Source organism: Oryzomonas sagensis, from assembly GCF_008802355.1.
Classification (GTDB): Bacteria; Desulfobacterota; Desulfuromonadia; order Geobacterales; family Pseudopelobacteraceae; genus Oryzomonas; species Oryzomonas sagensis.
The window spans coordinates 1367798-1479480 of the sequence record NZ_VZRA01000001.1; the positions used below are offsets into that span (position 1 = coordinate 1367798).

A 111683-nucleotide genomic window follows, 5' to 3' on the forward strand; every position below is an offset into this window, starting at 1 on the left:
CTCCGGAACCGACCTCCCAGGTCGCGGGCAATCTCTGGCTGGAAATCGTCTGGATCGTGCTCCCGACCCTTCTGGTGCTGGTCATGTTCTACTACGGCTGGGCGGGCTATCTGGCGCTGCGCAACGTGCCCACGGGGGCCATGGAGGTGACCGCCACGGCCCGCATGTGGTCGTGGAGCTTTGCCTACGCCAACGGGAGGACCAGTGACAAGCTGTATGTGCCGGTGAACAAGCCGGTGAGGGTGGAACTGGTTTCCCGGGATGTGATCCACGGATTCTACCTGCCCGCCTTCCGGGTCAAGCGGGATGTGGTGCCGGGGATGAAGAACCATGCCTGGTTCGTGGCCACCAAGCCCGGCTCCTACGACCTGTTCTGCTCCCAGTACTGCGGCACCGGCCATTCGGCCATGATCACCACCGTGGAGGCGCTGCCCGCGGCGGAGTTTGCCGCCTGGCTGGAACAGCGGACCGGCAAGGGGGAACTGCCCGGCCATGAACTCCTGGAAAAGCATGGCTGTCTGGGATGTCACACCCTGGATGGCACGCCGGGGGTCGGACCAACGCTCAAGGGGATCTGGGGGCGAAGCGAGACGGTCCTGAGCAATGGTGCGGAGCGGCATATCACCGTGGACGAGGCCTATCTGCGGCGCTCGCTGCTGGAACCGAACGCCGATGTGGTCAAGGGCTTCCAGCCGATCATGCCTCCCTTTGCCGGGGTGCTCACGGAGGGGGAGATCAAGGCGATCATCGCGTACCTCCGCACCGGCGGCGTCGCTTCCCCCAAACTCGACGGCAGGAAGCTGGCCCAGGAAAAGGGGTGTCTGGTCTGTCATTCCCTGGACGGCAGCCGTGGCGTCGGCCCCACCTTCAAGGGGCTGTTCGGCACCCGGGTTACGGTGCTGCGGGGGAAGACCAAGACCATTGTTACGGCCGACGAAGGATATCTGCGGGAGTCGATCCGCCAACCGGCGGCCGCCGTGGTGGAAGGGTTTCAGGCGATCATGCCCGCCGATCCCGCCCTGTCGGACGATGAGGTGACGGCCCTGGTGGGATTCATCGAGGGGCTCAGGTGATTGCCCCCCTGCTCAGGCTGTTCCGGCCGCGTTTGGCGCTCTTGAACGGCGTTGCCGCAGCGGGGGGCTACCTCCTCCACCCGGCCGGGGTGCGGGTCCTCTCCCTGGGGGCGCTTCTGGGCGGGGTGGCGCTCCTGGCCGCCGGGGGCTCCGCCATCAACCAGGTGGTAGAGCGGGACCTGGACCGCCTGATGGTGCGCACCAACCGGCGTCCCCTTCCCCAAGGCGACCTGACGCCCCTTTCCGCAACGGTCATCGGCGCGGCCGCCGTGACGGGCGGCCTGCTGCTCCTGGCAGCTGCCGGCGGTTTACGCCCCCCGCTGCTCGGCGCCGCGGCCCTGGTGTGGTATCTGGCGGTCTATACCCCCCTCAAGCGCCGCACCTCCCTTGCCCTGGCAGCGGGAGCGGCGTGCGGCGCTGCGCCGCCGCTGATCGGCTGGTGCCTGGCCGGGGGGAGCCCGGCGGATTACCGGGTCATGTTCCTGGCCGGGCTTTTGTACCTGTGGCAGATTCCCCATTTCTGGCTCTTCCAGCGCCGCCATGCCGCCGATTACCGCGCCGCCGGCATCCCGCTCCTCCGCCCTCCGGTCGGGGAGACCGGCCTGGTGTGGCTCTGGATGGCCGCTCTGACCGCCGCCGCCATGCTTTTGCCGGCCTTCGGCATCATCGGGCGGCAGGCCGCCCTCTGGTATGCCCTCTTTCCCCTGCCGCTGGCCGTCATCTCCCTGGCCCGTTCCGAAAGATTCCTCTTCCCGTACCTCAACCTGTTTCCGCTGCTGGTGACCGTCACGCTCTCCCTCGGCCGTTTTTGAACCGGCACATTGTTGCCGCCATCGATACCTTGCTCAGGAGGCTGTCATGTTCAGAATAACGATGCAGGCCTGTGCGGTTGTGCTGGTTGCCGTGTTTCTGCCGGGAGGGTGCAGCAATGAACCGCCCCAGGGGCGGGAACGCCCCCCGGCGGCAGCGCCCCGGCAGCAACAGGTGCAGAGGGGTGAGGAGTTGTTCAGGCAGTACTGCGCCGCCTGCCATCCCGATGGCGGCAATGTCAGCGACCCGGAACGCACCCTGCGGGGGCGGGCCCTGCGCTCGCACCATATCACCAGGCCCCAGGATATCGTGCGGATCATGCGTACCCCCATTTCACGCATGATCCGCTTCGATGCGGCAACCCTGTCCGACGAGGATGCCGGGGCAATCGCCGAGTATGTGCTGTACGCCTTCAGGTAGGATGGATACACGGGCAGGGGGCTGCCGCTGGTGCCACGGCGGTGAGCGCCCCGGTTGGTTGCTTTTTTTCGCCGGCATGATACTATCGGGCACACATTTCTCCCCGCGGACCGTTTTGGCTGGTTTTCGAGGTCGCAAGGCAGGTACGTCATGACGATATTCAGGGTGTTTGGTGCCGTAGCAGTTTTCTTTGTGGCTGTTTCACTCGCGGCTGTTCCCTCTTCAAACGTGTGGGCCGCGGAAGGGGCACGTGGGGGCAACGATCCGGCAATCCCCGCGTCGGCCGATCAGGTCTCGCCGGCTCCCCAAAAGAGTCTCGGCGCGGTTGTCCCCAAGAAGATGAAAAAGAAAAAATCGTCGGCCAAGGGCAAGGCGTTGCGCCCGGCGTCTTCGGCGGTCGTCGAAACCGCTCCCGGCAAAAGGCTCTCCATCGGGGAGGTCATGGCACTCCTGAAAACGGGGCGGGACCTGTCGGGCAGGAACCTGAGCGGCATGAACCTGACGGGGGTTAATCTCAGCAAGTGCAACCTGAAAGGCGTTGATCTGAGTAATGCCAACCTGGAGCGCGCCGACCTGGGGGAATCGGACTTGGAGCGGGCCAATCTTGCCGGCGCAAACCTGCGGATGGCCAGCCTGAAGTTGAGCGGCCTCACCGGCTCGAATCTGGAAAACGCCATTCTTGACGGGGCCATCTGGCAGGATGGCAGGATCTGCGGGAAAGGGTCCCATGGCATGTGCCGGGAAGCTGTTTCGCCCTTTGCTTCCAAGTAATCCGGCCTGAATCCGGGCACGATACCCGACCAATAGTTATTTACGGACACGTTCTCAACGACAAAAGGCGGCCATTGGCCGCCTTTTGTCGTGGTTGTGTGTCTGCGTTGTTCTTCAGTCCGGGCAAGGCTGCGTCGTTACGCCGCCAGATGGAGATCGTCGTTTTCCGTATACTTGGAGAACGCCTTGAGGAAGGATTTTTCCTTGCCGTTCTTGATGGTCTCCGTCAACGTACTATCCGTCGTCCGGGTCGTTCCACAGAACAGACAGGTCACCACATTCTCGGCGGACCCATCCGCAGCGGAATCAATCCCGAAATAGTGTCCATTGGTGTTGCATACTGGGCATGTCATGATTCTTCTCCTCTTTAAACTATCACTTTAATTTAGTAATACTATAAACGGCGTATTTGAAAAAAGCAAGTGGTAATACCAAAATTATTCAAACAAAACAAAATGTTACACGATTGTTGTATTACTGAATAGATATGTTTTCTATTTTTGAGCGCAAACATGATTTAGTATTACTATAAATAATTGAAATAAAAACAAAAAAATAAATCAAACAATATTTTGTAATTAAATGGCACGCCGCCGGCTTCGCTGTCGATTCGGCAGCGGGTGACGGCGCGGCACGCTAGCGGATGGGCATAAACCGTCAGAATAGAGGGGAAAAGCCGTGCGTGGGGGACGGGACTTCCGCGTGGCCGGGCGGAAAAGGCGGCCGATGGCCGCCTGGGAAGAACAGGTGCGGCATGGCTGGCATTCAGTCGGAGAGGTTGACGACGGTCCTCCCCCGGAGTCCGCCGTGCAGCATGGTCTGGATCTTTTGCTCAAGTTCATTGAGACCGCATTCGACGGCCATCCCGGCGAGGGTGTCCAATTTCCAGTCGTCCGCCAGGCGGTTCCAGACGGTGACGCGCGGTCCCATGGGGCATTGTACCGAGTCGATCCCCAAAAGTCCCACGCCTCTCAGAATGAAGGGGAAGACGTTGGCCGGAAGTTCCGAGGAACCGACCAGGCCGCAGCAGGTGACGGTCCCGCCGTAACGGGTCCCTTTGAGGATCGCCGCCAGGACGGTTCCTCCCACCACATCCACGGCGCCGGCCCAACGCTCCTTCATGAGCGGGCGCTCGCTCCCCTGCAGCAGTTCGTCGCGGCTGATGACCTCGGCGGCCCCGAGGGAGCGAAGGAACTCCCGTTCATGCTCCTTGCCGCTGGCTGCCACGACCCGGTAGCCGGCCTTTGCCAGCAGGCCAACGGCGATGCTTCCGACGCCTCCGGTGGCTCCGCTGACGAGGACGTCGCCGCTGGCCGGCCGCACCCCCGCCTCCATGAGCCGAAGCACCGAGAGTGCGGCGGTGAAACCGGCCGTGCCGAGTATCATGCTCTCCCGGAGGCTCAAGCCCGGCGGAAGTTTCAGCACCCAGGCCGCGGGTACGCGGATGTACTGCCCGAAACCGCCGGGGGTGCCCATGCCCAGGTCGTAGCCGGTGACGATCACCCGGTCGCCGGGGGAGAGGGCATCCGTGGAAGAGGCCGCAACCTCGCCGGCCGCATCCACACCCGGGGTATGGGGGAAGTTGCGGCTGACGCCGGGGTGGCCCGTGGCGGAAAGGGCATCCTTGTAGTTGAGGGAGGAGAAGTGGACCCTGATGATGACCTCTCCCGGCGGAAGGTCGCCGATCCGCCGTTCTCCGATGCGGCGCGTAAAGATCCCTTTGTGCGGCTCCTCGACGATCATGGCCTTGAAAACGGTATCTTCCATGGGCTCGCTCCTCTCGTGGCTTTGGGGAGGGGTTCTCCCCTCAAAGAAACATACCCCAATATACATGATTCACAAGCGCCGTCATGGAGCATTGCCATGGGGAATTCGAACGCCACTCCCCCGTGGGGCACCACGGTTTTCTGCTCTCCCTCGGCGTGGGCGAGCAGGAGACCGTGGCGATCGGGATCTGATCGTGAACCGAGGGGACGTAGCAACACCACATAGCGATACGACTGACGGAGCAATTGGCCCTGTGCAGACAGGGGGTAAATAGAAATAAAAGTGCTAAAGGTAACGCTGTTTGATGACGATGGGCCTAAAGTTGTATAAAATCCTGACTCAACGAGGAGTACTTAGATGGTTCATCGGCAGGTTTCCCGTTTCAGCATTCTGCAGCAGATCATTGCCCTGGCGTGCGTATCCATGGCCGGGTTCATGGTTTTTTCCCTCACGGCGTTCACCGTGCTCCACAAGGTAAAGGTCAATGGTCCGGTATACGGAGAGATCGTGCAGGGCAAGGACCTGGTTGCCGATATTCTGCCTCCCCCCGAATATATCATCGAACCGTATCTGATTGTCCTCCAGGCGCTGCACGAGCCGGATAAAACCAAGCAACAGCAGCTCTACGATAGCTTCACCAAGCTGAAGAAAGAGTACGAAGAACGCCATGCCTACTGGCAAAAGGAGTTGCCGGAGGGAGAGATGAAACAGCTTCTGGTGGATGGTTCCTATAACCCGGCCATGATGTTCTTCGACAAGGCCGTCAAGGAATTCTTTCCGGCTATCCAGCAAGGGGACAGGGCGAAAGCCGATGACATCGTAAAAACGTCCCTTGCCGGACTCTACGACACTCACCGCAAGCAGATCGACAAGCTGGTGGCCCTTACCGAGGCGAAAGGGAGCCTGATAGAAAAGGACACGGATAAACTGTTGGGTCGGTCCCAGGCGATCATGATCGGAGTTTGCTTCGTGGTGCTTCTGGGATGCGCCATCCTGAGCACCCTGATTATCAGAAGCATCAGCGGCACCTTTGCCTACTGCAGTTCCATAACCGACCGGATTGCCGCCGGCGACCTCTCCCTTGAGGTTGCCGTTGCCGGGCGCGGCAGCGTGCGGACGATGCTCTGCAGCCTGAAGAGCATGGTAGACGGTTTTCGCGATGTCATCGGCCGGGTCAGCGCGACCTCCGCCGATCTGGCCAACGCTTCCCGAAACCTTTCCGTGACCTCGCAGAGCATTGCCGATACGACCGAAAAGGTCGCCTCGGAGTCGGAAAGCGTCGCGACCGCCGGCGAGCAGATGGCCGGCACGTCCCACGAGATCTCCCGGAACTGCCATGTGGCTGCCGACAATTCCCAGGCGTCCAGTTCCATAGCGACGACCGGCGTGGATGTGGTGCAGCAGACCATCACGGTCATGGAACGGATTGCGGGACAGGTGAGGGCGCTCTCGGCCACGGTAGAGACCCTGGGGCGGCGGAGCGACCAGATCGGCGCGATCATCGTGACCATCGAGGATATTGCGGACCAGACGAATCTGCTGGCGCTCAATGCTGCCATCGAGGCGGCCCGGGCCGGCGAGCAGGGACGGGGATTTGCCGTTGTCGCCGACGAGGTCCGGGCGCTGGCGGAACGAACCACCACGGCGACCCGCGAGATCGGCGAGATGATCAAGGTTATTCAAACGGAGACCAGCGGGGCTGTCAGGGCTATGGAAGAGGGGGTCCGGGAGGTGGAAGGGGGGACTGCCGTGGCTGGCAAGTCGCAGCATGCCCTGCACGAGATACAGGAACAGGTTAATTCCGTTTCGCTCCAGATCAGCCAGATTGCCACGGCAGCCGAAGAGCAGACGGCCACCACCGAACAGATCAGCAGCAATATCCAGCATATAACCCTGCTTGTCCAGGATACGGCAAAAGGTTCCCACGAGTGCGCAGATTCGGCCTCACGGCTTGCCGGATTGGCCGACGGCCTTCAAGCCGTTGTCAATCGTTTCAGGCTGGCCTGACGGTAGCGTTGTCGGGAGAAATCGGGCAATAGTAGAACAAAAGCCAATGGCAGCCGCTGGCCGCCATGGGCTTTTGTGTGGTGGGCCGATGTCGATAAGCGAGGTCAGCGTAACGGATCGAAGAGGTATTCCAGACCGTTGGCCTTGATCTCATAAATGGTCCGCAGCTGGTCGCCCAGTTTGCCCTGGGGAAAACCCTGCTGGCCGAACCAGACCACGTAGGGCTCGGGCAGGTCGATCAAGAGCCGCCCCTGGTATTTGCCGAAGGGCATGCGGGCTTCCGCCAAATCGAGCAATTTCTGCGGATCAAAGAGTTGTACCGATGTGTCCATAGTTTACTCCAGTTCTGTGAGCCGGGCGCTGAACGCCGCCATGGTTTTGGCCTTGCGGAGCTGCCGGACCGCCTTGTCAAAGTCGGCATCGTCAAAGGTTGCCAGCACCCCCTTGACCTTGTTCAGGACCTGGGTCTCCCCGCAGAACAGCTCTCCGTAACGGGCCAGAAGCTCCTTGAGGTATCGTTGCAGCATGGCTGCCCGTTCGGCCTTGGCCGGTTCGGCAGGGGCGCTGCCGCGCAACCGTTGGAACAGCAGCGGGTCGGCAATGGCACCCCTGCCCAGCATGAGGCCGACGGCGCCGCTTTCCTCCAGCAGGCGGGTCCCGTCGGCGGCCGTGCGGATATCCCCATTGGCGACGACCGGCAACCGGGTCTGCCGCACTACGCGGGCGGTGATGCCGTGGTCCGCCGCTCCCCGGTATTCCTGGATCACCGTGCGGGGATGCAGCACGAGGAAATCAACGCCGGCGGCTTCGAAGAGGGGGAGCAGTTCGAAGATTTGATTGGGATCGTCATAGCCGGCGCGGAGCTTGATGGAAAAACCGCCCCTAATGGCGTTGCGCAGGGCGAAGATGATCTCCTCCAGCAGTTCGGGGCGTTGCAGCATGCCGCCGCCGGTCAGGCCGCTGGTCATCCTCCCGTAGGGGCAGCCCAGGTTGAGATTGATATGCGCGGCCCCGGCGGCCTGGGCGGAGCGGGCGGCGGAGACCAGGGCCTCGCAGCCGTGACCGATCAACTGCACCACCAAGGGGACGCCCCCCTCCTGAGGAGCGATCTCGCGCAGGTCGGTGGCCGAGAGTCGGCGTACCGGGGCGGCGGCATTGACCCGCATGAATTCGGTAAAGACCGTATCGGGGCGGACCCAGTCGATGAACAGCCGCCGCATGGCCCGGTTGGTCAGCCCCTGCATGGGGGCCAGCATCAGGGGGGGATGGCCCGGCTGCCAGGGGAGCGGGGGAGTGGGGGAGATGGACGGCGCTTCGGCCGTGTGGACGGTATGGTGCGCGTTCGGGGCCGGTTCCCTCATCTGTCCCCCCCGAGGCAGACCTGGTTCCGGCCCCTGTTCTTTGCCTTGTAGAGCGCGTTGTCTGCCGCCTTGAGCACCTCTTGGGGCGATGCCTGGCGGCCGCCCGTTTCGGCCACGCCGATGCTGACCGTCACCGATACCTCACCGGTCTTGCGCGAAGCGGAGCGGCGGCTCTTGCCCCGCTCCTCGTCCCTGGGCCGGTCCTCCCCGCGCAGGGTCATGCGGTAATCGCCGATTGCCTGGCGAAGCCGCTCCAGGTGCGGGAGCGCCTCCTTGGCGCTCTTGCCCGGAAACAGCACCGTAAACTCCTCGCCGCCGTAGCGGAACGGCGAGCCGCCCCCGGTCATGTTCATCAGGCGCGCCCCCACCATTTTCAACACCTGGTCCCCCACATCGTGACCGTAGCTGTCGTTGAAGTCTTTGAAATGGTCCACATCCACCATGGCGATGGCGTAACGACTCCCCAGGCCCGGCAGTTGCTCGTTGAGCACGCGCCGGGAGAGAAGACCGGTCAGATCGTCGCGGAACGCCATGTTGTAGGAATCCTGAATAACGGCCATGATCAGGATGAGGGCGGAAGCGGCACAGAATGTCTCCGGCACATGGGGGGACCACATCCACCGGAACACCACGAAGAGGGTGACGCAACTGGCGAATACGCTCCCCTCGATGGGGGAACCGAGGGACACCGCCCGCCGCACGGCAATGCCGGCCGCCAGGAGGATCAGGACCAGGCACAGTTGCGGCATGGCGAAGCGCTCAAGGGCCGGCCAGTTGATAAGCGGTCGCGTCAAGGCGACCCACAGGGCATGCAGGTCAAGGCGAATCGTCAACCACACGGCGCCGATCTCCGTGGCGACGAAGAGCAGGCGCATGCGCCCCGCCATGCTCCAGAACCCCTTTTCACGCATCAGGGCAACGAGGAGGATGTTGAACGGAACAACCACCGACACGGCGCGATACACGAGCCATGCCTCCGGGGTGTCGGTCCCGTGGGTGAGCTGGGTGCGAAAGAGGTGGTAACAGACCCCCACGGCCAGCAGGGCCAGGAAGACCCGTCCCCGCCGGAAATGGCAGGCAAGGAGCATCCCCACGATGTACAGCAGGTAGGTGACGAGGGGCACCAATCCCTGCTGTTCCTGCGGAAGCAGGGGGATTCGGAAGACGATGACCCAGGCGGCAAAAAGAACGGTCATCGGGACAAGAATTGTGGAGATTTTTCTGAGCATGGGAATGGCACAGAATAGCATAAAGCCGGGCGGCATCCAAGGTTCAATCTCTGGATGCCGCCCGGCTGTATCCCGTTCCCGTCATGCTGTTTGAGATGCCCGGCCCGCGCCCCGGGCGAATCGTGGCCGGGGCTGCCGGTCAGCGTCCCGGTTTTTGGAACGACCGGATCTGCTCGTTGGTTTCTTTCAGTTTCTTGTTCAATAGCTGCAGCTCTTCACGGGTGTAGACCGTTGCCCCCTTATCCCGTATCTCGGTTTGAATCCGTTGGATACGCTGCTGGATCGTATCGACCTCGCGGGCGCACTCTTTCAGAAGCATGTCGCATTCTTTTGCGCACTGGTCATCCTGATGGTTGTGCATGGTCTCATGGGTCATATCCATGGAAGCGTGATCGTCGTGTTCGTGGGCTTGGGACAGCACCGGGACGGACAGGGCCAGAACGGCGGCCAGTACTACGGTAATTTTCTTCATGGTGACGGTCTCCTTTGATCGAAAAAAATCTCGTGTGCCTTCAGGAAAGCATGCGGTGTGCCAAAACCATAACCGGCTGATATAAATGTAATTTGTATCGATGCATCGTTATCGGTGTGAAGAATATTCGACACCGTGCGGAGGATATTCCGCTGTTTGTCCTAAACTTGCGCGCATATTTGTTGTAAGATCGAAAATGGCCCAGCCGCTCTTGGGCCGAAGACAGCGAGGATACAACGGATATGCTTCACTCCACCCGAAACAAGCTTTACGCCAAGGCCAACTTCCTGGCGCTGTTCACCATCGTGTATAATTTCATTGAGGGTGCTGCTTCCATGTGGCTTGGCGCCGCCGACGAAACCCTGACGCTCTTCGGATTCGGGGTGGATTCGTTCATCGAGGTGGTTTCGGCCATCGGCGTCTGGCACATGTTGAAAAGGATCAGGGGCAACAACGGGGAAACCAGGGATGAGTTCGAGCAGCGGGCGTTGCGGATAACCGGCGGCTCCTTTTACTGCCTGGCGGCGGGCCTGTTTCTGACTGCCGTGGTGAGCATCGGCCGACAGCATAAGCCGCAGACGACGGTGTGGGGGATCGTGGTTTCGCTGGTCTCGATCTCCTTTATGTGGGCTCTGATTCACCATAAGGTCAAGGTCGGCAGGGCGCTCGATTCTGCCGCCATCCTGGCCGATGCGGCCTGTTCGCGGGCCTGTATGTACCTGTCGCTGGCCCTTCTGGCGGCCAGCCTGGGGTACGAAGTGACCGGGATCGGCAGTCTCGATGCCGTGGGCGCCATGCTGATCGCCTGGCTGAGTTGGCGGGAGGGGAGCGAGGCGTTTGGGAAGGCCAAGGGGATGACCTGCTGTTGCGCTGGGAAGTGCGGCGGGGAATAATGGCAGGGAGTCGCGGCCGCCCGGGTTGCGGCGGCCACGACTTCAAGATGTGCAATCGGGTGGATCAGGGCCTGCCGTTGGAGCCTCGCCATTGGCGCTGCTTCCCGCTACGCGCGGTTTCGGGTTTGGCGCCCGGCTTCGCCGTCGGTTGCGCCTTGGACGCTTTCGTCTCCTCCCCGGCGACCTCGCTCTTGGTCCTGAATGGTCCGGAACCGCTGGCAGGGGTTTTCGCCTGCTGCCGGGCGTGGCTTTTGGCCGCCGGCCGGCGGTTGCCCATCTCGTGGGGATGCCGCTTGAATTCCTCATCCTTCGCCGGGGCCGGAACCGTGTAGTCGAAATCCGGCAGCGTCTTGCGCTCGATCTGTTTGCCCAAGAGCTTTTCCAACGTCCTGATGGCGCCGGCGTCATCCCTGGTAACGAACGTTATGGCCTCCCCGGTGCGCTCCGCCCTGCCGGTCCGCCCGATCCTGTGCACGTAGAATTCGGCCGTCTCCGGCATATCCAGATTCAGGACCAGTCCTATCAACGATACATCGATCCCCCGGGCGGCGATATCGGTGGCAACCAGAATCCGGTACGAACCGTCCCTGAATCCGTCCATGGCTTCCTGGCGCCGGTTCTGGGAAAGGTTGCCCTGCAGCGATGCGGCCTGGTAGCCGGCCTTGACCAGCAACTCGCCGACCCGTTTCGCCCGGTGCTTGGTCCTGGTGAAGACCAGCACCGAACCCTCGGTATGCTTTTCCAGTATTTTCATCAACAGGGCCGTTTTCAGGTGCTGTTCGACCGGATACAGGGAGTGGCGCACCGTGGTGGCGGGCTTGATCGTGTCGACCTGCACCGTCACGGGAGCCTTCAGCATCTCTTCTGCCAGCTTCCGGATCTCGTCCGGCATGGTTGCCGAAAACAGGAGGGTCTGCCTCTTGGGGGGGAGTTTCTGGAGGATCTTCTTGATCGTGGGCAGAAATCCCATGTCGAACATCTGGTCGGCCTCGTCGAGGACCAGCACCTCGACATTGTCGAGCACTGCCACCCCTTGCTGCATGAGGTCGAGCAGCCGTCCGGGACAGGCCACGATGATCTCGGTGCCTTTTTTGAGGGCGGCTATCTGGGGCGTCTGGCCGACGCCGCCGTAAACCGTGGCGCTTTTCAGGCCGGTCTGCCCTGCGAACAGTCGGAAGGACGCCTCGATCTGTTCCGCAAGTTCCCGGGTCGGGGCGATGACCAGAGCGCGGGTCGCATGGCGCGCCCCCTTGCTCAGCCGATCGAGTATGGGCAGCGCGAAGGCGGCCGTCTTGCCGGTCCCGGTCTGGGCCAGGCCGAGCACATCGCGTCCCTCCATTATCTTGGGTATGGCTTCCTTCTGGATCGGTGTCGGGTGCGAGTAGCCTGCCTCGCGGATGCCGGCTGACACGGCCGGGTGAAACTTGAACTGGGTGAAACCCATAATTGCCTCTCTGTTTCCGTTGGTTTTACAAAAAAAAGCCCCGGCTATTCCGGGGCCTACGATGACGTGACGTGTTATCCGGTACTGCTAATTTAGTTAAAGATAACAGTTTTTGACAGATTATGTCAAGCGATCTGTTGGACGGTGGCCACGGGGGCGGTCTGCACCCGCGGAAATGAAAGGCCCGCGAACTTCGCGGGCCTCTGTCGACGTCTATCCTTGTGCCCTTTTCAAGGGCTATTCCGGCCGTACCGCCTGCCGGGTCTCTGCTGCACCATGATTTTCGGGTGAAACTTCCTCTATGTCTCCCCCTCCTTGTCGTGGCGGTCTGTTCCAGTAGCGCTACTGTAATTACAGTATACCTCCGGGAAACACATATGAAAAGACTGTTAAATAATTTATTTCAGTGTACAATTTCAATTTGAGCCTCATGCGGGGATGTCCGGCGGGTGTCGGGCCGCAGAACCTGCCCACAATAGAAAAAGGCGGCCCGAAGGCCGCCTTTTCCCTGTGGTTATGCGGGGCTGTGTCTCAACGCCTCACAGTATCTCCAGCAACGATACTTCGAAGGTGAGATCCTCGCCGGCCAGGGGGTGATTGGCGTCGAAAGTGACGCTCTCCGCGTTTGCCTCGATGACCATAACGCCCAGTTCTTCTTCTTCCTCATTGGCGAGCACCAGCTCGTCGCCCACCACCGGGTCCAGGTCGTCCGGGAGGTCGCTGCGCGGTACGGTGAAGATCCGCTCCTTGTCGTACTCGCCGAAGGCGCTGGCGGCCGGGATAACGACGGTCTTCTTGTCGCCCGGAGCCATGCCGACCAGGGCCTCGTCGACCTGGGGAAACAACTCCCCCTCGCCGATGGTCAGTGTCATCGGCCCGCTTTCGCACCCGCACCCGCAATCGTCATCGCCGCAGTCGCCATCTTCCTCGCAACCGCACTCATCGGAATCGCACTCGCTCTCCAGAGTTGAATCAAAAACGGTACCATCTTCCAGCGTGCCGGTGTAGTCGATTTTTACCTTGTCGCCTTGTTTTGCCTGTGCCATGTGTCTCATACCTCTCATCTGTAATGCGGCTCATCGCCGTTGTCTCTTCCTCTAAGGTACGAGAGAAGATGGTCGTTCGTCTACAAAAATCGTGCAGACCCCCACAACGCCTGGGGTGGCGGGCGGCTCCGACCGCCGGAGCCGCCCACGGTCAGGACAGGAAGGTGGAGATGGCCGCTGCGGCCTGTTTGCCGTCCCCCATGGCCAGGATGACGGTCGCCCCGCCCCGGACGATGTCGCCGCCGGCGAAGACCCCCTCAATATTGGTAAGGCCGTTCCCGTCGGCAACGATGTTGCCCCACTTGTTCAGGGCCAGATCGGGAGCCGTTGCCGTCAGGAGCGGGTTGGCCCCCGTGCCGACCGCGTTGACGATCACATCGGCCGGGACATCGTACTGGGCCCCCTCCACCGGCACCGGTTTGCGCCGGCCCGAGGCGTCCGGTTCGCCCAGTTCCATGCGCTGGCAGCGCAGGGAGGTCGCCCAGCCGTCGCCTGCGCTCAAGATGGCCACCGGCGCGGTCAGCATGAGAAACTCGACCCCCTCCTCCTTGGCGTGTTTGATCTCCTCCACGCGGGCGGGCATCTCGGCCTCGCTGCGGCGATAGACGATCATGGCCCGATCCGCGCCCAGCCGCCGGGCGGTGCGCACGCAGTCCATGGCCGTGTTGCCGCCGCCGATGACCGCCACGTTGTGCCCCTTGATGATCGGCGTACTGGCGTCGGCCAGGCGTCCGGCCCCCATCAGGTTGACCCTGGTCAGGTATTCGTTGGCCGAGTAGACCCCTTTCAGGTTCTCCCCCGGGATGTTGAGCATGGTCGGCAGACCGGCCCCGTTGGCGATGAATACCGCGTCGAATTCCTGGCGGAGTTGGGCCAGAGTGAGGGTCTTGCCGACGATCACGTTGCATTCGATGGTAACGCCCAGGGCCCGCAGGCGGTCGACCTCCACGTCGATGATCGCCTTGGGGAGGCGGAATTCGGGGATGCCGTAACGCAACACCCCGCCGGTGTCGTGCAGCGCCTCGAAGATCACCACGCCATGACCGGCGCGGGCCAACTCGCCGGCCGCGGTGAGTCCGGCCGGGCCGCACCCCACCACGGCCACCCGCTTGCCGGTAGGCGGTGGGGGTGTTTCCGCGCCGAGTCGGGCGGCGTTTTTCATGGCCCAGTCGGCCACGAAGCGCTCCAGGTAGCCGATGGCCACGGCCTCGCCCTTGATCCCGCGCACGCATTTGGCCTCGCACTGGGTTTCCTGGGGGCAGACCCGGCCGCAGACGGCGGGCAGCGCGTTGTCGTGCTGCAGGATGCGGGCGGCGCCGGGCAGGTCGTTGTCCGCCAGCCTGCCTATGAATTCGGGGATCGAGACCCCGACCGGGCACCCCTCGACGCACTGACGGTTCTTGCACTGGATGCAACGCTGCGCCTCGCGGATTGCATCGTCCTCTGCAAGCCCGCGGTTGACCTCTTCAAAGTTGGCACTGCGTATGGTTGCCGCCAATTCCGGCATCCTGGCCCGGTCGATGGCGAGACGTTCCTTGGTTGTCATGGGTGTGGTCATGGCTGCACCTGCCTGTTCAGTTTGCAATCGGCGGCCTCGTGGCCGCGATAAGTGGAAAGACGGTCAAAAAGGTTTTCGAAGTCTACCTCGTGGGCGTCGAATTCAGGCCCGTCCACGCAGGCGAACTTCGGTTCGCCTCCCACCAGCACGCGGCACCCGCCGCACATGCCGGTCCCGTCGATCATGATCGGGTTGAGGCTGACGACCGTCGTGATGCCCAAGGGGCGGGTAAGCTCGGCCACGGCCCGCATCATCGGCACCGGGCCGATGGCGAACACCGCCTTTGGGCAGGTGTCGGGATTGGCCATCAGGTCGGCCAGCTCGGCGGTAACAAACCCCTTGCGCCCCATGCTGCCGTCCTCGGTGGTGACCAGCACCTCCTTGGAAAAGGCCGACAACTCGTCCTTCAGGATGATGTAGGACTCGGCGCGGCCGCCGATGATGGTGGTTACGTCGTTGCCCGCCGCGGCAAGCGCCTTGGCCAGGGGGTAGAGGACCGCCGTCCCCACGCCGCCGCCTATGCAGGCCACCCGTCCCCACGCTTCGATGTGGGTCGGCAGACCGAGCGGTCCGGCCACGTCGCGCAGAAAGCCGCCGGCAGGTATGGCGACGATCGTGCGCGTCGATGCGCCGATAGCCTGAATGAACAGGGTGATGGTGCCGGCTGCGTTGTCGGCGTCACCGATGGTGAGGGGAATACGCTCTTCCCCCGGTGCTGAACGAACGATGACGAACTGTCCCGGTTTTCGGGACGCCGCCACCCGCGGGGCTCTGACCACCATGCGGTGGAGAGACGGTGCAAGGACGTCGTTGCTTACTACTTCGAACATGTCAATACCTGCCCAAATGAGATATACGGCCCGAAGGCCGACGATATGGTATCCGACATGGTGAAGCAAACACAAGATTGTATACGGTCGGCACACTCCGGGTGACGATCCGCTTAAGCGGCAAAATCTTGCGTTTGTCGTGGGGCACGATGCCTAGGTGGTTGGCAACGAGACGGCCGTCGTGGTAGACTTTCAAGGCATGATCGACTACGCTAAGGCGAGCCGCTGACCGGGATCGACGTGATGGCCGGCGCAGGTGAAGGGCCGGCGGAAAGGGGCTGCGGCCAATGGGCAGATTCATCGACATCGGCGCACGGGAGTGGAAGCAGGTGCGGCCGGACGTGGCCCACGGGGTGCTGGGCACGACCATCCTCGACGAGACGGTCACCATGACCGTGACCCGCGTCGTGCCGGGGAGCGGCTTTGCGGCCCATCACGACGCCTACGGCCACCTGCTCTACTTCCTGTCCGGCTCGGGCGTGGTCGGGGTGGCCGGTGAGGAAACAGCCATACGGCCGGGGCTGGCGGTCCGCATCCGGGCGGGTGAAGAACACTATTACCGCAATACCGGGACAGACGAGCTTACCCTGATATCGGTCAATATCCCCGAGGGGGAGCGTTAGCAACCAGGCAGGCACTTGTGGCAGATACTTCAGGGAATACTATGATCGGGGGCCGACGACAGGGTGACGAACGACGCACAGCAGGCCGGCAGGGCAGGGATATATTGCAAGCTGGTCCTGACGACCTTTTTCTGGGGCGGCACCTTTGTGGCCGCCCGTTTTGCGGTGCATGAAGCGCCGCCGTTCTTTGCCGCAAGCTGTCGCTTTGCGATCGCGGCCGTGGTGCTGATGGCGCTGGTGGCCCGGCAGGCGCAGCGCAGGGGCGAAGCCGTGCCGGTGCCCCGCAGCCTGCGTGAGGTGCTGGGCCTGTTCTCCCTTGGCCTGACCGGGATTTTTTGCTACAACGCCTTCTTTTTCAGCGGCCTGAAGCTGACCGGCGCGGCCAACGGCTCCCTCATCGTCGCCATCAACCCGCTGCTCACGGCGGTGTTGTCCGCCTGGTGGCTGCGGGAACGGATCAGGCCGCTCCAGGGTGTCGGGCTGGCGGTCTCCCTGGCCGGCGTCGGGGTGATCGTCACCCGGGGCGATCCCGGCGTGCTCCGCACCCTGACCTTCAACCACGGCGATCTGCTGTTGCTCGGGGCGCCGCTCAGTTGGGCGGCCTATTCGATCCTGGGCAAACGGGCCATGGGCACCTTTTCCCCCCTGGTGGCGACCGCCTATGCCGCCCTGTCCGGCACCCTGCTCCTGATCCCTGCCGCCGTACTGGAGGCGCTGGGCGGGGCCGGGCCGCACCGTTTCAGCATCCTGGGGTGGGTGGCCATCCTGCAACTGGCCCTGCTCGGCACGGTGGCCGGCTTTGTCTGGTGGTACGAAGGGGTCAAGGCCCTTGGAGCCAGCCGGGCGGCCCTGTTCGTCAATCTGGTGCCGGTCTTCGGCACCCTGTTGGCGGCCCTGCTGTTGGGGGAACGGCTCGGGTGGCCCCAGTTGTGGGGGGGCATGCTGGTCATCGCCGGGGTGTGCGGCGGAACGGTCCGCCTGAAGGCTGGCTGAGCGGCGTTCACCGGTTGTGCTATACTTCATTCACAGAATCGTATCCCCGGAAGGAGGAGTATGCCATGTCCCTTCCTCCCCAACTACGCAAGGTTGCCCCCACGGTCTGGGAACTCCCCGTGTCATACAAGGACGGCATGCTGGTCCCGGCGCGGATCATCGCCACGGAAGGGCTGTTGGCCGGCATGGAGGCGGGGGTCTTCGAGCAGACGGCCAACGTGGCCTGCCTGCCCGGCATTCTGAAATACGCCTACTGCATGCCCGACGGCCACTGGGGGTACGGCTTCCCCATCGGCGGCGTGGCGGCCATGGACCCGACGAGCGGCGTGATCTCCCCCGGCGGGATCGGCTTCGACATCAACTGCGGCATGCGCCTGGTGCTGACCACCCTGACCGAGGAGGAGGTGCGGCCGCGCCTGCGCCAGCTGGTGGACCTGATGTTCGCCCGTATCCCCACCGGGGTCGGCTGCACCGGTTTCGTGCGCTGCTCCCGCAGCGAGTTCCGCCAGGTGCTGGAGAAAGGCTCCCACTGGTGCCGGGAGAAAGGCTACGCCTGGCCCGAGGACCTGGAGATGACCGAGGAGGGGGGCTGCTTCGGCGGCGCCGATCCCGACGCGGTGAGCGACAAGGCCACCCTGCGCGGCTTCGACCAGATCGGCACCCTGGGCTCCGGCAACCACTACTGTGAGATCCAGGTGGCCCGGCCCGAAAACATCTTCGATGCCGCCACGGCCCGCTCCTTCGGCATCACCATCCCCAACCAGGTGGTGGTCATGTTCCACTGCGGCAGCCGCGGTTTCGGCCACCAGGTGGCCACCGACTACCTGCAGAGCTTCCTGCGGGTCATGACCACCAAGTACGGCATCCAGCTCCCCGATCGGGAGCTGGCCTGCGCCCCGTTCCGCTCTCCCGAGGGGCAGGCCTATTTCGCGGCCATGAAATGCGCCGTCAACATGGGGTTCGCCAACCGCCAGGTGATCCTGTACCGTCTGCGGGAGGTGTTCTCCCAGATATTCCACCGTTCCCCCGAGGAGTTGGGGATGCGCATGGTCTACGACGTGGCCCACAACACGGCCAAGCTGGAGCGCCATCTGGTGGACGGCACGCTGCGGGAGGTGCTGGTGCACCGCAAAGGGGCCACCCGCGCCTTCGGCCCCGGCATGGCCGGCATCCCCGCGTGCTACCGGGAGACCGGCCAGCCGGTGATCATCGGCGGCAGCATGGAGACCGGCTCCTATCTGCTGGCAGGGGAGGCGGGGGCGGCGGCCACCTTCTTCACCACGGCCCACGGCAGCGGCCGCACCATGAGCCGCCACCAGGCCAAGAAGATGGTCAGGGGGCAGAAGCTCCTGGGCGAGATGGAGCAGCGGGGGATTTACGTGCGTACCGATTCCTGGGGCGGCCTGGCCGAAGAAGCCGGTTTTGCCTACAAGGATATCGATCTGGTTACCGCCGCCACCGAAGAGGCCGGGCTCTCCCGGCGGGTGGTCAAGCTGGTGCCCATGGGCAACATCAAGGGGTAGCCATGCCCTACCGGTTCCTGGACGACATCGCCACGGCCGACGTGGCCTTCGAGGCGTGGGGGGCAACACGGGAAGAGTTGTTTGCGGCCGGCGCGGATGCCCTGCTGCGCACCATGGTCCATGACCCCAAGGTGGTGGAACGCCGGGAAGAACAGGCCGTCACGGTGGATGACGCGGACCTGGACCTGCTGCTCTTCTCCTTCCTGCAGGAACTGGTCTTTCTCAAGGATGCCCGGCGGCTGCTGTTGCACCCGGAGAAGGTGCGGATCGCGGAGGAAGGGGGACGCTTCCGGCTGGATGCGGTCCTGCGGGGCGAGGGGATCGACCGGCAGCGGCATCCCCTGGTGGTGGACGTCAAGGCGGTCACCCTGCACCGTCTGCGGGTCGCCTGCGAGGCCGGCGTGTGGCGCGCCGTGGTGGTGCTGGACGTATAAAGGTACTAGGCCTGAATACGTGACGCCGCCATGCCTCCGCTGGTCCGGAAGGCCTCTGCCCCTGCGTTTTAAGAGCTTGCGACGATCAGACGGAGTACGGGCCTCGTGAGTGAGTTGTTGCGACACGGCGGCGTGCGGGCTCCGGCTCTTCCGGACACTACGGCATTCCGGCGTCACGTATTCAGTTAGAGTTAAAGAAGCCGCATCGCTTGCCGCCCGTCGCCGTTGGGGTATACTGCTCTCTACACTAAGTTATCTCCCGTTACGGACAGAGAGGATATGCCATGGACCTGAAGGATACCCGCACCACCATCCTCAACGAGGGGGACCCGGAACAGAAACGGGCCGAGATCCTGGATTATTTCCATAGAACGTTCGACATCGACGAGAAACTCTACGAGACGCTCCGGCACGACGACACCTTTTACCTGCGGCCCGACCGGCTGCGGCACCCGCTGATCTTCTACTTCGGCCATACCGCAACCTTCTTCATCAACAAGCTGACCATCGCCAAGGCGATCGACAGCCGCATCAACCCCCGCTTCGAGTCCCTGTTCGCCGTGGGTGTGGATGAGATGTCCTGGGACGACCTGGATGCCACCCACTACGACTGGCCGACCCGCCAGGAGGTCAAGGAATACCGCGACAAGGTCCGGGAACGGGTGGACGGCCTGATCCGCCGCCTGCCGCTCAAACTGCCCATTACCTGGGACGATCCGTTCTGGGCCGTCATGATGGGCATCGAACACGAGCGTATCCACCTGGAAACTTCGTCGGTGCTGATCCGTCAACTGCCCATCGACCAGGTGGTGCAGCTTCCCTTCTGGGCGATCTGCACCGAGGCGGGGGAACCGCCGGAAAACCGGCTGCTTCAGGTCGCGGGTGGCCCGGTGGTCCTGGGCAAGGCCGCGGATCATCCGCTCTACGGCTGGGACAACGAATACGGCCACCACGAGGCCACGGTAGCCGGGTTCAAGGCCTCCCAATGCCTGGTGTCCAATCGGGAGTTCCTGGCCTTTGTCCAGGCCGGAGGGTACGGGGAGCGGCAGTGGTGGACCGAGGAGGGGTGGAACTGGCGGGAGTTCAGACAGGCCGGGCATCCGCTCTTCTGGATCAAGAGCGATGGCGGCTGGAAGCTGCGCACCATGGCCCAGGAGATCGATCTCCCCTGGAACTGGCCGGTGGAGGTCAACTGTCTGGAGGCCAAGGCTTTCTGCGCCTGGAAGGCGGCCGCTGCCGGGCTCCCCATCCGCCTGCCGACCGAGGACGAATGGAACCGGCTCCGGGACGTGTGCGCCATCCCGGACCAGCCCTGGTGGGAGAAGGCGCCGGGCAACATCAACCTGGAGTACTGGTCGTCGTCCTGCCCCGTGGACCGTTTCCGTTCCGGCGATTTCTTCGACGTGGTGGGCAATGTGTGGCAGTGGACCGAGACCCCCATCTACCCCTTCCACGGTTTCCGGATTCATCCGTGGTACGACGATTTCTCAACCCCGACCTTCGATACCCGCCACAACCTGATAAAGGGCGGCTCGTGGATTTCCACCGGCAACGAGGCGACGCGGGATTCGCGCTATGCCTTCCGCCGGCATTTCTTCCAGCACGCCGGGTTCCGTTACGTGGAGAGCACGGCGCCGGTGGAGGTGCATCAGGACCAGTACGAGACCGACACCCTGACGGCCCAGTATTGCGACGCCCACTACGGGGAGGAGCACTTCGGCGTGGCCAACTTTCCGGCGACCTGCGCACAGTTCTGCCTGGAGGCGATGGCGGGACGCTCCAAGGGCCGGGCCCTGGACCTGGGGTGCGCCCTGGGGCGGGCCTCTTTCGAACTGGCCCGGGGCGGTTTTCAAAAGGTGACCGGGCTGGATTTCTCCACCCGCTTCTTCCGCCTGGCGGCCCGCATGCAGGAGGAGGGCTACCTGCGCTACGCCTTCCCCGAGGAGGGGGAAATCCTCTCCTTCCACGAGGTCGGCCTGGCCGACCTGGGATTGGAGGGGGGGCGCGACCGGGTGGAGTTTTCTCAGGCCGACGCCTGCAACCTGCCGGAAAAATTCACCGGCTACGACCTGGTGCTGGCGGCCAACCTGATCGACCGGCTCTACTCGCCCCGCCGTTTCCTCTCCACCATCCACGAACGCATCAACCCGGGCGGGGTGCTGGTGATCACCTCTCCCTACACCTGGCTGGAGGAGTTCACCAAAAAAGAAGAGTGGCTCGGGGGGTACAAGGATGCGGGCGAGAACGTGACCTCGCTGGAGGGGCTGGAGAACGCCCTGGCCCCCCGTTTCCGCATGCTGGGCGAACCGCGCGACATCCCCTTCGTGATTCGCGAGACCCGGCGCAAGTTCCAGCACACCGTTGCCGAGATGACCGTATGGGAGTTGAAAGGGGGGCGTTGAAAAACAGCCGTCAGACCTTCGTCCTCGAAAGCCCTTTCGTGCGGCGTCGCGCTGCGGTCCCTCACCCAATCCCTCTCCCGGAGGGAGAGGGCACGGCATGCTCTCCCCCTCTGGGGGAGAGATAGAGAGAGGGCTGCCTCCTCGGGGCTTGTCTCGCGGGTGCGGCGAGCTGGCTATTTTTTGAAAACCCCGGTTTTTCACAGTCTACTATGGAGGGAACCATGAACGAACGGATTACCGAACTGGAATTGCGTTTCATGCAGCAGGAACACACCATCCAGGAATTGAACGACACCGTCTGCCGCCAGGAAATGACCATTGAACGGCTGGTGCGGGAGCAGAGCCTGATTCGCGAGCAGCTCCGCCTGCTGGCGCCTTCCATCAACCGCAGCGCCGACGAGGAGGAGCCGCCGCCCCATTACTGAGGGACTAGGTATGCACCTGATTGGTTTATTAATAAAGCATTTATAATTTGTTTTGACCATGGATTCGTGGTATACAATTTTGCTTTCGTATTTTTACTAGTGTATTTTTAATCGTTAATCGATCTCATCGAAGAGGCAAAACCAGGGTAACCTGGCGACGCAAAGCTACCTGTCCAGTGCCGGCTGGATAGAGGGGCCGCCGAAGTGACACAATACGACCATTGTGACAAGGCCCACCTTTGCGTAAAAGGTTGGGCCTTTTTTGTACCATGATCGTTATCACTGTCTGCGGATTGGGCGCGGAGCGCCGAAAGGAGAGTCAATGTCGAACGCACTGGTACCGATAACGGGGGCTGGCGGGTCGAGTGAGCTGGCCCAACTGGTCAGCTTCAACATCTGCAACGAGGAATACGGGGTCGAGGTCCTGAAGGTGCGGGAGATCATCCGCATGACCACCATCACCCACATGCCCAACACCCCGCCCTACGTGGAGGGGGTCATCAACCTGCGGGGCAAGGTCATCCCGATCATGTCCATGCGCAAGCGGTTCGGCCTGGCCGAGACGGCCAGCGACAGCCAGACCCGCATCATCGTCATCGATATCGCCGGGTCCCTGACCGGCTTCATCGTCGACTCGGTAGCGGAGGTGATCCGCATCACCGGCAGCGAGATCCAGCCGCCCCCCAGCATGACCAGCGGCGGCCTCGAACAGGAATTCATCGTCGGCGTCGTCAACCGGGCCGACCGCATGCTCATCCTGCTCGACCCGGACAAAATGCTCTCCCGGACCGAACGGGAGTACCTGGGCGAGTGCTGACCATGACTGCCCCCGTGGGCGCCCACAACCAGACAGAGGAAAGCAATGCACGATGAAGCATATCTGATCGGCCGACAGCCGATCCTGAACGGACGGGAAGAGATCGCGGCCTTCGAGCTGCTCTTCAGATCGCCGGACTCGGTCACGTCCGCCCGGTTCTCGAGCCCGCTGCGGGCCAGCTCCCAGGTAATCGTCGCCACCCTCTCCGCCATGGGCATCGAAACGCTCCTGGGCCGGCAGCACGGTTTTGTCAACGTAGACACCGAGCTCCTCATGAGCGACGTCATCGAACTTCTGCCCCCCGAGCGGATCGGACTGGAACTGCTGGAAAACGTCGAACCCCACCCCGAAATCGTCAAACGGTGCCGGGCGCTCAAATCCCGGGGCTACCGGCTGGTCCTGGACGACCACGAATACAGCCCCGCCTTCGAGCCCCTCTACGCCGGCCTGGTGGACATCGTCAAGATCGACCTGGTGAAGACCCCCCTCACCGACCTCCCCGCCATGGTGGAACGCCTGCGGCGCTACCCGGTCAAACTGCTGGCCGAAAAGGTCGAAACCCGCGGCGTCTTCCTGCGCTGCCGCAGCCTGGGCATGGAACTGTTCCAGGGGTATTTCTTCGCCCGTCCCAGCCTGATCCAGAAACAGCGGGTGGCAAACGCCCTCTCCGGCTTCCTCACCCTCATGCAGCAACTGGCCACCGGCGCCGAGACCGATGAGATCGAGGCCACCTTCAAGGAAAACCCGGCCCTGGTCTACAAGCTCCTCATGCTGGTCAACTCCGTCTCCGTCGGCCTGCACGAGAAGATCCGCACCATTCGCCACGCCCTCACCATCATCGGACGGCAGCAACTCAAACGCTGGGTGCAGATAGCCCTCTTCGCCGGTGACGGCCGCCAGGGCGCCGACAACCCGATCATGCACCTGGCGGTGGCCCGGGCCACCTTCATGGAAGAGCTGGCCCGCACGCCGCCGCGCATCGACATGTGCGCTCCCGACGAAGCGTTCATGGTCGGCATCCTCTCGGTGCTGAAGGATGTGTACGAGATTCCCATGGACGAAGTGGTGACCAGCCTGGGGCTTTCCGACGACATCCGCAACGCGTTATCGGACCGCAAGGGTGAGATGAGCGTCCTGCTCTCCCTGGCAAAAATGCTTGAGGAGAACGCCTTCGGCGAGGCCGCCGAATGCTTCGAGGTGCTGGGAATTCCGCTCCTGTCGGTGCTGGACTGCCAGAGAAAGGCCTTCAATTGGCATTTGGGGGCGGCGTGACACCCTCGCGCCATGCCGGCAAGCAGAAAAGAGCATTGCATTGTTATTGGCGCTGAAGCCATATTCCTGGAGGTAGCAATGAAAAATCTGACCATCGGAACCCGCCTGCTGGCGGGATTTTCTATCGTTTCGCTCTTGCTGGTCATCGTGATCGCCACGGCGGTCAACGGTCTCTACACGAGTGGCGACCAGTTGGAAAACGTCAATCGCGTCAGCGACCTGAGCGCCAGGGTCGCAAAAGCGCAGATGAACCTCAAAAACATCGACGAATCCATCAAGGGGCTGATCCTGGCCGACACCCCCGCGGACCGGGAAAAGTTGACCGCCCGCATCGTGGAATACCGGAAAACATATCGCGACAATGTCGCCTTTGTTGAGAAAAACACCAAGACACCCGAAGGCAAAAAGCTGGTTGAAAAACTTAAAAATGTCGCTATTGCCGGGGATGAGGTTAATAAAAGACTCACCGATGCGGCCCTGGCCGGCGACGGCACCCTGTTCAAGTCCCTGATGCACAGCGAGGGAGAAGCGGCGATCGGGCGGACGACCCAGGCCGCCGACGCCTTGCTGGATTTTTACGAAAAACGGGTCAACCTGCGGGTGGCGAGCGCCAAAGATGCCGGTAAAACGGCCATGGAGGTGATCTACGGCCTTGGACTGGCGTCCCTTGTCCTGAGCATCCTGACCGCCTTGGCCATCACCCGCAGCATCAAACGGCCTCTGGGCGAGATCGTGGGTTCCATTACCCATATTGCCGACGGAGACCTGACCCGTCGCGTCGCGTACGGGAGCAGGGATGAACTGGGGCAGCTGTGCGCCCATTTTAACGACTTCGTCGGCAGGTTTCAGAATATCATGCTGCAGCTCATCACCGATGCCGGCAAGGTCGCTTCGGCCTCAACGCAACTCATGAGCACGGCGCACCTGATGGCGGAAGGTTCCGAGGAGGTCGTCGCCCAGGCCAGCACCGTTGCGACCGCCGGCGAGGAGATGGCCGCGACCTCCAACGACATCGCCCAGAATTGCCATATGGCGGCCGAGAGCGCCCAGCGCGCCAACGATGCCGCCGTGGAAGGCTCCGGCGTGGTGCAGGCGACGGTTGCCGTTATGGGCTCGATAGCGGAGCGCGTCAAGAGTGCGGCAAAGACCGTCGAGTCGCTTGGCGCACGCTCGGACCAGATCGGCGCCATCGTCGGGACCATCGAAGATATCGCCGATCAGACGAATCTTCTGGCCTTGAACGCCGCCATCGAAGCGGCCCGTGCCGGTGAGCAGGGACGCGGTTTTGCCGTTGTCGCCGACGAAGTCCGGGCACTCGCCGAACGGACGACGCGCGCAACCAAAGAGATCTCGGACATGATCAAGTCCATCCAAAGCGAAACCAGAAGCGCCGTCTCCGCCATGGAAGAGGGCAACAGCGAGGTCGAGCGGGGAACCCAGGAGGCCGGCCGCTCGGGGAGGGCGCTTGAGGATATTCTGGAGCAGATCAACGCCGTCACCCAGCAGGCGAACCAGATAGCCACCGCCGCCGAAGAACAGACCGCTACGACCGGCGAGATCAGCAGCAACATGATGCAGATAACCACCGTCGTGCAAAGGACCTCGCGCGGCGCGGGTGAAACGGCGGAAGCAGCCAAGAGCCTGTCGGCCATGTCGGAGGAGTTGCAACGCATGGTCAGCCAGTTCAAAGTGACGTAAGTCGGCCAGCGCTTGCCGGCCGGAAAACGTCCCGGGCATGCTCGGGCGCTCTTGACGCGGCAATAAAAAACCTGTACGTTTGCACGATACGGCCAAAGGGGGTTGCGGGATTCTTTCCGCATCTCCCTTTTGCGTTATGGCTGCCGGTCGCCGGCGACGCCATGGTATACTTTACCGGAGGGCCCGGCGATTATTACTGCTGCATCCCAGGAGAAGCATTATGCGCTATTCACCTCTTTTGACCGATCTGTACGAACTGACCATGCTGGCCGGCTATCTGGATGAGGGGATGGCGGACAAACAGGCCGTGTTCGACCTGTTCTTCCGCGCCAATCCCTTTGAGGGGGGCTATGCCGTATTTGCCGGTCTGGAGCCGGCCCTGGAGTTTCTGGAAGGTTTGCGTTTTTCGGAAGAGGAGCTGGCCTATCTGGCGGGACTCGGCCTGTTCTCCCCCCGCTTTATCGATTTCCTGCGCGACTTCCGTTTTCGCGGCCGGGTGACCGCGCCGCCGGAGGGGACGCTGGTCTTTGCCAACGAACCGATTCTGACGGTGGAGGGGACTCTGGCAGAGGCCCAGCTTGTGGAAACGGCGTTCCTTACCATCATCAGCTTTCAGACCCTGGTGGCGACCAAGGCGGCGCGCATCTGCCATGTTGCCGGTGGGGCCGAGGTGATCGAGTTCGGCCTGCGGCGCGCCCAGGGGCCTGACGGCGGGCTTTCCGCGTCCCGGGCCGCCTGTGTGGGCGGAGCCGGCAGCACGAGCAACGTCCTGGCCGGCATGGCTTTCGGCCTGCCGGTGCGGGGGACCCATGCCCATAGCTGGATTCAGGCCTTCCCCGACGAACTGACCGCTTTCCGCGCCTATGCCAAGGTCTTCCCCGACGCCACCATCCTCTTGGTCGACACCTACGATACCCTGGGAAGCGGCATGCCCAACGCCATCATCGTTGCGCGGGAATTGCGGGAGCAGGGCCATGAGCTGCGGGGCATCCGCATCGATTCCGGCGACCTGGCCTACCTGTCCCGCGAGGCGAGGCGCATGCTGGACGAAGCCGGCTTTCCGGATGCGCTCATCGTGGCATCCAACGAGCTGGACGAGTATGTGATCGAGTCCATACGTAACGAGGGGGGGCGGATAGATGTCTACGGGGTGGGCACCAAGCTGGCAACCTGCTCCGGGGCGGGTGGCGTTTCACTGGGCGGGGTCTACAAGCTGGTCCGGGTTGATGGGCAACCCAAGCTGAAGGTAACCAGCGACATGGCCAAGGCGACCCTGCCGGGGAAGAAACGCCTCCTGCGGGCAACCGGCCCGGACGGAGCTTTCATTCAGGACGTGATCTGCCTGGCGGAGGATGACCTGCAACCGGGCGAAACGGTCTATGACCCGACCAACCCGCTGCAGCACAAGATCCTTCCCGAGGGTGCCCGGCTGTCCGATTTGCGGCAGGTGGCCATGGAAGAAGGGCGCCGCACGGTTGCCGTGGAGCCGCTCGGTGCCATGACCGCCCGGTGTCGGCGCGAACTGGCCCTGCTCCCCCAGGGGTGCCAGCGTTTTATCAACCCCCACCGCTACAAGGTCTCGGTGTCTCCCCGCCTGAATGAGTTGCGCTGCCGGCTGATCAGCGAAGTCGGCAAAAAGGGGGCATAGCCATGGAACGGGGCAGTGCGCTGTTAATCGTGGATGTGCAGAACGATTTCTGCCCCGGCGGGGCGCTTGCCGTGCCGGACGGCGACGGGGTGGCGGTGCCGCTCAGCCGGGCCGCGGAACGGTTCAGGGGGGCAGGGCTGCCGGTATTTGCCAGCCGCGATTGGCACCCTGCCGTGACGAGGCATTTCAAGGAGTACGGCGGGATGTGGCCGCCGCACTGCGTGCAGGGGAGCCGGGGGGCCGATTTTCACCCCGCTCTGAGCCTGCCGCCGGGCACGACGGTTATCTCCAAGGGGACCGCACCCGATAGCGACAGCTATTCGGCCTTCGAGGGGATCCGCGAAGACGGGGCCACCCTGGGGGCATGCCTTGCCGCTCTGGGAGTGGGCCATCTCTACGTCGGCGGCCTGGCCACCGACTACTGCGTGCGTTCGTCGGCCCTGGATGCCGTACGGGCGGGCCTCACGGTGACGGTATTGACGGATTGCGTGGCAGGGGTGGAGCTGCAACCGGGGGACTCGGCCCGTGCCCTGGAGGAGATGGCGGAAGCCGGGGTGCGCTTTGCCACGGTTGACGGGATATAGTGCCCCAGGATGACTATACCCCAAAGAACAGGTTGGCGCCGGTTCCCCCCTTTGGCAAAGGGGGAAGACAAACAGTAGCTTTGTTCTGGTCACAGTCCCGTTGTTTTTTGTAAGTAAGTGTCCTCACTGATACAATTTTTTCTGTATCAAAATGATACAGTAAAAGGCTCCCAAGCAGGTTTTGGGGCCTTTTTTTTTTATGTGAAAACAGAAGGTTGAGGGCGGGAACGTTTTATGTTAATTTTATTAACATTTTGATTTTACATTGAAATTTGAGTTTGCGGGGTGTAGAAGGGCAAGAGAAAGTGCACAGAGATCGGCGGTGTTAAAGGGTAGGTTGAAAATATGTAGAATGTTGAACTGCCCCTTAGAGGGTGTCCCTTAAAATTTGAGTTTTGGAGACCTGACCCCCTGTTAGTTTCAAAAGACAGAGATTTTCACTTTGGGGTTGGTACCAACATTGATGGCCCTGAATTTCAGGAGTGGATTATTAGTCGCTGATCTTAGCAGCCAACACGCGGCGACAGCGGTCTCCGCTGACGCTCCGTCGCTGGCGCCTTGAGACGTTGGCCACAGTACTACAGCTGCTTCTGAGAGAGGAACAAATGAGTTATTGCTCTGAAAATATTTTGCCAGCAGACACCAAAATACGAAACTTGCAAGATCTAGTTGAGTTGTTAGGTTACAAAAAAATTAAGATCGCCTACAAAATACCTGGTGAAATTGCTCATTATTACTGGTTCGAAGAAGAAGAGTACCGTTCATATACTGGCATAGAGCTTTCGATATATAGAACTGAACAAGGTGAAGTATCTGTCCAAACAAGATCGAGAATTGCACGGAGTTACTGGGACCTTGCGCACCAGAATGAAACGATACGACGCATAAGAAGCTATTTCGGAGGTATATTTAGCACTGATGCTGGAGCTAATAGGTATGAACATGTTGAGGGAACACCACCAACACAAGCTCAATCAGGCTGTCATCGCGCATTCCAACGATTTGGTAGCAATATTATTAAAGCCATGAGATATATTGATGAGCGATCATTTACATCAGACAGAATTAAGTATAATGAGCTAGAATTTCTACAAGCCTATAGCCCGAGAGTACTTTCAAATAATCTACTTTTGCCATTTATGACTAGCGTTCTCGAAGATTATTTTAAATCTACATTTATTTCTATATTGAAATCATCTGAAAAGAAAGAAACTTTCTTTAAAGGAAATCGGTTCTCTTCAGAGCACCTCACCCTGATATCTGATAGACAATTAAGTGTAGAGGACGCCACTGCAGAATCCCTTTCATTCCAAAATATTAATTCAATTTGCCAGCACTTTAAGAGCTTAGAGCCTAAACTCGATTTAGCTGGTGTGCTCAGGAAACCTTACCGCAGGAGAAAAGAGTCGCTTTTCGATAGCCTCGAAAGAATGGTAAAACGGAGGCACCTAATTATCCATCAAGCAACTATTGATATTACTTTAAAGGACATAGATGCTGCCCGAATGATCGATGATTTACAGGAGTCGGTTGTCCGTTGCTATAAGCGAATTACAGATTTCTATATGTGGGAATTCGACCAAGGGTGGGGCTGCTCAAGTGCAGTTTCTAGAGTGCGAAAAACATCCAGCAGTATGGACGAGAATCTGGTGGAAAATCTTCGGGGCGGAGAGGGCCAAGCTTTGGAGAATTGAACGATAAGTGAAAGCCAACCAATCGTGGCAGTTATACTTCGCGTCGCTCAGCTTCTACGCTCTCCACCGATCCAATGCTAAGAATTATTTTGACATGTGGGAAGCTATGAATTGAAAAGGGAGCTTACAAGGGGTCAGGTCTCCAAAATTCAAATATGATGGTATGCTTTGATCTGGTAAATAAATTTATCAGCCAAAGGGGATTGCCATGGCGCGATCTTTGCGAATTGAGTATCCGGGAGCATTCTACCATGTCACATCGAGAGGCAACGAGCGTAAGGATATTTTCAAAAGCCAGAGGGATCGTGAAAAGTTCCTGGACTACCTGGAATCATCGGTAGAACGCTATGGGGCGATAATCCATACCTATTGCCTGATGAGTAACCACTACCACTTGTTATTGGAGACACCGGCAGGGAACCTGTCCCAGATCATGCATCACATAAACGGAGCGTACACCACCTATTTCAACACCAAACGAAAACGGGCCGGGCATCTGTTTCAGGGGAGGTACAAGGCATTGCTCGTGGAATTTGATGAATACGCCCAAGAACTGAGCCGCTACATACATCTGAACCCGGTGAGAGTCGGGATGGTAGCGCGCCCGGAAGAATATCGGTGGTCAAGCTACCAGTGCTATACGGGCCAAGCTTCCGCGCCCGCGTGGCTTCAGACGAAGGTGATACTTGAATATTTTGGAAAACGTGAAGCGGAATCAAAGAAGAAATATCGCGGATTTGTCGAAAGTCTGCTTGGGAAAGAATACGATAACCCGGCCAGGAGCGTATCTGGAACCACCGTGTTAGGCACGCCCGGTTTCCTGGAAAAGATTACGGCAGCTCACCTTGCGGGAAAGGATGTGGACAGGTCAGTCCCGGAAATCCGGCGACTAAAGGCCTCTCCCGAACCGGCGGAAATAATCGAGGCCGCAGCAGCAATAATAGGCGAGAACACAAAACTGGCCCGACAGGTGGGAATGTATCTTTGCCATAAGTATAGCGGCAAGAAGTTACGTAAAATTGGCGAGCAGTTCGGCGTAGGGGAAACTGCGATATCAGAAGCGCACCGCCTGCTGGCAAGAAAAATGGAAGTGGACAAAAAATTGTCAGAAGATGTTGAACGTGTGAAGTTAATCCTTGAAATTTGAGTTTTGGAGACCTGACCCCATGTTAGTTTCCTCACGCCGCCCGGGCCAGGCGGGGGGTATGGGGAGACACTCATTAAAATACGCTGCTGTCAACCGAGGTAAGACCCTGAAAGGGCAGGCCTACATTCAACATTTTTCTTTGATAGAAGAGGAACTCTGCCGATCAAAGGAGAATAAAATGGTGCGACCATGAAAGGTCGAGTAACCCAATTAAAATTAACGCATGCCAGCCTAACTGTGTAGGAAATGAGGATCAAAGGCAAAAAGGGGACAGGCTACTTTTTGAGAAAACAGAAACCTTTATTGCTTCCCTATCATTGTCCGACCAGCAACACGTCAGCGCCTTCAAGGGATAATACTTCGGCGAGCTTTCGGTCGGCGCACACAAAGCGGTCTTGTTCAATTTCGCAATATGTTACATATACGGCAGCCTGAAGACTGTCGGGGGTCCGTAGCGACAACTTGCGGGAGTGAGTTGCAAGCAGGCGGCAGGCCTCCTCGAAAATAAGCGAGGTTATGTTCAGAACTTCAAAGCGGTTTTCCTGGTCGCTGGAAAACCGTTTGAGTACCACTCAAGAGCCTAAATAAAAAAGGCGACCGCTTGGCCGCCTTTCTCAATTAAAGGGTATATCCTCACGCCGCCCGGGCAAGGGGCATCTTGTCGATTGCCGGCGGCGCGCCGCTCTCGAAAAGCGTTTCTATGGCGTCGAAGTCGATAGCCTGCTCGGCTTGTCCGGTTATCAATGAGATTTTTTCGGTGTCTTCGGCCGAGATCTTGGACACGTGGCCGCTCAGCGCAGTGAAAGCCTCGGCCGTGGTCTGCTCGATGCGGATATAGGGGATGCCGCTGTCGTCGATGATCCGCTGGGTGATGGCCGACACCGGCGCATGCCCGGGGATGACCATCCCGGCGATCAGTTTGTGAAACGAAGGGATGTTGTACAGCGACGAGAGGGTGACCAGGAGTTCGTCACGGGAACTCGTGGAAATCAGCATGGTCGATTCCCGCAGGTTGTCGATGACCTTCTGGGAGGAGGCGGCACCCAACTGGAAGTGATGGATGATGCGCATTTTCTTGTTCTGGTCCCCCATCAACGGCCGTTCGAGCAATTTGGCGACATTTTGCAGCGTCGGGTCGGCCAGGACCGGCGAGTAATCGAAGGCCCCGCAGACCCGGATCTGTTTGCTCTCGAAATAACGCTCCAGGTAGGACAGGGACGATGCGCGCTTTTCCGCCAGCAGTTTGTTGACCAGCAGCATGCGTACATCTACGCCCTCCTGCTCATACAACGCCAGATTGAGCCGCACGGAATCGATAACGTTGCCGATGCCCCCCCCCGCCACCATCACGACCGGCGCATCCAGCAGCTTGGCCATGTCGGCGTTGTTGAGGCCGATAACCGAGCCGACGCCGCCGTGGCCCGCCCCCTCGATCAGGAGCAGATCGTAGCGTGATTCCAGCTCCCGGCAGGCCGTGGCAACCTTCTCCATGGCCCACTCGCGGGACAGCTCGCCGTCCACAAATTTCTTGGTGGCGCCTTTGCCGATAACCAATGGCGACATGAGGGCGATCTCGTGCTCCAGGCCAAAGACCTGGGCCATCAGGGCCGCGTCCTTGTCCACGATGACGCCGTCGAACTCAAAGCATTTGGGACCCAGCGGCTTGATATAGCCGACCCGTTCATACCGCTGCCGCGCCAGATGCATCAGCGACAGGCTGATGGTGGTTTTACCGCAGTTCTGGCCGGTGGCGGCGATGAAGAGTTTTTTGCACATGGCCGAATACTCCCTGAACGTACAAGACATACGGGTAACGCGCTTAGTATAGCGGGCGGCTTCGTCATTACCAATCACGTATACCTGTAGACGTGTATACTATTGCGGCGGGGGGCGAAATCCGGTGCCCGGCGTTCCGTCCCGTGCTATAGTGGCGACGGCACGTGGTGCGATGCGCGAAAGGAGTTTCCCATGGACAATCTGCTGGATGCTGTGGAGGTGCGGGTTCTCGGCTGTCTGATCGAAAAGGAGATGACCACGCCGGAGTATTATCCCCTGACCCTGAACGGGCTCACCGCTGCCTGCAACCAGAAGTCGAACCGCGACCCGATCATGGCCCTGGCCGAGGATGAGGTGGTTCGTGCCCTGGACGGGCTGCGTTTCAAACAGTTGGCGGTGGTTTCGGCCGACGGCGGGCGGGTGCCCAAATACCGCCATATCCTGGCGGAGAAGCTGGGGTTGGTACCGGCTGAACAGGCTGTTGTCTGTGAAATGATGGTGCGCGGCCCCCAGACCGTGGGGGAGCTGCGCACCAGGGGCGAGCGGATGCATCCTTTTGCCGATCTGGCTGCGGTGGAGGAGGTGCTGAGGGAGTTGATGGCGCGCGAAACGCCGCTGGTGATGCGCCTGCCCCGTCAGCCGGGGCGGAAGGAATCCCGCTATGCCCAGCTTTTTGGCGGCGAGCCCGAACCCGTGCCGGGTGAAGGCGCTCCGCCGCCCGAAGCGGCCCGGCAGCGGGTGATGGCGGAGCATGAACGGATCGGGAGGCTTGAAGAGGAGGTTGCCCTCCTGCGGACCGAGGTGGCTGCCCTGCGCCGGGCGGTGGAGGAGTTCAAGGCTCAGTTTGAGTAGTGGTCCCGAAATCGGTCTGCTCGGATGGCCAGAAGCGCCGCTGCAACTCCTCCAGCAGCGGCGCCAGGCTCTTCCGGTCCCGGGCCGAGATGGTCAGCCCCCCCGTGGTGCGGGCGACCTGGCGCACCTTGAGGAAGGCCACCGTGTCCTTCTTTTTCAGGTCGTTCAGGATGTCGGCCTTGTTGAAGACCAGCAGTTCCGGTTTTTCCCCCAGCCCCAACTCGGCAAGAATGGCCCGCACCTGGGCGATCTGGTCCTCGAAGCGGGGATTGGCCGCATCCACCATGTGCAGCAGCAGGTCGGCGTCCTGCAACTCTTCCAGGGTGGCCTTGAAGGCCCCCAGCAGGGAGGCGGGCAGGGAACGGATGAAGCCGACCGTATCGGTGATGATCACCTCCCGCTCCCGGGGAAAGCGGAGGCGGCGGGTGGAGGTATCCAGGGTGGCGAAGAGCAGGTCTTCGGTAAAGACCTCGCTCTGGGTCAGGGCGTTCAGGAGGGTGGATTTGCCGGCATTGGTGTAGCCGACGATGGAGATGATCGGCACGCCGGCCTTGACCCGCTGGCGGCGGCGCTGATCGCGGCCCCGGGAGAGTTCCTTCAGTTCCCGCTCCAGGCTGGCGATACGGTCGCGGATACGGCGGCGGTCGGTCTCCAGTTTGGTTTCGCCCGGTCCGCGTCCGCCGATGCCCCCCATCAGCCGCGACATCTGCACACCCCGGCCGGTGAGGCGCGGCAGCAGGTACTTGAGCTGGGCCAGTTCCACCTGGACCTTGCCGTCCAGGCTCTTGGCCCGGCGGGCGAAGATGTCCAGGATCAGCTGGCTGCGGTCGATGACCTTCAGTTCGGTCATGGCCGAGATGGAACGGATCTGGGCCGGCGTCAGCTCCTGGTCGAAGACCAGCATGGTGGCGCCCCGCTGGAGGGCGCGGATGACCACGTCGCGCATCTTGCCCTCGCCCATGAGGAAGCGGGGGTTGAGCTTGCGGGGGCGCTGGATGAAGGCGTCCAGCGCCTCGATGCTGGCGGTTCTGGCCAGTTCGCGCAGTTCGGCGATGGAATCCTCGGCATCCTGGCGCGTCCCGCCGGTGGTGACCGAGATCAGGATGGCGCGCTCCAGTGCCTCGCCGCCCCGGCTCGTTGTGCGTACGGCCCGCTCCAGGTCGGCTTCCAGCTCGGAAAAGAAATGGCTGCAGTCCAGGTCGATGCGCTCAAGCGGCGCCACGGGACCGGTAACGGTGGAGGGGCCGCCGTGGGCCGGGGAGAGGTGCGCTATCTGGGCGGAGACCTGGTGCCGTTCCGGGGTGAAGAGCAGGGCGGCCAGCAGGTCGAGGCGCAGCAGGGCGAGGTCGGTGATATCGTCTTCGCTGACCGGTTCGTTCTTGAGGTGGGTGTGGATCAGGCGCAGCCCCCGCAGCGGATGCTTGCCCAGGGGGTAGTCCCGCAGTTCGGGGATAACGAGCCCCTTTTCGTCCCCCACGACGACGTACTCCACCATGCCCTGGCGGTTGACCAGGATGCCGAGCTGGCGGCGGATGTCGGAGGATATCTCGACGAGGCGGGCGGCCAGTTCGGAGGAGCAGAACTCGGCCGGCGGGACGCGCCTCCGGTAGAGGCGTTCCAACGCCTGGATCTGGCTTTGTTTGAGTCCTGCGAGATTGCCGTAAGGTTCTTTGATGGGAAGGCTCCGGGGAACATCGGGCAAAGGTGGAAATCCACCCTTGCCCGAGTGTTGCATTATAGGCCGATTACGTTATAGCCGCCGTCCACGTAGTGGATCTCGCCGGTCACGCCGCTGGCCAGCTCGCTGCACAGGTAGACCGCGGAGCGGGCCACGTCTTCCTGGGTGATGGTGCGGCGCAGGGGGGCCTTGGACTCCACGTGGTTGAGGATGTGGATAAAGCCGTTCACGCCGGAAGCGGCCAGCGTACGGATGGGGCCGGCGGAGATGGCGTTGACGCGGATGCCTTCGGGGCCGAGCGCCTCGGACAGGTAGCGTACGGATGCCTCCAGGGCCGCCTTGGCCACCCCCATGACGTTGTAGCTCGGGAATACCTTCACGGCGCCATGGTAGGTAAGGGTCAGCGCCGCAGCGTTACGCCCCTGCATCATCGGCTGGGCCGCCTTCAGTATGCCGAGGAGGGAATAGACGCTGATGTCCATGGCGGTGGCAAAACCCTCGCGGGTGGTATTGACGATGGTTCCCTTCAACTCTTCCTTGTTGGCGAAGGCCACGGCATGGATGATGATGTCGATGCCGTCCCACCGCTTGCCCAGTTCCGCGAAGACGGCATTGATGTCGTCGTCGCTGGTGACGTTGCAGGGGAGGACCGCCGCGGCGCTCACCGATTCGGCCAGCGGCCGGACCCGTTTTTCGATCGCCTCGCCGGCATAGGTGATGGCCAGTTCGGCCCCCTGCTCATGAAAAGCCCGGGCGATGGCCCAGGCGATGCTCTTTTCGTTTGCTACCCCGAAAATCAGTACTTTTTTGCCCTGCAACAACGGCATCTCTCATGTCCTCCGATTCTTATTGGTGCGGTGAATAGTACAATAAAACGGTTGCTTAGGCAAGGGGGGGAGGGGCGGGTGCGTCATCGGGCCGGTCCTGGCCCGGCGCCGCGGTGTCCGTAACATGCGGGATAGTCTCGACTGCGGCAGGCCGGTCGGGCTGGTGGAGCGCCGCCAACCGGTTTTCCACCTCAGACAGCCGTTTTTCGATGCGTTCCATCACTTCCAGTGTGCGGTCCTGTTTCCCCTTGATGGCGAACACCACGAACGGCATGATGAGCCAGATAATCGCCAAAAAGAAGCCGATAATGCTCATCATGACCATGAAACCGCCAAATATTTCCATGTGTTCTCCGATACTGCGTAATAATTGATCATCTATACCACAGCGCACGGGAAATGTTAAGGTGTTTCCGTCCGGGAACTGAGGAAAAAAAGTACCTAAGAACGCTGTCCGATCATTGTTGCCGCCGCCAGTGCGGCCATTTTTGCCACCGGGAGCAAAAAGCGGTGAAAAATTACCGTGAAATGTGGTAAGTTAAAACGATTTGATAACAGAAAAGGTGAATGCGTGACGCTTATTCCCATAACCTCCCCCCGATTTATTGATGCGGAGTCGCTGGCTTCCCAGCCGGCCTGGAACGAAATTTTTGGTAACGACAACCCCCTGGCGCTGGAGATCGGCTGCGGTACGGGGCATTTCGTGGCCCAGATGGCCCAGTTGCATCCCGACTGGAATTTCATCGCCGTGGATTACTACAACAAGGGGTGCCTGAAGACCTCAAAACGGGCCGATAAGGCGGGGCTGGACAACGTGCGGGTTATCCGCGCCGAGGCCCGCTCCTTCATGGAACGTTGCATCCCCCGTTGCTCCCTGCGGATGGTGGTCATCAACTGCCCCGATCCGTGGCCCAAAAAGCGTCACCGCAAGCGGCGGCTGGTCAATGCCGAGTTCGTCGGCTATCTGTCGGAATTCATGCTGCCCGGCGGCGATTTCCATTTTGCCACGGACTTCGATGACTATGGCGAGGATGTGGCCCGCTTCATGCCGGACATGCCCGGGTTCGCCAACGTCCTTGCCCCCGATCCCTACCGGCATGCCCTGGCGGGGTATCCGCTTTCCAAGTACATGCTCAAATTCATGGACGCCGGCAAACAGATTTACTTTGTCCACTACCGCAAGGCTTCATAGAGGGCGTTGAAAACGGGGGTACAGCCATGGAGGAATCCAGGACGGACAGGGAGATCAGTTTTTTCAGGCCGCGCGGAACCGCCATGCGTGGCGAGGTCCGGGTCATCTGGCTGGTCCTGGCCGGTTGGTTTGCCGCCATCGTCGGTATCCAGGCCGGTGTCTACCTGCTGGAAATCAACTATTCGGAGCTTTTGCTCGAAGAGATGACCTTTTTCAACCTGCCGATCCATTTCTGGCTGACCGGCCAGGTGCTGCCCCTCTGGTTCATCGTTCTCTGCGTGCTCTTCAACATCTGGATGGACCGTCATGCGGCCCGCCGCCTGGACGGCGCTCTGCGCTTCCGGGCCCGTTCCGGCCGGGAGGATGAGTAAATGACCGAATCCGCGGTGCAGCTTCTGCCCCTGGCCATCGTGGTCGGCATGTTTGCCCTGTTCATCGTCTCGGGACTGCGCACCAGCAGCAGGCAGGCCTCCGAGTACGGTGTCGCCGGCGGGTACACCGGGCGGATCGGCATCGGCGCCGCCATTGCCAGCAACTGGATGAGCGCGGCCAGCTTTCTGGGACTGGCCGGCATGTTCTACCTCACGGGGTACTACGCCATGGCCTTCGTGGTCGGCTGGACCGGCGGCTATGTCCTGCTGCTGGTGCTCATGGCCACCCAGATCCGGCGCTTCGGCAAGTACACCGCCCCGGACTTCGTCGGCTTCCGCTATGAATCCGAGGCGGCACGCACCCTGGCGGCGCTCATCGCCATCGGTATCGCCGTCATCTACGGTGTCGCCCAGTTCCGCGGCATCGCCCTGATCGTCTCGTGGCTGTTCGGCATCGCCTATACCCCGGCGGTGGTCGTCGGCGCCGCGCTGGTGGTGGGGTTCGTGGTCGTATCCGGCGCCCTCGGGGTGGCGCGGAATCAAAAACTGCACTACTTCGTGCTGATCACGGCCTTTATCCTGCCGCTGATGCTCATGGCCCGCAAGCTGGGCTACTTCTGGATACTCCCCCAGTTCGGCTACGGCGCCGCCATCAGGGACCTGCAGCAGCAATTCGGCTTCGCCTGGTCGGAGCCGTTCGCCACGGTCACACCCTTTCGCTGGCTGGCGCTCTGTTTTACCCTCATGTTCGGCACGGCCGGCCTGCCCCACGTCCTCTCCCGCTTCTACATGGCCCCGTCCATCCGGGATGCCCGTTGGGGGGTGGTGTGGGGGCTGTTCTTCATTGCCCTGATCTACTGGTCGGCCCCGGCCTACGGCGTCCTGGCCCGCCTGTTCGAGGCCCGCGGCGGCATCGTGCCGAACAGCTCCGACCCGATGGTGGCGGATATGGCGGTGCTTTCCGCCGCCCGTTACAGCGGCCTGCCCCTGTGGTGTATCGGGCTGTTGGCCGCCGGCGGGATGAGCGCCGCCTTTTCCACGGTGGCGGGCATGCTTCTGACCGGTTCGGCCTCGTTTTCCTACGATATCTATCCCCGCCTGATCAGGCCGAACGCCAGCGAGACGGACAAGGTCGTTGCCGCAAAAGGTTTTTTTCTGCTCCTGGCGGTGCTCGTCATGACGCTGGCCCTCAGGCCGTGGGGCATGATCGCCGAGATCGCGGCCCTGGCCTTCGCCCTGGCCGGCAATACCATCTTCCCGGCCTTCCTGCTGGGGATCTGGTGGGGGAGGGCCAACGCCGCCGGGGTCATCAGCGGCATGCTGGCCGGGGTGGCGATTACCTTTGCCCCGCTCCTGGCGGGCATCCTGCCGTTTCTCGCGTCCCTGCCGCCCGCCACGTCGTCGGCCTTCATCGGCGCGCCGCTGGTCATTCTGGTCATGGTGGCGGTTTCGCTCCTGACCCCGCCGCCGGGCGACGGGATCAAGCTGTTTCTTGCCCGCAACGTACATGACACTGCGGAGGAGTGATGGCGGTTCTGGCCACGGCAAAGGGGAGCGATATCACCACCTGGCGGGCTGCCGGGGAGTTTGGCGCCGCCTTCCGTCAGGCGCTTTTGAAGCGGAGCGCTTCCTGCCGCTCCGAGGAGGCGGAGGGGCTGTTCGACGAGACCTGCCGGGAGCTTGAGGCGCTTGCCGGGGAAAACGACGAACGGATGGCGCGACTCGATCGGATCGTCGTCGAGACGACGGCAAGCGTGGACCCGATCCGTCTCGGGGAACTGTGTGCCGTCTTCTATGCGGAACTCTACGACCACTTCGGCCGCTACGGTTCCTGCGTGGCCTTTTACCAGTGCAGCGCGCTCTTTTTGCACGCGTTGAGCGGTTCCCTGCACCGCTCCACCCTGATCCAACTGGGGGAGTCGGGCACGGGGCTGCATGACACGACGCTCGTGGCAATGGGAACGGCCGGCCGCCGGGAGTTTTCCCCCTGCTGCCCGTTGCCGTTGGCGCTGGTCCTTGGGCGGGACGACAATAGCGACCCGGAAGCGGGTTTCCGGTATGCCCGTATTCTCCAGGAGGGTTTTGCGGCCTGCGGCCTGCAGGTCGATGGCGACGTCGCCCCGGTACATCCTCCGTGGCGGGGCAGCCTGCCGGAGTGGGACCGGCGCCTGGAACAAGGTCTGGCGAGGGGGAAGCAGAAGGAGCTGGTCGAACTGCTCAGGTTGGCCGATCATGAAGCCCTTTTTTCCTCCGGGGGAGGGGGAAGCGAGTTCCGGGAGCTTGTGCTGCCGCGCCTGCAACAGGACCGCCGGGCCGTGGGCGATCTTGTGACCCGCCTCACAAGGCTGTCCAACGGCATAGGGATGATGGGGGGGTGGCGCCTGGAGAAGAGCGGCCCGCAGCGCGGACTGTTCCGGCTGTTCGAACATGCCCTGCTGCCGCTCTCGGCCGCGGTCGCCGCCCTGTCCCTGATCCACCGGGTCGGCGCCCCCGATATCCCCCAGCGCATCCGGGCGCTGCTCGGGCGCCAGGCATTGGATGTGGACACCGCCGAACGTTTGCTGCAGTCCTGGCATACCCTGAACGAGTTGCGCCTGACGCGGGAGCGTGAATGTTTCCCGGCCCGGAACAATGGGGCGGCTCTCTACCTGGACATCACGAACCTGAACGAAGATACCCTCGGTATGTTCAGGGAGGCGCTGGAGACCGTCGGGACGGTCCAGCGTCTGGTGAGTGCCGTCTATAACGGGACGGAAGAGTAGCCGCCGTGCTGATCTCGCTCTCCACCGGCAGCCTCTTCACGCTCCCCTTGCCGCGGATCCTGGACCTCGCGGCGGCCGCCGGTTTTGACGGGGTCGAGTTGATCATCAACCAGGACTTCCAGAAGATCAACCCGGTCAGGCTGATCAGATCGCTGCAACAGATCACGGTGATCCACTCCATCCATGCGCCCTTCATGCCCCTGGATGGCTGGGGCGGCCCGGCGGATTCCCTGCGGCGGAGCGTGGCCCTGGCCGCGGAATGCGGCATCCCGCTGGTGAATTTTCATCCGCCGTCGTGGATGAGCTTTGAGATCGGCTACTGGCGCTGGCTCTACAGCGTGATCGATTTTCAGCAGGACGTGGGGATGGACGGCCTGGTGATCGTCACCCTGGAGAACATGCCCTGGGTGGGCAGGATGAAGATCAACCCCCATATCCTGTCCAGTACCCAGCGGATGATCGAGTTTCTCCGTGACCACAACCTGTTCATGACCTTCGACTGCACCCATATGGGATCGGGCAAGGCCAATTTCATCAACGACTTTTACCAGTTTTACGAATCAGGGCGCATCAGGAACATCCATTTTTCCGATTACGGGCAGGGGCGGGAGCATCTTTTGCCGGGGCACGGCATGCTGCCGCTGACCCGCTTCCTGAACCACTTGCGAAACACCGATTATCAGAGTACGGTAACGCTGGAACTCGATCCGTCCGAATTCCCCAAAGCGGAGCATATCATCCTGGAAAGCCTGAAAGAAATCCTGATGTACCTGCGCACCGAAACCGGCAAGCACGACGATGCGGTATTGAATTACGACCGGGGCTTTCAGGCCGTTCCCCTGCCCGAGGCGGGGTAGCCGCCGCCCGACGGCGGCATATCCGGTTTTTTATCTTTTTTTTCCGAGTGACCACCCTGCATGTCTGACAAATATATCGAAAAAACCTTTATCTATCTCCTGGTAATCTCCGTGGCGCTGCATGTCGGCATGTTCGCCCTGATGTACTACCTGCCCCACGAACAGAAGCCGCCTCCCAAGGAGCCGGTGTTCATCGACATACAGCAGATGCCGGAGCTGAAGTCCCAGCAGCCCGCGCAGCAGGAGACAAAGCGCTTCTCCGATCAACGGCGGCGTGTCCCCCGTGAGACGGCTCCCCGCGGGAATGCCCCCCGGGACAGCTTCGGGCCGGCGCCGCAGCCGGCCGCAAAGCCCCAGCCTCAGCCCCAGGAGGCCGGGAGGAGCGCGCAACGGCAGGCCCCGCCGGGCAGGCAGTCCCAGGCGTCGCCCCCGAGACGTCAGGAATCCCCCCTGGCACCCGGTTCGTCGGTTTCCAGCCTGCTCAGGCCAAAGTCCCAGAGCAGCGCGCCGCAGATTTCCCCGCACCAACTCTTCCCGAGTGCGCAGCGTCTGGCCAAGCTGGAAGAGGGGTATCGCCGCAAATTCGAGAATGACGTAGCCGAGGGGGATACCCGCTTTCTCAACAGCGACGACATCCAGTTCGGTTCGTTCCTGCGCCACTTCGAAACCGCCGTGTACGGCGTCTGGCGCTACCCCCAGGAAGCGGCCATGAAGGGGATCGAGGGGGTCACGCCGGTGCGGATCACCTTCAATCGGCGCGGAGAGATCGCCAAGGTGGAACTGCTGGAAAGCTCCGGCGCACGGATACTGGATGACGAGGTCCTGCGCACCCTGCGCTCCATAGGCCCGGTGGGGTCGTTCCCCCGGGGCTACGACAAGGAGGAATTTCACCTGATAGCCTTCTTTCAGTACGGCGGTGCCAGGAGGTCGCTGCGCTGAGAACGTGGACCGGGGTCTGATATGCGTTGCTGCTGGAATTTCTTATGGAGGTGGGAGCGTGGGAGACAAACGGCGTAACCTGCTTTTTCTGCTTTTTGCCCTGTCCGGTTTTTCGGGGCTCATTTATGAATCAATATGGACGCACTATCTGAAACTCTTCCTTGGGCATTCAGCGTATGCCCAGACGTTGGTATTGGCCATTTTCATGGGGGGCATGGCCATCGGATCATGGCTCTGCAGCCGCTACTCGACCCGCTGGAAGAATGTTCTCCTGGGATATGCGGTCGTTGAAGCCGTAATTGGACTGTGCGCCCTTGTTTTTCATACCGCGTTTGTCTCCATCACCGCTGTCTCTTATTCCGCCATAATTCCTCGACTGCCCGATCCCGTCAGCATCACTATTTTCAAGTGGGCCCTCTCGGCGCTTATGATCCTGCCCCAATCGGTGCTGTTGGGCATGACCTTTCCCCTGATGAGTTCCGCGCTACTGCGCCTTTTTCCCGACAAACCGGGCAGGACCGTTGCGATGCTGTACTTCGCCAACAGTATCGGCGCGGTGATCGGCGTCCTTGTCAGCGGCTTTCTGCTCATCCGCCTCGTGGGGTTGCCGTGGACCATCGGCAGTGCCGGTTGCATCAATATCGTCCTGGCCCTTGCGGTCTGGTCCCTGAGCGGAAGAGACGGGAGGGGAGGCGATCAGCGCGTCGCTCCGCCGGCGGAGGCCCCTTCCGGCCAGGTGGACGTCGCGCTCCATCGGTTGCTCCTGTTTGCGTCACTGGTTACCGGCATTGCTTCGTTTATCTATGAAGTGGGCTGGATTCGGATGCTGAGCTTGGTTCTGGGGGCGTCGACCCACGCCTTTGAACTGATGCTCGGCGCATTCATCCTTGGCCTGGCCTTCGGAGGATTGTGGATTCAGCGGCGTATCGACCAGATCGGGCTTCCGTTCCGCTATCTCGCCCACGTTCAGGTGGTTATGGGAGCACTGGCCCTTTTGACCTTGCCGTTGTACGGAGAGACCTTTGAGGTCATGAAATGGCTCGTCAAATCCTTGCCTAAGACCGATGCGGGCTATGCGCTCTTCAACGTCTCAAGCAGCGCCATCGCCATCTCGATCATGCTGCCCGCCACCTTCTGCGCGGGAATGACCCTGCCGCTCATAACCTTGCTTCTTATCAAAGCCGGACACGGCGAGCGAAGCATCGGCGCCGTCTATGCCGCCAATACGGTCGGCGCGATCATCGGGGTTTTTTTCGCTATCCATGTCGGGATGCCGTTGTTGGGATTGAAGGGGCTGATCACCTGCGGGGCCGGCCTGGATATCGCCCTTGGCCTGGTCTTGCTCTGGAGCGCCGGCGCTCGACAGCGCAGCTACCGGTGGCCTGTCATCGTCACCGGAGGCGCGGTCTGCGCTGTTATTGCAACAGTGCTGTTGGTCGATCTCGACCTCGTCAAGATGGGGTCCGGGGTATACCGCTACGGGACGCTGCTCCCGCGGAATTTCGTGCAGCACATATACCACCGCGACGGCAAGACCGCGACGGTCGACGTCTTCCTGGACAGCCTGGGCACCATGCGCATCAATACCAACGGTAAAACAGATGCGGCGATCATGATGGACGGGAGACCCGCCGGGAAGGATGAAGCCACGATGATCCTGGCCGCGCTCATCCCCATGCTGCTCCAACCGCAGGCCACGTCGGCGGCTTCGATCGGATTGGGTTCGGGGCTTACCACCCATACCCTGCTGGGTAACCCGTCGCTCCACAGGGTGGACACGGTCGAGATCGAACAGGGCATGATTGACGGGGCCAAATGCTTCAGGCCAACGGTCGGCCTGGCGTATTCCGATCCGCGCAGCAGGATCTACGTGGATGATGCAAAAACGTTTTTTTCGTCACATGGGCAACAGTACGACATCATTGTTTCCGAACCGTCAAACCCCTGGGTCAGCGGGGTTTCGGGACTGTTCTCGGAAGAATTCTACCGGCTGGTCAAGCGTAGCATGACTCCCGATGGCGTTTTCGTTCAATGGGTACAACTCTACGAGATTAATGTCGATCTGGTCGTCTCCGTCTTAAAGGCCATTTCCGATAATTTTTCCGACTATGCCGTCTATGCCTCAAATGATGTCGATATCATCATCGTCGCCAAGAAACACGGCGCATTGGCGGGCTTGGATGCGGACCTCCTGAAAAAGCCGCTGCTCTCCGCGGCAGCGAAGAGGATACAGGTCGAAAGCCTCCAGGATATCGCTTTCCGCAGGGTCGGCACCAAGCGGATGCTGGAGAAATTGATCCAATCGTACCCGATCCGCGCCAATTCCGATTATTATCCCGTCTTGGACCAGAATGCCGCCCGTACCCGTTTCCTTGGCGACAGCGCCCAGGAATTGCTTTTCTTTGCAGAAACCTGTTTGCCCTCGTTGGATGCGCTGTCCGGCTCATCCTCCCCACGACAGCACACCGATATCGCTCCGACGGCACTCTTCCCGAGATCGCAGAATGCCGTTACCGCAATGGCCGTCAGGGATTATTTCGTCTCAGGCGTTTTCAGCCCTCGCTACCCGAATGTTCCCGAGAATGACAAGAAACAGGCCATGCAATTGAAACGGCTTTGCTACGAGCGCAATGCGATTCCTGACCCGAACGAGAGGATAGAGAGCATCTTCGTTACGGCGCTAAATGTTCTCCCCTATCTTGATCCGTCCGAGCTCGAAACGATCTGGAAAATCCTGGAGTCGGGACCGTGCGCCGCGTCTCTTCCTGCGATGGATCGGCAGCTCCTCGCTTTTTTTCGGGCGGTAGGCAGGCATGACGGCGTTAGCATGGTCGCCACTTCCCGTTCTCTCCTCGAAATGCCGAATAATTTCAATGCATCGGCATTGAAGCATCTTGTCGGTTCGGCAATGATAGGAAGCCTGATGCAGGGCAAGAAGGAAGAATCGTACCGGTTGTGGCTGCACTATAAGGCGGCGCTATTTCAAGGCCAGGAACCGGATTTGCTGTTTCGCATGCTCGTAGCCGAGAGCACGGCACGCTGAGGAAAACGGGGGGATTCTTGCGTAGATGAAAACTCATGCCTTTCTCATAGCCGCCCCCCAGAGCGGTTCCGGCAAGACCACCGTGGCCCTGGCCGTCATGGCCGCCTTCAAACGTCGCGGCATGACGGTTGCACCCTTCAAGTGCGGCCCGGATTTCATCGATCCCGGCTACCATCGCCTGGCCACCGGCCGCCCCTCCGTCAACCTGGACGGCTGGATGTGCCCGGAGACGTTCGTGGCCGATACCTTCCGCCTGCAGGGGAAGGGGGCCGACGTGGCGGTCATCGAAGGTGCCATGGGGCTGTTCGACGGCATCGGCCACGCATCCATGGAGGGGAGCAGCGCCCAGGTGGCCGCCATTTGCGGCGTGCCGGTGGTGCTGGTGGTCAACGCCCGTGGCATGGCGGCCAGCGCGGCGGCCCTGGTCAAAGGGTTTGCCGGATACGACGAGCGCGTCAGGATTGCCGGCGTGATTTTCAACAATGTGGGGAGCGAGTCCCACGGCGAGTTGCTGCGCCGATCCCTGGCAGCGGCACTGCCGGAGTTGACGGTGTTCGGCTGCATCCCCCGGGACGACTCCCTGGGGATACCGTCGCGGCACCTGGGGTTGGTCACGGCCGAGGACAACCCGCTGTCGCCCGACTACCTGGAGCGCCTGGCCGTTCTGGCGGAGAACCGTCTGGACCTGGGGGGGCTGGCAGACATTCAGGTCCTCCCCGGCCCCCCTGTTCCAAAGGCTGGGACTTCGCGGGATGCCGCCACGGGGGGGATGCCGCCCGTCCGTATCGCCGTGGCCCGGGACGCGGCCTTCTGCTTCGTGTACGAGGACAACCTGCGCCTGTTGCGGGAGGCGGGCGCCGAGATTGTCCCGTTTTCGCCCCTGGCGGAGGCGCGCCTGCCGGCCGATATCCATGGCATCTACCTGCCGGGAGGGTACCCGGAACTGCATGCCGGGCGCCTGGCCGCCAACGGCGCCATGAAAGCCGCCGTGCGGGACGCCGTCGAGGCGGGCATGCCGGTGTATGCCGAGTGCGGCGGCTTCATCTACCTGACCCGCGGCATGGAGGCCGGGGAGGGGCAACCGGCGGTCGATTTCGTCGGCGTCTTCCCGGTACGGGCGCGCATGTTGCCGAAACGCAAGGCGCTCGGGTATCGCCAGGTCGAATGTGCGGCGCATTCCGGTGCCGTAGCCGCCGGGGGGAGCGCCCGCGGCCACGAGTTCCACTATTCGGAGGTCGGGACGATGCCCGATCGCATCGAGCGGTGTTACCGGGTGTCCCGGCAGGGGAGGGAGCTCGGCAGGGAAGGGTATCGTTACAAAAACTGCCTGGCGTCCTACATCCACCTGCATTTCGGCAGCAACGGGGGGATCGCGCCGGCCTTTGCCGATGCCTGCCGAAAGTTTGAGGTATCCCCGAATTCGTGACGCCTTCACGGCTCATCTCCCCGCGGCATGATGCCTCATGGGCGGCGACGGCCCCCGGGCGCTCGATCCACTTTCAGACTGGATTCGGGTTGTCTTTTGCCTATTGCCGTGCTACAAAATTAAAATTACTTCCGGTCCAAGGGAAGCCGGTGCGAATCCGGCGCTGCCCCGCAACTGTAAGGGGGGACTGTCACCGCAGGAGGCCACTGTCCGTAACGGATGGGAAGGCGCGGTGACGGGACGATCCCCGAGTCAGGAGACCTGGCTGGAAGCCGCATAAGCACTCCAACCGTGGGGAAGGGAGCGTACCATGAAACATCCTGCGTTACTGTTGTTGTCCGTTTGCCTGCCTGTCGTTCTTTTGCCGTCCTCTTCATTCGCCATGCACATCTCCGAGGGGATTCTGCCCTTTTCCTGGGCAGCGGTCTGGTTTGCCGCGTCGGCGCCCTTTCTGGCCCTGGGGCTGCGCAGCCTGACGCGCCGCTCGGCCCATGACCTGTCCAGCAAGCCGCTGGTGGGGATGGTGGCGGCCGTGGTGTTCGTCATCTCCTGCATGCCGGTGCCGGTGCCGACCGCCGGGACCTGTTCCCACCCCTGCGGTACGGGGTTAGCCGCGATCCTGCTCGGCCCGGCCATGGGGGTGGTGGTGGCGGCGGTCGCCCTGTTGATCCAGGCGCTCTTCCTCTCCCATGGCGGCCTCTCCACCTGGGGCGCCAATCTCTTTGCCATGGGGGTTGTCGGTTCCTTTACCGGGTTTATCGTGTTTCGGGCCGTGCGCGCCTGCGGTGCCGGACCGATTGCGGCCGCCTTCGTGGCCGGGCTCCTGGCCGATTGGGCTACCTATGCCACGACCTCCATGATCCTGGCGGCCGGTATCCGGGGGACGAGCCCGTTCTGGCCCCTGGCCGGCAAGATCGCCCTGGCGTTCGTTCCCACCCAGGTGCCCCTAGGGATCATCGAAGGGGTCATCACCGCGGGCATGGTGTCCCTGTTGCGCAAAAAACGCCCGGACCTGCTCGCCCGCACCGCTTTGGCGGGAGTCGACGGGGGAAAACGATGAAACGCCGCATCATCATGATAAGCGCGTTGTTGTGGTCGGTGGCAACGGTTTCCCCGGCAGCGGAACCGTGGCTGGGAATCGATGAAACCGTTGTCCAGAAGATCGCCCGGGAACATGGCCGTGAGGCCAGAAAGCCGCTGATCGACACCGGCGAGGGGGATATACAGCTGTTCGTGTTCCTGCTGGCGGGGGCGGTGGGCGGTTTTGCGGCCGGGTATTGCTGGCGCGCCCTTTTGGACGGCAGGAAGAAGGATGACAGGACTAAGGAGTGACCTGCCCCAGGAATTCCAGGCTCTTCAACCGGCGTCCGGCATGGGTGGCGATGGCCCGGTCCAGAAGCGCCCCCCCCTCCGTCAGGAGGTCGGGCGGAAAGACGACCTTGCCGAAGGTGCCGGTGGTCATGCAGGCGCCCAGGGCTTTGAGGGCTGAGGGATGCAGCGGCCTGCCGGTCGGGGCGCAGACCCGGCACACCGCTTCGCCGTTCTCCTGCAACAGTGCTCCGGCAGTGCCGAAAGGCGTGTCGCAGCGGGGACAGCTCTCCAGCGAGGGGCGATAGCCCAGGATGTTCAACAGATTGATTTCAAAGAAACGGCGGTCGCTGTCATCGGCCGCCGTTTCCGTTTCCAGGCGATCCAGGTAGGCGGCCAGCAAGCGGTAGAGCCGCGGCAGGGGGGGGCCTTCGGGGGTCATGGCCTCCACCACCTCGCAGGCATAGAGCGCATGGGCAATGGCTGGCAGGTCGCCGCGGATGCGGGGGTAGATGGTGACGATCTCGGCCTGTTGCAGGCCTGCCAGCCCCTCCTTGACCCGGACCTGGGCCTCGATGCGGGCAAAGGCCTCCAGCGCCGCGCCGAACCGCTTGCGGCTCGTGCGCGCACCGCGGGCAAAGGCCCTGATGCGGCCATGCTCCAGGGAAAACAGCGACGCGATCCGGTCGCTATCGCCGTAATCGAGCGTCGAGAGGACTATGGCCTGAAGCTTTTCGGCATGCATGGGCGGCCTATTGATCTGTTGAAATGTGGGATGGATTTATTTATTCTAGGCCAAGACACAAGGCAAGAAAAAAGTTCACGTACCCCTTTCTCACGAGGAGGCAGCATGGTCCGTTTCCCCCTATCGGTTTCCGTGGTCGCCCTGGGCCTGTTCGCCCTGGCCGCCTGTGCCCCCGTCGGCAGGCAGGTGATGGGCGACCCCCAGGATCCTTATCCGCTCACGGCGCCGCCCCGTATCGGCCAGATCGTCCACCTGCCGACCGGCACCCTGGTCAGCCCGGCCCAGATGCTGGCCGTGGCCACGGACGCGCGTATCGTCTACGTCGGCGAGACCCATGACAACCCCGCCTCCCACCGCCTGGAGCTCCAGGTCCTCCAGGCTCTCGCCGAGCGCTATCCCGGGCGCCTGGCACTGGGCATGGAGATGTTCGTGCGTTCCCAGCAGCCGGCCCTCGACCGCTGGGTCGCCGGCGAACTGGATGAAAAGGCCTTTCTCAAAGAATCCCGCTGGTTCGACAACTGGAACATGGATTTTGCCTATTACCGCGACCTTTTGAACCTCGCCCGCGAACGGCACATCCCGGTCATCGCCCTGGATGCCGAGAAGAGCCTGGTGAAGGCGGTGCGCAGCACGGCCCCGGAACACCTTAGCCCGGCCGAGCGGGCCCAGCTGCCGGAACTCGACCTGACCGATCCCTACCAGCGCGGCCTGGTGACGGCCATCTTCGGCGATCACAGCCACGGGGGGATGGCGATCGATGGCTTTATCCGCGCCCAGACCATCCGGGACGAGACCATGGCCGAATCCGCGGCCCGCTACCTGGCAAGCCCGGCCGGCAAGGACAAACACCTGCTGGTGGTCGCCGGGGGTGACCATGTGAGCAGCGGTTTCGGCATCCCGCGCCGGGTCTTCCGCCGTCTCCCCGCCTCCTCGGTCATCATCGGCGGCAAGGAACTCGACATCCCGCCCGACAAACAGGATCGCCTGATGAACGTCACGGTCCCCGATTTCCCCATGGTGCCGTACGATTTCCTGGTGTACCAGGCCTACGAGGACCTGCCCGAACCGGGGATCCGTCTCGGCGTGATGATCGAGCCGGCGCCCGGCGGCCGCGGTCTGGCGGTAAAGGGGGTGCTGCCCGGCTCCAATGCCGAACGGGCCGGCCTGCAACCGGGGGACATCCTGCTCTCCCTCGACGGCGAACCCCTGACGGGACATTTTGACCTGACCTATGCCGTGCAGCGGAAACATCCCGGCGACCGCGGGGTGGTGCTGGTCGAACGGCAGGGGAAGAGCCTGAAGCAGGAGATCGTGTTCCTGGCCCCACAGAAGGGGCATCAGCACGGCAAACAGCCGTAATCACATCACGGCGGAGCGGGAGGGGCTCATGGAGAGAAAACGGGTGGGGATCGTGTTGTTCGACGCCGTCGAGGTGCTCGACTTCTGCGGGCCGTACGAGGTCTTTTCCGCGGTGCGGCTTGACGAGGCGAAGCGGCGCGAGGAGCCCTCGCCCTTCGAACTGCTGCTGGTGGCCGAGAAAGGCGATACCGTCACCGCCTCGGGCGGGATGAGGGTCACGCCCGACGCTACCTTTGCGACCTGTCCCCGGTTGGATATCCTGGTCGTGCCGGGCGGCTGGGGCACCCGCAGGGAACTGGGCAATCCGGCCATGCTCCAGTGGCTGCGGGAGCGCAATGCCCACGTGGAGACCCTGACCTCGGTCTGCACCGGAGCCATGCTGCTGGGCAAAGCCTGCCTGCTCGACGGGCTGCACGCCACGACCCACTGGCGTTCCCTGGATTGGATGCGCGACTCGTTTCCGGCCGTGACGGTGGAATACGGCCGGCACGTGGTGGAGGACGGGCGGGTCGTGACCTCGGCCGGCATCTCGGCCGGGATCGACATGGCGCTCAAGGTGGTTGCCCGTTACCACGGCGAGGAGGTGGCGCGGGCCACGGCCCGGCACATGGAGTACCCCTATCCCGACAGCAATGCGCGCAGGGTGCCGTTGCCGCCTCTCGCAGGCTGTTGAAAACCTCAGGTTGTTCAAAAATAGTCAGATCGTTGCCTCCGCAGAAGGCCCTGCGGAGGCGTAGCAGCGCTACGCCGCACAATTCAGCTTGCTGAATTGGACCGCGAAGGCGCCCGAAGGGTGAGGCCAAAGGCCTCAGTCACAAAAGGGCTTTCGAGGACGGCTGCGAGATGGCTATTTTTCAACAACCTGCTAGTGCGCCTCGCTCCAGTTCTTCCCATAGCTGATGTCCACCTTGAGCGGCACCTTCAGCTCCACGGCGCGGGACATCTCCTCCTCCACCAAGCGTTCCATGGGGAGCAGTTCCTCCTCCGGTATCTCGAAGACCAGTTCGTCGTGCACCTGCATGGTCAGGCGGCTCTTCAGCCCTTCGGCCCGTATCCGTCCGTCCACCCGGATCATGGCGCTCTTGATGATGTCGGCCGCCGAGCCCTGGATGGGGTAGTTGATGGCGTTGCGCTGGGCGAAGGCCCGCACGTTGCCGTTGGTGCTGTGGATATCCGGTATGGGAAGTCGCCTGCCCAGGATGGTTGTGACGTATCCGGTCTCTTCCGCCCGGCGGATGCAGGAATCCAGGAAGCCGACCGCGCCGCTGTGGCGCTCCTTGTAGGCGGCGATGAACTCCTCGGCCGTCTTGCGGGCAATGCCCAACTGCTTTGCCAGGCTGAAGGCTCCTTGGCCGTAGATGATGCCGAAGTTGATGGTCTTGGCCTGGCGGCGCATCTCGCTGGTAACCATCTCGGGGAACAGGCCGAAGACCTCGGCCGCGGTGCGGGTGTGGATGTCTTCGTCGTGGGCGAAGGCGTGGCAGAAGACCGGGTCGCCGGAGAGGTGGGCCAGCACGCGCAGTTCGATCTGGGAGTAGTCGGCCGAGAGGATGACGTGCCCCGGCGGGGCGATGAAGGCGTGGCGGATACGGCGTCCCTCATCGGTGCGGACCGGGATGTTCTGGAGGTTGGGGTCGGAGGACGAGAGCCGTCCGGTGGCGGTGACGGTCTGGTTGTAGGAGGTGTGCACCCGGCCGGTCCTGGGGCAGACCAGGCGCTCCAGGGCGTCGCTGTAGGTGGACTTGAGCTTGGTCAGGCCCCGGTAATCCACGATCAGGCGGGCAACCTCATGCTCCTCGGCCAGGGCGCTCAACACCTCGTTGTCCGTGGACCAGCCGGTCTTGCCCTTGGTCTTCTTGCCGGTCTTCAGTCCCATGCGTTCGAAGAGCACCTCGCCCAGCTGCTTGGGGGAATTGAGATTGAAGGGGGCGCCGGCTATGGCGAAGATCTGCCCCTCCAGTTCCGCCAGGCGGGTTGAAAAGTCCCGGGAAAGTTCCTTCAGCAGCGCCCTGTCGAGCAATACCCCGTAATTTTCCATATCGGCCAGGATCGTCACCAGCGGCATCTCCAGGGTGTGGAAAAGTTGTTCAAGGCCGGTTTCAGCCAGCTCCGGCTCGAATTTGCGCCGCAGGAGCCAGGTGGCGTCCGCATCTTCGCAGGCATAGCGGGAGGCGGCCGCCACCGCCACCTGGGAAAAATTCTTCTGTCCCTTGCCGGTGCCGGTCACCTCGCTGTAGCTGATCATGCGGTGGTTGAGGTGTTCCTGGGCCAGGGCGTCCAGGCCGTGTCCGCTCCGGGCCGGGTTGAGCACATAGGAGGCCAGCATGGTGTCGAACCAGACCCCCGCGACCGTAATGCCGCTGTTGGCCAGCACCTGCATATCGAACTTGATGTTTTGTCCGACCTTGCGCAGTCCGGGATGTGCGAACAGGGGGCGCAAGCGTTCCAGCACCCTGTCCCGCGGGAGCTGATCGGGGGCAAGCGGGGCGCCGCCCTCACCCTGTTCCCCGGCTTGAGAGTGCGCCGCAAACAACGTCCCCTCCCCGCCGGGAAGAGACGGGGAGGGGGATGAGGTTATGTGCCCCACCGGGATATAGTAGGCCTCATGGTCGCGAAAGGAGAACGACAGGCCGACGATCTCGGCCAGGCGCGGGTCGAGGCTGGTGGTCTCCAGGTCGAAGGCGAATTCGCCGGCCTGCTCCAGGGCCGCGGCCAACGCCTCCAACTCCCCGGCCGCGGTGACGGTCCGGTAGCCCTCGCAGGAGAGGGTTGCGTGGCCGGTCAGCTCCTTGATCAGGGTGGTGAAGCCGTACTGTTTGAAAAAGGCGTTCAGGGTCGGGGTGTCCGGTTCCCGGGCGGCCAGTTCGTCCAGGTCGATCTCCAGCGGTACGTTACGCTCGATGGTGGCCAGCTTGCGCGACAGGAGCGCCTGGTCGCGGAATTCCCGAAGTTTTTCGCCGTTCTTTCCCTTGACCTCGCCCGCCCGTTCCAAAAGGGCATCCAGGGTGCCGAACTCCTGAAGCAGTTTGATGGCGGTCTTCTCGCCGATGCCCGGCACGCCGGGGATGTTGTCCGAACTGTCGCCGGCCAGGCCGAGGATATCCGGCACCAGATCAGGCACGACGCCGAAGCGCTCGTTCACCTCGGCCAGGCCTGACCGTTTGTCCTTCATGGTATCCAGCAATGTGACGTTTTCAGTCACAATCTGCATCAGGTCCTTGTCGCCGGTCACCACCACGACCCGGCCGCCATTGGCGCTGTAACGGGCGGCCAGGGCGCCGATGATGTCGTCCGCCTCGAACCCCTCCAACTCCAGGGCCGGGATGTTGAAAGCGCGTACCACCTCGCGGATCGGCCCGACCTGCTGGCGCAGGTCATCCGGCATGGCGGCCCGGTTGGCCTTGTATTCCGGGTAGATTTCGGTGCGGAAGGTGATCCTGCCGGCATCGAAGACCACCGCCAGCTGCTTGGGATCATGATCCTTGATCAACTTGAGCAACATCTGAATGAAGCCGTAGATGGCGTTGGTCGGATGGCCGCTGGGAGATGACAGGTGGCGGATGGCGTAATAAGCCCGGTAGATGTAGGAGGAACCATCGATCAGGTAGAGGGTGTCGTTGGGGCTGTTCATGGTGAGTTTTTCTCCGCCTGTTCCCGCGTGAACAGCACAAAGGCCATGCTCGGCCTCCGGCTGGAGTCGCGCATGGCAAACTGCATGCTGTCGAAGCGCCACCCCTTTGCGCTCCATTCGTTGAGCGTCTCTTCGATGGCCTCTTCGGTAACGGTACCCAGTTCGATCACTTTATAGGTCGGCATGTTCGTACCTCGGCGTTTTCGGCAATAGTAGCCAACGCCGGGCATATCTTCAAGCGGAAACGAAGAAGGCGGCCTGAAAGCCGCCCTCGTTGTGGACTTGATGGTTGGTGTCGTTATTGAAAACCGAGCTTGGAGGATATCTCCTTGGCGGCCTTTGTCACCAGCGGGATGAGTTCCTTTTCCAGGCGTTCGTCCGTGAAGCGCATGGACGGACCGGAGATGCTGACCGCGCCTATGATCCGGCGGGTATAGTCGCGGATCGGCGCGCTGACGCACTTGACGCCCACATCCAGTTCCTCGTTGTCGATGGCGTAGCCCTGCTCGGCGATGGTCTTCAACTGTTTTTTGAGAAGGTCGCGGTCGGTAACGGTATTCTTCGTGTACTGCTTGATCTCTCTGGGCGGGAGGTAGTTTTCCAACTCCTCGTCGCTCATATGGGCGATCTGAACCTTGCCCGCGGCGGTGCAGTAGGCCGGCAGCCTTGAGCCGACCCGCGGGACGACGCGGACGGTCATGTCGGTCTCCACCGCATCCAGGTAGATGATGTTGAAGTCCTTGAGGATCGCCACGTAGGTGGTCTCGTTGCACTCCTTGACCAGGGCTTCCAGAATCGGTTTCGACTGACGCAGAAGGCCCATTTGGCGGATGAAGGTCTGCCCGAGTTCCAGGGTCTTGAGGCCGAGGCGATAGTTCTCGGTCACACGGTTCTGCTCGATGTAGCCCCGCGCCTCCAGCGTCGCAAGAAGCCTGAATACGTTGTTTTTATGCAGTTTCAGGCGTTTGCTGAGTTCGGTGACGCCCAACTCGTCCGTTTCGCCGTGGAATTGCTCCAGCAGGTCAAGGGCGTGGGAGACGGCCTGAATGAGATATTCCGCTTTTTCTTTCTTTGCCATGGTCGGTACCCTGTTTCGTTAGAGGTATAATGAAAAAAAGAAGGAAACAAGATCGTGAAATTTAATGAAAAAATCTAACCTGTTCAAAAAATTGCCAAAAAAACGATGGATCGACATAAATGTAGAATAATGTTTTATAATTGTCAAGTCCTAAAAATTGCATTATATTCCTAATATGGGGTGAGAAGTCTTCCTCTGACAAAGGGGTATGAATAAAACATGCGGGGTGCGGCATGCTGAACCTGAGAAAAAAGATCCTCGTCGCCATCGACGGTTCGCCGCAATCGGATAAGGCGGCCGAAGAAGCGGTCAGACTTGCCGCCGGCAACAAAAGCCAGTTCAAAAGCCACATCTACGCCATGCTGGTGTTGCCCAACTCCCCGACGTCGACCTACGCCGATTTCGTGCCGTCCGCCCCGGTTACCGAGACGGAACAGTGGGACGATCTGCGCCGCCGCATCTTCTACGTCATCGAGAAAAGTGCCTCCGAGCACGATATTCCCCTGGAGATGATCGTCGAGTACGGTGAACCGGCCGAGAAACTGATCGAATTTGCCAGGCGCGAGCACATCGATGTGATCGCCATCGGCAGTTCGGGCAAGGGGTTCATCCAGCGCCGCCTCAAGGGGAGCGTTTCCCACCGCGTGGCAAGCAGCGCCCCCTGCTCCGTGTATATCGTCAGGGGCTGATCCCCCCCGGCCGTAAATTATTTTCAGAAAGGTTGTGTATGCTGTTGTTGCGTTTCGCATGTTGTTTGTTGATCGCCGTTTCTTCCTGGTTTGCCGCCCCTGCCGCTTCCGCCGCCGAAGAGTTCCGCGTTCCGATCCTGCTCTACCACCGCTTCGGCCCCACGGTTGCCGACGGCATGACCGTCACGACCCCGGTCTTCGCGTCCCATATGAAATACCTGCACGACAACGGTTATACCGTTATTCCGCTCCGTCGCCTTGTGGACTATTACCGCGGCAAGGCCCCGGCTCCAAAACCGAAATCGGTGGTCATCGTCACGGATGATGCCCATAAATCCGTGTATAGCTACATGCTGCCCGTTATTCGCACCTATGGCTATCCGGTTACGGTCTTTGCCTACCCTTCCGCCATTTCCAACGCAAAGTACGCCATGACCTGGGAACAGTTGCGGGAACTGAAGAAGACCGGGCTCTTCGATATCCAGTCCCATACCTACTGGCACCCGAACTTCAAGAAAGAACGGAGAAAGCTCAGCAGCGCGGCCTATGACAAGTTCGTCACGACACAGCTTGTGAAGTCCAAGGTCAAACTCGAGTCGGAGCTTGGCGCAAAGGTTGACCTGCTCGCCTGGCCTTTCGGCATCTACGACGATTACCTGATCAAAAAGGCCGTTGAGGCCGGCTACGTGGCCAGCTTCACCATCGAGCGCCGTCATGCGACGCCCCGCGACCCGATCATGAAACTCCCCCGCTACCTGCTGATCAACTCCGACAGCGGCAAGGCGTTCATCCAGCTTATGGAGGGGAATGCCGTCAAACGGAACGTTGTCTACTAGGCTGCCATGACCGGGGAAAACGAGAAAAAACATCCCTGTCCCGATTGCACCTGCTGCCAGTGGTGCTCCGACGACCGCTGCCGGCTCTGCCGCAACGGGAGCGCCTGTCGCCGTCGCAAGCTGTCCCTCGCCGAGCAGATCGCCCTGTATGAATCGCTCAACAAGCCCGCCGGCGGCCCCGGGGCGAACGACAAAGAATGATACAACCCGTACCGCCCCTGGTTCCCGGTTGCGGCCGTTGCCGGTATACGGACGTCATCATGTCTGGACGAGGGGCGTCAAGACATTTATAATCAACGCCAGCATGAACGACGACATGCCGTGTGGCCTGAACCTCTCTTCCCCGGGCAGGCCGCGCAAAAGGAGCCGTATGCAGCCAACACCCGCTTTGGTCGCGGAAATCATCGACAATCTGCGGCGCGTATTTCAGGTCGTCAACGAGCAATCCAAGAGGGTTGAACGGGAAACCGGCCTGACGGGCCCGCAGTTGTGGGCAATCAAGGTCATTGCCGAGAACGCGCCGATCAAGATATCGGAACTGGCCCGTAGAATGTATCTGCATCCCGCCACGATCGTCGGGATCGTCGACCGGCTTGAAAAGCGGGGGCTCGTTGAGCGGGAGCGGTGCAGCAAGGACCGGCGGGTGGTGCATGTCGGGCTGACGGACGCTGGCAGGCAGGTTGTGGTGACCTCGCCGGAGGTGGCCCAGGGGCTTCTCGTCAGGGGGCTGGAAGTCCTGCCCGATGTGGAGTTGCGTACGATTGCGGGTGGTTTCGAGCGGATGGTCAAGATATTGGGTGCTCAGGAGATTCCTCCCCACCTGCTCCTGTCTCCCGAGGTCAACCTGCCGCGAAACCGGCCGTTGGCCGGTCAGAAATAGAGAACGCTTCGAAAGGGGCCGCGGGCATATTTCTTTGCTGGGACGGCCGTACGGGATGGGGAATGGAGAATACGCGCATCAGCGAACGGATCGAAGCCCCGCTGGATATAAAAGTCACCTGGCCCGCAGCGCAGCAGGTCAAGCGGGCTGTTACCAGGGACTTCAGCGATAGCGGGGCGTTTGTCCTCGTTGCGTTCGAGCCCCACCCGCCGGTGGATACCGAAATGCACCTGCAACTGAACGGATTGGTTCTGGGCAAGGAACCGCCGGTGCTCAAGGCGCGGGTGGTGCGGGTCACGGACGAGGGGGTGGCATTCCGGTTTGTACGGGATGAAGCGGAGTAAGCCTGAAGAGGGCGTTTCGAACGGGAGGGCTGGGGAAACGCCGATAGAGGGAAGACAAGCAGAACGGGCGGCTTTCGAGCCGCCCGTTCTGCTTTGCGGAAGGGCTATTTTCCCGATAATTCTTTTGAACGTTGGCTGGCGCTGTCCACTGCGTCCATGATAAGACCCCGGAAACGGCCGTTTTCCAAGGTGTGCAGGCCCGCGATGGTGGTCCCGCCGGGGGATGTCACCTTTTCCCGCAGCAGTGCCGGGTGCTCGCCGGTTTCCGCTGCCATGCGGGCGGAGCCGGCCACGGTCTGCACCGCCAACTGGGCGGCCACGTCCCGCGGCAGGCCGTTTTTTACCCCGGCGTCGGCTAAGGCCTCGATGAAGGCAAAGACGTAGCCCGGGCCGCTGCCGGACAGTCCGGTTACCGCGTCCATCAGCTTTTCCGCGAGGGTGACGACCGTGCCGACCCGGGAGAAAATCTCACGGGCAATCTCCAGATCCTGCTGCGTGGCTTTTCGGCCGGGGCAGATGGCCGTGGCTGCTGCCTGGATCAGGGCCGGGGTATTGGGCATCACCCGCACGACCCGTGCGCCGTTGTTGAAGCTTTCCTCGATAAAGCCGGTCGAAATGCCGGCCATGATGGAGATGATCAGTTTGTCCGGCGAGATGACCTGTTCCAGTCCGGCCAGGACACTGGCCGCCACCTGCGGTTTTACGGCCAGGAGGATGATGTCGGCCCGGCGGGCGATGTCAAGATTTTCTTCGTGGAGTTCCACGCCGTAGGTGCTGGCGAGGAACTCCCTGCGGAGCGGGGTGGGCTCGGCCACCACGACGGCGGCCGGCGAAAAGCCCCCGGCCAGGAGACCCTTGATGATCGCCTCGGCCATGTTGCCGCCGCCAATGAATCCGATAGTCTTTCCGTCAAGCATGGTTATTCTCCTTTGTCGGCGCCACTACTGCGCTCCGCCACTTTTGGTGATCATCATCACCCCGACGCAGACCAGTGCGGTGCCGGCCCAACGCAGGGGCGTCACGGTTTCATGCAGGAAATACTGGGACAGGAACGCCACCAGCACATAGTTGAGGGCCTGCATGGGGAGCGCCACCGACAGGTCCTCCCAGGAAAGCACCGCCAGCCAGAGGAAGAAAAAGATGGCCAGCATGACGGTGCCCATAATGAGCTTGGGGGTGGTCAGCGCCCTGAAGGCCGCATCCATGATGCCCCGCAGGTTCATGGCCGATATGTCCCCCATCTCCTTCATCCCCTTGGCCAGCAGGATATCGCCCACGGTTCCGGCGCTTACCGCCATGAACATGATAATCACGGTCTTAAACATACGGTTTCCTGTCTCCCCGATAATTGGTCAATTCAATTTTTAAAGCAGCAAGTTTCTGTCTGACCTGCTGGCTGGTGATGGCTGCCAGTTCGTCTTCATGGTGGTAATCCGGCATCCGTCGGGTGATCTCGCTGTCCGGCAGGATGCCGGGATGGAAGTAGATCTCCGTCAGCCCCCCGTCCAGTCCGTCCAGGATGTTGAGGAGGTACTCCTCGTTCATCCGTCCGGAGTTGAACACCCCCTTGACCTCTCCCGCATGGCGGATACCCAGCCGTTTCAGCGCCGGCAGGGCCTGGGAGGAGAGTGCCCCGAAAATGATCCGCTCCAGGGCCTTTCCCGCGATGCGCTCACGGTTGAAGGTCAGGTTGTGCATGAGGCGCTCCCGCGAGAGGCGGAGGCTGGTGATGCCGTAGCGGGGCATCAACTCCCGGAGGAACGCGAATACCGTGGGGTGCAGATGGATATTGAGGTGGCCGTCGATGTGGGTCACGGGGATGCCGGCATCCTTCACCCGCCCGATTTGGGCCTCGATCTCCCGTCGCAACTGTTTGTACAGCCCCTTGTCGAAAAAATAGCGCATGCCGGCGGCCACGGGGTTGTCCCTGAAGGCGCCCGCCTCATCCACCAGGCCGGGGATTTCATCGATCGGCAGCACGGCCGAACCCTGGACCAGGGTCAGGTGCAGGCCCACCTGCAGGCCGGGATTGCGGTGGGCGATCGCCACCGCTTCGTCGAACGCCGCCCCGCCTGGCATGATCGAGGCGCAGGTCAGGATGCCGTCGCGCCAGGCCTTCTCCACGGCGGCGTTGACGCCGGGGGAGAGGCCGAAGTCGTCGGAGGTGATGATGAGCTGTTTCATGCCGGTGTGGTCTGCTTCAGGATGCCGTCTGTTTGCGCTTGCGCATGTAGTCAAGGTACTGTTTGCCTTCCTTGAGCAGCTTTCTGCGTTCCTCGCCGTTGACGATCATCTTGCCGATGCTGCGCAGGATGTATTTCGGCCGGAAGTAGAACTTGTTGTAGAAATCTTCCACCGCCTTGAAGATTTCGGCGTTGGAGAGGTGGGGGTAGTTGATGACGCACATCTGGTGCCCGGTGTCGTCGATGTAGGCGTCCGAGGCGATCCACCCCTCCCGCTTGCACTGCTCGAAGAACTCGGTGCCGGGGTAGGGGGAGGCCAGGGACACCTGGATCGACTCCAGGTCCAGCATCTTGGCGTAGGCGATGGTTTCCTGAATGGTCTCCTTCGTTTCGCCCGGCAGCCCCATGATAAAGGCGCCATGGATGGTGATCCCCAGTTTTTTGCAATCCTTGACGAACTGGATGGCCTGTTCCTTGGTGACCCCCTTCTTGATGTTCTTGAGGATCTGGGCGTTGCCGCTCTCGAAACCGACGATGACATGGTGCAGGCCGGCGTCGCGCATGACCTTGAGGGTCTCGTAGTCGCAGTTGGCGCGGGCATTGATCACCCATGAGACGCCCAGGGGCTTGATCAGTTCGGCCACTGCGCGGGCGTGTTTCTTGTCCGCCGAGAAGGTGTCGTCGTCAAAGGAGATGTCCCGAACCTCGGGGAGGTTTTCCTTGATCCATTTGACCTCCTCAAAGACGCTCTGGGGGGAGCGGGTGCGCATCTTCTGGCCGGAATAGGTCTGGGGCCAGAGGCAGAAGGTACATTTGGCCGGGCAGCCCCGGCTGGTGTAGATCGCCACGTATGGGCTCTTGAAGTGCGGAATGACGTAGTCATTGATCGGCAGGTCGCGCTTGTAGATCGGCGCCACGAACGGCAGCGCGTCCAGATCGGTCAGAATCGGCCGATCCGGGGTATTCACCGCCTTGCCGTCGCGCAGGAAGCTGATCCCCTCCACGCTCTCCCACTCCCGCCCCTCGCACAGCTCCTTGACGGCGTAATCGAACTCGCCGCGGCAGACGATGTCGATGACGCCTGCGCCGGCCTTGAGGGATTCCTCCGGCAGGATGGTGACGTGCGGGCCGGTCAGGACCGTGACGGTTGCCGGCTTCTGGGCTTTGATGCGGCGTGCGGTCTCGATATCGATCTTCAGGGTCGGCGTGGAGGTGTACATCACCACCAGGTCGTAATCCTTGGCAATAGCCAGGCACTCCTCGATGGAGAGACGCTGCACCGGTGCGTCGACGACGCGGCTCCCCTCGATCATCCCGGCCGGATAACAGAGCCAGGTGGGGTACCAGAATGAGGTCACCTCGCGTGATGCCTGGTAGCGGGCGCCGGCGCCGCCGTCAAAGTCCTCGAAGGTGGGGGGATTTAAAAAGAGTGGTTTCATTTCAACTCCTTACAGCTATTGTAAAAGTATAAACTTACAGATATTCGCCGATTAAGTCAAGGCATACCATTGTCGGAGCGGCAAAACGGAAGAGGGGCGGCCGCTTTGACCACCCCTCTCCCGGAAACCGAACGGGTGTCGCCCGCTATTTTTTCGGCTGTTTGGCGACGATGCGGTCCTTGACCTTTTCGTAGACCTGGGCGGGCAGGATATTGCGGGACTTGAGCTGGGTCTTGTTGGCATAGGGGCGGCCGGCGACGATCTTGGCGGCGTAGGCGTCGCCGATGCCCGGGATCGCCTTCAGTTCCGCCTCCCCGGCGCTGTTGATGTCCACCGGCGCCGTTTTTGCGACCGGCGCGGCCTTGGCGCTGTCGGTCTTGGCCTTTGCCGACGCGGCGGCAGGCTTGGCAGGGGGCGTGGCGTCGGCGGCAAAGGAGAGGCCGAAGGCCAAGAGCAACGAAACAACGGTCATGGCTGTTTTGAACAGGGTTTTCTTCATGGGATACCTCCAAAAAATGGTCACATTGACTCCTTCTAACAGTTCTGTCCCGGCCTGTCAACCGGTGCCGCCGGCCAGGAACGCCCGGATCAGGTTGAACGTTCTTTCGGGTCGCTCCTCGTGGGGGTTGTGGCCGCAGTCGGCGATGGTGGTGAGCCGGGAACCGGCTATCTCCTGATGCAGCTTGTGTCCCTGCCATGGTTTGACGACCCGGTCGTGCTCTCCCCACAGGATCTGGACCGGAATGGCGAGGCCGGCATATCGGTAGGTCATCTGTTCCACATCATCCGGTATCATCTGCCGTACGGTTTCCGCCAGGGCATGAGCCGCCGCCAGACCGCCGTACCCGGCGGCGTAGCGTTCGACGAGCCGTTCCGTAATCCGTTCGTGCCGGTAAAAGACCGATTCAAGCCCCTTGCGGGCGAGCCGGCGGGGGGGCAGGAATGCCATGAACAGCGGGCCGAGAAACGGGATGCGCAGGATACGCATGAAACGGGGGAACGCCTGGGGGAAACCGGGAGAATCGATCAGGACCAGGCGGGAGATCTGCGGGCAGTCCAGGGCTGCGGACATCCCCACCAGCCCGCCGAAGGAGTGGCCTACCACACTCACGCTGTTCAAGGCGCGGGAACGGATATATGCACAGACGATACGGGCGTTGTGCCGGGTCGAATAATCGCCCCGGCACTGTTTCAGCGACCCGCCGTGCCCCTTGAGGTCCAACAGGTGGAGGGTGTACTCGTCGGCCGGGAAAAACGGCACGAGGTCGTCCCAGGTATGCAGCGAAGCGGCGAAGCCGTGCAGGAACAGGACGTGGCGGCGGCCGTTTCCGGTCACACGGTAATGGATGCCGTCGCCGGAGAAAGGGTGGAAATATCCCTCCCCGGCCTTTAGTGTCTGGTCAGCCATATTCCCAGATTGGCCGCCAGTTTCCGGTTGTTGTCATCCAGGAACCGGTTCTGGAAGATGGCGTCGTCCCCGAAGACCGTAAACTCGCCTTTTCCCAGGGGCCCCATGACAACGACCGCGAAGGCGCCCACGGCGTCCCCCCTGGACAGGACCTTGTCGCCGTTCAGGTCAACCCATGCCTCGGGCGAGGTGCGGGCGATGGCGCTGGATGACGTGCCGGGCCTGATGGCCCAGACGCCATAGGCCGAGAAGCTGTTGACACCCGAGAAGAGGGGGGTGGGGGAAAGGTCGGTGACGCGGAAGTTCAAATCGCTGTCGATGACGTTTTGGCGCTCGTGCAGGACCGAGTTGGAAGAATCGATTCCCAGTCGGGCCAGCAGGTTGCCCAGGGGAGGGGCTATGTGCAGCATGACGGCCAATCTCCCCCCGTTCTGCACAAAGCGGGCAACCGCCTCGACCTCCTCCGGCTGAAGCGGTTTGAAGGCGCCGGATATGACCAGCCCGGCTGCGCCCGTGAGGACCTCGTCGCTCAGGGGGGCTGTGGTCGTCGTGATGGCGGCCCCGGAGGCCCGCAGGGTGTCAGCCAGCTTTGAGAGTTGGAGTTCCCCCGGATCGCCGGTCGTAAAACGCTGGCCGTGCCCCTGGTCGAAGATGACGGTCGAGGGCACCGCTGCGGCAAACGATGGTAAAGCGGTCAGAATCAGTGCGAATATGAGGCTGAGTGCGAGTGGCGTTTTGTTCATTCAGGGAATTCCTCCTATGAAACAAGACTTTGTAGGTCTTTTATAGGTCCTGGCCAATATTTTTGCAAGAATTTCTTTTCCTGACTCTGCCGGGTGTGGTAAGTGACATAGGAACGCATTGTCTGTCGTTCGATCAGGTGACAAATCACATGAAAAGGAGATTATGGATGGACGCCAAGAAACCCGAGATCACCTTCAAGTATATCTTTAACTACGGATACAACCCAACCTATGTCAATGGTGCCCAGGGGGGCTTCTCGCCCCGCGGCGAAATGGTGATACACTTCTACCTGGAGCGCCAGCCCCTGCCCGAGTCGATCAGCCACGAGATTACCCCCGAAGGCGCCATCGGCCGGGAAGTCGCCGTCGAGCCCGAGGGGCTGAGCAACAGCATGGTGCGCTTTATCGATACCGGTGTGGCGATGAGTTATGAAAATGCGCGCGTCTTCCACGCCTGGCTGGGAGACAAACTGCGGGAGATGGAGGAGTTGCATAAACTGCGCAACGCGTTCGAGAGCACTCCCACCGGCGGACAGGCTTAGTGCGTCCCGATGCGGCGAACCACGCACAGACTGAAGCCGAAAGTGGGGTCGGGCAATGAGTAAACCGGCGAGTGTCGTTTTTCTGGCGGTGATGCTGGCGCTCTGCGCAGGGCTGGCGGTGCTGCCTCGCTCTGTATCGGCCTTTCCGATGCCGGAGCGTTTGGAGTTCGAGATTTCCTACACCGGCATCCCGGCTGGCCGGGCGGTGCAGGAGGTAACCCTCGAAGGCAGCGAGGTGCATATCGTGTCCACCGCCAGGTCCGCCGACTGGCTGAAGGTCTTTTTCCCGGTGGAAGACCGGATAGAATCGGTGCTGATTTCAGGTTCGCCGCCCCTCTATATCGGGGTGCCCCGGTTGTATCGCGAGCGTATCCGCGAGGGGTGGACCCGCTTCCAAAAGGATGCGGTCTTCGACCGCCGGAAGCTTGAGGTCCGCACCAAGGACCTGTTGAAGAACAGTGAAACGACCAAGAGCATCACGAGGCGGACCTACGACACCCTGTCCAGCTTTTTCTATTTTCGTTCCATCCCGCTCCAGGTGGGCACGTCCTATTATATCGATATATTCGATTGCAAAAAGCTGTGGAACACTGAAGTGCGGGTTCTGCGTCGGGAAGTGATCGAGACCCCTCTGGGGAGGTTCAAGACGGTGGTGATCAAGCCGCTGCTCAAGTCGGAGGGAATCTTTGCCCGCACCGGCGACATGTATATCTGGCTGACGGACGATGACCGTCGCATACCGGTACTGATGAAATCCAAGGTCAAGATCGGCAGCATCACAGCCACCCTGGTGGGCGGAACCTACTGGCCGAACAAGAAGTAGCTGCGAATAAGATGGCTTTTATTGGTTTTGACGATTTGAATACCAGTAAACATTTTTCATAAGGAGACAGCAATCATGGGTATATTCGGAGGCGCGAACAAACGGGAGATTGAGGCTAAGGACGCGGAAATCTCCAAACTGGAGCAGATGATGGACAATGTGGACAACATCGTCATGCTCTGCGATACGACGACCGATAACAAGATCTTCTACATGAACAGGAAGGCCAAGGAACTGCTCAGCCGGCACCGCAGTGAACTCAACGCCGGGTTGGGCGGGGCCGATGCGGGCAATGCCTTCGGTAATTCCATCCACCAGTACCACAAGGACCCTTCCCGTATCCGCCGCTTGTTCGGCAATCCCCGGACGGATTTGCCCCACACCGCCGAGATACCCATCGGCAGCGTCACCCTGCGGACGACGGCCTACCCGGTTTGGGATAGCCTGGATTCCTCCAAGGTCTTGTGCTATATGGCCTGCTGGAGCGACATTACGGCCGAGAAGGCGGTGGTGGAACATCAGCGCCGGGAGATCGAGCGCAAGAACTACCTGGAGACCAGGGTCGAGCAGATCGCCACGGCCATGGAAGAGATGAGCATGACCGTCAACGAGGTGGCCCGCAACACGACCAATGCCTCGGATTCGGCCGCCAACGTCGCCGCAAATGCCTACGATGGGCAGAAGATCGTCAACCAGGCGGTCAGGGAGATGCAGAAGGTGGCCGAGATCGTCCGCAGTTCGGCCGCCATCGTCGGCGACCTGGGGGCGAAATCGGAAAAGATCAGCGAGTTTGTCACGGTGATCAATGAAATAGCCGAGCAGACCAACCTGCTGGCCCTCAACGCGGCCATCGAAGCGGCCCGCGCCGGTGAACAAGGCCGCGGGTTCGCCGTCGTCGCCGACGAGGTCCGCCGCCTGGCGGATCGCACCATGGCATCGACCAAGAAGATCGGCGCCATGGTCGCGGAGATTCAGACCGGAGCCGCCGAGGCGGTGGAGTCCATCGAAAAGGGGAAGAACGAGGCAGAAGGGAGCGAGCGTCTTTCCAAACATGTGGAGGAATCCTTGAATGGGATCGTCGTTTCCATCGATCAGATCAAGGACGTGATCTCCCAGATTGCCACCGCATCCGAGGAGCAGGCTGCCACGGCAACGGTCATTGCCGGCAATCTCGAAGAAATCTCCCACGGGGGGTGATGCCGTTCCCCGGCACCCCGGCGCATCGCGGCCGCTCGGCAGAACGGAGCGCCGTCGTCTCGTCGGTTGGGAAGTGGCCGCAAATAGGGAAGAAGCGCGCAGACGACGTCCCTGGTACAAGAGATACATGTACCAGGGAAGGTCCGAAGGCCGCTTCTTGTGTTTATGGACTCCTCGGCTAATCCCGGGGAGTTTCTGTTTCAGCGGTGCTGTCAGGGACAGGGCGCTGCGCGTATGGCGCGGGAGGGGGCCCGTTTGCGTCCTTGGCGGCCATGGAGATAATGCTTGCTTTTTTATTCTGTTACTAATATAGTAACAATATGCCGAACAACACGCAATTCTCCATAGCGGTGCATATCATGACCGGGCTCGGCTACAAGGACGGTGCGGACATGACCTCCAGCAGCCTGGCGAGGAGTGTTAATACGTGCCCCAGTTTTGTTCGGCGGGTTCTTTCCAAATTGTCCAAGGCGGGGCTGGTTCATACGACTACCGGCAAGGCGGGGACCTGTACGCTGGCCAAAAAAGCGAGCGAGATATCGTTGTTTGATATTTACGAGGCGGTGGATGCGCCGAAAGCCTTTTCAATCCATGGCTATGACGTCCAAAAACCATGCCCCGTGAGTTGTAATATCAAGGCTGCCCTGGAGAGGGTCTTGGAAAAGACGCAACTGTCGGTTGAGGAGAGTCTGAAGAGCATTACGCTTGAAGAGGTCGTTTCAGACGTCAAGAGAGTGTGATGCTTGGGGGCATGACTTGTGACGCTGAAGGTAGCGATTTTTGAAGATTCACTATAGCTTGGTTTGCCGCAACGAGCTTTCCCCTCTTCGCGGTGGCCAACGGTCACCGGTGAAGGTAAGCTGGGAATCAAGCCTGCAGGCTTGATTCCAAATCCGAGAGAAAGGAGGAACGGTCATGTTTACCGAACGCTTCAGGATTCGTCCCGTATCGCATTGTAAAGAAGGTTGCATGCGTTAGCCTGCCGCTCTCCGCGGCAGGCGCCTTCCGATCCCCCTGCCGTTCCTGCGGCAGGGGGATTTTTCGTCCGGCAACGGGCACCACGTTTCAGTGGGAAGGTGCCTCTGAGGAGCACTCTCCTCGTGACGGCTACTTCACAATCGGCCTGCCCAACTCCTTGGCCGCGTTCTCCACGGTCCCCAGGTTGATGATGTCCTCATAGCCCGCCTTTTTCAGCACATCGAAGGCAAGGGCGGTTCTGCGGCCGGTGCGGCAATAGAGATAGATTCTGGTCCTTTTATCCCCTGCCACCGTACCGATGCTTTCCCCGATCCGCTCGTGGGGGAGCAGCCGCGCCCCTTCCACATGCCCCGTATTCCATTCCGCTTCGGTCCTGACGTCGATAACCACGGATTCCCTGCCGGCACCAAAGGCTGTTGCGACGTAAAGCGCCAGCACGAACGTCAGGTACATGAACATGGTTTTTGCCATTTTCATTGTACGATTCACCTCCTTAATCCGCTCTGATAGTCGTTTGCACCCTGTAAACCACTGTAGCCACAAAAGACCGGATAATTCAAGAGGCTCAGGAAAACGTTAAACAGGGGGCTCTATCCAGACGGCAAATGGAGTATACTTTAAGTATGAATGAATGCCGGTGAGGAGTTCAGCCATGACCATCGAAATGAGAAAAGCGCGGGCAAAGATACTGAAACGGATATTGAATTCCCTGACGGTAGAGATCAGCGAACTCAAGGCGCGGGGAGAATCCGACACCGAGGAGCTTGATCTCGCTCGGAACGCCATCACGAAATTCTGCGACAAGCTGTGGCCCCTGTCCCTGGATACGGTCAAGATCAGGCACGCCCACCACGGCGCCAGGGGGCATCGCCACCATGGCCACCCCATGATGCGCGCGGCATGATGGGGGTGACAGGGGGGAAGAAGGTGAACTGCATCTGGTAATCTGCGGAGGCGGATTTTGGACGCCTGGGCCGCCACGCCGGCGAGAATGGCGCCGCCGGCGCTGCTCATGGCCGGGAACTGTGCGCCGGGCGGCCGATAAAACCTCCATCGGAGCGCCGGGCGTCCGACTTCTTCTCTCCGTGCCCCAAATGGATTGCCGCCTATTCTTCATACTCCCTGAACGTATCCGCAAAATCGATGACGCACATGCCTCCAAAGCCCGGATGAGGGCCGCAGGCGACCCCGGCGGTCCTGAAAACCGCGCTGAAGGTGTTCTTGCGATGCCCCCGGTCCGGCACCCCGTCGTCGACGATCAATTGCATGACCATGTTCCGGGCCTCGCTGGGGCCATAGCCGATATTCTCGGCGATCTGCCGGTTCCATTTCCCGTGCCGGTCGATCCGCTCCCGCATGCCGTGACTCTCCAGTCCGGTGTGGCCCGTGGCGCCGGAGCGCCCCTGCTCCTCCGCCAGTTCGGCCGCTGCCGCTGCCAGCCCGTCCGACCAGGCAAGGGGCGGCTGGGGTTTCAGGCGGGAGAGGTAGCGGATGGCCTCATCCACGGCCTTGACCCCTTCACGGGTCTGCATGCGCGTGTCGCTGCCCGGCAGCAGGAAATAGGTGCCCCGGAACCGGTTGCGGAACTCCCGCAGAAAGGCGGCATAGGTGCGCGGTGCGGTGCGGGCCAGGTTGATCTCTCCCAGGACCTGCGCGGCCAGGGTGTGATCCAGGGCCGCTGCCGGGGGGGCCAGCGCCAGAAGCAGAACGATGGTGGAACAAAGAAGTCTCATGTTTCGAAACCGCCGGTAAATAGCATGGTGCTTTTGTTTGAATTATACTTCATTAAAATACAATAAACAAAAAACAATAGAACAGAGGACACGGGTCTTCGTGCCGTTTGTCCCCATATTCGGGAAAATGCAGCAGTTATGGCTGGGGAGGCTTGCGAACAAGGCGCCGATTCGATTGACATGAACGACAAACGTTGCAGACGTCTGCCGGATGTTTTCAATTACCGTGTGGTGAACGTAGTGCCGGGCTTTGCTGCGACGGGCTATTTTCAGGTGGAGGTCCTTTGGCGGACCGCCGACCGCGAGGATTCTGGCCGCGGGGAGTTCGGCAAACAGGGGCAACCTATTTGCTGAGATAGTCCCCCAGCAGATCCCGGCTGTGCTCGTCCTCGTGGCAGTGGGCGCACAGGTTTTCCCAGTTGCTGCCGTCGGCAGGGTTGTTGTTGTGGTTGCCGTCCTTGTGGTGGACGGTCAGGAGGTGCAGGTTGGCCTGGTCGAATTCCCGGCCGCATTTGGCGCAGATCGGGCCGTGGATCTTCAAGGACTTTGTCCGGTAGTTGGCGCTGCCCTCTGTCTGCCGCCGCATGGCCTCTATGCGGGCCGCGGCTTCGGCGGCCGAGGGGAGCTTGACCGTGACCGGTCGTTTTGGGGGTGCCATGGTGAAATTCCTTTCTCAAAAAATGTTTCGGCAACGGCCGCTCACCCGTTCAGGAGCTTGACCGTGGCCCTGCCGTCGACATAGTAATCGATGATGTTCAGGCAGCCGTAGTTCTGTTCGATGTTGAACATCCCGGCCAAGGGTGCGCCGATGGCGCTCAAGAGCACGATACGGTTGACCCCGCCGTGCCCCACCACCAGTATCTCCTGCCCCTTGTGGCGCTCCACGATCTCCCCGATGACCGGCATGACCCGCGCCTCCACATCCAGCAGGTTCTCGCCCCGGGGCACCCGGTAGTTGACCAGGTCGTTCAGCCGCGCCTGCCATTCCATGGGCCAGCGCCGGGCGATTTCCTTCCAGGTCAGGCCCTCCCAGACGCCGATGTTCAGTTCCCGTAACTCCGGCCTCTTCACCGGTTCGATGCCGAACTGGCCGCAGATGATATCCGCGCCGATGGCGCAGCGCGACAGGTCGCTGGTGTAGCAGGCCGAGAGCGGTTTTCCGGCCAGGCGCTCCTTGAGAACATGGTACTGCTCCAGGCCGACATCGGTCAAGCCCACGTCGGTCTGGCCGTTGTAACGGGGCTGGTCGTGCCCTTCCACCTGGCCGTGGCGGATGAGGTAGATGCGGGTTGCCGGGGTCATGTCTGTATGGTTCCTTTCAAAGGTAGTCCGGGGGGATCAGGAAAACCTGATGGAGATGACCACCAGGGCCGCGATTTCGGCCAGTTCGCTGATGCAGCCCAGCACGTCGCCGGTCAGGCCGTCCAGCCGGCGCTGGAAGTAGCAGCGCAGCGCCACGGTCAACAGGATGACGGCGACGTAGGCGGAGAGGCCGGTAAGGGGCGGCAGCACAAATGCCGCTGCCAGGGTCAGAGCCAGGGCGGCAATCAGCCGCGCATTGCCGGTGCCCTGGATGAAGACCGCGCCCAGCCCCTCCTTGCGGGCATGGCGGGCGCCGGTCATGGCGAGGACCTGGGCGCAGCGGGCCAGGGCCGGAAAGAACAGCAGGGCCTGCATCTTGATGCTGGCCGGCACTGCCAGCAGGGCCTGCCATTTCAGGAGCAGGTCGAGGACGATGCCGACGACGCCGACTGCGCCGACCCGGGAATCCTTCATGACCTCCAGGAAGCGTTCCCGGCCGCCCCGGGCCGCGATGCCGTCGCATACGTCGGCCAGGCCGTCCAGGTGCAGGGCGCCGGTCACGGCGGCCAGGGCGGTCACCAGCAGCGCGTCGGCCAGCGGCCGGGCCAGCCAGGGAGTGATCAGCCAGTTGAGCCCGGCCAGCAGGGCGCCGATGGTCAGCCCCACCAGGGGGAAGACCGCCGTGGAACGCCCCAGGTCCCGGGCCTCGCAATTCACCTTGAAAGGGAGCGGTATGATGGTCAGAAACTGGAAGGCGACAAGATAGGGCTTCATGGCGTTACTTCGACGGGAGAGGTGATGACCAACTCCGCATAGCCGGTGGCGGTGTCGTGGCGGCGTGAGAAGCGCACGTCGGGCAGGATCGCCAGAACGATCTCTGCCGTTGTCAGGACGATGCAGCCGTCCAGCAGGTGCCCGCCCAGCACGCGGCCGGTGCTGTCGGCAAAGGCTATGTGCAGGTGCGGCCCCTGGGGGGAAAGGGTGCCGGAGAGGGAAACGATCTCCAGCGGCCCCTCGATGATGGTGCCGCCGCCTGAGCCGGCCAGCCGCAGGGCCGCCCGGCTCAGGCAGCCTGCGCAGCTGAGCACGCAGGCTGCCGGCAGTTCCCGATCCTGGAGCAGGCGGGATAAGGAGTTGCGAATGTCATCCCCCGGCCGTAGCCTGAGCGACAGCGATGTGATGGAACTGTACACGGAGTCTCTTTTCCTGCCGATGTGATCGTCAGATCTTATCCTGTTTCAGGTCATCTGCAAAGAGCTTTCCTGCGCCCCGGGAGGCACAGAAGTTGCCGCACATGGTGCAGGTGGCGCTGTCCTCGGGTATCCTGCTGGCGCGGATGGCCCGGGCGTCCTCGGGATAGAGGGCCAGTCGGAACTGCTTTTCCCAGTCCAAGTCGCGGCGGGCCTTGGACATCTCCTTGTCCCGTTCCCGCATCCTGTCCGGATATTTGTTCATGTCTCCGATATAGGCAGCGATCTTGGCGGCCTTGACCCCCTGGCGCACGTCATCTTCGTTGGGCAGGGCCAGGTGCTCGGCCGGGGTGATGTAGCAGATCAGGTCGGCGCCGAAGCGGGCCGACTGGGCCGCGCCGATGGCCGAGGTGAGGTGGTCGAAGCCGGGTGCCACGTCGGTGGTGATCGGCCCCAGCATGTAGTAGGGCGCACCGCCGCTCATGCGTTTTTGCAGTTTGATGTTCCCCTCGATCTCGTCCAGGGGGACATGCCCCGGCCCCTCCACCAGCATCTGGCACCCCATGTCGCGCCCCAGTTCGGCCAGTTCGCAGTTGATGACCAGCTCCTGGATCTGGGCCCGGTCGCTGGAATCATGGATGGCCCCGGCCCGGAGGCCGTTCCCCAGGGAGAGTACGGTGTCGTATTTTTTCAGGATCGCCACCACCCGGTCGAACTGCTCGTAGAGCGGGTTTTCCCGATTGTTGGCCAGCATCCAGGCCACCATGGAGACCCCCCCTTTGGAAACCAGGCCGCCGTAACGGTAGCCCTGCTTTCTGAGGCGTTCGATGGTGGAGAGGTTGATGCCGCAGTGCACCGCCATAAAGGCCATGCCGTCGGCGCATTGCCGCTCGATCAGGTCGAAAAGCTCTTCGGGGTCGAGCCGGTTCGGGTCGCCGTATTTGCGGGCCGCCTCGCAGAATGCCTGATAAAGCGGTACGTTGCCCACAGGGAGGTCAACACAGGCGATCACCTCGCGCCGTACCCGGTCCAGGTCGCCCCCTACGGAGAGTTCCATCAGGGTATCGGCCCCGCTTTCCAGGGCGGCACGCGCCTTGGCCACCTCGGCCTCGTAGTCGATGATGTCCGAGGAGGTGCCGATGGAGGCGTTGACCTTGGTGCGCAGGCCAAAGCCGATACCGGTTGCCCTGGGCTTGCGGCCGTGGTTCCAGGGGATGACGATCCGCCCCTCGGCCACCGTATTGCGCACGAACTCCGGCGCAAGCGCCTCGTCTGCCGCCACTGCCGCCATCTGTGGGGTGATGATGCCCTCGCGGGCCGCTTCTATCTGCGTTTTCATGGTGGAATGATCCCCTTGTCCGGTTATAGTTGTTCCGCTACCCCAGCCTGCTCGAAGGTGGCCATCTCTTTCAAAACCTTGACCCCGGCTTCGATCAGGCTCATGGACAAGGCGGCGCCGGTGCCTTCTCCCAGGCGCATATTCAGGTCCAGGATCGGCGTGGCGCCGATCCGTTCCAGCATGAAACGGTGGCCGATTTCCACCGACGCATGGGCGGCAAAGATATAGTCGCGCACATTCGGGTGTAATTCCGAGGCGATCAATGCCCCGGCGGTGGAGATGAAGCCGTCCACCACAACCGGGATGGCATTGGCTGCGCATCCCAGCACCAAGCCGGCAATGGCGGCGATCTCCAGTCCCCCCACCTTGGTCAGTACGTCCAGAGGGTCCTTCGGGTCGGGGCGGTTGAGGGCCAGCCCCTGTTCGATGACGCGAATCTTGTTCGCCAGGGCGGCGTCGTTGATGCCGGTGCCCCGGTGGGTCAGCTCCTTGACCGAAATGCCGGAGATGGCGGCGATGATGGCCGAGGAGGGGGTCGTATTGCCGATGCCCAGTTCCCCCGTTCCCGCCATGGCAACCCCTTCCGCCTTGCACTGGTCGGCCTGGTCGATGCCGACCTTCAGGGCTGCCAGAGCTTCGTCGCGGGTCATGGCCGGTCCCTTGGCGAAGTTTTTGGTGCCGCGGGCCACCTTGCGGTCGATCAGGCCAGGGGCGCCGTTGAAGTCGTAGTCCATCCCCACATCCACCAGCCGTACCTCGACCCCGGCATGGCGGGCAAGCACGTTGACCCCGGCGCCGCCGGCCAGCATGTTAAAGGCCATCTGGGGCGTGACCTCTTTCGGGAAGGCCGAAACCCCCTCGTCGGTCACGCCATGGTCGCCGGCAAAGGTGAAGATGACCTTCTTCGTGGTGTCGGGATTCATGGTGCCGCTGATGGCGGCGACACGGCGCCCGAATTCCTCCAGCCTGCCCAGGGAACCCAGGGGTTTGGTCTTGTTGTCCAGTTTTGCCTGGGCCTGTTGCAGCAGTTCGGCGTTGACCGGTTTGATGCGTTCCAGCGTGGTCTCTAGGATGTTCATCGATAATCTCCTTTTGTGAGCTTGTTTGTTGAATGTGCGGCTATTTCAACCTGAGCGGTATCCCGCTGATGGCCACATACGCCTCGTCCGCCATGGCCGCCAGGAGTTGGTTAGCTTGGCCGGCGATGTCGCGGAAACGGCGCGCCAGGCGGTTTTCCGGCACGATCCCCTGGCCCACCTCGTTGGACACCACAATGACCGGGGTCCGCATCTCCCGCAGGGTGGCCGTCAGGCGGCGCACATCCTCCATGATGCGGGCCTCGGCGTCTTCTTCCCGCTCGTCGTAGTGAAAGAGCAGGTTGGAGAGCCACAGGGTGAGGCAGTCCACCAAAACCGCCTCGCCGGTGCCGTCGCAACGGGCCAGGGCATGGGACAGATGCAGGGGCTCCTCAATGGTCTGCCAGGCATCGCCCCGGCGCAGACGGTGTCTTTTGACCCGCTCCGCCATCTCGTCGTCCAGCGCCTGGGCCGTTGCCAGGTAGCAGAGCGGCGCGCCGAATTGTCGGGCCAGTTCCTCGGCGAAACGGCTCTTGCCGCTTCGCGCCCCGCCGGTAATGAAGATTGTTTTGGCCATACGTTCCTCGCGGCAGTTATTTGCGAACAACTCTTGACGAAAAAAGCCCCTGCCAAATGAACTCATGGGCAGGGGCTCGAAAATACCTGGATGAAAGTTGCTATCCGGCTCCGGCCCCTCGTTCCACGGAGGTCCCAAAAGCATCGGCATGGCAGGTTTCCTGGCTTGGGGATCATTCCTCTGCCGCGCCTTCCCAGGTTTCCCCAGTGGCGTTCTGCGGCATCGGTCCCCCCTTACAGTTGCGGGACAGCGAGGGAGTTGCACCCTCTTCCCTTTTAACCGCGCTGATCACGAGCGCGGCACCAGACCGGTTGATAAACAGTTGCGGATTTTGTACCAGACGGCACGGCAATTGTCAAAACGGAAAGTAAAGAGCGCAACGCCCTTGTTGCGGTTTTACCGATAGTTGCCCGTATTTATTTGCATATTTAATTTGCCTGCGCCGGGTAGTACTGCGATGCCTGCCACGCCGGGGTGGGGCGGCGGATGAAGCCTTTTCGGCAAGCATGACGGTCTGTTGGGAAAAAAATTATCACACCCCTTGATTTTTACCCCCCTGTTGATTATATTCCCCTACGTTAGCACTCGGTCGTTGCGAGTGCTAATCTTGTCTATGATTTTACACCACCAACGGTAATAGAAAGGAGAAGGACACATGAGTTTGAGACCACTTCAGGACCGCATCCTCGTCAAGAGGGTCGAAGAAGAAACCAGGACGGCTGGGGGGCTCTTCATCCCTGAAACCGCTAAGGAAAAACCGCAGCGTGGCGAGATCGTGGCTGCCGGAAACGGCAAGAAGACCGAAGACGGCAAGGTTTTGCCGCTGGACGTGAAGGTGGGGGACAAAGTCCTGTTCGGCAAATATTCGGGCACCGAGATCAAGGTGGACGGTGAAGAGTTCCTGATTATGCGGGAAGAAGACATCCTGGCCATCGTAGAATAGAGCGGCTTCGCCAAAGGTCCATCTGCGGCGTTGCTTTCGTCGCGGGACACTCAACGTACCTCCGGTACGCCTCGCGCCCCGCTCCTTGCGCGCCTTGCATCTGGAGTCTTTTGCCGTGCCGCAATAAGATCACACCATAAAAATTTCATACATGGAGGAATAAAACATGGCTGCAAAGATTATCAAGTTCGACCAGGACGGTCGTAACGCCATTCTGAAGGGTGTCAACACCCTGGCAGACGCCGTTAAGGTTACTCTCGGCCCCAAGGGTCGTAACGTCGTTATCGACAAATCCTTCGGCGCGCCGCTGATCACCAAGGACGGCGTGACGGTTGCCAAGGAAATCGAACTGGAAGACAAATTCGAAAACATGGGCGCCCAGTTGGTGAAGGAAGTCGCTTCCAAGACCTCCGACGTTGCCGGTGACGGCACCACCACCGCCACGGTTCTGGCCCAGGCCATCTACCGTCAGGGCTCCAAGCTGGTCGCTGCCGGTCACAACCCGATGGAGATCAAGCGCGGCATCGACAAGGCCGTGGAAACCATCGTGGATGAACTGAAGAAAATCTCCAAGCCGATCAAGGACCACAAAGAGATCGCCCAGGTCGGCACCATCTCCGCCAACAACGACAAAACCATCGGCGACATCATTGCCGAAGCCATGGAGAAGGTCGGCAAGGAAGGCGTCATCACCGTCGAGGAAGCCAAGGCGATGGAAACCAGCCTGGAGACCGTGGAAGGGATGCAGTTCGACCGCGGTTACCTCTCCCCCTACTTCGTTACCGATCCGGAGCGCATGGAAGCGACCCTCGAGAACGCCGTGATCCTGATCCACGACAAGAAGATCTCCAACATGAAGGACCTGCTCCCGGTTCTTGAGCAGACCGCCAAAACCGGCCGCCCGCTGCTGATCATCGCCGAAGACATCGAAGGCGAAGCGCTGGCTACCCTGGTGGTCAACAAACTGCGCGGCGTGCTGAACGTCGCTGCCGTCAAGGCTCCCGGTTTCGGCGACCGCCGCAAGGCCATGCTGGAAGACCTGGCCATCCTGACCGGCGGCCAGGTGATCTCCGAAGAGGTCGGTTTCAAACTCGACCAGACCACCATCGAGATGCTGGGCCGCGCCAAACGCATCACTATCGATAAGGACAACACCACCATCATCGACGGCGACGGCAAGGAAGAGGCCATCCAGGGCCGCGTGAAGATGATCCGCGCCCAGATCGAGGAAACCACCAGCGATTACGACCGCGAGAAGCTTCAGGAGCGTCTGGCCAAGTTGGTGGGCGGCGTTGCCGTCATCAAGGTCGGTGCCGCTACGGAAGTCGAGATGAAAGAGAAAAAGGCCCGCGTGGAAGACGCGCTGCACGCTACCCGCGCAGCCGTTGACGAGGGCATCGTCCCCGGCGGCGGTGTGGCTTACATCCGCGCTCTCAAGGTGCTGGACGGCCTCGAGCTGACAGCCGAGCAGCAGTTCGGCGTCAACGTGGTCAAGGCCTCCCTGGAAGCTCCGATCCGCCAGATCGCCGACAATGCCGGCATCGACGCCTCCATCGTGGTGGACAAGATCAAGAACGGCAAGGATGCTTTCGGCTACGACGCCTCCTCCGACGAGTATGTCGACATGATCAAGACCGGCATCATCGACCCGACCAAGGTCTCCCGTTCGGCCCTGCAGAACGCCTCTTCCATCGCCGGCCTGATGCTGACCACCGAGGCTTTGATCGCCGAGAAGCCGAAGGAAGAATCCGCACTTCCTGCCATGCCGGGCGGCGGCATGGGTGGCATGGGCGGCATGGGCGGCATGTACTAATCGGGTAACGCCGCTTTTACGCAGCTCGGCGTTGTCTTCGTCAGTCACTCGTGCGGCGTAGCGCCCCTCATCCTATCCTTCTCCCAGGGGGAGAAGGGATACTGTTACCCTCTCCCTCTGGGAGAGGGTGGCCAAAGGCCGGGTGAGGGACTCCTCGCTCTTCCTCGGCGCCTTGATCTGACGAAAAATCGACGTTCCTGCTACTGGTATGAAAAAAGGAAAAGGCCGGAGACACCATGTCTCCGGCCTTTTGCGTTTAAACTATTGCCTGGGGGGAGTTTACATCATATTATGGCGCCGCTGGCAGACTCTATTGGCTGAAAGAGGGGGAGAACATGGAGCTGATCGGAAAAGCCCTGACCATGAGCGACCTGGTTGCCTATCAGGACGGTTCGGTGGTCAGCAAGACGTTGATCGACAAGACAATCGGAACGGTGACGCTGTTTTCCTTCGATGCCGGGCAGGGGCTTTCCGAACATACCGCCCCCTACGACGCCTTTGTGCAGGTGGTGGACGGCGAGGCCGAGGTGACCATCGAGGGGAGCCCCCAGACGGTGGGGGCCGGCCAGATGATCATCATGCCGGCCAACAAACCCCATGCACTCAAGGCGGTCAAGCCGTTCAAGATGCTGTTGGTGATGATCCGCGCGTAACCACATCCGCCACGCCGGTACGCCGGTACGCCGAATACGCAGGGGCGCGCAGAAGCTTTTTCCGTCGTATGCCGCTGTCCTTGGTGCAGCCTCCGTCGCCGCATGGTGGGAGAGAGAGAACAAAATGTCTGAAAAAACCGCCGTATTGCTGCTCCAGATGGGCGGCCCGGATTCCCTGGACGCCGTTGAACCGTTTCTCTGCAACCTGTTTTCGGACCGGGACATCATCCGTATCGGCCCGGCCTTTCTGCAGCCGGTGATTGCGCGGATCATCTCACACCGGCGCGCCAAGACGGTGGTCGAGTATTACCGCCGGATGGGGGGAAAGTCGCCCCTGCGTGAGTTGACCGAGCGGCAGGGCGCTGAGTTGGAAAAGGTTCTGGGGGAGCGGTATCGCTGCTTCGTGGCCATGCGCTACTGGAAGCCGGACACTACTTCCGCCCTGGCGGCCATCAAGCGGGAAGGCATCAGCCGGGTCGTGGCGCTGTCGCTCTACCCCCACTACTCCCGGGCTACCACCGGTTCCAGTTTCAACGAGTTGGAACGGGTGCTGGCCCAGGCAAAGGTGCGCTTCGATCTGAGCGCTATCCGCCAGTTCTACGATCATCCCGGTTATATCGGGGCCCTGGTTGAGAAGGTCGAACAGGGGCTGGCCGAATTTGCCGACCGAAGCGCCGTGCAACTGGTTTTCTCGGCCCACGGCCTGCCCCGGTCGTTCATCGATTCCGGCGACCCCTACCTGGACCATATCCAGGCCACGGTGCGGCTGGTGATGGAGCATTTCGGCGGCATCTCGCACCATCTGGCCTTCCAGTCGCGGGCCGGTCCGGTCAAGTGGCTGGAGCCCTCCACCGAGAGCACGATCGGGGAACTGGCGAAGGCTGGCTGCAGGGATCTGTTGATGGTGCCGCTTTCGTTCGTCTCCGATCACATCGAAACCCTCTACGAAATCGATATCCAGTACCGGGAAGAGGCACAGAAACTGGGCATTGCAAACTTTCGGCGCAGCGAGTCCCTCAACAGTTCACCGGCATTTATCCAGTGTCTGGCCGATCTGGTGCGTTCGTTGGAGTAGCACCCGCCTTTCGGAGGCTTTCCCTGTTTGCGGGAGAACGTTGCAAAAAACAGACGGTAACAATTTATAAGGAGGTAGGTTTATGAAAGCATTCGTTTCAACTCTGACGGTCCTGGTGGTGGCGCTGGCCATCGGGAGTATGGCACTCGCCGACGACCCCATGGGCGGCATGAATGGCGGCTGCGCCAAGTGCGCCCAGAACGCTGGCCAGTCCGCGCAGTTCAGAAAATTTCAGCAGGACACCCTGGACTTGCGCCAGGAAATGATGAACAGGCGTTTCGAGTTGCAGCGTGAAAACCTGAAGGGCGTCCCGGATGCCGCCAAAGTGGCGGCTTTGCAGGCCGATATCGCCGCAATCCAGGCCAGGATCGGTGCAATACGTGTCCAGAGCGGTCTCCCCACGAACGGAAAACGTGACGGTGAGTGCGTCGCAATGGGCATGGGGTGCGGCAGGGGCATGAATCCAGGCTGCAACGGTAAGCCGTGTCCGAACTGCCCCTGATGATGCCAGGTGGGGCAGCCGGGACCGGGCATATCTCGCGAACAAATTTATCGATCTATTATATGAAGGAGAACCGCAATGTTGAGAAGATCAATAGTGGCCCTTATGGCTGTTTTCATATTCGCCGGTATAGCTTGTGCCGCCGGCACGGCAAAGAATCCGGTTGTCCTGATGGAGACCAGCCAGGGCGCCATCAAGCTGGAACTGTTCGAAAAGGAGGCGCCCATTAGCGTCAAGAATTTCCTCGGGTATGTCAACAAGGGGTTCTATAACGGTACGATCTTTCATCGCGTCATCAACGGCTTCATGATCCAGGGGGGCGGCTTTACCACCGACTTCGTCCAGAAACCGACCGTCAGCCCCATCAAGAACGAGGCGACCAATGGCCTGACAAATGACCGCGGCACCATCGCCATGGCCCGTACCGGCATGCCGGACAGCGCCACTGCGCAATTTTTCATCAATGTGGTGAACAACCGCATGTTGAACCGCCCCAGCCCGGACGGCTACGGCTATGCCGTTTTCGGCAAGGTCATTGAGGGGATGGACGTGGTGGACAGGATCAAAGCGGTCAGGACCGGATTCCACCACGGCATGGGGGATGTGCCCGAACAGCAGGTGGTGATCAAGTCCGTGAAGGTGCTGAAATAGGCTGCGCGTCGGTACGTTGCGCAGCGTAACGCCCCAAGGGGCGAGGGGAGGGGATATGACGGTTCACTGGATTCGCACGATGATGGCGGCAGCGGCACTGGTTGCGGTAATGGCCCATCAGCTGTGGGGCGCCGGCGGCGAGGCGGCGGTGACCACCTCGACCATTGCCGAACAGACCGGCGTGGCGGTGACCATCTATAATTCCAGCCTCGGCCTGGTCAAGGACCTGCGCGTGCTGCACCTGCCCAAGGGGGGCAGCGAACTGCGTTTCATGGATGTGGCCACGGCCATTATGCCGGCCAGCGTCCATATCCGCTCGCTCTCGGACGCGGCCAGCCTGAATGTCCTGGAACAGAACTACGAGTACGACCTGCTCAGCCCGCAGAAACTGCTGGACAAGTATGTGGGCAAGGAGGTCAAGCTCTACCAGAAAAATCCCTACAGCGAGCGGGAAGAGGTGGTGACCGCCACGCTCCTCGCCAACAACGACGGGCCGGTATTCAGGATCGGCAACGAGATCACCTACGGCCATCCGGGGCGGGTGATCTTCCCCCAGGTGCCGGACAGCCTGATCGCCAGCCCAACCCTGGTGTGGCTTCTGGAGAACAGCCGTGAAAAGGCGCACACGGTGGAGGCCGCCTACCTGACCAGCGGCATCACGTGGCGCGCCGATTACGTCATGACCCTCAACGAACGGGACGACAAGGCCGATCTGGGCGGGTGGGTCACCATCACCAACAACAGCGGGGCGACCTATCGCAATGCCGTCGTCAAGCTGGTGGCCGGGGATGTGAACCGGGTTCGCGACGAGGTGCAGCCGCGCTATGGGGCCAAGAAGGCCATGAAGATGGAGGTGGCCGCTCCGGCGCCCCAGTTCAGGGAGGAGGGGCTGCTGGAGTACCACATGTACGCACTCCAGCGCCCCTCCACCATCAAGGACAACCAATCCAAGCAGATCAGCCTGTTTACCGCAGCCGACATACCGGTGCGCAAGGAATTGCTCCTGTCCGGCGCCTCCTATTACTATCAGGATGCCTACGGCGGCGATATCGCCAAAAAACAGAAGGTCGGCGTGTATATCGAGCTGGAGAACCGGGAGAAGAACCACCTGGGGATGCCGTTGCCCAAGGGAACCGTGCGGGTCTACAAAAAGGACGGCGACAAGTCGCTCCAGTTCGTGGGCGAGGATGCCATCGACCACACCCCCCGGGACGAAAAGGTGCGCATCAAGCTGGGGGATGCCTTCGACGTGGTGGCCGACAAGAAGCAGACCGACTGGAAGAAACGCGCCAAGGACAGCTACGAGGCGGCCTACGAGATCTCCATCCGCAACCACAAGAAAGAGGCCGTCGTGGTGCGGGTGACGGAACCGGTCCCGGGCGACTGGCAGGTGCTGAACTCCACCCATGACTACGTCAGGGCCAATTCCGGGACCCTGGAGTACAAAATACCGGTACCGGCGGATGGTGAAACGAAGCTGGCCTATCGGGTGTCAATGCGCTATTAGGCGAATGGTTCGCCCCCCGGTTTTCCTGGAAAGCCGGGGGCTCCCACTCTACGGTGACCTGCCGTGAACAAATTTTTCGCAACCTTCCTCGATGTTCTTTTCCCTCCGCTCTGTCACCTCTGCCGGGCGTTCATCCCCGATGCCGGCCCCGTGCACATCTGTCCGGCGTGCCGGGAACGGATGCCCGCCGTGGCCCATCCGCTCTGCCCGGTGTGCGGCATTCCCTTCCTGGGGGTGGGTGACGACCATGTGTGCGGCGCGTGCCGGCAGTCAAAGCCCGATTTTGCAGCTGCCCGGGCGGCATTGATCTACGAGGGGGAGTGCCGCGAACTGATCCACGCCTACAAATATCGCTATAAAACCCATCTGCGCCGCCCCCTTGCCCTGCTGACGGCCGCCCCTCTGCGGGATTTTGTCGCCGCATGCGCCCCGGAGCTGATCGTACCGGTGCCGCTGCACGTCCGGCGACTCAGGGAGCGTGGTTTCAATCAGGCTGTGTTGCTGGGCGAAACCTGGTCACGGGAATGGGGCATCCCCTTGGAGCGCGGCGCCATGCGGCGCATCCGGTGGACCGAACCGCAGATCACCCTGACCGCGGCGCAACGGCGCGATAATGTCAAAGGGGCCTTCGACGTCAGGGACGCCGCTGTCGTAAAGGGGCGGCGCGTGTTGCTAGTGGACGATGTCTACACCACCGGCAGCACCGTGAAGGAGTGTGCCCATGTGCTCACGGCCGCCGGCGCCGGCGAGGTGGTGGTCGTGACGGTCGCCAGGGCCGTGGAAAGTTGAGCCGAAGCCTGTGGGAACCCTCGTGGAAACCATCGTCGCTTTGTGTAGAATTTTGAAAGTATTTTGGTTAGTTTTGTTGACGTGTGCGGTGTATTTTTGTTATAGATGGTGGTACGTAACGATGTAACCTCCGGGAGGAACTATGCGTCTGTCAACAAAAAGTCGGTACGGCCTGAGGGCTCTTTTCGACATTGCCTATAACTGTGGCAATATGCCGGCCCAGATTCAGGACATCTCCCGCCGCCAGCAGATATCACCCCGTTATCTCGAACAGATCTTCCAGAACCTCAAGCGGGCCGGGATACTGAAAAGCAAGCGCGGGCCTCAGGGGGGATACTGCCTGGCCAAAAAGCCCGAGGAAATCACGGTTCTTGACGTACTGTGCGCCACCGAACTGGACGTGCTCCTGGTGGATTGCACCGGGGCGACGCCGAAAAAACGCAACCGCAAGACCGACTGCCCCTTTGAGGGACAGTGCGTGACCCAGACTGTCTGGGAAGAGGCCACCACGTTACTCAACACCCTGTTCTCCGGTATAACCCTCCAGACCCTGTGTCAGCGCGGATTGGATATGGGAATCAAGAAGGAGCAGGACCACCGCTTCATGTACTACATCTAGGGAACGCGGTTTTCCGCCATGTCCCGCACACCGCGGCCGTGCAGGAACCTGCGCCCGCAGACCTTATGCCAGGATAACAACATGCCCATTGCCATCAGCACAAATGCCATCGAACAGATCGGCGCCACGCCACTCGTGAAGCTTTCCGGATTGACGGAGGCGGGGGCGGCCGAAATCTATGCCAAGGTTGAATCCTTTAACCCTGGCGGCAGTATCAAGGACCGCATCGCCCTGGCGATGATCGAGCGGGCCGAGCAGGACGGCTGCCTCAAGCCGGGGGCGACGATTGTCGAGCCGACCAGCGGCAATACCGGCATTGGTCTGGCAATGGTCTGCGCGGTGAAGGGGTACCGGTTGGTGCTGACCATGCCCGAGTCCATGAGCATGGAACGCCGACGCCTCTTGACGGCTTACCGGGCCGAGCTGGTGCTGACGCCTGCTTCGCAGGGCATGAAGGGGGCGGTGCAAAAGGCCGAAGAACTGGCTGCCGAAAAGCACTGGCTGTTGCCGCAGCAGTTCAGCAATCCCGCCAACCCGGAGGCCCATCGCCGCACGACGGGCCCCGAGATCATCGCGGCGATGAAGGGGCTGAGCATCGACGGCTTTGTGGCCGGGGTCGGCACCGGTGGAACCATCACCGGGGTCGGCGAGGTGCTCCGCCACCACAACCCGGCTGTCCACATTGCCGCCGTCGAGCCGGCCGGCTCGCCCGTCCTGTCCGGCGGCCTGGCGGGGCCCCACAAGATTCAGGGGATCGGTGCCGGTTTCATCCCCGACGTGCTCAATACCTCGATTTATCAGGAGGTAATCGCCGTACCCGATGCTGAAGCCTACAGCGCTGCCCGCACCCTGGCGGCCAAACAGGGGCTCTTGAGCGGGATATCGAGCGGCGCGGCCCTGGTGGGCGCCGTGCGGGTGGCGAAAAAGCTGGGGGCCGGCAAGAACGTGGTCGTGATCCTGCCGGATACGGGAGAGCGGTACCTCTCCATGGAAGTCTTCGATTAACCGGTTGTCGAAAATCTCCTGTGGGGCCGATCAGCCGAAGCTGATCATCTCCGGCGGCAGTTCCGCCGGTTGCCCCCGGAGCAAGCAGGTCAGCAGGCGCCGAATCCTTTCCGGGGCCGGCGGGCAGCCGGGCAGGAACGCATCCACCCCGATGACCTGATGCAGCGGCACCGCACGGGGCAAAAGGTGCGCCACGCCATGTTCCGGCGCCGCCTCACCATAGACCCGCCCCAGAGTGGCGGCAAGACCGGACGGGTTGCGCAGGGCGCTCACATTGCCGTTCACGGCGCAGTCCCCCAGGCTTACCACACAGGCGCTCCGCTCTCTGATGATCCCCGCCATCTCCCGATTGTCCTCATTCGCCACCGCTCCCTCCACCAGGACGATATCCACCCCGTGAGGATATTCCTTGATATCCGCCAGGGGGGAATAGACCAGATCGCACTGTTCCAGCACCCCCAGCAGGTCGCCGTGCAGGTTGAGCAGGCTCATGTGACAGCCTGAACAGCCGGAGAGCCAGACGGTGGCAAGCCTGGGGCGCGTCATTTCCGGCTCCTTCGCCACTCGGATAACCTCTCCATATCTATGGTCGCTTTTTGGGTCGGCGCGTCCTTTTCGAAGAGCGCTCCGGTGGGGCACGCCTGCACACATTTGCCGCACCCGGTGCAGGTGGTGCTGGTTCCCCACGGTTGCGCCAAATCGCAGATGATCCGGCTGGCCGCCCCCCGCCCGTCGACATCCCAGGTATGGGCCCCCTCGATCTCGTCGCAGACCCGGACGCAGCGGCGGCAGAGGATGCACCGGTTGTGGTCGATCCCGAAACGCGCGTGGCTGATATCAACCCCGGCCTGGGGCGAGATAAAGGCAAAACGCACATGGTCGATGCCGAGGCGCGCCGCCAGGTCTTGCAATTGGCAGTGCCGGTTCATCACACACACCGCGCAGCTATGGTTGCGTTCCGCCAACAGCAGTTCCACGATCATGCGCCGCGCCGCCGTCAGGCGTTCCGTGTCGGTCGTCACCACCATGCCCTGCTCGGCGCGCGTGGCGCAGGCCGGGACCGGGCGGGGATACCCCGCCACCTCAACCAGGCAGACCCTGCACGCACCGGCCGGGATCAGCCCCCCCAGATTGCAGAGGGTCGGGATGTCGCTACCCGAGCGGCGCGCTGCCGACAGGATGCTCTCGCCCCGCCGGGCGCTTACGCTGCGATTGTTTATGGTAAGCGTCAGTCGCGGCATGGGACCCCCTCCATGGCACAGACGCCGGTTGGGCAGCGCCGGTCACGGACGTGGCTTTCGTACTCCTCCCGGAACCAGCGCAGGGTGCTGAGCACCGGCGTGGGGGCCGCCATGCCGAGGCCGCACAGGCTGGTTTCCTGCATAAACCGGCAGAGTTGCTCCAGTTGAGACATGTCGTCCGAGGTCGCCTCGCCGGCGGCTATTCGGTCGAGCAGGCGTGCCGCCTGCTGGGTGCCTGTCCGGCAGGGGGCGCATTTGCCGCAGCTTTCGTCCTGACAGAAATGCATGAAAAAACGGGCCACATCCGTCATGCAGCGCTGGTCGTTCATCACGATCAGACCGCCGGAGCCCATGATGGTGCCGAGCCCCTTGAGCGACTCGTAGTCCACCGGCACATCCATATGGCCGGCCGGGATGCAGCCGCCGCTGGCGCCGCCGGTCTGGGCCGCCTTGAAACTGCCGCCGCTCACGCCGCCGGCCATGGCCAGCAACTCACGCAGCGGCGTCCCGAGCGGTACCTCCAGCACCCCCTCGGTGGCCACGTCGCCGGAGATGGAAAAGACCTTGGTGCCGCTGTTACCCGGTGTCCCCATGGCCCTGAACCAGGCCGCGCCGTTGCGGATGATCGGGGCGATACAGCCGAAGGTCTCCACGTTGTTGATCAGGGTCGAGCCGCCCCACAGGCCGCGTTGGGCCGGGTAGGGGGGGCGGATGACCGGCTGGCCGCGCCGTCCCATGACGGAAGCCATCAAGGCCGTCTCTTCGCCGCAGACGAAGGCTCCCGCCCCGATGCGCAGGCGGATGCGGAAGGAAAAGCCGCTCCCCAGGATGTTGCGCCCCAGCAGGCCGGCCTTGCCGGCATCGGCGATCGCCGCCCCCAGGCGTTGGGCGGCCAGGGGGTATTCTCCCCGCACGAAGATGAAGCCGTCGCGGGCCCCCACGGCATATCCGGCGATGACCATGCCTTCCAGCAGCCGGTGCGGGTCGGACTCCATCAGGGTGCGGTCCATGAAGGCGCCCGGGTCGCCCTCGTCGCCGTTGGCTACCACATATTTCCGCCTGCCACTGGCCGCTCGTACCAATTCCCATTTCGTGCCGGTGGGGTAGCCGCCCCCGCCGCGGCCGCGCAGACCGCTGGCGCCGATCTCGCCACAGACCTGCTCGGGCGTCATCTTCCCGATGGCGTGGGCCAGGGCGCGGTAGCCGCCGGCGGCCCGGGCGCTGTTCAAGTCGTTCGGATCGATCCTGCCGCACTGCTCCAGGACGATGCGTGTCTGTCGGGCGATGAAGGGAAAGTCGGGCGCCAGGCGGCCCTGCCCGGGGGGAGCGCCGGCCAGGTGCGCGGCAACCGTCGTGCAGGCGGCTTGGGGCGTCATGCGTTCGTAATAGGCCGCCGGATGGCCATCCCGCTCGATCCTGATCATGGGGCCGCGGCTGCACGGTCCCATACAGCCGGTGCCGATGACGGCAATGGGGGCTTCGCCCCAGGTTTCGCGAAGCGCCCGCAGCACCCCGGCGGCGCCGGAGGCAAGGCAGGGAGAACCGAGGCAGACAGAGATCTTCAGGCCACCGCCGCGTGCCGTTGCCCCTTTGTCCTTCGGTCCGGGCGTCTTCACGGCGACGTGTCCCCCCCATCCCGGCGGGTCGCCAGACGCTCCACGAGGGGTTCAAAGGATGCGTGGGGGCAGGCCTCGCCGTCGAGCATGACCAGCGGTGCCAGCCCGCAGGCGCCCAGACAGCGCACGTTTTCCAGTGTCAGGCTGCCGTCGGGGGTGGCTGCACCGCAGGGGATGCCCAAATGCCGCTCCAACCGTTGCAAAAGCCTGGAGCCGCCTTTGAGGTGGCAGGAGGTACCGGTACAGACCGTACAGCGGTGCCGGCCGGGCGGTTCGAGTCGAAAGGCGTGATAGAAGCCGGCCACCCCGTAGACGAGGCTGGGAGGAAGCCTGAGCCGCGCAGCTATCAGGCCCAGCACCTCGCGATCCAGCCAGCCGAACTGCCGCTGGGCGGCGTGCAATATCTCGATGAGGCTGTCCGGGCGTCGGCGCTGCTGCTGCATGACGCGCTCAAGGGCCCGGTAGCGGTCGTCTTCACGATGTGGTGCATGGATATTCATCCCGGTTGCCTTTACGCCGAACGAAATACGCTGCCGTTTCCAATAGTATCACCGGCCCGGCGATACTCAATGGGCGGCACCGCAAAAAGCAAAGCCCTCTCCGGTGGCGGAAAGGGCTTTGCAGCAAGCAGGCAGGCTAAGAGAGGCCTTAGTTCAGGTCCAGGATCATGGCGTTTTCGTCACAGTCCGGGAACTTGACGCATTTGATGCAGTCGCCCCAGACCTTTTGGGGCAACTCGGACTTGTCCACCAGGCGGAAACCGAGGGTGGCGAAAAAGTCGGGCCTGTAGGTCAGGCAGAAAATGCGCCTGAGGCCGATCTGGCGCGCTTCGTCGATGCAGGCCTGCACCAGCTGGCTGCCGATGCCCCTGCGGCCGACCTCCTCGGCCACCGCCACGGAGCGCACTTCGGCCAGGTCATCCCAAACGATATGCAGAGCGGCCGCTCCCAGGAGCTTGCCGTCGTCCACAACGACGTAAAAATCGCGTATCGATTCATACAGTTCCGACAGGGAGCGGGAGAGCATGTCCCCCTGGCCGGCGTACTTCATCAACAACTTCTGGATGGCCTTGACGTCGCTAATCTGGGCCTTACGGATCATTCCTTTTCTCCTAATGTATCCCCACGTGCACCGGCACCGGCTTCAACACCCTGACCAGTTCCGCTGGCGCCATTGCTACCAGGTAACCGCGCTTCCCGCCATTGATGTAGATCTTCTCCAGCCCGGCGACGGTTTCTTCCAGATATACCGGCATCTGCCTGCGCGTGCCGAAGGGCGAGGTGCCCCCCACCTGATAGCCGCTGTGCTTTTGGGCCGTCTCCGGGGTGCAGGGGGCGATCTGCTTGACACCGATGATGCGGGCCAGCTCCTTGGTCGAAACCTGCAAATCGCCGTGCATCAGGATGATGAGCGGCTTTTTTGCTTCATCCTCCATGATCAGGGTCTTGATCACGCAGTGTTCGTCGACTCCCAGCTCCCGGGCGGAAACGGCCGTGCCCCCCTTTTCCTCGTAGGCGTAGAGGTGGTCGGTGAATTCGACCTTTTCGGCCCGCAATTGGCGGACGGCCGGGGTTATGGGCGTCTTTTCCTTTGCCATTTACCTTAAAACCTTACATCTGCCACAGAGGCACGGAGACACAGAGAAAACCAGGAGAAAGAACAAAACAAAAAATCCTCAGAGTAAAATTGCCCTTTTGGTTTCTCGTCTATCAGCCGTTCTCCGTGTCTCTGTGTCTCTGTGGCAGATGTTGAATTTAGTCGGTTCCGAATTCAGCAGATCCTGGGCAACTGCTCCCCGGCCAGCATCTCCACCGCCCTTGTGCCGCCGACGCTGGTCTCCATGCGGACCCGGCCCGGCTCTCCGTCGACAACCTCGCCGATGATGGCGGCCTGGATGCCGAGGGGGTGCTGTCGCATCGCCGCCACGACCCGTTCCGCGGCCTCGGGAGCGACAAAGGCGAGCAGCTTCCCTTCGTTGGCGACAAAGAGCGGGTCAAGGCCAAGGATCGAGCAGACGCCGCGCACCGCCTGGTTCACGGGGATCTGCTCCTCGTGCAGGGCGATGCCCACCTCCGACTGCTGGGCGATCTCCTTGATGGTGGTGGCGATGCCGCCGCGGGTCGGGTCGCGGAGCACGTGCAGCAGATCTCCCGCCTCGGCGATGATTGCGGCCACCAGGCTGTTGAGGGCGGCCGAGTCGCTTCGGATGTCGGTCCCGACGTTGAGCCCCTCGCGGCCGGCCATGACGGCAATGCCGTGGTCGCCCACGGTGCCGTTGATGATGATTTTGTCGCCCGGCCGGGCATTGGCGCCGTGGATGGCGATATCATGTTCCACCGAGCCGATCCCGGCGGTTGTGATGAATATTTTGTCCGCCTTGCCCCGGGGGACGACCTTGGTGTCGCCGGTCACGATCCGTACCCGGGCCTTGTCGGCGGCCTGGCGCATGTCGTCCAGCACGGTTTTCAGGTCTGCCCGGCTGAACCCCTCTTCGATGATCAGGCCGACGCTCAGATAGAGCGGCTGTGCGCCCATCATGGCCAGGTCGTTGACCGTGCCGTGGACCGCCAGGCTGCCGATGGTGCCGCCGGGGAAAAAGATCGGATCGACCACGAAGGAGTCGGTGGTGTAGGCGAGTTGGCCGGCAGGCGGGGGGAGCAGGGCTGCATCGTCTTGCCCGGAAGGGGCGATTCCGCTCAGGGCGGGGATGATCAGTTCGTCCAGAAGTTGATGGGAAAGCCGGCCGCCGCTGCCGTGGCCGAGAAGGATGAGGTCGCTATTCACGGTGAGATTGGGTCTCCTGCTGATTGTTTTTACCCACGATAGCACGAAAGCCCCCTCTTGTCACGGCAGCTTTTTCTGTTCACTTTGCCGGCCGGTTCATGATAAGAGTACCAAGTTTTGAAAAATCTCGCCGCACGGCGGGAACGCAGGCGGAGGATTATATGACTGATTATAGGCCACTGGAAAAATTGCCGGCTACGGCGGGATACAAGCCGGGGGACGTGCTGGTCCTGGTGGGGGAACTTTTCGGCCGCGGGTATGCCAACGGCCTGGTGGAGGAGGCCCGACGCGTCGGCATGGACGTGATCGGCACTACCGTGGGGCGGCGCGACAGCGACGGTACCCTGCGGCCGTTGACCGCGGAGGAACTGGCGGGCGCCGAGGCGCTCCTGGGCGGGAGCATCATCAACGTCCCGCTGGAGGCTGGTTTTGACATGGAACAGGTGGACGGACAACCGTCGGTGGCCGAGCAACTCAAGAAGGCCAAGCCGGACGAGTGGGCTTCCATCAGTTTCAGTCCCGATTTTATCGAGAAGGCCAGGAGCGCCGGTACGGCCCGGATGCGCGCCGCGCTGGCGCAGGTGATGCACCAGCTCGCGTCACGTATTCCGTCCGGCGCCAATGTGCTCTTTGCCCATTCCATGGCCGGCGGCATACCCCGTGCGCGGGTATTCATGCCGCTCCTCAACCGGGTCTTCAAGGGAACCGGCGATAAGTTCCTCGCCTCGGAAGGCTTCTGGAACAGCGACCTGGGCCGCCTGTGCGACGCCAGTTTCAACGAGGTCACGGGCGATACCTTCCGCTATCTGATCGAGGAGTCGGCCGCTCTGCGCGGACGCCTCGGCGCAGCAGGCGGGCAGGTGCGCTACGCCGCCTACGGCTACCACGGCACCGCCGTACTGGTGGGGGGCGAGTACCGCTGGCAGTCCTATACCCCCTATGTTCAGGGGTGGGCCAAGATGCGCCTCGAAGATATCGCCGCCGAGGCGACCGGGAACGGTGTCGTCGCCACGGTCTTCAATTGCCCCGAGATCCAGACTAACTCCAGCGCCCTTTTCCTGGGAGTGGAAATCTCGCTGTACCCGCTGCTGTCCGCCATTCGGAATGTGGCGGGCGAACGCGCCGCCGCACCGCTTTTCGAGCGCTGCCAGGCCATGCTCAAGAAGGGGGAAACGGTCGAACATCTGTTGGAACGGGCCGACGCCTACCTGGCGTCGCCGCTGCTGGCCGGGATGCTTGATTTCGCCAGCTGGCCGCACCACAGCACCCGGGAACAGATGGAGTTGATGCTGGCCAGTTCCGCCGAATTGCTGGGGATGCATGCCGACCATAAACAGTTGATCTGCGCCGAGCTCTCCCGCATCGTTTTTCTCTCCACCGGCCGGTTGATGGTACACGCATCCTGGAATCCCGGGGCTGCCGCCCTCTGGTTGAGCCATGACATCATCGCGCGACTGCTGCACGATGAACTCGGAGCGGGAATTATCTGATTGCAGGACACCATGCGAGGAAAACCATGAAGAGCTTACTGAGTGCTATCGCGATCGGCACCCTTGCCGCCTCCCTGTTGCAGGGGTGCGCGTCGCCGCCGGTGAACACATCGCCCGATGAACTTTACAAGGATGGCGAACAGTCCTTTCACAAGGGCCGGTACGAGAATGCCGTTGCAAGCTGGAAAAAGGTCAAGGAAAGTTACAAGTCGCCGGAGCTTACGGCCAAGGCGGAGATCGGCATTGCCGATGCCTATTTTCTCAATAGAGACTATATCGAGGCCGCTGCCGCCTACGAGGATTTCCGCAAGCTTCACCCCAGGCATGAACGGGCCGACTATGCCCTTTTCCGGCAGGGGCTGAGCTATTACAATCAGATAAACCGTATCGACACGGACCAGACGCCGATCAAGAACGCCCTGGCCATTTTGGAATCGTACCTGAAGTTGTATCCCGACGGCGAGCATATCCAGGAGGCCCGGGAGAGGGTCCGCGACTGCAGGGACAAGCAGTTGCAGTACGAGATCTACGTCGGCCGTTTCTACCTGAGGACCGAGAAATATCCGGCCGCCATCGCCCGTTTTGAAGAGGCGCTCAAGACGTTCCCCGGGCTTCAGCATAACGACGAACTGCTGTACTACCTCGGGACGGCCTATCAGGAAGCGGGACAGCGCGAGAAGAGCCGTGAGGCGTTTGACCGGCTGGTGCGCGAGTTTCCCGGCAGCTCCTTTGCGGCCCGTATCCCGAAGGCCGCAGGCAAATGATTTCAGGATTTCGACCATGACAGCACAATTCGACATGATGCTGGCTGCCGCCTGTGCGGCGGCCTACCTTTTGGGGTCGATCCCCACGGGACTCCTTCTGGGCAAGGCCTGCGGCATTGACGTGCGCCATGAGGGAAGCGGCAATATCGGCGCCACCAACCTGTACCGCACCGCGGGCCGCAAGGTCGGCGTACTGACCCTGATCGGCGATTGCCTCAAGGGCCTTGTGCCGGTGCTGGCGGCACACTACTATGCCCCGGCAACGGATCTGGCGGCCTGGGTCGGTCTGGCGGCCTTCTGCGGTCACGTGTTTTCGGTGTTTCTGCGGTTCAAGGGGGGCAAGGGGGTCGCGACCGCCCTCGGGGTCTTCCTGGCGCTGTCGCCCCTGGCCGTGGCAATCGCCCTCGCGGTCTTTCTGGTCCTGGTTTTGAAATGGCGCTACGTATCCCTCGGCTCCGTAGCTGCGGCGGCGGTCATGCCGCTCGCCGTGTACGTGCTCCACGGGGAACGCACAATGCTGCTGGTGACGGGGATTGTGGCCGCAATCGTGATTGTCCGGCATCGGGCAAACATCAAGCGGCTGGTGAACGGGACGGAGAGCAAGTTCAAGGCTTAGGAGGTTGTTGAAAAACAGCCATCTCGCCGCCATCCTCGAACGCCCTTTCGTGCGGCGTAGCGCTGCTACGCCTCCTCAGGGCATTCTGTGGGTGCGACGATCTGGCTATTTTTGAACAACCTGAGTTTTTTAACAGCCTGTGGGAAGGGATTATCCTCGAATGCTATTTGTCTATTCCTTTTCGCCGGCGTAGATGGTGGCGATACCGAAGGTCAAGGGGTGGATGTGGATGTTGCGGAAACCTGCGTCGGCAACCATATGGGAAAATTCCTCATGGGAGGGGAATTCCAGTACCGAGTCCGGCAGGTACTTGTAGGCGTTGTATTTCGAGAAAAAACCGCCGATGACCGGTAGAAGACGGCGGAAGTAGAAGTAGTAAATCTGCTTGAAAAATTGGGAGCGCGGCGTGGAAAACTCCAGGATGACCACCCGCCCGCCGGGCCGCAGCACCCGCCACATCTCCGCCAGCCCCAGTCTCCTGTCCACCACGTTCCTGATCCCGAAGGCGATGGTTACCGAATCGAAGGTGTTGTCGGGAAAAGGGAGATCCTCGCACGGAGCCATCTTGAAATCGATCCGTCCGGCATAGGGAGAGGTCGCCACTTTGGCTTGACCGAATTCCACCATCTCCTGGCAGAAGTCGGCCCCGGTAATCTTTACCGAGGATGGGGTCGATCTGGCTATCTCCAGCGCCACGTCGCCGGTGCCGGTCGCCACGTCCAAAATCCGGGAACCCTCCCGGTACTTGATAAGCCGCACAGCCTTTTTGCGCCAGTATCGGTCGATGCCGAAGCTGAGCAGGCGGTTGAGGAAGTCGTACCGTGGGGCGATACTCCCGAACATCCCCTGGATTTTTTCACCCTTTTCAGACAGTCTGAACATAAGTTTGTACTACCTTTTCCGATAATTTACTGCTATAAATTACTATTTGCCTTGTAGCATATTTCCGGGGCATAAACCAGAAAAAACCAACGGAGTGCCGTGAGTGAAGAATGTTGTCGCCCTTGCTGGTCGTGTCGCCCTGATCATCGTCACCTGTTGTGGTCTTGTCTCCTGTCAGAATGAGCAGAAACCCGCCGCGTCCTCCACGGCGGCCTCCAAGCCGGTTCCCCCGACGCCATCCAAGCGTCGGCAATTGCTGAACATGGAGGTGCGGGCGCTCTATATAACATCCTGGACCGCCGGGATCAATCGCTTCCAGACCCTGACCGACATGGTGTCCCGCTCCCACTTGAATGCGGTGGTGATCGACATAAAGGACAGCACCGGCAAGGTCGGCTACGACTCCGCGGTGCCGCTGGTGGCCCAGACGGGCGCCTACGAGAAGCGTATCCGCGATCTGGATGCCGTCCTCAAACAGTGCCGCGACAAAAAGATCTATACCATTGCCCGTATCGCGGTTTTTCAGGACCCAAACCTGGCCAAGGCGCGCCCGGACCTGGCGGTGGGCGGCGGCGGCCAGAAGGTCTGGAAGGACCGCAAGGGGCTGGCCTGGGTTGACCCGGCTTCGAAGACGGTCTGGGACTATAATCTGGCCATTGCCAAGGAAGCGGCCGCCAAGGGCTTTGACGAGATCCAGTTTGATTATGTCCGTTTCCCCACCGACGGGAAGCTGAAGACCATGACCTATCCGGTTTATAAGCGCGATGTGCCGAAACATGAGATCATCCGCCGTTTTTTCCAGTATGTGGACCAGCAGATGAAGCCGGTGGACGTGATGACCTCGGCCGACATCTTCGGCCTCACGACCATGGTGGACGACGATATGAACATCGGCCAGCGCATTCAGGACGTGGCCGACTATGTGGATTTTGTCTGCCCCATGATCTACCCGTCCCATTATCCCACTGGCCACCTGGGGCTGAAGAACCCGGCCGAACACCCCTATCGCGTCATTTACGACGCCTGCCTGCGGGGGATGAAGCGGCTTGAAGGGAAGCGGGCCAAGATGCGCCCCTGGCTGCAGGACTTCAAGCTGGGGGCTGTCTACGACAAGAAGATGATCATTGATCAGATTCAGGCCGCCCGGGACGCCAAGGTATTCGGTTTCAGCATGTGGAACGCCCGCAACGTCTATACCGACGCAGCCTATCTGGAAAAACTGCCCGAGCCGAACCCGGCGCCGCCCCTCAGGGACCAGGTGCTGGAGGATATCCGCAGGCATGATGCGGCCCGGCTTGCCATGCAGAATCGCTCCACAGCGATCAGGCAGGAAAAACCGTCCATCCACAAACCCCGTAGAAAAGCAAAAGGGAATTGACGTGCCCTCTTTTTTGAGAATACAGGATATCGCCGATATCCTGATCATGACCTTGCTGCTCTATCAACTCTACTCCTGGTTCCGCAGGACCCGCGCCATGCAGGTGCTGCTGGGGTTGGGGGTGGTGACCGTCATCTACTTCGTCACCCGTTTTCTCGGCCTCTATATGACCAGCTGGATTCTACAGGAACTGGGCACGGTGCTGATCGTCCTGATCATCGTGGTGTTTCAGGCCGAGATCCGGCAGGCGCTGTACCGTTTCAGCCTTATGCGGCATTTTTTCGGCAGCCGCCAGGAAACGCAGCAGCTGAGCCGGTTTCAGGAAGTCGTCGATACGCTGTTCGGTCTGGCGAAGAAGAGGACCGGGGCGATTGTCGTCTTTCAGCGGAGCGAATCCCTGGTGGACCAGATGCTGAACGGCGTGAGCCTGAACTGCGAGATTACCCCCCAGATACTGGAGGCCATCTTTTACGACGGTGCGCCGCTGCATGACGGCGCCGCCCTGATCAGGGAAGGAAAAATCGCCCTGGCGTCGTGCCACCTGCCGCTGTCCCAGAACCCGGAACTCCCCCAATTTTACGGTACCCGCCACCGCGCCGCCCTCGGGCTCTCGGAACGCACCGACGCTGTCGTGGCGGTGGTTTCGGAAGAGCGGGGCGAGGTATCGCTGGCCGTGGGGGGGGAGTTGCACCGCCTTTCCTCCGCCGGCGAGTTGGTGGCGCTCCTTGAAAAGTTGCTTTTGCCTGAAAAGGAAAAGCCTCGCGAGAGCTTTCGGCAGCGATTTTTTTCCAATTTGCTGCCTAAAACGGCGGTTCTGCTTATTGTCATAGCATTCTGGGCCTTGATTACCTCCCGCCAGGGGGCGATCGCCACGGTGACGGCCCCCGTCCGGCTGCACGGCATACCGCAGGGGCTGGTGCTGCTGCGGAGTTCTCCCGAAGAGGTCGAGGTCCAGGTAAAGTCCTTTTCCAGTCTGACGCCCACGCCGGCAAAACTCGATATTGCCGCCGACATCGATTTGTCGGAGGTGCGGGAGGGGGCGGCAATCGTCAGGATCAGGAACTCGGACTTCAAGCTCCCCTCCGGCATGGTGGTCGGCAGCGTCAATCCCTCGTCCATACGCATCGTAACGGAGAAAAAAGTGCGTAAAACCGTGCCGGTCAGGGTCGCTTTGCGCGGCAGGCTGCCGCGGGGGCTGGGGGCATATCGGGTGGTGGCGTCGCCCGACACGGTCGAGGTGGAAGGGCCGTCCGGCCAGATCTCGAAGCTTGAGGCGGTGGCGACGGAAGAGGTTGATGCCAGCAAGCTCGTCAAGGGAAAGGAATATCAAAAAAATCTGCTGCCGCCGTACAAAAATGTCACCATCCTGCGGGATGAGCCCTTGGTCTTAAAACTTGTTTCCCGTCGTGCGGTTCATCAATAATATTGTTGAACTGGCATGTGGGTTGCAGAGTGACGGGGGCGGCGATGGGCAGTAAAGGATTGACAAACGGGGCAGTTTGTTATATAAAGCCCAAACCGTCGCACTAAAACTAGAACGAGGAGGGGTAATGACACATATCCGAACTCTTGCCGCGATCTGTCTCATCCTGCTTTCCTTCCCGCAACTGGTTTTGGCCTCCAAAACCCACGTCGCGCGCAGAAGTGAATCGCTTCATTCCATAGCACGCAAATATCATGTATCCGTCGAAGAACTTAAATCTGTCAACAACCTGAGCAGCACCCGCATCGAACAGGGAAGCCGCATCATTATTCCCGCCCGTGCCGAGCAGAAAACGGCAAAGGCGGCAAAGGCCGCGTCGTCGTACAAGGTCGTCAAGGGGGATACCCTCCCCAGGATCGCCAAGAAGACCGGTCTCAGGATGTCGGAACTGCGCCGGCTGAACGGCCTGAAAGGCAACAGGATCAAGACGGGGCAAGTTCTGGCCCTGAATGAACCCGCACCGGCAGTCGAGGAAAAGGCCCCCGTTGCCGTCGCGTCCAACAGGTCGCAATTGGTTAGTAAAGAACTTTTGAACGAACAGGAAATCTCGTCAACTTTGGCTGAATTGAGCGACATTGACGCCGACCGGCCGGTTGACCTTGCCAAGAATATCGAAGAGACCAATCAGGGGATCAGCGGCCTGAAAAAAACCGCGTACGGTTTCCTGGGGGCTCATTACCGTTTCGGCGGCAACAGCCGCGGCTCGCTCGATTGTTCCAGTTTCGTGCAGCAGGTGTTCCGTGAGCAGAAGATCAACCTGCCCCGTACCGCACGCGAACAGTTTAACGTCGGCAACGAGGTTGTGCGCGGCGACCTGCGCAAGGGTGATCTGGTATTCTTTCAAACCTATGCCCGCTTCCCGTCCCATGTCGGCATCTACCTCGGCAATCGCAAGATGATCCATGCTTCCTCCCGCGACCGCCGGGTGGTGATCTCCTCCATGGATACCCCCTACTATCTTTCGCGCTACCTGGGCGCCCGGCGGGTCGGTTCCGTCGCCAGCAGCGGCGGGGCGATCAATTTCAACGAACTACTGCAAGGGGTTGAGGAAGAGCAGGATAATGACGCTCCGGCTAACGACACCATGGGCATTAGTCTTAACCTGAATTAGTGCCGCCGCCGATCTATGGCAAATAAAAAATCCGGGCTCTTTGTGCCCGGATTTTTTTGTTCGACTATGAAAATTATTTTAGCGTACATATCCGGGGAAGCCGATCGCAGCGATCCTTATATCAGTTTGCTGCCCAGTGGACTCTGTTATCTGCATGCCGTGCTGCGTGAAGCCGGCTACGATTCCCTTCTGGCCAACCTTTCCGGGTGGTCCCTCCCCGTAATCAAGGAACAGCTCTCCTCCCTGCAAGCCGACATCATCGGCATTTCCCAATGGACCCACAACCGCCATGCCTCTCTTGAGGTGGCGCGCCTGGCGCGCCAGCTGAATCCGGACAGCGTCATCATTCTGGGAGGAGGGCACGCCACCTTCCGCTACCATGAGATGCTTGCCGACGATTCGCCGGTCGATATCGTCGTGGTGGGAGAGGGAGAAGAAACGTTACGGGAGTTGACCGAGAGGATCGCGCAAGGGGGGGGCTGGCGGGATGTGCCCGGCATCGCATTCCGCGACGGAGCCCGGGTCGTGCTCACGGAACAGCGCATGCCGCAGAGGACGCTCGACACGCTTCCGTTTCCCGCCCGCTATCTGGATCACTCCATCGGCGTCGATCTGGAACTGCAAGCCGAATTCGTCCTGACCGCCCGTGGCTGCCCCTCTGCGTGCAGCTTCTGCAGTTCGCCGGGATTCTGGGGGCGTCGGGTGCGGTTCCGCTCCCCGGCAGACATCGTTGATGAAATCCTGTACATTCGCGACCGGTTTGGCCTGATCTACTTCTCGTTGCGGGACGATACCTTTACCGCCGATCGCACCAGGGCCATCGAATTCTGTCGTCTCATGATCACGCGGCGGGCTGCCGTGCTCTGGAACTGCCAATCCCGCGTCACCACCCTGGACGAGGAGGTGCTGACGTGGATGAAACGGGCCGGCTGCGAGTGTGTCCAGATCGGGATCGAGTCGGGCTCGCCGCGCATCCTGGCCCAGCTCGACAAGTCGATCCAGCCGTGGCAGGTGGAACAAACGGCCGCCCTGGTGCGAAAGGTCGGCATCAGTCTCTCCGTATATCTGATCTCCGATGTGCCCGGGGAGACTGAAGACGATATCCGCATGACCGTCGAGCTGGTCCGGCGCATCAAGCCGGACGATGGTTATGTCTCGCCGCTGGTCTACTATCCAGGCACCCGGCTGTTCGAACAGGCGGTCGCAAACGGCCAGGTTCGCCCCGACATTTTCGAGGAGACCCCGGATACGGCCCTCTATGCTGCAGGTAAGCCCGGGCGGGCGGCCCACCGTATCATGGGGGCGTTTACGGCCGGGGCGGGAGGAGCGAGCGAGCGCCGCTTTCGGCAACAGAAGGCGCTTTTGGGGTATTGCGCCACCACCAACGTTCTGGCGGGAGAGTGGTACCGGCAGTCGGGCGCCATCGATGCGGCCGAGCGGGAGTTCAGGGAGATAACCGAGCGCGAACCGCATAACCCCTGGGGCTGGCTGCTGGCGGGAGAGTTACATGCCGCACGGGGCGAAAAACGGAAGGCCGCCGAATGTTACCGCCGGGTCCTGGCTCTGGTGCCGAACCACGGAGCGGCGCTGCGGGCGTTGGACACAAAAAAAGCGGGGCCGTGAGGCCCCGCTTTTTTACTGATCGGTGGGAATCGTTATTTCACGATCCTGATACCCGGAATGAACATGATCTTGTCGAAGGTCTTGTTCAAGGTCTTGCTCTGGAAGTTCACCATCGGCGGAGCAACGGGGAATTCGATGGTGTCGCCGACTTTAACCTTGAACTCGGGCAGCGCCATCCAAACCTTCTCACCTTTGTCGTTGGCCGCTTCCACGTAGGTGTAGCCGCCGGAATTCATGGTCTGGGTTACCTTCCCTTTTTGGCCTGCGCCGGCGGGGATCTCCTGCGCCTTCATGCCGGCGTGGGGGTCAGCGCCCGGAGTGCCGGGGTGTCCAGGAGGCATTTGGCCTTGTGCAGGCATACCAGCGGGCTGTTGAGGAGCTTCGGTTTTGGGTTTCTCTTTGCACCCGGCAAAAGCAAGTGCAGCGATAACAAGAAGGGATAATACTATTTTTTTCACCTGCAACCTCCTGATTTTTAGTAACAACTGTTTCTACCACATTTTAATCTCATGTTCCAATAAAAAAGTTGAGAACATGCTGGCTGCACCGCCCTCCCTCTATTTTTTGCGCTATAGTTAGTGCATCAGAGTTTTTTTGAAGCGGTGCTTTTCTGTGCTATAGTTTGTGATATGTCGCCAGTGATATCCGCAGACAAAAGGGGGGAGCCGGAATATGACGATTACACCCATCCATCGCACTGTCGCGTGCTTCATGCTGGCGGCGGCGCTCCTTGCCCTGGCCGCGTGCGTGAGCAAGCAGGAACCGGCCGCCAAGAACACCCTGGTCGTGGGGATGGAGTTGGCCTATCCTCCCTTTGAGATGACCGATGAAAAGGGGGCGCCCAAGGGCATCAGCGTCGATCTGGCCAACGCGTTGGGCACGGCGCTCGGCAAGAAGGTCGTCATCCAGAACACCGCCTTTGACGGTCTGATCCCGGCGCTCAAGACCGGGAAGATCGACCTGATCATCTCCTCCATGACCATCACCGACGAGCGTCGGCAGTCGGTGGATTTTTCCGACCCCTATCTTGCCACCGGTCTCTGCCTGCTGGTGGGTAAAACGTCGCCGATCAAATCAATCGATGACCTGGACAAACCGGGTGTCACCGTAGCCGTCAAAAAGGGGACGACCGGTCACACCTACGCAACCGGGAACCTCAAGAATGCCAAGGTCCTGGTCCTTGACAAGGAGGCCGCCGCCGTGCTCGAAGTCGTCCAGGGGAAGGCGGACGCCTTTATCTACGACCAGATGTCCACCTATACCAACTGGAAGAAGAACCGGGAGACCACCCGCGCCCTGTTGCATCCCTTCCAGCAGGAAAAATGGGGCATTGCCCTGCGCAAAGGCGATACGCAGCTCAAGGAGCAGATCAACCGGTTCCTGGGGACGTTCCGTGCCCAGGGCGGCTTCGAACGGCTGGGCGACACTTGGTTGCGCGAGCAAAAAGCGACCTTCAAGGAGCTGAACTATCCTTTCTTCTTTTAACCGGACCACGGTGCGACGCTACTTCTTCACGACCCCCGGCAGCCGCGGGGACAGGATTCCGGCCGCTGCCGTCGCGGCCAGTTGGCTGGCGGTGTTCCTGCTCCTCTCCCTGCTGTTCTGGTTTGCCTTCAGTCAGGTCAAATTCGCCTGGGGCTGGGATGCTGTCTACGCCTATCGCTACAAATTCCTGAAAGGGTGGCTGACAACGGTGGCCGTCTCCTCGGCCGCCATGGCTTTAAGCCTGGTGGCCGGCCTGGCCACGGCCCTGGCCCAGCGGGCTCCGTTCCTGCCGCTGCGCTATCTGGCGCAGGTCTATGTGGAGATCATCCGCGGCACCCCGCTTTTGGTGCAGATTCTGATCTTTTTTTACGTGGTGGCCGACGCCTTCGGGATCAACAACCGCTACCTGGTGGGGGGCGTCATCCTCGCCATGTTCGCCGGGGCCTATATCTCCGAAATCATCCGGGCCGGGATCGAAAGTGTCGGCGAGACCCAGTTGGAGTCGGCGCGGGCCATCGGTTTCACCCGCGCCCAGATCTACCGCTACGTCATCTTCCCCCAGGTGACCCGCCAGGTCCTGCCCCCCATGGCCGGGCAATTCGCCTCGCTCATCAAGGACTCGTCGCTCCTGTCCATCATCTCGGTCAACGAGTTCACCCTCAACGCCCAGGAGGTGAACGCCTTCACCTTCAGCACCCTAGAGAGCTACCTGCCGCTGGCGGTCGGTTACCTGATCCTGACCCTGCCGATCTCCCTCTGGACCAAGCGCCTGGAAAAGAGATTCCGTTATGCGACTTGAGGCCAACGCTATCGTCAAATCCTATGGCGACCATGTTGCCCTGAACGGGGTGAATCTGACCATCCCCCACATCCGCACCGTCGCCATCCTGGGGCCGTCCGGCGGCGGGAAATCCACCCTGCTGCGCATACTGGCGGGCCTGGAAACCCCGGATGCGGGCGCTATCGCCCTGGACGGCGATCCGATACAATTCAACGAGGCATACCTGCTGCGACACCGCAGGGGGATCGGGACGGTGTTCCAGTCGTTCAACCTGTTTCCGCACCTGACCGCCCTGGACAACATCGCGCTCCCCCTGGAGAAGGTGCATGGCTACGAGGCCTCTGAGGCGGCAACCTATGCCCTGCAACTGCTGGCCCGGTTCCATCTGGCCGGGCACGCCCTCAAAACCCCGGCCCAGCTTTCGGGGGGGCAGAAACAGCGGGTGGCCATAGCCCGCGCCGTGGCCATAAAACCGCGCCTGCTGCTGTTCGACGAGCCGACCTCGGCCCTTGACCCGGAGATGACCGTGGAGGTGCTGGACCTGATCGCCGAACTGCGCCAGGAGGGGCGGCCGCTCGTGCTGGTGACCCACGAGATCGGTTTTGCCCGCCAGGTGGCCGATCAGGTGGTCTTTCTCCACGAAGGGCGGGTACTGGAGTGGGGGGACGCCGCAGAGCTGTTTGAACAGCCGGCCACCCCGGAGATGCGGGGCTTTCTGGACAAGGTGTTGAGATACTAACAGGCTGTTGAAAAACTCAGGTTGTTCAAAAATAGCCAGATCGTCGCACCCGCAGAAAGTCACGCGGAGGCGTAGCAGCGCTACGCCGCACAAGGAGACTTTCGAGGACGGCGGCGAGATGGCTGTTTTTCAACAACATGCTAAAGGAGGAGAACCATGTTCGAGTCCGCCGAATTGGGGCACACGATCAGCAAAACCGTCTGGAAGAAGGAGCTTCCCGAACTGCGCGGAGCCCTGTTGGACGCCCAGCTCGACCTGCTCCAGTCGAAGAAATTCCCGGTCATCATTTTGGTGGCCGGCGTGGACTGCGCCGGCAAGGGGGAAACGGTCAATCGCCTCAACGAATGGATGGACCCGCGCCACATCGAGACCCACGCCCTGCGCGATCTGACCGACGAAGAACAGGAACGGCCCCAGATGTATCGCTACTGGCGGGTGCTCCCCCCCAAGGGGAAGATCGGCATCTTCATCGGCACCTGGTATTCAGCGCCCCTGCTGGAAAACGTCTACGGCACCATCAAGAATGCCGAACTGGACCAGCGGCTGGAGCGGATCGTCCACTTCGAGCGGATGCTCTGCGACGAAGGGGCGCTGGTCCTCAAGTTCTGGCTGCACCTGTCGCGTGATGAGCAGAAAAAGCGCCTGAAGAGCCTGGAGAAAGACCCCAAAACCCGCTGGCGGGTCACCGATACCGACTGGCAGCATTACAAACTCTACGACAAATTCCGCCAGGTCTCGGAACGGATGCTGCGCACCACCAGCACCGCTGAATCCCCCTGGACCATCGTGGAGGGGAGTAATCCCAACTACCGCTACCTGACCATCGGCAAAGCCCTGCTCGCCGCCCTGCGCCAACGTCTGGACGCAGTGGAACCGCCGCAACACGACGAGCCGATCCCCCCCATCATGCCCACCATCGACAATCTGCTGATCTTAAGGACCCTGGACCTGTCGAAACAATTGAAGAAATCCGACTACGAGGATGAGTTGGAGAAGTACCAGGGCAGGCTCAATCTGCTGACCCGCCATGCCGGTTTCCGCAAGCTCTCCGTGGTGACGGTCTTCGAAGGGAACGACGCCGCCGGCAAGGGAGGGAGCATCCGTCGCGTCACCCAGGCCCTGGACGCCCGTCTCTATCGCATCGTCCCGGTGGCGGCCCCCACCGACGAGGAGTTAGCCCAGCCCTATATGTGGCGCTTCTGGCGCAACATCCCCCGCAAGGGGCGTTTTGCCATCTTCGACCGTTCCTGGTACGGCAGGGTGCTGGTGGAGCGGGTGGAGGGGCTGTGCGGCAGGGGGGACTGGATGCGGGCCTACGGTGAGATCAACGACTTCGAGGAACAACTCGTCCGCAATCATACGGTGGTGGTCAAGTTCTGGCTCTCCATCAGCCGGGAGGAGCAGCTCAGGCGCTTCAAGGAACGGGAGAAGATCGGCTTCAAGCGTTTCAAGATCACCGACGAGGATTGGCGCAACCGGGAGAAGTGGGGCGAGTACGAGGTGGCGGTTTGCGACATGATCGACCGCACCAGCACCGACATTGCGCCCTGGACCCTGGTGGAGGCCAACGACAAGTACTATGCCCGCATCAGGATACTGAAGACCCTCTGCGAGCGGATCGAGGCGGCGCTGGGGAAGGTGTGACGAACCGTTTCACAAACAGGCCGCTTATTTGAATAGGACCCGCTCCCCGGCCCGGAGCAGCAGGAAGAAGAGCTCGGCCAGAGGGCGGTGCCGGAAGGAACGGTAGGGACGGCGGATGTAGAGGGTGCGGGCGCCTGCGTTGAGGGCCGCCAGGCAGCCGGTCAGCAAGCGGTCGTCCACCATGAGGACGGCGGACAGGGGCACGCGGGCCAATTCGCCCACCCTCTGGAGACCGTCGGGATAGGGCTTCTTGCGGACGCCGGAGATGAAGCGGATTCCGGGGAAATGGTCCCTGAACCAGATTCTGCGGGCCTCGGTCGGCTTGTTGGAGAGGACGAAGATCCTGTCCGCGCCGAAAACCGCGCAGCACCGGGCCAGCCATTCGCGGGCCTCGGGAAGCGGCTCGGGAAAACCGTGGGGGGCCAGGACCCCGTCGAAATCCAGGGCCAGGGCCGCGATGCCCCCGGCGGCGAGCTGCTCCGGGTCCTGGTTTGTGATTGTCGAGTCGGATGGCGTTTCCCGCAGAATCCGGCCGAGTTCCTTCCGAAAGGTGAAACCGAGGGTGAATCCGGCCAGAACGTGCGCAAACGGGGGCATGGGTTATGCCTTGTCCAGGTCTTTCTGAGCCCGGGAGACCAGGTAGTAGAGGATTCCCAGGATCAGCAGGGTGCCGGCCAGGAAGGCCTGGGTGGCCAGATCGTCGTGGCGCAGGGTGGAGATCAGGATCTCGCGGATCATGGCCACGATGATGACGCCGATGAAGACCAGGATGTTGAATTTGCCGCCCTTCAGGTTCTTGATCTCGTTGTCCATCAGCTCGATCATCATCCAGAGGATCAGCAACTCGCCCAGGGCGCTGAGTATGCCTTTCTCCACATCCCCGCGAAAGATATTGATGAGATCCCAGCCGAACAGCAGGGCGACCGAGATGGAAACCCCTGCCAGGGCCAGCACCAGCACCAGGTTGAGGCCGTAGGTGAAGCGTTCGGCCAGCCGGATGAGGTGGGATTCCAGTTTGCGCGAGACAAAGACCTTCTTCAACTCCTCTTCGCGGTAGGAGGCGCTCATGACGTCCAGATTCATGTCGAGGATCTTTTCGGTCGCCTCGCGCAGGGCGCGCCGCTCGTCACGGTCCGGGTAGTTCTCGTCGATCAGGTTGAGCAGGAAATGGCGGACCCGGTTCATGGCGACATTGACGAAATGGACGTTCAGGCCGACCTTGACATGGGCGTGGCCGATGCGGGTCAGGTGGTTCAGGTAGTTGTTATCGTAGGCGCCGCCGAAGAGCGACATGAACCAGTTGCTGTGCATCTCAAGAAGACGCTGGCGGTTGCTGGTATTGAGGATGGCGGTGGTTTCGGGCAACCCGTAAAGATAGTTGTGGAATTCGCCGGAGAAACGCTCCTTGTGTTGGGCCGCCAGGGGCTGAAAGGCTTTGAGCAATTCCTCGTCGTCGTCGGTGAAGCCGTAGTGGTCTTTAAGGTCCTGCATCGAGGTCATAATTGCACCTTTTATCCGTAGTTATCTTCCGTATTTGTATGCCGCCGCGCAGGTCCCCTCGCTGGAAACCATGCAGGCGCCCACCGGAGATTCCGGCGTGCAGGCCGTGGCAAAGAGCGGACAGTCGAAGGGGGACAGCTTTCCTTTGAGCACCTCGCCGCAGCGGCAGGCGGGATTTTCCTGTTCTTCCCCCGGATCGATCGCCAACGCCCTCTCCGCATCAAAGCGTGCAAGTTCGGGCTTGATGGCCAGGCCGCTGCCGGGGAGCAGCCCCAGGCCGCGCCACGAGGCGTCGCACGGCACAAAGACCCGCTCCATGATGGTCTGGGCCTTGGGGTTGCCTTCCCAGCTCACGGCGCGGCTGTACTGTATTTCCACCCGGCTTTCCCCTGCCAGGACCTGGGCCAGCAGCATCTCGATGCCCTGCATGACGTCGGCCGGTTCGAAGCCGGTCACCACGCAGGGAATGCGGTATTTCTCCGCGAGCGGCTTGTAGGCGTTGGCGCCGATGACCGTGCTGACGTGGGCCGGACAGAGGTAGCCGGAAAGGGCCAGGTCCGGGTCGGCGGTGAGGATCTCCATCGGCACCGGCATGGTCTTGTGGGAGGCCAGGACGTAGTAGTTCGAAAGCCCGAGTTTGGTCGCCTCCAGGATGCTGGCGGCGATGGTCGGGGCGGTGGTCTCGAAGCCGATCCCCAGGAAGATCACCCGGCGTTCGGGGTTGGCATTTGCCAGGGCGACCGCATCCAGGGGGGAGTAGACGATGCGCACGTCGGCGCCCTTGGCCCGTTCCTCCATGAGGGAGGAGCGGCTGCCGGGAACGCGCAGCATGTCGCCGAAGGTGGCCACGATATTGCGGGCATCGGCCGTGCAGGCCACGGCCCTGTCCACGTAGCCCACCGGGGTCACGCAGACCGGGCAGCCGGGGCCGGAGATGAGCCGCACGTTCTCCGGGAGCAGGGAGCGGATGCCGAACTGGTAGATGGCCATGGTATGGGTGCCGCAGACCTCCATGAAGTTGACCGGTTTTGTCAGCCGCTCCGCCATGCGCCGGATGTTGGCGGCCATGTTTTTCACCAGTTCGCGGTCGCGGAATTCGTCCTGGAATTTCATGCTTTCTCCTCCGCGGCAGAGCCGCATGCCCGCCCGTTCATCGCATATCCTCCGGGGCAAAGACCTCTTTCATCATGCGCAGGGTCTCCTGGGCATATTCCTCATCCAGGCGCGAGATGGCGAACCCGGCATGAACGATGACATAGTCGCCTATCCCGACCTCCTCGCCCAGCAGCATGACGCTGGCCTCCTTCTGCACGCCGTCCACCTCGGCCACAATGGTGTCGCCGTCCCTGCTGAGAATCTTCATGGGTACACCAAGACACATATCTGTTTATCTCCTTCCTGAATCCGTGACGTCTTCACGGCTCCTCTCGCTTAGCATGCCTCAGTCCCGGCTTTGCAGGACGTTTCTCCACCATGGCGGAGTACCGGCGGCACCTTCGGTATGGTATTTCCCGGCGGCGATTGACCCCGGCATGTCACTCGCTCCGCCGTGAAGGCATCACGGATTCAGGTCCTTCCCCGCCATCCGGCTACCACCGCCTGCCCGAGGGCGATGCCGCCGTCGTTGGGGGGGACCAGCCGGTGGGTGAATATCTGCAGTCCCCGATCGAGCAGACCAGTATATACCATTTCGCTCAAAAGGCGATTCTGAAAAACACCGCCGGAGAGCACCACCCGGTCGAGCCCGGTTTGCCCCGCTATGCGGCACGCCGCCTCCACGGCGGCGCGGGCCACGGTGGCGTGAAAACGGTAGGCCATGGCCGCCGCCCCCGTGCCGACGGCCGCATCGGCCAGGAGGTCCTGGAAAAGCGGGGTGAAATCGATGACCAGCCGCTCGTTGTCGGTAATCCCGAAGGAGTAGGTCCCCGTGACCTCCGCGGTCTCAGCCAGGGCCTCCAGTTCAATGGCCGCCTGGCCATCGTAGGATACGGTCTGGCGCACGTTCAGCAGGGCCGCCGCGGCATCGAACAGCCGGCCGCAACTGGAGGTGAGCGGCGCGTTGATGCCCCGTTCCAGCATGGCGGCAAAGATGCCTTTCCGGGTATCGTCCAGATGCCGTGCAACCGGGTGGTCCAGGTTGAAGGCTCCTTCGCCCAGGGACCGGTACAGCCACGCCAGGGCCATGCGCCAGGGCTCCCGTACCGCCGTGTCTCCCCCGGCCAGGGGCACGGGCAGAAAGGTGCCGGCCCGCCGGAACCCTTCGTAGCCGCCGACCAGAAACTCGCCGCCCCAGATGGTGCCGTCCGTGCCGAAGCCGGTACCGTCGAAGACGATGCCGACCACCTCGCCCTCCAGGCCGTTTTCCGCCATGCAGGCCGCCATGTGGGCGTGGTGGTGCTGGACCGTTACGAGCGGCAGCCCCGATTCCGTCGCGTGGAGCGAGGAGATGTAATCGGGGTGCAGATCGCAGGCGACCAGTTGCGGCGCTATTTCGAGAATGCCCGCAAGGTGTTCGATGGTGTGGCGGAACGAGTCGGCGGTCGAGCTGTTCTGCAGGTCGCCGATGTGCTGGCTCAGGAATGCCTGATCCCCCTGGGCCAGGCAAACGGCCCCTTTCAGTTCTGCCCCCACGGCCAAAAGCGGCGGCGTCGCGAAGGGAAGTCGCACGGCCCGCGGCGCATACCCCCTGGCCCGGCGGTAAAAGAGCGGTTTGCCCTGGAAGAGACGCAGGACCGAATCGTCGCTGCGCACATGGATCGGCCGGTTGTGAACGAGAAAGAAATCGGCGATGCCGTTCAGGCGCCGGAGGGCATCGCTGTCTTCAAAGGCGACCGGTTCGTCGGACACGTTGCCGCTGGTCATCACCAGGGCCGCGAAGTGATCGCGCAGCAGGAGATGGTGGACCGGCGCGTAGGGGAGCATCAGGCCGAGCCAGCCGTTGGCTGGGGCCACCAGGGGCGCGACCGGGCAATCCGGGGTCTTGCGGGCGATGACGATCGGGCTCTCCGGGCCGGTCAGCAGCCGTTCCTCCTGGCCATCCAGCACCACCAGCCTGCGGGCGGCCGCCAGGTCGGCGGCCATGACGGCAAAGGGCTTTTCATCCCGCTTCTTCCGTGCGCGCAGCCGTTCGACCGCCGCCGGGTTGCCGGCATCCACCGCCAGGTGATATCCGCCGATGCCCTTGACCGCCAGGATCTTGCCCGCGCGCAGGAGTTCGATAGCCTGGGCGAGGGCGTCGTCCCGCTCCGCAACCGGGACGGCATCGGCATCAAGCAGGCGCAGCTGCGGACCGCAGGCCGGGCAGGCGATGGGTTGGGCATGGAAACGCCGGTCCGCCGGGTCGTCATACTCCCGGCGGCAGTCGGGGCAGAGCGGAAATGCGGCCATGGTGGTCCGGGGCCGGTCGTAGGGGATCGCGGTGATGATGCTGTAGCGGGGGCCGCAGTTGGTACAGGTGATGAACGGGTAACGATAGCGCCGGTCGGCCGGATCGAACAGCTCCCGCAGGCAGTCGTCGCAGATGGCTGAGTCGGGCGCCACCTGGATATTCTTCGCTCCATCCCCGCTGGGGAGGATGGTGAAGCCGCGCTCCGGGACCGGGGGGATATCCTCCACGAAACTGGACGTGACAGCGGCCAGGGGCGGGAGGTCGTGGACCAAGGCGCGTTGGAAGGTGTCCAAGGTTTCAACCGGCCCCTGGACCTCGATCTCGACCCCGGCGGGGATGTTGCGCACCCAGCCGCTCAGGCCGAGTTCGCCGGCCAAGCGGAACACGAAGGGCCGGAACCCGACGCCCTGGACGATGCCGTTGATGAGGAAACGCTTGCGGACTATGGCTTTGCCGCCCCCGTTGCCAGCCATTGGTACCATCCGTCCATCCCCTCGCCGGTGCGCGCCGACACCTCGAAGATGATGATGCCGGGGCTTACCCTGCGGGCGTATTCCTTGCATTTTTCCACATCGAAGTCCAGGTGGGGGAGCAGGTCGGTCTTGTTGAGCAGCATGACCGTGGAGTTGTGAAACATCTGGGGGTACTTGAGCGGCTTGTCCTCGCCCTCGGTCACCGAGAGGACCGCCACCTTGTGGTGCTCGCCCAGGTCGAAGGAGGCCGGGCAGACCAGGTTGCCCACGTTTTCTATGAGGAGCACATCCAGGTTGTCCAGATCAAACCCATCGGTGCCGTGCATGACCATGTGGGCATCCAGGTGGCAGCCGGCGCCGGTGTTGATCTGGCGGACCGCTACGCCGGTGGCGGCGATGCGCTGGGCGTCATTGTCGGTCTGCTGATCCCCCTCGATCACCGCAAAACGGAACCGGTCCCCCAAGTCCCGCAGGGTACGCTCCAAAAGGGTGGTCTTGCCCGACCCGGGAGAGCTTACCAGGTTGAGGACGAAGATGCCCTTGTCCTTGAACAGGGCGCGGTTGAAGGAGGCCAGGCGGTTGTTCTTGGCCAGGATGTCCTCTTCGATGCTGATCACGGTCCGTTTCCGGTCGCCGTGGTCGTGGTCGTGACGATCGTGGGCTTCATGCTCATGGTCATGGTGCTCGTGATCATGGTCGTGATCGTGGCTATGGCTGTGACTGTGGTGATGGTCGCCGTGCTGGTGGTCATGGTCGTGCGTATCGGTCGGGCCGCAGCCGCAAGTGGTGCACATGGGTTCCTCCGAAAATGGGTCCTTATGATGGTGTAACCGTAGCAGTTTCCGCGTTGTTATGCAACAATCCTGAATCCGACGTGACGCCTCCATACCTCCTGTCCGGAAGGCCTCTGCCTCTACGTTCGAGGAGATAACCGGCCGTCCGGCGGAGGACCGGCGGGGTGACTGTTTGGTGCGACACGGGCGGCGTGCTGGCCCCGGCTCTTCCGGCCACTACGGCATTCCGGCGTCACGTCGGATTCAGGACAATGCCCCTGGTTCACAGGCCGCCAAACTGCAGCTGGTGCAGCCGGTAGTAGAGCCCCTTGGCCTCCATGAGCTCCTGGTGCGTCCCTTCCTCCGCCTTGCGGCCCCGGTGCACCACCACGATCCGGTCGGCGTCCTGGATGGTGGAGAGCCGGTGGGCGATGACCAGGGAGGTGCGCCCCTGCATCAACCCCCTGATCCCTTCCTGAATCATCTGCTCCGAGGCGGAGTCCACGCTGGCGGTCGCCTCGTCCAGCACCAGCACCTCGGGGTCGAAGGCCACGGCCCGGGCAAAGGAGATGAGCTGTTTTTCCCCTACGGACAGGTTGTTGCCCCGCTCCCGGACCTCTTCCCCGTACCCTTGGGGCAGGCGCTCGATGAAACGGTCGGCCCCGACCGCGGCTGCCGCCGTCCGGACCCGTGACCGCGCCTCCTCGTCCCCCAGGCAGATGTTGAACTCGATACTGCCGGCAAACAGGCAGGGGTCCTGGAGGACGATGCCGATGCGCCGGCGCAGGTCGCTTCCCCGCATGGTGCGCACATCTCTACCGTCGATGAGGAGGCTGCCCCGGTCGATCTCGTAGAGCCGGGTCAAGAGCCTGGTGATGGTGGTCTTGCCGCCGCCGCTTTCCCCCACCAGCGCGATCCGCTCGCCGCGCCGGACGACCAGGCTGAACTCCTCCAGGGCGTTATCCCCCTCGCGGTAGGCAAAGGAGACGTCACGGAATTCGATCAGGGGGGGCGTCCGCCCGAAAGTCTCTCCGGAGGGACGCCCCATTTCGGCAAAGGCCGGTACGGGGGCCTGGTGGGCCGGTTTGTCCGCCGGCGTGTCCAGCAGGGCAAAGATCCGTTCCAGGGCCGCCATGGCGCCCTGCATGACCGAATACTTGGCCGACAGGTCGCGGATGGGGGTGAAGAATTTTTCGATATACTGGATGAAGGCTACCAAAACCCCGAAGGTCAGGGCGCCCCGGACGATCTCGCCGCCGCCGTACCAGATGATCAGGGCAACGGCGACGGACGACAGGGCCTCCACGATGGCGTACAGCGACGCATCCCAGAAGATGACCGGCATGTTGGCGTCCCGGTAGGATGCGTTCAGGTCGCTGAAGCGCCGCTCTTCGTCCCGCTCGCGGTTGAACGCCTGGATGATGCTGATGCCGCCGATGGACTCGGCCAGAAAGGCGTTGAGGCGCCCCAGGCGCGCCCGCACCTCGCGGAACGATTGGCGCATCCTGCGGCGAAAGGCCCAGGCGACGTACAAAAGCAGCGGGAGGACGCTGAAGGTCACCAACGACAGTTTCAGGTTCATCCAGAGCATGACCGAGATGATGCCCGCCAGGAGCATGACGTCGCCCACGATGGTGATGATCCCCGAGGCGAACATCTCGCCCAGGACCTCCACGTCGCTGGTCAGGCGGGTAACGGCGCTGCCCGTGGGGACCCGGTCGAACCAGGAAACCGGCAGGCGCATGACATGGCGGTAGAGTTCGTTGCGCATGTCGGCCATGACCCGCTGTCCGACGGACTGGAGCAGATAGATCTGCAGGAAGGCGAGGAGCGATTCGGACAGCAGGACCGCCAGGAAGGCCAGGGCGATCCCTTCCAGCCCGGCCAATCTGCCGGTGGTGATGTGGCCGTCGATGGCCAGCTTGATGATCCAGGGCTGGGCCAGGCGGCAGGCGGCGACGAGCGGTATGGTGACCAGCACCGCGGCGATCGCCGTGCGGTAGGGGGCGACATAGCGGGCAAAGCGGGTCAAAAGGCGGGTATCGTAGGCCTTGCCCGCTATTTCCTCTGCATAGATGCCGCCGTGGTACATTCCGACTCCGCAAGATGGTTGTGCACTAGTTTCAGGATACCAGAATCGGCGGCAGAAGGGAAATGATGTCTTTCGGCGGGTCGGGGAACGGGGCAGCTTACGGGGGCGCCGTTTCGTGCGGAGCTTGCAGTTCCTCCGCCAGGGCCGGCAGGTAGATGTGGAAGGTCGCCCCTTTGCCGGGTGTGGATTCGGCGGTGAT

The 111683-nt window shown here is 61.6% G+C and carries 112 protein-coding genes, 1 pseudogene and 3 riboswitches (2 of these 116 running past the window's edge); of the genes and pseudogenes, 62 read left to right on the plus strand and 51 right to left on the minus strand.

Features of this window, described 5'->3' with window-relative positions; translation table 11 throughout:
- From coxB to F6V30_RS06295, 4 genes are all read left to right on the plus strand, one after another.
- Positions 1-1073: the 3' portion of a cytochrome c oxidase subunit II gene (coxB, locus tag F6V30_RS06280; RefSeq protein ID WP_151155940.1), read on the plus strand. It extends 139 nt beyond the left edge of the window; only the last 1073 of its 1212 coding nucleotides appear in the window; its start codon lies beyond the left edge, outside the window; the stop codon is at positions 1071-1073.
- On the plus strand, positions 1070-1885 hold the full coding sequence (locus tag F6V30_RS06285) for a UbiA family prenyltransferase (RefSeq protein ID WP_151155941.1): 816 nt from the start codon (positions 1070-1072) through the stop codon (positions 1883-1885). The genes coxB and F6V30_RS06285 overlap by 4 nt, the downstream gene beginning before the upstream one ends.
- Before the next feature lie 46 nt (positions 1886-1931).
- Positions 1932-2303, plus strand: a complete 372-nt coding sequence (locus F6V30_RS06290; protein WP_151155943.1) for a c-type cytochrome — start codon at positions 1932-1934, stop codon at positions 2301-2303.
- A gap of 150 nt (positions 2304-2453) precedes the next feature.
- A complete protein-coding gene (locus tag F6V30_RS06295; protein WP_151155945.1) occupies positions 2454-3074 on the plus strand; it encodes a pentapeptide repeat-containing protein in 621 nt (206 codons plus the stop codon).
- 137 nt (positions 3075-3211) lie between these two features.
- Here F6V30_RS06295 and F6V30_RS06300 read toward each other — a convergent pair whose 3' ends face one another.
- Positions 3212-3427 (minus strand): hypothetical protein, encoded by a 216-nt coding sequence (locus F6V30_RS06300; protein WP_151127685.1) that lies wholly within the window; start codon positions 3425-3427, stop codon positions 3212-3214.
- Between the two features lie 412 nt (positions 3428-3839).
- Positions 3840-4841, minus strand: coding sequence for a YhdH/YhfP family quinone oxidoreductase (locus tag F6V30_RS06305; protein WP_151155947.1), 1002 nt, complete (start codon positions 4839-4841; stop codon positions 3840-3842).
- Positions 4842-5198: 357 nt separating this feature from the next.
- Between F6V30_RS06305 and F6V30_RS06310 the strand changes: the two genes are divergently transcribed.
- On the plus strand, positions 5199-6848 hold the full coding sequence (locus tag F6V30_RS06310; RefSeq protein ID WP_246163243.1) for a methyl-accepting chemotaxis protein: 1650 nt from the start codon (positions 5199-5201) through the stop codon (positions 6846-6848).
- Positions 6849-6952: 104 nt separating this feature from the next.
- Here the strand turns inward: F6V30_RS06310 and F6V30_RS06315 are convergent, their stop codons facing one another.
- From F6V30_RS06315 to F6V30_RS06330, 4 genes are all read right to left on the minus strand, one after another.
- Entirely contained in the window at positions 6953-7180 is a 228-nt protein-coding gene (locus F6V30_RS06315; protein WP_151155949.1) for a DUF3820 family protein, read from the minus strand.
- Between the two features lie 3 nt (positions 7181-7183).
- Entirely contained in the window at positions 7184-8209 is a 1026-nt protein-coding gene (locus F6V30_RS06320) for a tRNA dihydrouridine synthase (protein ID WP_338042760.1), read from the minus strand.
- Positions 8206-9438, minus strand: a complete 1233-nt coding sequence (locus F6V30_RS06325; RefSeq protein WP_191965591.1) for a GGDEF domain-containing protein — start codon at positions 9436-9438, stop codon at positions 8206-8208. The genes F6V30_RS06320 and F6V30_RS06325 overlap by 4 nt, the downstream gene beginning before the upstream one ends.
- A 139-nt stretch (positions 9439-9577) precedes the next feature.
- Positions 9578-9910: a hypothetical protein gene (locus tag F6V30_RS06330; RefSeq protein ID WP_151155953.1), complete on the minus strand. Its 333-nt coding sequence runs from the start codon at positions 9908-9910 to the stop codon at positions 9578-9580.
- Between the two features lie 242 nt (positions 9911-10152).
- On the opposite strand from F6V30_RS06330, the gene F6V30_RS06335 reads away from it, so the two are divergent.
- The gene (locus tag F6V30_RS06335; RefSeq protein ID WP_151155954.1) at positions 10153-10803 is read left to right on the plus strand and encodes a cation diffusion facilitator family transporter; all 651 of its coding nucleotides are present in this window, start codon (positions 10153-10155) and stop codon (positions 10801-10803) included.
- A 64-nt stretch (positions 10804-10867) separates the two neighbouring features.
- Here F6V30_RS06335 and F6V30_RS06340 read toward each other — a convergent pair whose 3' ends face one another.
- The 4 genes from F6V30_RS06340 to F6V30_RS06355 form a co-directional block, all read right to left on the minus strand.
- Positions 10868-12247 (minus strand): DEAD/DEAH box helicase, encoded by a 1380-nt coding sequence (locus tag F6V30_RS06340; RefSeq protein WP_151155956.1) that lies wholly within the window; start codon positions 12245-12247, stop codon positions 10868-10870.
- A 539-nt stretch (positions 12248-12786) separates the two neighbouring features.
- The gene (locus F6V30_RS06345; protein WP_149306784.1) at positions 12787-13293 is read right to left on the minus strand and encodes an FKBP-type peptidyl-prolyl cis-trans isomerase; all 507 of its coding nucleotides are present in this window, start codon (positions 13291-13293) and stop codon (positions 12787-12789) included.
- A 151-nt stretch (positions 13294-13444) separates the two neighbouring features.
- Positions 13445-14851, minus strand: coding sequence for an NADPH-dependent glutamate synthase (gene gltA / locus F6V30_RS06350; protein ID WP_151155958.1), 1407 nt, complete (start codon positions 14849-14851; stop codon positions 13445-13447).
- Positions 14848-15681, minus strand: a complete 834-nt coding sequence (locus F6V30_RS06355) for a sulfide/dihydroorotate dehydrogenase-like FAD/NAD-binding protein (protein ID WP_151155960.1) — start codon at positions 15679-15681, stop codon at positions 14848-14850. Before F6V30_RS06355 ends, gltA begins: the two co-directional genes overlap by 4 nt.
- 287 nt (positions 15682-15968) lie before the next feature.
- Here F6V30_RS06355 and F6V30_RS06365 point away from each other — a divergent pair, with 287 nt between their 5' ends.
- The 13 genes from F6V30_RS06365 (at position 15969) to F6V30_RS06425 (ending at position 30941) form a co-directional block, all read left to right on the plus strand.
- A complete protein-coding gene (locus F6V30_RS06365) occupies positions 15969-16304 on the plus strand; it encodes a cupin domain-containing protein (RefSeq protein WP_151155962.1) in 336 nt (111 codons plus the stop codon).
- A 63-nt stretch (positions 16305-16367) separates the two neighbouring features.
- Entirely contained in the window at positions 16368-17297 is a 930-nt protein-coding gene (locus F6V30_RS06370) for a DMT family transporter (RefSeq protein ID WP_151155964.1), read from the plus strand.
- 65 nt (positions 17298-17362) lie between these two features.
- Positions 17363-18820, plus strand: coding sequence for an RtcB family protein (locus tag F6V30_RS06375; protein WP_151155966.1), 1458 nt, complete (start codon positions 17363-17365; stop codon positions 18818-18820).
- A 2-nt stretch (positions 18821-18822) separates the two neighbouring features.
- On the plus strand, positions 18823-19254 hold the full coding sequence (locus tag F6V30_RS06380) for an archease (RefSeq protein WP_151155968.1): 432 nt from the start codon (positions 18823-18825) through the stop codon (positions 19252-19254).
- A 284-nt stretch (positions 19255-19538) separates the two neighbouring features.
- Positions 19539-21656, plus strand: coding sequence for a 5-histidylcysteine sulfoxide synthase (gene ovoA / locus F6V30_RS06385; protein WP_151155970.1), 2118 nt, complete (start codon positions 19539-19541; stop codon positions 21654-21656).
- 221 nt (positions 21657-21877) lie between these two features.
- Positions 21878-22081 carry a SlyX family protein gene (locus F6V30_RS06390; RefSeq protein ID WP_149306775.1) on the plus strand — a complete coding sequence of 68 codons (204 nt, stop codon included), beginning with the start codon at positions 21878-21880 and terminating at the stop codon, positions 22079-22081.
- Between the two features lie 124 nt (positions 22082-22205).
- Positions 22206-22285, plus strand: a riboswitch (cyclic di-GMP riboswitch).
- Positions 22286-22403: 118 nt separating this feature from the next.
- A complete protein-coding gene (locus F6V30_RS06395; protein WP_151155972.1) occupies positions 22404-22898 on the plus strand; it encodes a chemotaxis protein CheW in 495 nt (164 codons plus the stop codon).
- 45 nt (positions 22899-22943) lie between these two features.
- The gene (locus F6V30_RS06400; protein WP_151155974.1) at positions 22944-24170 is read left to right on the plus strand and encodes an EAL and HDOD domain-containing protein; all 1227 of its coding nucleotides are present in this window, start codon (positions 22944-22946) and stop codon (positions 24168-24170) included.
- A gap of 78 nt (positions 24171-24248) precedes the next feature.
- Positions 24249-25868, plus strand: a complete 1620-nt coding sequence (locus F6V30_RS06405; RefSeq protein WP_246163246.1) for a methyl-accepting chemotaxis protein — start codon at positions 24249-24251, stop codon at positions 25866-25868.
- A 220-nt stretch (positions 25869-26088) separates the two neighbouring features.
- Complete coding sequence (locus F6V30_RS06410) at positions 26089-27516, plus strand: nicotinate phosphoribosyltransferase (protein WP_151155979.1); 1428 nt, start codon at positions 26089-26091, stop codon at positions 27514-27516.
- A gap of 2 nt (positions 27517-27518) precedes the next feature.
- Complete coding sequence (locus F6V30_RS06415) at positions 27519-28100, plus strand: nicotinamidase (protein ID WP_151155981.1); 582 nt, start codon at positions 27519-27521, stop codon at positions 28098-28100.
- A gap of 605 nt (positions 28101-28705) precedes the next feature.
- The gene (locus F6V30_RS06420) at positions 28706-29794 is read left to right on the plus strand and encodes a hypothetical protein (protein ID WP_151155983.1); all 1089 of its coding nucleotides are present in this window, start codon (positions 28706-28708) and stop codon (positions 29792-29794) included.
- 208 nt (positions 29795-30002) lie between these two features.
- A complete protein-coding gene (locus F6V30_RS06425; RefSeq protein ID WP_151155985.1) occupies positions 30003-30941 on the plus strand; it encodes an REP-associated tyrosine transposase in 939 nt (312 codons plus the stop codon).
- Positions 30942-31574: 633 nt separating this feature from the next.
- Here the strand turns inward: F6V30_RS06425 and F6V30_RS06430 are convergent.
- Positions 31575-32717, minus strand: a complete 1143-nt coding sequence (locus F6V30_RS06430; protein WP_151155987.1) for a phosphotransacetylase family protein — start codon at positions 32715-32717, stop codon at positions 31575-31577.
- A 192-nt stretch (positions 32718-32909) separates the two neighbouring features.
- Between F6V30_RS06430 and F6V30_RS06435 the strand changes: the two genes are divergently transcribed.
- Entirely contained in the window at positions 32910-33569 is a 660-nt protein-coding gene (locus F6V30_RS06435; RefSeq protein ID WP_151155989.1) for a YceH family protein, read from the plus strand.
- Here the strand turns inward: F6V30_RS06435 and hflX are convergent.
- From hflX to F6V30_RS06450, 3 genes are read right to left on the minus strand one after another with little or no spacing between them, the layout of a single operon-like run.
- Complete coding sequence (hflX, locus tag F6V30_RS06440; protein WP_246163270.1) at positions 33550-35271, minus strand: GTPase HflX; 1722 nt, start codon at positions 35269-35271, stop codon at positions 33550-33552. The genes F6V30_RS06435 and hflX overlap by 20 nt on opposite strands.
- Before the next feature lie 32 nt (positions 35272-35303).
- Positions 35304-36074 carry an enoyl-ACP reductase FabI gene (locus F6V30_RS06445; RefSeq protein ID WP_151155993.1) on the minus strand — a complete coding sequence of 257 codons (771 nt, stop codon included), beginning with the start codon at positions 36072-36074 and terminating at the stop codon, positions 35304-35306.
- Between the two features lie 55 nt (positions 36075-36129).
- Entirely contained in the window at positions 36130-36420 is a 291-nt protein-coding gene (locus F6V30_RS06450; protein WP_151155995.1) for a hypothetical protein, read from the minus strand.
- Between the two features lie 225 nt (positions 36421-36645).
- Here F6V30_RS06450 and trmB point away from each other — a divergent pair, with 225 nt between their 5' ends.
- The 9 genes and pseudogenes from trmB (at position 36646) to F6V30_RS06495 (ending at position 47996) form a co-directional block, all read left to right on the plus strand.
- Complete coding sequence (gene trmB, locus F6V30_RS06455) at positions 36646-37266, plus strand: tRNA (guanosine(46)-N7)-methyltransferase TrmB (protein WP_191965592.1); 621 nt, start codon at positions 36646-36648, stop codon at positions 37264-37266.
- Between the two features lie 26 nt (positions 37267-37292).
- Positions 37293-37637, plus strand: coding sequence for a DUF4212 domain-containing protein (locus F6V30_RS06460; protein ID WP_151155999.1), 345 nt, complete (start codon positions 37293-37295; stop codon positions 37635-37637).
- Positions 37638-39164 (plus strand): sodium:solute symporter family transporter, encoded by a 1527-nt coding sequence (locus F6V30_RS06465; RefSeq protein ID WP_151156001.1) that lies wholly within the window; start codon positions 37638-37640, stop codon positions 39162-39164. It abuts the gene before it with no gap.
- The gene (locus tag F6V30_RS06470) at positions 39164-40399 is read left to right on the plus strand and encodes a putative nucleotidyltransferase substrate binding domain-containing protein (RefSeq protein ID WP_151156003.1); all 1236 of its coding nucleotides are present in this window, start codon (positions 39164-39166) and stop codon (positions 40397-40399) included. Before F6V30_RS06465 ends, F6V30_RS06470 begins: the two co-directional genes overlap by 1 nt.
- A gap of 5 nt (positions 40400-40404) precedes the next feature.
- Complete coding sequence (locus F6V30_RS06475) at positions 40405-41256, plus strand: sugar phosphate isomerase/epimerase family protein (protein ID WP_151156005.1); 852 nt, start codon at positions 40405-40407, stop codon at positions 41254-41256.
- Between the two features lie 60 nt (positions 41257-41316).
- Complete coding sequence (locus F6V30_RS06480) at positions 41317-42195, plus strand: energy transducer TonB (RefSeq protein ID WP_151156007.1); 879 nt, start codon at positions 41317-41319, stop codon at positions 42193-42195.
- 58 nt (positions 42196-42253) lie between these two features.
- Positions 42254-45238, plus strand: a complete 2985-nt coding sequence (locus tag F6V30_RS06485; RefSeq protein ID WP_151156009.1) for a fused MFS/spermidine synthase — start codon at positions 42254-42256, stop codon at positions 45236-45238.
- A gap of 25 nt (positions 45239-45263) precedes the next feature.
- A complete protein-coding gene (locus tag F6V30_RS06490) occupies positions 45264-46664 on the plus strand; it encodes a cobyrinic acid a,c-diamide synthase CobB (protein ID WP_151156011.1) in 1401 nt (466 codons plus the stop codon).
- 115 nt (positions 46665-46779) lie between these two features.
- Positions 46780-46948, plus strand: a riboswitch (cobalamin riboswitch).
- A 26-nt stretch (positions 46949-46974) separates the two neighbouring features.
- Positions 46975-47996 (plus strand): annotated as a pseudogene (locus F6V30_RS06495) (energy-coupling factor ABC transporter permease).
- Here the strand turns inward: F6V30_RS06495 and recO are convergent.
- Complete coding sequence (gene recO / locus F6V30_RS06505) at positions 47986-48717, minus strand: DNA repair protein RecO (protein ID WP_151156017.1); 732 nt, start codon at positions 48715-48717, stop codon at positions 47986-47988. The pseudogene F6V30_RS06495 and the gene recO sit on opposite strands and share 11 nt — an antisense overlap.
- 105 nt (positions 48718-48822) lie before the next feature.
- Between recO and F6V30_RS06510 the strand changes: the two genes are divergently transcribed.
- Together F6V30_RS06510 and F6V30_RS06515 are read left to right on the plus strand one after the other, a co-directional pair.
- A complete protein-coding gene (locus F6V30_RS06510) occupies positions 48823-50076 on the plus strand; it encodes a ChaN family lipoprotein (RefSeq protein ID WP_151156019.1) in 1254 nt (417 codons plus the stop codon).
- Positions 50077-50104: 28 nt separating this feature from the next.
- Positions 50105-50749, plus strand: coding sequence for a DJ-1/PfpI family protein (locus F6V30_RS06515; protein WP_151156021.1), 645 nt, complete (start codon positions 50105-50107; stop codon positions 50747-50749).
- Between the two features lie 192 nt (positions 50750-50941).
- On the opposite strand, the gene polA is transcribed toward F6V30_RS06515, so the two are convergent.
- The 3 genes from polA to F6V30_RS06530 form a co-directional block, all read right to left on the minus strand.
- Positions 50942-53707 (minus strand): DNA polymerase I, encoded by a 2766-nt coding sequence (polA, locus tag F6V30_RS06520; RefSeq protein ID WP_151156024.1) that lies wholly within the window; start codon positions 53705-53707, stop codon positions 50942-50944.
- Positions 53704-53892 carry a DUF4177 domain-containing protein gene (locus tag F6V30_RS06525; RefSeq protein WP_151156026.1) on the minus strand — a complete coding sequence of 63 codons (189 nt, stop codon included), beginning with the start codon at positions 53890-53892 and terminating at the stop codon, positions 53704-53706. The genes polA and F6V30_RS06525 overlap by 4 nt, the downstream gene beginning before the upstream one ends.
- Before the next feature lie 113 nt (positions 53893-54005).
- A complete protein-coding gene (locus F6V30_RS06530; RefSeq protein ID WP_151156028.1) occupies positions 54006-54785 on the minus strand; it encodes an IclR family transcriptional regulator in 780 nt (259 codons plus the stop codon).
- Between the two features lie 233 nt (positions 54786-55018).
- Between F6V30_RS06530 and F6V30_RS06535 the strand changes: the two genes are divergently transcribed.
- The 5 genes from F6V30_RS06535 (at position 55019) to F6V30_RS06555 (ending at position 57534) form a co-directional block, all read left to right on the plus strand.
- On the plus strand, positions 55019-55474 hold the full coding sequence (locus F6V30_RS06535; protein ID WP_151156030.1) for a universal stress protein: 456 nt from the start codon (positions 55019-55021) through the stop codon (positions 55472-55474).
- Between the two features lie 38 nt (positions 55475-55512).
- Positions 55513-56310, plus strand: coding sequence for a polysaccharide deacetylase family protein (locus F6V30_RS06540; RefSeq protein ID WP_151156032.1), 798 nt, complete (start codon positions 55513-55515; stop codon positions 56308-56310).
- Positions 56311-56316: 6 nt separating this feature from the next.
- A complete protein-coding gene (locus F6V30_RS06545; protein WP_151156034.1) occupies positions 56317-56511 on the plus strand; it encodes a hypothetical protein in 195 nt (64 codons plus the stop codon).
- 169 nt (positions 56512-56680) lie between these two features.
- Positions 56681-57190 carry a MarR family winged helix-turn-helix transcriptional regulator gene (locus F6V30_RS06550; RefSeq protein WP_151156036.1) on the plus strand — a complete coding sequence of 170 codons (510 nt, stop codon included), beginning with the start codon at positions 56681-56683 and terminating at the stop codon, positions 57188-57190.
- A gap of 62 nt (positions 57191-57252) precedes the next feature.
- Positions 57253-57534, plus strand: a complete 282-nt coding sequence (locus F6V30_RS06555) for a PilZ domain-containing protein (RefSeq protein ID WP_149306744.1) — start codon at positions 57253-57255, stop codon at positions 57532-57534.
- A gap of 104 nt (positions 57535-57638) precedes the next feature.
- On the opposite strand, the gene proC is transcribed toward F6V30_RS06555, so the two are convergent.
- From proC to F6V30_RS06590, 7 genes are all read right to left on the minus strand, one after another.
- Positions 57639-58451 carry a pyrroline-5-carboxylate reductase gene (gene proC, locus F6V30_RS06560; RefSeq protein ID WP_151156037.1) on the minus strand — a complete coding sequence of 271 codons (813 nt, stop codon included), beginning with the start codon at positions 58449-58451 and terminating at the stop codon, positions 57639-57641.
- Positions 58452-58475: 24 nt separating this feature from the next.
- Entirely contained in the window at positions 58476-58859 is a 384-nt protein-coding gene (locus F6V30_RS06565) for an EamA family transporter (protein WP_151156039.1), read from the minus strand.
- Positions 58852-59718: a hopanoid biosynthesis-associated protein HpnK gene (gene hpnK / locus F6V30_RS06570; protein WP_151156040.1), complete on the minus strand. Its 867-nt coding sequence runs from the start codon at positions 59716-59718 to the stop codon at positions 58852-58854. The genes F6V30_RS06565 and hpnK overlap by 8 nt, the downstream gene beginning before the upstream one ends.
- A 16-nt stretch (positions 59719-59734) precedes the next feature.
- Positions 59735-61156, minus strand: coding sequence for a hopanoid biosynthesis associated radical SAM protein HpnJ (hpnJ, locus tag F6V30_RS06575; protein WP_151156043.1), 1422 nt, complete (start codon positions 61154-61156; stop codon positions 59735-59737).
- A 145-nt stretch (positions 61157-61301) separates the two neighbouring features.
- Positions 61302-61655 carry a ComEA family DNA-binding protein gene (locus tag F6V30_RS06580; protein WP_218043307.1) on the minus strand — a complete coding sequence of 118 codons (354 nt, stop codon included), beginning with the start codon at positions 61653-61655 and terminating at the stop codon, positions 61302-61304.
- A gap of 57 nt (positions 61656-61712) precedes the next feature.
- Positions 61713-62564 (minus strand): alpha/beta fold hydrolase, encoded by an 852-nt coding sequence (locus F6V30_RS06585; RefSeq protein WP_151156045.1) that lies wholly within the window; start codon positions 62562-62564, stop codon positions 61713-61715.
- Positions 62546-63307: a DUF4350 domain-containing protein gene (locus F6V30_RS06590; RefSeq protein WP_151156046.1), complete on the minus strand. Its 762-nt coding sequence runs from the start codon at positions 63305-63307 to the stop codon at positions 62546-62548. Before F6V30_RS06590 ends, F6V30_RS06585 begins: the two co-directional genes overlap by 19 nt.
- Positions 63308-63456: 149 nt before the next feature.
- Here F6V30_RS06590 and F6V30_RS06595 point away from each other — a divergent pair, with 149 nt between their 5' ends.
- From F6V30_RS06595 to F6V30_RS06610, 4 genes are all read left to right on the plus strand, one after another.
- The gene (locus F6V30_RS06595) at positions 63457-63849 is read left to right on the plus strand and encodes a hypothetical protein (protein WP_246163273.1); all 393 of its coding nucleotides are present in this window, start codon (positions 63457-63459) and stop codon (positions 63847-63849) included.
- Positions 63850-63904: 55 nt separating this feature from the next.
- Entirely contained in the window at positions 63905-64672 is a 768-nt protein-coding gene (locus F6V30_RS06600) for a DUF3108 domain-containing protein (protein ID WP_151156048.1), read from the plus strand.
- 75 nt (positions 64673-64747) lie between these two features.
- A complete protein-coding gene (locus tag F6V30_RS06605; protein WP_151156050.1) occupies positions 64748-65869 on the plus strand; it encodes a methyl-accepting chemotaxis protein in 1122 nt (373 codons plus the stop codon).
- A 320-nt stretch (positions 65870-66189) separates the two neighbouring features.
- Positions 66190-66609 carry an Rrf2 family transcriptional regulator gene (locus tag F6V30_RS06610; RefSeq protein ID WP_151156052.1) on the plus strand — a complete coding sequence of 140 codons (420 nt, stop codon included), beginning with the start codon at positions 66190-66192 and terminating at the stop codon, positions 66607-66609.
- Positions 66610-66976: 367 nt separating this feature from the next.
- Here F6V30_RS06610 and F6V30_RS06615 read toward each other — a convergent pair whose 3' ends face one another.
- Positions 66977-67324 (minus strand): rhodanese-like domain-containing protein, encoded by a 348-nt coding sequence (locus F6V30_RS06615; RefSeq protein ID WP_151156054.1) that lies wholly within the window; start codon positions 67322-67324, stop codon positions 66977-66979.
- A 175-nt stretch (positions 67325-67499) separates the two neighbouring features.
- On the opposite strand from F6V30_RS06615, the gene F6V30_RS06620 reads away from it, so the two are divergent.
- On the plus strand, positions 67500-67751 hold the full coding sequence (locus F6V30_RS06620; RefSeq protein WP_151156056.1) for a hypothetical protein: 252 nt from the start codon (positions 67500-67502) through the stop codon (positions 67749-67751).
- 202 nt (positions 67752-67953) lie between these two features.
- On the opposite strand, the gene F6V30_RS06625 is transcribed toward F6V30_RS06620, so the two are convergent.
- From F6V30_RS06625 to cobU, 8 genes are all read right to left on the minus strand, one after another.
- Positions 67954-68580: a CAP domain-containing protein gene (locus tag F6V30_RS06625; RefSeq protein ID WP_151156058.1), complete on the minus strand. Its 627-nt coding sequence runs from the start codon at positions 68578-68580 to the stop codon at positions 67954-67956.
- Between the two features lie 343 nt (positions 68581-68923).
- On the minus strand, positions 68924-69238 hold the full coding sequence (locus tag F6V30_RS06630; protein WP_151127753.1) for a YajD family HNH nuclease: 315 nt from the start codon (positions 69236-69238) through the stop codon (positions 68924-68926).
- Between the two features lie 41 nt (positions 69239-69279).
- Positions 69280-69882: an alpha-ribazole phosphatase gene (gene cobC, locus F6V30_RS06635; protein ID WP_151156060.1), complete on the minus strand. Its 603-nt coding sequence runs from the start codon at positions 69880-69882 to the stop codon at positions 69280-69282.
- A 36-nt stretch (positions 69883-69918) separates the two neighbouring features.
- The gene (gene cobS, locus F6V30_RS06640; protein WP_151156062.1) at positions 69919-70656 is read right to left on the minus strand and encodes an adenosylcobinamide-GDP ribazoletransferase; all 738 of its coding nucleotides are present in this window, start codon (positions 70654-70656) and stop codon (positions 69919-69921) included.
- The gene (locus F6V30_RS06645) at positions 70653-71075 is read right to left on the minus strand and encodes a PPC domain-containing DNA-binding protein (RefSeq protein ID WP_218043308.1); all 423 of its coding nucleotides are present in this window, start codon (positions 71073-71075) and stop codon (positions 70653-70655) included. The genes cobS and F6V30_RS06645 overlap by 4 nt, the downstream gene beginning before the upstream one ends.
- 28 nt (positions 71076-71103) lie before the next feature.
- The gene (thiC, locus tag F6V30_RS06650) at positions 71104-72411 is read right to left on the minus strand and encodes a phosphomethylpyrimidine synthase ThiC (protein WP_151156064.1); all 1308 of its coding nucleotides are present in this window, start codon (positions 72409-72411) and stop codon (positions 71104-71106) included.
- 23 nt (positions 72412-72434) lie between these two features.
- Complete coding sequence (cobT, locus tag F6V30_RS06655) at positions 72435-73490, minus strand: nicotinate-nucleotide--dimethylbenzimidazole phosphoribosyltransferase (protein ID WP_151156066.1); 1056 nt, start codon at positions 73488-73490, stop codon at positions 72435-72437.
- A gap of 40 nt (positions 73491-73530) precedes the next feature.
- Entirely contained in the window at positions 73531-74064 is a 534-nt protein-coding gene (gene cobU, locus F6V30_RS06660) for a bifunctional adenosylcobinamide kinase/adenosylcobinamide-phosphate guanylyltransferase (RefSeq protein ID WP_151156068.1), read from the minus strand.
- A gap of 133 nt (positions 74065-74197) precedes the next feature.
- A riboswitch (cobalamin riboswitch) is annotated at positions 74198-74386 on the minus strand.
- 333 nt (positions 74387-74719) lie between these two features.
- Here cobU and groES point away from each other — a divergent pair.
- The 10 genes from groES (at position 74720) to cysK (ending at position 83621) form a co-directional block, all read left to right on the plus strand.
- Positions 74720-75007, plus strand: coding sequence for a co-chaperone GroES (gene groES / locus F6V30_RS06665; protein WP_149306724.1), 288 nt, complete (start codon positions 74720-74722; stop codon positions 75005-75007).
- Positions 75008-75173: 166 nt separating this feature from the next.
- On the plus strand, positions 75174-76820 hold the full coding sequence (gene groL, locus F6V30_RS06670) for a chaperonin GroEL (protein ID WP_151156070.1): 1647 nt from the start codon (positions 75174-75176) through the stop codon (positions 76818-76820).
- A 335-nt stretch (positions 76821-77155) separates the two neighbouring features.
- On the plus strand, positions 77156-77473 hold the full coding sequence (locus F6V30_RS06675) for a cupin domain-containing protein (RefSeq protein ID WP_151156072.1): 318 nt from the start codon (positions 77156-77158) through the stop codon (positions 77471-77473).
- Between the two features lie 124 nt (positions 77474-77597).
- Positions 77598-78548 carry a ferrochelatase gene (gene hemH, locus F6V30_RS06680; protein WP_151156074.1) on the plus strand — a complete coding sequence of 317 codons (951 nt, stop codon included), beginning with the start codon at positions 77598-77600 and terminating at the stop codon, positions 78546-78548.
- Between the two features lie 82 nt (positions 78549-78630).
- Positions 78631-79050, plus strand: a complete 420-nt coding sequence (locus tag F6V30_RS06685; protein WP_151156076.1) for a hypothetical protein — start codon at positions 78631-78633, stop codon at positions 79048-79050.
- Positions 79051-79128: 78 nt separating this feature from the next.
- A complete protein-coding gene (locus F6V30_RS06690) occupies positions 79129-79701 on the plus strand; it encodes a peptidylprolyl isomerase (RefSeq protein ID WP_151156077.1) in 573 nt (190 codons plus the stop codon).
- Between the two features lie 55 nt (positions 79702-79756).
- Positions 79757-81208: a DUF4139 domain-containing protein gene (locus F6V30_RS06695; RefSeq protein ID WP_246163276.1), complete on the plus strand. Its 1452-nt coding sequence runs from the start codon at positions 79757-79759 to the stop codon at positions 81206-81208.
- Positions 81209-81271: 63 nt separating this feature from the next.
- The gene (locus tag F6V30_RS06700) at positions 81272-81997 is read left to right on the plus strand and encodes a ComF family protein (protein ID WP_151156078.1); all 726 of its coding nucleotides are present in this window, start codon (positions 81272-81274) and stop codon (positions 81995-81997) included.
- Between the two features lie 142 nt (positions 81998-82139).
- Positions 82140-82616 (plus strand): RrF2 family transcriptional regulator, encoded by a 477-nt coding sequence (locus F6V30_RS06705; RefSeq protein WP_149306717.1) that lies wholly within the window; start codon positions 82140-82142, stop codon positions 82614-82616.
- An 81-nt stretch (positions 82617-82697) separates the two neighbouring features.
- Complete coding sequence (gene cysK, locus F6V30_RS06710) at positions 82698-83621, plus strand: cysteine synthase A (protein ID WP_151156079.1); 924 nt, start codon at positions 82698-82700, stop codon at positions 83619-83621.
- A gap of 30 nt (positions 83622-83651) precedes the next feature.
- On the opposite strand, the gene F6V30_RS06715 is transcribed toward cysK, so the two are convergent.
- The 7 genes from F6V30_RS06715 to hypE all read right to left on the minus strand — a co-directional run bounded on the left by F6V30_RS06715 (position 83652) and on the right by hypE (position 89262).
- On the minus strand, positions 83652-84167 hold the full coding sequence (locus tag F6V30_RS06715) for an NADH-quinone oxidoreductase subunit B family protein (protein WP_151156080.1): 516 nt from the start codon (positions 84165-84167) through the stop codon (positions 83652-83654).
- Positions 84164-84862: a bidirectional hydrogenase complex protein HoxU gene (hoxU, locus tag F6V30_RS06720; protein WP_151156081.1), complete on the minus strand. Its 699-nt coding sequence runs from the start codon at positions 84860-84862 to the stop codon at positions 84164-84166. Before hoxU ends, F6V30_RS06715 begins: the two co-directional genes overlap by 4 nt.
- A complete protein-coding gene (locus F6V30_RS06725; protein ID WP_151156082.1) occupies positions 84850-86478 on the minus strand; it encodes a NuoF family protein in 1629 nt (542 codons plus the stop codon). The genes hoxU and F6V30_RS06725 overlap by 13 nt, the downstream gene beginning before the upstream one ends.
- Complete coding sequence (locus F6V30_RS06730) at positions 86475-86978, minus strand: NAD(P)H-dependent oxidoreductase subunit E (protein WP_151156083.1); 504 nt, start codon at positions 86976-86978, stop codon at positions 86475-86477. The genes F6V30_RS06725 and F6V30_RS06730 overlap by 4 nt, the downstream gene beginning before the upstream one ends.
- Positions 86979-87126: 148 nt before the next feature.
- The gene (locus tag F6V30_RS06735; protein ID WP_151156084.1) at positions 87127-87579 is read right to left on the minus strand and encodes an N-acetyltransferase; all 453 of its coding nucleotides are present in this window, start codon (positions 87577-87579) and stop codon (positions 87127-87129) included.
- 10 nt (positions 87580-87589) lie between these two features.
- On the minus strand, positions 87590-88075 hold the full coding sequence (gene ybaK, locus F6V30_RS06740; RefSeq protein ID WP_151156085.1) for a Cys-tRNA(Pro) deacylase: 486 nt from the start codon (positions 88073-88075) through the stop codon (positions 87590-87592).
- A gap of 173 nt (positions 88076-88248) precedes the next feature.
- Positions 88249-89262 (minus strand): hydrogenase expression/formation protein HypE, encoded by a 1014-nt coding sequence (hypE, locus tag F6V30_RS06745; protein WP_151156086.1) that lies wholly within the window; start codon positions 89260-89262, stop codon positions 88249-88251.
- 161 nt (positions 89263-89423) lie between these two features.
- On the opposite strand from hypE, the gene F6V30_RS06750 reads away from it, so the two are divergent.
- From F6V30_RS06750 to plsY, 3 genes are read left to right on the plus strand one after another with little or no spacing between them, the layout of a single operon-like run.
- Positions 89424-90752: an enoyl ACP reductase FabMG family protein gene (locus F6V30_RS06750; RefSeq protein WP_151156087.1), complete on the plus strand. Its 1329-nt coding sequence runs from the start codon at positions 89424-89426 to the stop codon at positions 90750-90752.
- A 26-nt stretch (positions 90753-90778) separates the two neighbouring features.
- Entirely contained in the window at positions 90779-91516 is a 738-nt protein-coding gene (locus tag F6V30_RS06755; RefSeq protein WP_151156088.1) for an outer membrane protein assembly factor BamD, read from the plus strand.
- Between the two features lie 34 nt (positions 91517-91550).
- On the plus strand, positions 91551-92132 hold the full coding sequence (plsY, locus tag F6V30_RS06760) for a glycerol-3-phosphate 1-O-acyltransferase PlsY (RefSeq protein WP_246163335.1): 582 nt from the start codon (positions 91551-91553) through the stop codon (positions 92130-92132).
- Positions 92133-92303: 171 nt separating this feature from the next.
- Here the strand turns inward: plsY and ubiE are convergent, their stop codons facing one another.
- Positions 92304-93014 (minus strand): bifunctional demethylmenaquinone methyltransferase/2-methoxy-6-polyprenyl-1,4-benzoquinol methylase UbiE, encoded by a 711-nt coding sequence (gene ubiE, locus F6V30_RS06765; protein WP_151156090.1) that lies wholly within the window; start codon positions 93012-93014, stop codon positions 92304-92306.
- 103 nt (positions 93015-93117) lie between these two features.
- On the opposite strand from ubiE, the gene F6V30_RS06770 reads away from it, so the two are divergent.
- From F6V30_RS06770 to F6V30_RS06785, 4 genes are all read left to right on the plus strand, one after another.
- Positions 93118-94392 carry a putative glycoside hydrolase gene (locus F6V30_RS06770; RefSeq protein ID WP_151156091.1) on the plus strand — a complete coding sequence of 425 codons (1275 nt, stop codon included), beginning with the start codon at positions 93118-93120 and terminating at the stop codon, positions 94390-94392.
- A 1-nt stretch (position 94393) separates the two neighbouring features.
- Positions 94394-95815, plus strand: coding sequence for a diadenylate cyclase CdaA (gene cdaA / locus F6V30_RS06775; protein ID WP_246163279.1), 1422 nt, complete (start codon positions 94394-94396; stop codon positions 95813-95815).
- Between the two features lie 127 nt (positions 95816-95942).
- The gene (locus F6V30_RS06780; RefSeq protein ID WP_151156092.1) at positions 95943-96986 is read left to right on the plus strand and encodes a C40 family peptidase; all 1044 of its coding nucleotides are present in this window, start codon (positions 95943-95945) and stop codon (positions 96984-96986) included.
- A 66-nt stretch (positions 96987-97052) separates the two neighbouring features.
- Positions 97053-98609: a B12-binding domain-containing radical SAM protein gene (locus F6V30_RS06785; RefSeq protein ID WP_191965594.1), complete on the plus strand. Its 1557-nt coding sequence runs from the start codon at positions 97053-97055 to the stop codon at positions 98607-98609.
- Between the two features lie 32 nt (positions 98610-98641).
- On the opposite strand, the gene F6V30_RS06790 is transcribed toward F6V30_RS06785, so the two are convergent.
- Positions 98642-99067: a hypothetical protein gene (locus F6V30_RS06790; protein ID WP_151156094.1), complete on the minus strand. Its 426-nt coding sequence runs from the start codon at positions 99065-99067 to the stop codon at positions 98642-98644.
- 214 nt (positions 99068-99281) lie between these two features.
- On the opposite strand from F6V30_RS06790, the gene F6V30_RS06795 reads away from it, so the two are divergent.
- The 4 genes from F6V30_RS06795 (at position 99282) to pap (ending at position 103258) form a co-directional block, all read left to right on the plus strand.
- On the plus strand, positions 99282-100094 hold the full coding sequence (locus tag F6V30_RS06795; RefSeq protein ID WP_246163282.1) for a transporter substrate-binding domain-containing protein: 813 nt from the start codon (positions 99282-99284) through the stop codon (positions 100092-100094).
- 10 nt (positions 100095-100104) lie between these two features.
- Positions 100105-100893, plus strand: a complete 789-nt coding sequence (locus F6V30_RS06800) for an amino acid ABC transporter permease (protein ID WP_151156096.1) — start codon at positions 100105-100107, stop codon at positions 100891-100893.
- Entirely contained in the window at positions 100883-101614 is a 732-nt protein-coding gene (locus F6V30_RS06805; RefSeq protein ID WP_151156098.1) for an amino acid ABC transporter ATP-binding protein, read from the plus strand. Before F6V30_RS06800 ends, F6V30_RS06805 begins: the two co-directional genes overlap by 11 nt.
- A 156-nt stretch (positions 101615-101770) precedes the next feature.
- Positions 101771-103258, plus strand: coding sequence for a polyphosphate:AMP phosphotransferase (pap, locus tag F6V30_RS06810; RefSeq protein ID WP_151156099.1), 1488 nt, complete (start codon positions 101771-101773; stop codon positions 103256-103258).
- A gap of 24 nt (positions 103259-103282) precedes the next feature.
- On the opposite strand, the gene F6V30_RS06815 is transcribed toward pap, so the two are convergent.
- The 8 genes from F6V30_RS06815 to F6V30_RS06850 all read right to left on the minus strand — a co-directional run.
- Positions 103283-103855 (minus strand): HAD family hydrolase, encoded by a 573-nt coding sequence (locus F6V30_RS06815; RefSeq protein WP_151156100.1) that lies wholly within the window; start codon positions 103853-103855, stop codon positions 103283-103285.
- Positions 103856-103858: 3 nt separating this feature from the next.
- Complete coding sequence (locus F6V30_RS06820) at positions 103859-104758, minus strand: protoglobin domain-containing protein (protein ID WP_149306698.1); 900 nt, start codon at positions 104756-104758, stop codon at positions 103859-103861.
- Positions 104759-104779: 21 nt separating this feature from the next.
- Positions 104780-105871, minus strand: a complete 1092-nt coding sequence (gene hypD / locus F6V30_RS06825; RefSeq protein WP_151156102.1) for a hydrogenase formation protein HypD — start codon at positions 105869-105871, stop codon at positions 104780-104782.
- Positions 105872-105908: 37 nt separating this feature from the next.
- A complete protein-coding gene (locus tag F6V30_RS06830; protein WP_151156103.1) occupies positions 105909-106139 on the minus strand; it encodes a HypC/HybG/HupF family hydrogenase formation chaperone in 231 nt (76 codons plus the stop codon).
- Positions 106140-106324: 185 nt separating this feature from the next.
- Positions 106325-108619: a carbamoyltransferase HypF gene (gene hypF / locus F6V30_RS06835; protein ID WP_151156105.1), complete on the minus strand. Its 2295-nt coding sequence runs from the start codon at positions 108617-108619 to the stop codon at positions 106325-106327.
- The gene (hypB, locus tag F6V30_RS06840; RefSeq protein WP_151156107.1) at positions 108589-109413 is read right to left on the minus strand and encodes a hydrogenase nickel incorporation protein HypB; all 825 of its coding nucleotides are present in this window, start codon (positions 109411-109413) and stop codon (positions 108589-108591) included. Before hypB ends, hypF begins: the two co-directional genes overlap by 31 nt.
- Before the next feature lie 262 nt (positions 109414-109675).
- A complete protein-coding gene (locus F6V30_RS06845) occupies positions 109676-111484 on the minus strand; it encodes an ABC transporter ATP-binding protein (protein ID WP_151156109.1) in 1809 nt (602 codons plus the stop codon).
- A gap of 97 nt (positions 111485-111581) precedes the next feature.
- Positions 111582-111683 carry the 3' portion of a response regulator gene (locus F6V30_RS06850; protein ID WP_191965595.1) on the minus strand. It continues 1434 nt past the right edge of the window, so the window shows 102 of its 1536 coding nt (coding positions 1435-1536); its start codon lies off the right edge, out of view — the gene reads right to left on this strand; its stop codon occupies positions 111582-111584.

What these genes read in the sequence shown, in the direction of transcription:
- F6V30_RS06815 (WP_151156100.1), bottom strand. Translation starts at nt 103,855, where the DNA reads ATGCCCCCGTTTGCGCACGTTCTGGCCGGATTCACCCTCGGTTTCACC.
- F6V30_RS06410 (WP_151155979.1), top strand. Translation starts at nt 26,089, where the DNA reads ATGCGCTATTCACCTCTTTTGACCGATCTGTACGAACTGACCATGCTG.
- F6V30_RS06390 (WP_149306775.1), top strand. Translation starts at nt 21,878, where the DNA reads ATGAACGAACGGATTACCGAACTGGAATTGCGTTTCATGCAGCAGGAA.
- F6V30_RS06805 (WP_151156098.1), top strand. Translation starts at nt 100,883, where the DNA reads ATGCGACTTGAGGCCAACGCTATCGTCAAATCCTATGGCGACCATGTT.
- F6V30_RS06735 (WP_151156084.1), bottom strand. Translation starts at nt 87,579, where the DNA reads ATGATCCGTAAGGCCCAGATTAGCGACGTCAAGGCCATCCAGAAGTTG.
- hpnJ (WP_151156043.1), bottom strand. Translation starts at nt 61,156, where the DNA reads ATGAAACCACTCTTTTTAAATCCCCCCACCTTCGAGGACTTTGACGGC.
- cobU (WP_151156068.1), bottom strand. Translation starts at nt 74,064, where the DNA reads ATGGCCAAAACAATCTTCATTACCGGCGGGGCGCGAAGCGGCAAGAGC.
- hypB (WP_151156107.1), bottom strand. Translation starts at nt 109,413, where the DNA reads ATGTGCACCACTTGCGGCTGCGGCCCGACCGATACGCACGACCATGAC.
- F6V30_RS06490 (WP_151156011.1), top strand. Translation starts at nt 45,264, where the DNA reads ATGAAAACTCATGCCTTTCTCATAGCCGCCCCCCAGAGCGGTTCCGGC.
- F6V30_RS06395 (WP_151155972.1), top strand. Translation starts at nt 22,404, where the DNA reads ATGTCGAACGCACTGGTACCGATAACGGGGGCTGGCGGGTCGAGTGAG.
- F6V30_RS06620 (WP_151156056.1), top strand. Translation starts at nt 67,500, where the DNA reads ATGACCATCGAAATGAGAAAAGCGCGGGCAAAGATACTGAAACGGATA.
- F6V30_RS06480 (WP_151156007.1), top strand. Translation starts at nt 41,317, where the DNA reads ATGTCTGACAAATATATCGAAAAAACCTTTATCTATCTCCTGGTAATC.
- F6V30_RS06300 (WP_151127685.1), bottom strand. Translation starts at nt 3,427, where the DNA reads ATGACATGCCCAGTATGCAACACCAATGGACACTATTTCGGGATTGAT.
- F6V30_RS06550 (WP_151156036.1), top strand. Translation starts at nt 56,681, where the DNA reads ATGCAGCCAACACCCGCTTTGGTCGCGGAAATCATCGACAATCTGCGG.
- F6V30_RS06630 (WP_151127753.1), bottom strand. Translation starts at nt 69,238, where the DNA reads ATGGCACCCCCAAAACGACCGGTCACGGTCAAGCTCCCCTCGGCCGCC.
- F6V30_RS06465 (WP_151156001.1), top strand. Translation starts at nt 37,638, where the DNA reads ATGACCGAATCCGCGGTGCAGCTTCTGCCCCTGGCCATCGTGGTCGGC.
- F6V30_RS06685 (WP_151156076.1), top strand. Translation starts at nt 78,631, where the DNA reads ATGAAAGCATTCGTTTCAACTCTGACGGTCCTGGTGGTGGCGCTGGCC.
- F6V30_RS06430 (WP_151155987.1), bottom strand. Translation starts at nt 32,717, where the DNA reads ATGTGCAAAAAACTCTTCATCGCCGCCACCGGCCAGAACTGCGGTAAA.
- thiC (WP_151156064.1), bottom strand. Translation starts at nt 72,411, where the DNA reads ATGAAAACGCAGATAGAAGCGGCCCGCGAGGGCATCATCACCCCACAG.
- hypF (WP_151156105.1), bottom strand. Translation starts at nt 108,619, where the DNA reads ATGGCTGGCAACGGGGGCGGCAAAGCCATAGTCCGCAAGCGTTTCCTC.
- F6V30_RS06605 (WP_151156050.1), top strand. Translation starts at nt 64,748, where the DNA reads ATGGGTATATTCGGAGGCGCGAACAAACGGGAGATTGAGGCTAAGGAC.
- F6V30_RS06315 (WP_151155949.1), bottom strand. Translation starts at nt 7,180, where the DNA reads ATGGACACATCGGTACAACTCTTTGATCCGCAGAAATTGCTCGATTTG.
- cysK (WP_151156079.1), top strand. Translation starts at nt 82,698, where the DNA reads ATGCCCATTGCCATCAGCACAAATGCCATCGAACAGATCGGCGCCACG.
- F6V30_RS06510 (WP_151156019.1), top strand. Translation starts at nt 48,823, where the DNA reads ATGGTCCGTTTCCCCCTATCGGTTTCCGTGGTCGCCCTGGGCCTGTTC.
- F6V30_RS06780 (WP_151156092.1), top strand. Translation starts at nt 95,943, where the DNA reads ATGACACATATCCGAACTCTTGCCGCGATCTGTCTCATCCTGCTTTCC.
- F6V30_RS06565 (WP_151156039.1), bottom strand. Translation starts at nt 58,859, where the DNA reads ATGTTTAAGACCGTGATTATCATGTTCATGGCGGTAAGCGCCGGAACC.
- F6V30_RS06610 (WP_151156052.1), top strand. Translation starts at nt 66,190, where the DNA reads ATGCCGAACAACACGCAATTCTCCATAGCGGTGCATATCATGACCGGG.
- F6V30_RS06320 (WP_338042760.1), bottom strand. Translation starts at nt 8,209, where the DNA reads ATGAGGGAACCGGCCCCGAACGCGCACCATACCGTCCACACGGCCGAA.
- F6V30_RS06420 (WP_151155983.1), top strand. Translation starts at nt 28,706, where the DNA reads ATGAGTTATTGCTCTGAAAATATTTTGCCAGCAGACACCAAAATACGA.
- F6V30_RS06820 (WP_149306698.1), bottom strand. Translation starts at nt 104,758, where the DNA reads ATGACCTCGATGCAGGACCTTAAAGACCACTACGGCTTCACCGACGAC.
- hpnK (WP_151156040.1), bottom strand. Translation starts at nt 59,718, where the DNA reads ATGAAACAGCTCATCATCACCTCCGACGACTTCGGCCTCTCCCCCGGC.
- F6V30_RS06695 (WP_246163276.1), top strand. Translation starts at nt 79,757, where the DNA reads ATGACGGTTCACTGGATTCGCACGATGATGGCGGCAGCGGCACTGGTT.
- hypD (WP_151156102.1), bottom strand. Translation starts at nt 105,871, where the DNA reads ATGAAATTCCAGGACGAATTCCGCGACCGCGAACTGGTGAAAAACATG.
- ybaK (WP_151156085.1), bottom strand. Translation starts at nt 88,075, where the DNA reads ATGGCAAAGGAAAAGACGCCCATAACCCCGGCCGTCCGCCAATTGCGG.
- F6V30_RS06405 (WP_246163246.1), top strand. Translation starts at nt 24,249, where the DNA reads ATGAAAAATCTGACCATCGGAACCCGCCTGCTGGCGGGATTTTCTATC.
- cobT (WP_151156066.1), bottom strand. Translation starts at nt 73,490, where the DNA reads ATGAACATCCTAGAGACCACGCTGGAACGCATCAAACCGGTCAACGCC.
- F6V30_RS06540 (WP_151156032.1), top strand. Translation starts at nt 55,513, where the DNA reads ATGCTGTTGTTGCGTTTCGCATGTTGTTTGTTGATCGCCGTTTCTTCC.
- F6V30_RS06295 (WP_151155945.1), top strand. Translation starts at nt 2,454, where the DNA reads ATGACGATATTCAGGGTGTTTGGTGCCGTAGCAGTTTTCTTTGTGGCT.
- F6V30_RS06595 (WP_246163273.1), top strand. Translation starts at nt 63,457, where the DNA reads ATGAAAAGGAGATTATGGATGGACGCCAAGAAACCCGAGATCACCTTC.
- F6V30_RS06585 (WP_151156045.1), bottom strand. Translation starts at nt 62,564, where the DNA reads ATGGCTGACCAGACACTAAAGGCCGGGGAGGGATATTTCCACCCTTTC.
- F6V30_RS06580 (WP_218043307.1), bottom strand. Translation starts at nt 61,655, where the DNA reads ATGAAGAAAACCCTGTTCAAAACAGCCATGACCGTTGTTTCGTTGCTC.
- F6V30_RS06525 (WP_151156026.1), bottom strand. Translation starts at nt 53,892, where the DNA reads ATGCCGACCTATAAAGTGATCGAACTGGGTACCGTTACCGAAGAGGCC.
- F6V30_RS06365 (WP_151155962.1), top strand. Translation starts at nt 15,969, where the DNA reads ATGGGCAGATTCATCGACATCGGCGCACGGGAGTGGAAGCAGGTGCGG.
- F6V30_RS06325 (WP_191965591.1), bottom strand. Translation starts at nt 9,438, where the DNA reads ATGCTCAGAAAAATCTCCACAATTCTTGTCCCGATGACCGTTCTTTTT.
- F6V30_RS06845 (WP_151156109.1), bottom strand. Translation starts at nt 111,484, where the DNA reads ATGTACCACGGCGGCATCTATGCAGAGGAAATAGCGGGCAAGGCCTAC.
- cobS (WP_151156062.1), bottom strand. Translation starts at nt 70,656, where the DNA reads ATGAAGCCCTATCTTGTCGCCTTCCAGTTTCTGACCATCATACCGCTC.
- F6V30_RS06415 (WP_151155981.1), top strand. Translation starts at nt 27,519, where the DNA reads ATGGAACGGGGCAGTGCGCTGTTAATCGTGGATGTGCAGAACGATTTC.
- F6V30_RS06555 (WP_149306744.1), top strand. Translation starts at nt 57,253, where the DNA reads ATGGAGAATACGCGCATCAGCGAACGGATCGAAGCCCCGCTGGATATA.
- F6V30_RS06715 (WP_151156080.1), bottom strand. Translation starts at nt 84,167, where the DNA reads ATGACGCGCCCCAGGCTTGCCACCGTCTGGCTCTCCGGCTGTTCAGGC.
- F6V30_RS06535 (WP_151156030.1), top strand. Translation starts at nt 55,019, where the DNA reads ATGCTGAACCTGAGAAAAAAGATCCTCGTCGCCATCGACGGTTCGCCG.
- hoxU (WP_151156081.1), bottom strand. Translation starts at nt 84,862, where the DNA reads ATGCCGCGACTGACGCTTACCATAAACAATCGCAGCGTAAGCGCCCGG.
- ubiE (WP_151156090.1), bottom strand. Translation starts at nt 93,014, where the DNA reads ATGTTCAGACTGTCTGAAAAGGGTGAAAAAATCCAGGGGATGTTCGGG.
- F6V30_RS06380 (WP_151155968.1), top strand. Translation starts at nt 18,823, where the DNA reads ATGCCCTACCGGTTCCTGGACGACATCGCCACGGCCGACGTGGCCTTC.
- F6V30_RS06435 (WP_151155989.1), top strand. Translation starts at nt 32,910, where the DNA reads ATGGACAATCTGCTGGATGCTGTGGAGGTGCGGGTTCTCGGCTGTCTG.
- F6V30_RS06690 (WP_151156077.1), top strand. Translation starts at nt 79,129, where the DNA reads ATGTTGAGAAGATCAATAGTGGCCCTTATGGCTGTTTTCATATTCGCC.
- F6V30_RS06785 (WP_191965594.1), top strand. Translation starts at nt 97,053, where the DNA reads ATGAAAATTATTTTAGCGTACATATCCGGGGAAGCCGATCGCAGCGAT.
- pap (WP_151156099.1), top strand. Translation starts at nt 101,771, where the DNA reads ATGTTCGAGTCCGCCGAATTGGGGCACACGATCAGCAAAACCGTCTGG.
- F6V30_RS06445 (WP_151155993.1), bottom strand. Translation starts at nt 36,074, where the DNA reads ATGCCGTTGTTGCAGGGCAAAAAAGTACTGATTTTCGGGGTAGCAAAC.
- F6V30_RS06400 (WP_151155974.1), top strand. Translation starts at nt 22,944, where the DNA reads ATGCACGATGAAGCATATCTGATCGGCCGACAGCCGATCCTGAACGGA.
- recO (WP_151156017.1), bottom strand. Translation starts at nt 48,717, where the DNA reads ATGCATGCCGAAAAGCTTCAGGCCATAGTCCTCTCGACGCTCGATTAC.
- F6V30_RS06755 (WP_151156088.1), top strand. Translation starts at nt 90,779, where the DNA reads ATGAAGAGCTTACTGAGTGCTATCGCGATCGGCACCCTTGCCGCCTCC.
- F6V30_RS06615 (WP_151156054.1), bottom strand. Translation starts at nt 67,324, where the DNA reads ATGAAAATGGCAAAAACCATGTTCATGTACCTGACGTTCGTGCTGGCG.
- F6V30_RS06730 (WP_151156083.1), bottom strand. Translation starts at nt 86,978, where the DNA reads ATGAATATCCATGCACCACATCGTGAAGACGACCGCTACCGGGCCCTT.
- F6V30_RS06335 (WP_151155954.1), top strand. Translation starts at nt 10,153, where the DNA reads ATGCTTCACTCCACCCGAAACAAGCTTTACGCCAAGGCCAACTTCCTG.
- F6V30_RS06310 (WP_246163243.1), top strand. Translation starts at nt 5,199, where the DNA reads ATGGTTCATCGGCAGGTTTCCCGTTTCAGCATTCTGCAGCAGATCATT.
- F6V30_RS06625 (WP_151156058.1), bottom strand. Translation starts at nt 68,580, where the DNA reads ATGAGACTTCTTTGTTCCACCATCGTTCTGCTTCTGGCGCTGGCCCCC.
- polA (WP_151156024.1), bottom strand. Translation starts at nt 53,707, where the DNA reads ATGAACAGCCCCAACGACACCCTCTACCTGATCGATGGTTCCTCCTAC.
- F6V30_RS06305 (WP_151155947.1), bottom strand. Translation starts at nt 4,841, where the DNA reads ATGGAAGATACCGTTTTCAAGGCCATGATCGTCGAGGAGCCGCACAAA.
- F6V30_RS06600 (WP_151156048.1), top strand. Translation starts at nt 63,905, where the DNA reads ATGAGTAAACCGGCGAGTGTCGTTTTTCTGGCGGTGATGCTGGCGCTC.
- F6V30_RS06750 (WP_151156087.1), top strand. Translation starts at nt 89,424, where the DNA reads ATGACTGATTATAGGCCACTGGAAAAATTGCCGGCTACGGCGGGATAC.
- F6V30_RS06675 (WP_151156072.1), top strand. Translation starts at nt 77,156, where the DNA reads ATGGAGCTGATCGGAAAAGCCCTGACCATGAGCGACCTGGTTGCCTAT.
- proC (WP_151156037.1), bottom strand. Translation starts at nt 58,451, where the DNA reads ATGCTTGACGGAAAGACTATCGGATTCATTGGCGGCGGCAACATGGCC.
- ovoA (WP_151155970.1), top strand. Translation starts at nt 19,539, where the DNA reads ATGGACCTGAAGGATACCCGCACCACCATCCTCAACGAGGGGGACCCG.
- F6V30_RS06425 (WP_151155985.1), top strand. Translation starts at nt 30,003, where the DNA reads ATGGCGCGATCTTTGCGAATTGAGTATCCGGGAGCATTCTACCATGTC.
- F6V30_RS06450 (WP_151155995.1), bottom strand. Translation starts at nt 36,420, where the DNA reads ATGGAAATATTTGGCGGTTTCATGGTCATGATGAGCATTATCGGCTTC.
- F6V30_RS06830 (WP_151156103.1), bottom strand. Translation starts at nt 106,139, where the DNA reads ATGTGTCTTGGTGTACCCATGAAGATTCTCAGCAGGGACGGCGACACC.
- F6V30_RS06545 (WP_151156034.1), top strand. Translation starts at nt 56,317, where the DNA reads ATGACCGGGGAAAACGAGAAAAAACATCCCTGTCCCGATTGCACCTGC.
- F6V30_RS06470 (WP_151156003.1), top strand. Translation starts at nt 39,164, where the DNA reads ATGGCGGTTCTGGCCACGGCAAAGGGGAGCGATATCACCACCTGGCGG.
- F6V30_RS06355 (WP_151155960.1), bottom strand. Translation starts at nt 15,681, where the DNA reads ATGTTCGAAGTAGTAAGCAACGACGTCCTTGCACCGTCTCTCCACCGC.
- gltA (WP_151155958.1), bottom strand. Translation starts at nt 14,851, where the DNA reads ATGACCACACCCATGACAACCAAGGAACGTCTCGCCATCGACCGGGCC.
- F6V30_RS06375 (WP_151155966.1), top strand. Translation starts at nt 17,363, where the DNA reads ATGTCCCTTCCTCCCCAACTACGCAAGGTTGCCCCCACGGTCTGGGAA.
- F6V30_RS06330 (WP_151155953.1), bottom strand. Translation starts at nt 9,910, where the DNA reads ATGAAGAAAATTACCGTAGTACTGGCCGCCGTTCTGGCCCTGTCCGTC.
- cobC (WP_151156060.1), bottom strand. Translation starts at nt 69,882, where the DNA reads ATGACCCCGGCAACCCGCATCTACCTCATCCGCCACGGCCAGGTGGAA.
- hemH (WP_151156074.1), top strand. Translation starts at nt 77,598, where the DNA reads ATGTCTGAAAAAACCGCCGTATTGCTGCTCCAGATGGGCGGCCCGGAT.
- F6V30_RS06795 (WP_246163282.1), top strand. Translation starts at nt 99,282, where the DNA reads ATGACGATTACACCCATCCATCGCACTGTCGCGTGCTTCATGCTGGCG.
- F6V30_RS06530 (WP_151156028.1), bottom strand. Translation starts at nt 54,785, where the DNA reads ATGGCAAAGAAAGAAAAAGCGGAATATCTCATTCAGGCCGTCTCCCAC.
- F6V30_RS06705 (WP_149306717.1), top strand. Translation starts at nt 82,140, where the DNA reads ATGCGTCTGTCAACAAAAAGTCGGTACGGCCTGAGGGCTCTTTTCGAC.
- F6V30_RS06590 (WP_151156046.1), bottom strand. Translation starts at nt 63,307, where the DNA reads ATGAACAAAACGCCACTCGCACTCAGCCTCATATTCGCACTGATTCTG.
- F6V30_RS06290 (WP_151155943.1), top strand. Translation starts at nt 1,932, where the DNA reads ATGTTCAGAATAACGATGCAGGCCTGTGCGGTTGTGCTGGTTGCCGTG.
- groL (WP_151156070.1), top strand. Translation starts at nt 75,174, where the DNA reads ATGGCTGCAAAGATTATCAAGTTCGACCAGGACGGTCGTAACGCCATT.
- F6V30_RS06340 (WP_151155956.1), bottom strand. Translation starts at nt 12,247, where the DNA reads ATGGGTTTCACCCAGTTCAAGTTTCACCCGGCCGTGTCAGCCGGCATC.
- groES (WP_149306724.1), top strand. Translation starts at nt 74,720, where the DNA reads ATGAGTTTGAGACCACTTCAGGACCGCATCCTCGTCAAGAGGGTCGAA.
- F6V30_RS06460 (WP_151155999.1), top strand. Translation starts at nt 37,293, where the DNA reads ATGGAGGAATCCAGGACGGACAGGGAGATCAGTTTTTTCAGGCCGCGC.
- plsY (WP_246163335.1), top strand. Translation starts at nt 91,551, where the DNA reads ATGATGCTGGCTGCCGCCTGTGCGGCGGCCTACCTTTTGGGGTCGATC.
- F6V30_RS06345 (WP_149306784.1), bottom strand. Translation starts at nt 13,293, where the DNA reads ATGGCACAGGCAAAACAAGGCGACAAGGTAAAAATCGACTACACCGGC.
- F6V30_RS06515 (WP_151156021.1), top strand. Translation starts at nt 50,105, where the DNA reads ATGGAGAGAAAACGGGTGGGGATCGTGTTGTTCGACGCCGTCGAGGTG.